The organism is Streptomyces sp. NPDC094448 (assembly GCF_044763775.1).
Classification (GTDB): Bacteria; Actinomycetota; Actinomycetes; order Streptomycetales; family Streptomycetaceae; genus Streptomyces.
In genome coordinates this window covers 173015-286001 of the sequence record NZ_JBIWGU010000007.1, presented here as the reverse complement: position 1 = coordinate 286001, position 112987 = coordinate 173015, and the positions used below count along the sequence as shown (strand labels likewise).

The following is a 112987-nucleotide window of genomic DNA, read 5'->3' as shown; positions in this document are numbered from 1 at the left end:
GAACGGCTCGACAACTCCGGGGGAACACCCCCGCTGGCGCGGGGCCGACGCGACGTCGAAGTGGGACCAGACCATGCCCAGCGGAACACCCCCGCTGGCGCGGGGCCGACCCCCCGGTGCAGATGAGCCAGGCGCCGGACCGCGGAACACCCCCGCTGGCGCGGGGCCGACGCGGGGGCCCGGAGGCGCGGGACACGGGGACGGGGAGCAACTCGCCGGAACACCCTCGCTGGCGCGGGGCCGACTCGGCCCACTTCATGGCGGCCTCGACGTCCGCGGGAACACCCCCGCTGGCGCGGGGCCGACACTTGCTGACCTGGGGTTCTTTCAGCCGTTGACGCCCGTTTCATTTAGTTGGAACGTGCGCTCTCGGCTACCGGCCGAGTCGGTGTGCGGGAATCGGACATCACCATGAACACCATGGCCTCGGAGACAGGCGCGAACCACTTGGCAACCCCTTGTCGCGGAAGATCGTGCCGTATCGCCATCGTTCCCGATGCCGCACGATCCCGTCCAGCACGGCACAGTCGGGTACGCGCGGCTTGAGTGGCCAAAGGCCTCCTGCCGCAGGCGGGCCCCCGGGTACGTAAAGAAGGCGGACCGGTGGCCTCACGGGGCCGTTCCGGGCGGCCTGGAGTGGGGCCTTGCTGTCGGCGGTGATGCGGTAGGCGAGCTGGGCTTGGCCGTCGCCGGTGCGGAGTTTCTCCAAGAGGAGCGCGGCGTTCTTCGTGCCGTGCGTGACGCGGTGAGCGTGTGCAGGACGGTGTTCCGTCGGGGAGTTCGAGGGCGGTTCGCTCATCGCCCTGCGGTATGCGGGTCCGTACGGTCCTCGACACCCTCGCTCTGACGATCGAAGGCGGCCTTCCTGTTGGACTCCTTCTTCTTCGTCCTGCGTTCTTCGTTAATGTCGTCCAGGGACAGTCGGAGGTACGCCCCCGGCCGCCGGGGCGTGTACGGCACGTACCCGCCGGCTGTGTCCAGTACCGTTGATCGGCCCCGCCGCCGCAGTCGGGCGATCAGAGGGTCATCGACGCTGGACAGTCCGGACAGGTCAAGGTGTTGCTGGTGATCGGAGTTGGGGGCATTGGGTACTCCTACTGACGAGGGCGGGAACGTACCCGGGCAAGGGTATTACCCGGATCCGTCCATCCCCGGATATGTCCGGTACTGGAACGGTGCCGCCTGGGTTCCGGGTACGAGTCGGCCCGCTCCCGAGGGTGGGGCCGCCACCCCGGCCCCCGTGGCCCTTCCCGCTCCGGTGGTTCCGGCCGCGGAGGAGACCGGGCCCGTTTTTCTGGACGAGCTGGACGGGCTGGATGGGCTGGACGAGGGCCCCGGCGACGAGCCTGTGCGGTCCGAGCCCGCCAGCGCCTGGCAGGCCGACACCTCGCGGCAGAGCGGGTTCGGCGGGGAGCCGGGGCGGGTGGACTGGGGCGGTGCCCGGGTTCCCGCGCAGCCTCCCGCGCCCGGGGCCGATCCGACCGGCGGCGCGCTGCCCGGAGTGCGGTCCACCAGCCCGGCCGTACCGGAACCCGCCGCGGAGGCCCCCGCTCCGGTTCGAGCGACCCCGCAGGTACCCGCTGCCCCGGAACCTCCCGCCGCCGCGGCCCCGGCGCCCGCGCCCGTGCGGCCCGCGCCCGAAGGGGCCGTCACTCTTCGCCCCGTACCGCCCCAGGCACCCCAGGCACCTCAGGCGTTCCCGGCCCCTCAGCCCCAGGCACCTCAGGCGTTCCCGGCCCCTCAGCCCCAGGCCCCCCAGGCGTTCCCCGCCCCTCAGCCCCACCCCCACCCCCACCCCCACCCCCTCGTGCCCGAGCAGGCGCAGCCGGTGCGGCCCCCGGTGGTCACCGAAGGGTCCGGCGGTGGGGCCGCCTCCTGGGCGCAGCAGCCGCCCGAGGCCCCGGTCATCCCGTGGAAGCCCCCGGTCAACGACCCCTTCCTGGCCATCGCCCAGGCGCAGGCCGCGGCCAGGCCCGCCGGGCTCGGCAGGCGGCTCGCCGCCCGGCTCATCGACACAGCTGTCCTCGGCACCCTGGTCGGAGCCGTCGCCGTACCCCTGCTGACCAGCGCGATCGACCACATCAACACCAAGATCGAGGCGGCCGAGCGGTCCGGCGAGACCGTCACGGTCTGGCTGCTGGACGGCACCACCGGCGTCCAGCTCGGCATCGTGCTGGCCGCCCTGCTCGTCCTGGGCGCGCTCTACGAGGCCCTGCCGACTGCGAAATGGGGCCGTACCCTCGGCAAGAAGCTCTGCGGCGTCTCGGTCGCCGACATCGAGTCCCACGAGCCGCCGCCGTTCGGTGCCGCGCTCCGCCGCTGGCTGGTCTACAGCGGCCTCGGCCTGATCGCCGTGGGCCTGGTCAATGTGGTCTGGTGCCTGTTCGACCGGCCGTGGCGGCAGTGCTGGCACGACAAGGCCGCCCGCACCTACGTCAAGGGCTGACCGCCCGAGCCCGGTGGGCGGCCGGCGGATCAGGGCCGCCCGCCCCGCGCCGTCCCCCGAACGGCGTGCGTCCTTTTGCGGCGGTCCCGGGCGCGGGTTGCACTGCCCTCATGAGCAACGACCAGCCACCGCCCTCCGGCTGGGGGGACCCCGAACGCGACCGGCCCCGCGACGACGACCCCTTCGCCAAGCGGCCGCCCGAGCCGGGAGGGCAGAGCGGCGGTTCCGAGCCCCCGCCCCCGCCCCCGCCGCCGCCTCCACCGGGCGGCCAGGAGCCGCCCCCGCCGCCCCCGGGCCCGCCCCCGGGTTCGCCGTACGGTCCGGGCCAGAGCGGCGGGCCCTACGGAGGCGCGGGCGGGACACCGCCGCCCCCGTACGGTGGCAGCCCCTACGGCGGTGGACCGTACGGCGGGACCCCCGACCCCCTCGCGGGCATGCCGCCGCTCGCCGATTTCGGCCGGCGCCTCGCCGCCCGGGTGATCGACGCGCTGATCATCTTCATTCCGCTCTTCATCATCTCGCTGTTCGCGGGCGGCTGGTCGTCCGGCAGCAGTGGTGACGACTGGAACGACATCACCAGCGATATCAACACCGGCCGTCAGTGGCTCTGGTCGCTGATCTCGCTGGTCGCGTACGTCGGCTACGACACGATCATGGTCAGCAAAACCGGTCAGACCGTCGGCAAGAAGCTGCTGAAGCTGCGCGTCGCCATGCTCAACGACGGCAGCACACCGAACACCGCCGCGGCCTTCACCCGGGCCGCCGTGCTCTGGGTCCCCGCGCTGGTCTGCTGCTTCTGCGTCTGGTGGCTGATCATCATCATCACGATCCTGGCCGACCGGCCCTATCGGCAGGGCCTGCACGACAAGGCGGCCAAGACCGTGGTGGTCACCGTGCCGGAGGGAACCGGACCGGGGACCGGTCCCGGGACGGGCACGGGTCCGGGCACAACCGTCTGACCACCGTCTGACCGCCGTCTGACCACCGTCTGCCCCAAGGCCTGACGGGAGGTCCGACCCGAGGTCCGACCCAAGGCCCGACGGCAGGCCCGACCCGAGGCCCGACCCACCGTCCTCGCCTCGGCCGTGCCCCGGCTACCGGCGGGTACCGGACGAGTCCGCGCCCGCTCCCGCATGCGCCTTCGGGCGGGGAGCGGGCGCCGCGGCCCCCCGGGTGCGCTTCGACGACCCGGGACGGGACGCCGCCTTCAGCGCCCGGCTCATCGGCAGGGCGGTCGCCACCAGCAGCCCGAGTGCCATCGCCGCCACTCCGATGGCGGCGACCCCGAGGGCGTGTGTGGTCCGGGTGAACAGGAGCAGGGCGAGCGCCGACAGGACGACGGTGGCCGAACCGGAGGCGAGCTGTGCAGGAGTCGGACGCGGCATGACGGTTACCGTCCTCACGACAGATCGACGAACAGATCGGGGGGTTCGCTCGACGCGGTCGCATCGCCGAGTGGTTCTACGGTGCTGGATGCCCGGCGGGTCCCGGCGGTAAGCGTTCCTCCGGCCGGGCCACCGGTGCATGGGGGGCGCACGGGTTCACACCCCTTGACGGCTGCCCCGTTCGGTGTACCGGTCCCCGGGACGGTACCGCCGGGACCCGCCCGGCCGGAGCCGCTCCTGTATACCCGACCCCGAGGCCCGGTCCGTACATCTGCCTCGCGCTTCCGCGCCGCCTCCCGCCCTCCGTACCCCCGGAACCTCCCGGTCATTCCCGTCCGGATATCGGAACACCGCTTCCGCATAGGGCAGTTGGTGTGTCCAAGTCAAGGACTGTCTTTTCTTCCGTACGTACGGTCGAATGCCGTCACTTGACGCGCGACCCCCGCCCGGACGGCCCCACCCATCCCATCGGATCCGCGGCGTCGGGGCGCGGGGGAGGAATTCGCTCACGTGACCACCACCAGAAACGGCCGCGGCCGGTCCTTCAGGGCCTCCGCGGTCGTCGTCGCGCTCGCCGCGACGGCCGCCACGGTCTCGGCTTACGGCACCGCGCAGGCGGAGGACGGCTCGGCCCGGCCGGCCGGGTCCACCGTGTCCGCCGCGGCTGCCGCATCCCCGGCCGCGGACGTCCAGCGCCGGGACCCGGCGCCCGGCAAGGATCATGTGGACCACGATCTCGACGGGCCCTTCAGCAAACAGCAGGCCCAGCAGCGCGAGACCGCACTCGAACAGGTCATCAGCGGTGAGTCGACGGTCGAGCAGCGCGGTGCGTCGAAGGTCGTCAGGCTCGACAAGGGCAAGTACGTCGAGCTGGGCCGGGAGAAGACCGACAAGATCTTCACGATCCTGGTGGAGTTCGGCGACAAGGTCGACGACACCACGATGTACGACCCCGACGGGCCCGAGGGCCCCCAGCCGCCGGTCAAGCAGTACGGCGGTACCCCCGGCCCGCTGCACAACACGATCAAAGAGCCGGACCGTACCAAGGACAATGCCACCGACTGGAAGGCCGACTACAACCGCGCCCACTTCCAGGACCTCTACTTCGGCACCGGCAAGGACGCCCAGGGGCAGCCCAAGCAGTCGGTGAAGACGTACTTCGAGAAGGCGTCGTCCGGGCGTTACTCCGTCGACGGTACGGTCTCCGACTGGGTCAAGGTCGAGTGGAACGAGGCCCGCTACGGCTCCAACTACTGCGGTGAGAGCAACTGCAAGAACGTCTGGGACGCGGTGCGTGACGGCGTCAACGCCTGGGTCGCCGACCAGAAGGCGCGCGGCCGCACCGACGAGCAGATCACCGCGGACCTCCGGCAGTACGACGTCTGGGACCGCTACGACTTCGACAACGACGGCAACTTCAACGAGTCCGACGGCTATATCGACCACTTCCAGTTCGTGCACGCGGGCGAGGACGAGTCCGCGGGCGGCGGCGCCCAGGGCACCGACGCCATCTGGGCCCACCGCTGGTACGCCTACGGCGACGACAGCGGCCGCACCGGCCCCGGGAACAACAAGGCCGGCGGCGCCCAGATCGGCACCACCGGTATCTGGGTCGGTGACTACACGGTCCAGCCGGAGAACGGCGGACTCGGCGTCTTCGCCCATGAGTACGGCCACGACCTCGGCCTCCCCGACCTGTACGACTACTCCGGGCGCGGCGAGAACTCCACCGGCTTCTGGAGCCTGATGTCCTCCGGCTCCTGGCTGGGCCGTGGCAAGAACGCCATCGGCGACCTGCCCGGCGATATGACCGCCTGGGACAAGCTCCAGCTCGGGTGGCTCAACTACACCAAGGCCAAGGCGGCCACCGACTCCGTGCACACCCTCGGGGTCCAGGCCTACAACACCAAGCGGCCGCAGGCGCTGATCGTCGAACTGCCGAAGAAGCCCGGCACCACCCCGGTCGTCAACCCCGCCGACGGCAGCCGCCAGTGGTGGAGCGATATGGGCGACGACCTGCGCAACACCCTCACCCGGACCGTCGATCTGACCGGCAAGTCGTCCGCGTCGCTGAGCCTGTCGGCCTGGTGGCAGATCGAAGCCGGTTACGACTACCTCTACACCGAGGTCTCCACGGACAACGGGGCCACCTGGAACGCGATCGACGGGACCGCCGACGGCCGGCCGATCACCCGGGACGCGGGCGACAAGCCCGCCCTGACCGGGCGTTCGGGCGCGCACCGCTCCCTGGTCTTCCCGCTGGACGCCTACGCCGGGCAGAAGATAGGCCTCCGCTTCCAGTACCGGACGGACGGCGCGACCGCGGAGAAGGGCTTCACCGCGGACGCGATCACCGTCACGGCGGACGGCGCGCCGCTCTTCAGCGACGGTGCCGAGACCGACGACGCGGGCTGGACGAAGGCCGGTTTCAGCCGGATCGGCGAGTCCATCACCAAGGACTACGAGCAGTACTACATCGCGGAGAACCGCCAGTACGTCTCGTACGACAAGGGGCTGGAGATCGGCCCGTACAACTTCGGCTTCCCCGCGCCGAGGAACCGCTGGGTGGAACACTTCCCGTACCAGAACGGACTGATGATCTGGTACTGGGACACCTTCCAGCTGGACAACAACACCGGGGTGCACCCGGGCGCGGGCCGGATCCTGCCGATCGACGCGAATCCCGAACCGCTGCGGTGGTCCGACGGTACGCTGATGCGCAACCGGATCCAGTCCTTCGACTCGACGTTCTCGACCCGGCCGTACGACGCCGTCACCCTCCACAAGGCCGGCGTGCCGACGAAGATCCCGTCCCGTCCCGGCCGGAGCGTCTTCGACGACCGCAAGGGCGTCTACTGGTACGCGGAGAATCCGACGGGCAGCGTGAAGGTTACTGACACCAACACCAAGATCTCGATCGTGAAGGAGCCGCGCAGCGGCGAAACGATCACGGTGAAGGTCGGTCCGTCGACCAAATAATTTGTGAAACCGCAGGTCAAAGCATGATCGGCCGTCGCCCTCTAGCGGGCGGCGGCCGATCGTGTTTAGGTGCGTGGTGACCGCCTCTTATTGACACCCGGGCCCGACCAGCCCGGCCGACCGATCCACGGGGGAGTGGTACACCATGTCCGGCGGAGGTTTCAGCAGACTCCCGAACGGCACCGTCGTCGTCGCTGTCAGCCTGCCCAGCCCACTCGGCGACGGCAGCGCCGCCCGCTTTCTGGTGCATGCGGCGAACCGCGCCCGCGCCCTGACCCGGCTGCGGAATCTGGGGCTCCGCGCGGTCTATCTGCGGGGCAACGCGGAACCGCCCACGCCGGATGAGATCACGGCGGTGCTCCACCACCCGGACGGCCTGCTCTGGCGGCTCCACGAGGCCCCGGCGCCCGCGCTCTGGCACCCCTTCCGCTCCAGCCCGCTGCGGAACCGCTGGGCCTGACCCGTTCCGGTGGGAGGCCGCCGCCGGGCCCGATCCCCGGCTCTCGGGAGGGGTGCGGCTGACTCCGTTCCGGTGGGAGGCCGCCGCCGGGCCCGATCCCCGGCTCTCGGGAGGGGTGCGGCTGACCCCGGTCCGGCAGGAGGCCGCCGCCGGGCCCGACCCCCGGCCCGTCGCCAGAGGTGCGGCTGACGCCGGTCCGGCGGGAGGGTTACGCGACGGGCTCGCCCGTCAGCTCGACCCCGGCCTCCCGCAGCTCCGGCAGCACCCACGCCGTCCGCTCCTTCGAGACGGCCGCGGTGAGGTCCAGCAGCACCCGGGTGGTGAAACCTTCCTTCGCGGCATCGAGCGCGGTCGCCCGGACACAGTGGTCCGTGGCGACGCCCACCACGTCGACCTCGGTGACCCCGTGCTCCCGCAGCCAGGCCGCGAGCCCCATGCCGTTCTCGTCCGCACCCTCGAAACCGCTGTACGCGGCGGCGTAGGCGCCCTTGTCGAAGACGGCCTCGACGGCGCCGGAGGCCACCGCGGGCGCGAAGTTCGGGTGGAAGCCGGCGCCCTCGGTGCCCGCGACGCAGTGGACCGGCCACGACGTCTCGTAGTCGGGTGTGTCGGAGAAGTGGTCGCCCGGGTCGATGTGGTGGTCACGGGTGGCCACCACATGGCGGTAGCCCGCCGTGCTCTGCCCGATCAGTTCGGTGATCCCCGCCGCTACGTGCGCACCTCCGGCCACCGCGAGGCTGCCGCCCTCGCAGAAATCGTTCTGGACATCGACGACGATCAGTGCGCGGCGCATGACGGGTGCCTTTCGGGACGAGGAGCGGTGGGGACGAGGAGCAGTGGGGACGGGTAGCGGGCGGTGGTGGCCGGGCCGGGGCGGCCGGTTTCGGGGTCGGGGTACTCGGGGCGCCGTACGGACCAGGGCGGCTCGCCGGGCGGCGTACGCCGTCGTACGGACAGGACGTACGGGCACGGGCGCGGGCGCCGGGGCCGGGCGGTTCGCGCGGTGCCCCCTGTCCGAAGCGTCCCCGCCGCACCGGTCTTCACACCCCCCGGGCCCCGCCTTTCACGCCGATGCGCTCCGGGCGTGCCCCTTAGCCATGCCCCTCAGCCGTGCCCCTCGGCCAGGCGTACCCCTCAGCGGTACTCCGTCGGCAGCACCGGCTCGCCCCGCGACAGCTGCGTCGCGGACATCGGCAGCCCGCCGCGCGCCGCCCGGTGTCGTTCCCGCGCCACGTCCAGCGGCTCCCGGGCCACGATCTCCCCACCCCGTACCAGCTCCACCAGCAGCTGGTGGTGGACCAGCTCGTCCGGCACCGGTCCGGTGCCCACGACCTCCGCCTCGGCGACGCCCTCAGCGTCCGGTCGCCGGGCGGCCCACTTGCGCCCGCCGACCGACGCCTTTCCGCCCACGGACTTCTTCGCCACCGGCTCCAGCGGCGCGTCCGGCCCCTCGCCCCGGGCCCGTGCGACCAGCTTGTAGACCATGGAGCAGGTGGGGTGCCCGCTGCCGGTGACGAGCTGGGTGCCCACCCCGTACGCGTCCACCGGCGCCGCCGCCAGCGAGGCGATCGCGTACTCGTCCAGATCGGAGGTGACGGTGATCCGGGTGTGCCGGGCGCCCAGCTCGTCGAGCTGCTGCCGCACCCGGTGGGCGACCAGCAGCAGATCCCCGGAGTCGATGCGTACCGCACCCAGCTCGGGTCCGGCGATCTCCACCGCCGTACGGACGGCCTCGGCCACGTCGTAGGTGTCGACCAGCAGCGTCGTCCCCCGCCCCAGGGAGTCGACCTGCGCCCGGAAGGCGTCGCGCTCGCTGTCGTGCAGCAGGGTGAAGGCGTGGGCGCTGGTGCCGACCGTGGGGATCCCGTACCGGAACCCGGCCGCCAGATCGGAGGTGGAGTCGAAGCCGCCGACGTACGCGGCGCGGGACGCGGCCACCGCCGCCAGCTCATGGGTGCGGCGCGCGCCCATTTCGATCAGCTTCCGGCCGCCCGCCGCCGTCGCCATCCGCGACGCGGCCGCCGCGATGGCCGAATCGTGGTTGAGGATGGAGAGGATCACCGTCTCCAGCAGCACGCACTCGGCGAAGGTGCCCTCGACCCGCAGGATCGGGGAGCCGGGGAAGTAGACCTCGCCCTCCGGATAGCCCTGGATGTCGCCGCTGAAGCGGTACGAGGCCAGCCAGTCCAGGGTCGCGGAGTCCACGATGTCCTGCTCGCGCAGGAACGCGATGACATCGGCGTCGAAGCGGAAGTTCGCGACCGCGTCCAGTACCCGTCCGGTGCCCGCGACCACCCCGTACCGCCGCCCCTCGGGCAGCCGCCGGGTGAAGACCTCGAAGACGGAGCGGCGGTGCGCGGTACCCGCCCGCAGCGCGGCCTGGAGCATCGTGAACTCGTACTGGTCGGTGAAGAGGGCCGTGGAGGGGACATCCACCGGGAGCCCCAGGTCAGCGGTGTTCACAAGAGTTCGACCTCATGCTTTCTGCGCCCCGCCCCGCCGGCCGCGGTACGAGGGATGCGCGCGTCGGACGCCCGTTACGGCACGGGCGATCCTGTTCTGGCGTGGATGCTACCCCACATTTCGTCACTCTGACGAAATGGGAGCCGTTTATGCACGCGGCGCCCCCGGGTGGCAGCATGGATCAGGTGAGTGTTGCTCCCACTGAGATCGAACGCCCCGAATCGGCGGAGCAGAGTTTCGCCGTTCCCGAGCCCGACGTGCCGTGGGTGACGCTCGTCCACAACGACCCCGTGAATCTGATGAGCTACGTCACCTATGTCTTCCAGGCGTACTTCGGATACTCCAAGGACAAGGCGCGCAAATTGATGCTCGACGTCCACCACAAGGGACGCGCCGTGGTCTCCAGCGGCAGCCGCGAGGAGATGGAGCGCGATGTGCAGGCCATGCACGGGTACGGCCTGTGGGCGACCCTCTCCCAGGACCGCACCTGATGCCGGGTCCCTTCGAGCCGGTTCCCGGCGGCGGCGCGGCCATCGACCTCGACGAGGTCGAGGTCTCCATCCTGCGCTCCCTCGCGGTGCAGATGCTGGAGCTGATCGGACCGGGTGATGAGCCCGTCGAGGGCGAGGACCCGCTGGCGGCGCTGTTCGCGGAGGGGCCGAGTGAACCGCCGGCCGACCCCGCGCTCGCCCGGCTGTTCCCGGACGCGTACAGCGGCCCGGACGTCGGCAGGGATGCGGGCGACGGCCCCGGTACGGGCCCCGGCTCCGGTTCCGGACCCGCGATGACCGACGAGGAGCGGCGCGCCGCGTCCGCCGAGTTCCGCCGCTTCACCGAGAACGACCTGCGGGCGGGCAAACGGGCCAATGCGCTCGCCGTCGTCCGCGCGCTCGACGGACTCGACACGGGCGGCGGATCCACCGCCCTGCTGAAACTGACCCCGGACGAGTGCCGGCAGTGGCTCTGCGCCCTCAACGACCTGCGGCTGACGATCGGCACCCGGCTGGAGATCAGCGAGCAGGACGACGAGGAGGGCGCCGAGGGCGGCGGGCTCTACCACCTCCCCGACGACGATCCGCGCAAGCCGATGGTGATGGCGTACCTCTGGCTGGGGGTCCTCCAGGAGACGCTCGTCGGCACGCTGCTGCCCTGACCTCCCCTCCGTACCACTGCTCCTGACGCCCCGGCGGCCGCCCGGCCCCGGGGCGTCGCGCTGCCCGCCGAAGACCCCGGCCCCCGGTGCGCCCCGCACGGCCGAGGCCCGCCCGTCCGTTCGATTGTTCGCTCAACGGACACTCAAATCCGAATAACGATCGCGTTACCTGCCTGGGGTAATACGCCCGGCAAAGTAATGTTTGTCCGGTTGTTTCTGTGCGATGTGCCACAACGCAGCGGATTGATCTCTGGAGCAACCGTGATAAATCTTCACGACCACCAGGGGCGCCACCCATGCTCCTGGGGGCGCTTTTGCCGGCGGACCGCCGGTGGCACTCCATCCATATCCGGGGGGATCAGGAACTGATCCGCAGCCGAATCGCCGGAGGGCGGGACGGATCGCGGATCGGCATGGAGAGAAGGGCGCAGCAGCTATGACCTCGGTGCAGGTCGACGACGATCCCAAGGGCGGACCGGGCGGACCGGGCGGACCGGGCGGATCCGGCGGATCGGTCGGTACGAAAGCCCCGGCGGCCACCGTCGAGGACCAGGGCTACCACCGGGCACTCGGTGCCCGGCAGATCCAGATGATCGCCATCGGCGGTGCCATCGGAACCGGCCTCTTCCTCGGCGCGGGCAAGGGCATCTCCAAGGCCGGGCCCAGCCTCATCCTCGCCTACGCCATCGCGGGCGTGGTCATCTTCTTCATCATGCGGGCACTGGGCGAACTGCTGATGTACCGGCCCGTCTCGGGCTCGTTCTCCGAGTACGCGCGGGAGTTCGTCGGCCCCTTCGCGGGTTTCGCCACCGGCTGGACGTACTGGCTGTTCTGGGTGGTCACCGGGATGACCGAGGTCACCGCGGCGGCCGAGTACATGACGTACTGGTTCGACCTCCCGCAGTGGATCTCGGCCCTGGGCTTCACCATCGTCCTCTACCTCGCCAACCTGATCTCGGTGAAGATCTTCGGGGAGCTGGAGTTCTGGTTCTCCATGGTGAAGGTGACCGCCATCGTCGGCATGATCCTGATCTGCGCGGGCATCATCACGCTCGGCTTCACCGACGCCGGGGACACCGCCTCCTTCTCCCTCCTCTGGAGCGACGGCGGCTTCTTCCCCAAGGGCCTCGGCGGCACCCTGATGACCCTCCAGATCGTGATGTTCGCCTTCCTCGCGGTCGAGCTGGTCGGCGTCACCGCCGGTGAGTCCAAGGACCCGGAGAAGACCCTCCCCAAGGCCATCAACACCGTGCCGTGGCGGATCGCCGTCTTCTACGTCGGCGCCCTGATCATGATCCTGTCGGTCGTCTCCTGGACCAACTTCCGGCCGGGCGTCTCGCCGTTCGTCGCCGCCTTCGACCAGATGGGCCTCCAGATCGGCGCGGGCATCGTCAACTTCGTCGTGCTCACCGCGGCCCTGTCGTCCTGCAACTCCGGCATGTACTCCACCGGCCGGATGCTGCGCGACCTCGCGCTCAACAGCCAGGGCCCGAAGCTCTTCACCCGGCTGACCAAGCACGGCACCCCGCTGATCGGCACCACCTTCTCCGCGGGCCTGATGCTGATCGGCGTGTGGATCAACTACCAGTGGCCCGGCGACGCCTTCAACAAGATCGTCTCCTTTGCCACCATCTCCGGTATGTGGGCCTGGATCATGATCCTGGTCAGCCATATCCGCTACCGGGCCAAGGCGGCGCGCGGCGAGGTCGCCGAATCCTCCTTCAAGGCGCCCGGCGCGCCCTGGACGAGCTGGTTCGCGCTGGCGTTCATCGGCATGGTCATCGTGCTGATGGGCATCGACAAGGACGCCCGGATCTCCCTGTACGTGGCCCCGCTGTGGGCGCTGGTGCTCGGGGTCTCCTACCTCGTCCTCCGCTCGAAGAACCCGGAGGGCGCGGCCTTCGCCAAGCGCTGACGGTACGGCCGCCGGGGCCCGGCCCCTGAGCGTGCCACGGCCGGGGCTCCGGCCCCCTGACGTGCCGGACGGCGGGAGGGCGGCTGCCTGCCCCACCCGCCCGCCGTCCGGCATCCGAGAAGGTCCGGTCCACGCCGTGATACGGCAGGGGCCGGACCTTCCGCCGTCCGGACGGTCCGCGCTTATCCTGATCCGCATGCTGACCCTCACCCAGGATCTGTACGACCGGATCGTCGCGCACGCCCGAGCCGACCACCCCGACGAGGCGTGCGGCATGGTCGCGGGCCCCGAGGGCAGCGGCCGGCCGGAACGTTTCATCCCCATGCTGAACGCGGCCCGTTCGCCCACGTTCTACGAGTTCGACTCCGGCGATCTGCTGAAGCTCTACCGCGAGCTGGACGACAACGACGAAGAGCCGGTGATCATCTACCACTCGCACACGGCGACCGAGGCGTACCCGTCGCGTACCGACATCACCTACGCCAACGAGCCCGGCGCGCACTACGTCCTGGTCTCCACCGCCGATACCGACGACGCGGGCCCCTTCCAGTTCCGCTCGTTCCGGATCGTCGAAGGAGAGGTCACCGAGGAGGAAGTCCGGGTCGTCCAGGCATACTGACCCGCAGCGCCCGTGCGGCGCCCCAACTCCATACGGGGCGGTGGGACCCAGGAAGCCGGTGCGAATCCGGCGCGGTCCCGCCACTGTGACCGGCCGCTGACACGTGCACGCACCCCGCGTGCCGTCCCGCGGCCGTCAGTCAGGAACTGACCCATCGCCCTTCTCCCATGACCCAGGGGACGCGGATCCCCGGAGGAGGACCCACGCATGTCCACGCGCATACCCGGACGCGGCACGACCGGACGCCGTACCGGCGCCCGCCGTACCGACGGAGTCCGTACCGGCGCACGCCGTCGTACCGCCCTCGCGGTCACCGCCGCCGCCCTGCTCCCGCTCGCCCTCACCGCCTGCGGCTCCGGCGGTTCGGGCTCCGGCAAGGACGGCGGGAAGGCCGCGGCCGCGCCCGGCTTCCCGTACACCGTCGACAACTGCGGGGTGAAGACCACCTACCAGGCGCCCCCGAAGCGGGCCGTCACCATGAACCAGCACGTCACCGAGATCATGCTGGAACTGGGCCTGGAGAAGTCCCTGGTCGGCACCGCGTACCTCGACGACCAGGTGCTCCCGCGCTACCGGAAGGCCTACGACGCGATCCCGGTCGTCGCCAAGGAGTACCCGTCCAAGGAGAAGCTCCTCGCCGCGAACCCCGACTTCGTCTACGGCGGCTACGCCAGCGCCTTCGAGGCCAAGGACGGCCGCACCCGCGACGAGCTGAAGAAGTCGGGCATCGACACCCGGCTCAACCTGGAGTACTGCACCGAGAAGCGGACCACTCTCGACGACGTGTACCGCGAGATCGACGAGGTCGGCCGGACCTTCGGCGTCGCCGACCGGGCGCAGAAGTGGATCGCCGACTCGAAGGCGTCCGTCGCGAAGACCGCCGCCGAGCTGAAGAGGACGCAGACCGCGCCGGTCCCCGTCTTCGTCTACGACAGCGGCGACAAGACCGCGTTCACCGTCGGCGGCAAGGGCATCGGCAATGAGCTGATCAGCCGCGCGGGCGGCCGGAACGTCTTCGCCGATATCCCCAAGAGCTTCGGCGACGCGACCTGGGAGCAGGTCGTGGCCCGCAAGCCCGAGGTGATCGTGATCTACGACTACGGGGCGACCAGCCTGGAGCAGAAGAAGCGGAAGCTGCTCAGTGACCCGGCGCTGAAGGACGTACCGGCGATCCGGAACAAGAGGTTCGCCGTCCTTCCGCTCTCGGACGCGGTCCTCGGTGTCCGCGCGCCCGACGCGATCGCCAAGCTGGCCCCGCAGATCGCCCGATGAAGCGCCTCCTCGCGCCGGCGGGGGCCGGGCAGGGGACGGACGCCGCAAGTCCCGCCGCCTCCCGGCTCCGGTTCGGGGCCGTGACGGCCGGGCTGTTCGTCGCCCTGGCCGCCGCGGTCCTCGCGGCGCTCGCGCTCGGCTCCGTACGCATCCCGCCCCGCGAGGTCGTCGCGGCCCTGCTGCCGGGCGCCGAACCGAGCCCCTTCCGAACGATCGTCCTGGACGTCCGGCTGCCCCGGGTCCTCCTCGGAGTGGTCGTCGGCGCCGGTCTCGGTGTCGTCGGCACGGTCCTCCAGGCCCTGGTACGGAACCGGCTCGCCGACCCGTTCCTCCTCGGGATCTCCTCCGGGGCGTCCACCGGCGCGGTCCTCGTCCTGGTCCTCGGCATCGGCACGACCACCGCCGTCGCCCTGCCCGCGGGCGCCTTCGCGGGCTCCCTCGCCGCATTTCTGCTGGTGTACGGGCTGGCGCGGCACGGCGGCGGGATGACGGGCACCCGGCTGGTGCTCGCCGGGGTCACCATCAGCTACGTCTTCACCGCCCTGACCACGCTGGTCCTGGTCGCGTCGGCCCGGCCGGAGCACTTCCGCGAGGCGCTGTACTGGTCGCTCGGCGGCCTGGGCAGCGCCCGCTGGGATTCGGTCTGGCTGCCGACCGCCGTCGTCGGCCTCACCCTGCCGCTGCTGCTCACCCTCGCCAGGCCGCTGGACCTGCTGCTGGTGGGGGAGGAGGGGGCGACCGTACTCGGCCTGGACGTGGCCCGCTTCCGGGCCGCCGCCTTCGTCCTGGTCTCGCTGGTGACGGCGGTGCTGGTGGCGGCGAGCGGCGCGGTCGGCTTCATCGGTCTGATGGTCCCGCACGCCGCCCGCATGCTGGTCGGCGCGGCACACCGGGCGCTGCTGCCGGTGGCCGCGCTCGGCGGGGCGGTCGCCCTGGTGGTGGCCGACCTCGCGGCCCGTACCGTCGCCGCCCCGCAGGACGTACCCGTCGGGGTGCTCACCGCGCTCATCGGCGGACCGCTGTTCCTCTGGCTGATGCGCCGCCGCTCGGTCGACGGCACGGAAGGAGCCCCGGCGTGACGACGACCGCCGCCGAACTGACCGTACGGGGACTCTCGTACGCCACCGATACGGGCCGGCTCCTGCTCGACGGCGCGGATCTGGACATCCGCCCCGGCGAGACCGCGGGACTGGTCGGCCCCAACGGCAGCGGCAAGACCACCCTGCTCCGCTGTGTGTACGGAACCCTGCGCCCCACCGCCGGAAGCATCGGCCTCGACGGCACGGACCTGCTCGCCCTCGGGCCCAAGGAACGGGCGCGGCGGGTCGCGACCGTACCGCAGGACAGCCGTCCGGAGTTCGAGCTGACCGTCCGCGAGATCGTGCTCATGGGCCGGGCGCCGCACAAGCGGTTCTGGGAGGCCGACACCGCCGCGGACGGCCGGGCGGCCGACGAGGCCCTGGACCGTCTGGGCATCGGGGACCTCGCCCACCGGCCGTTCCCGTCGCTCTCCGGCGGCGAGCGGCAGCGGGCGCTGGTGGCCCGCGCCCTGCTCCAGGACCCCGCGCTGCTCGTCCTCGACGAGCCCACGAACCATCTCGACATCCGATACCAGTGGGAGATCCTGGCCCTGGTCCGGAGCCTGGGCGCGACCGCCCTGCTCGCGCTGCACGATCTCAATCTGGCGGCGTACTACTGCGACCGGATCCACGTCCTCCAGGCCGGCCGGATCGTCGCCTCGGGCCCGCCGGGGGAGGTGCTCACGCCTTCGCTGCTCTCCGAGGTGTACGGGGTGGACGCCGAGGTCGCCGTCCACCCCAGGACCGGGGCGCCCACGATCACCTACCTCCCGCCCGACCTCCAGGAGGCCATGACCACCAGGTGAGCGGATCCATTCCGCGATGCGAGATCACATTCCGGTCCCGGGGACGGGAATCGGTACGATGACCGCATGGTTCTCCACGACATGAGTGACAAGACGCAGAGCGGCGCCGTGCTGCTCGTCGCGCGGCTCCATGTCGACCTGTGCCGTCTCGCCAGCGCGATGTGTACCCGAGCGGGCCGGAGCCCGCGCCTCTGAGCGTGTCCTGAGCACCGCCGTACCACCGCACCGCTGCACCGCCGCCGGCCAGCCCGGCGCACCCGATCCGCACCGCCCGAGCCGCTTCGGCGGGGAGCCGAGCCGCGTCCCCGCCGCCACGCCAGCCGACTGGAGTCCACCCCATGGCCATCGAGGTCCGCATTCCGACCATCCTGCGTACGTACACCGACGGCGAGAAGGCCGTCGAGGGCAACGGGGACACCCTCGCCGAGCTTTTCGCCGACCTCGACACCCGGCACGCGGGCATCCAGGCCCGCATCGTGGACAAGGAGAACGGCGACCAGCTCCGCCGCTTCGTGAACGTCTACCTGAACGACGAGGACGTCCGGTTCATCGACGGCATCGCGACCAAGCTCGCCGACGGCGACAGCGTCACCATCCTCCCGGCGGTCGCCGGCGGAATGCGCTGACCGGCGATGCGTTACGACTCCCCACTCGCCGCCGTCGGCAATACGCCGCTGGTCCGGCTGGCCCGGCTGTCCCCCTCCGACGAGGTCCGCATCTGGGCCAAGCTGGAGGACCGCAACCCGACCGGTTCCATCAAGGACCGCCCCGCGCTCCATATGATCGAACAGGCGGAGAAGGACGGCCGGCTCACCCCCGGATGCACCATCCTGGAACCGACCTCCGGGAACACCGGCATCTCGCTGGCGATGGCGGCCCGCCTCAAGGGCTACCGCATCGTCTGCGTCATGCCGGAGAACACCAGCGACGAACGCCGTGCACTGCTGGCGATGTGGGGAGCCGAGATCATCTCCTCCCCGGCGGCCGGGGGCTCCAACACCGCTGTCCGGATCGCGAAGGAACTGGCGGCGGAGCACCCGGACTGGGTGATGCTCTATCAGTACGGCAATCCGGCGAACGCGGGCGCCCACTACGCCACGACGGGCCCGGAGATCCTCGCCGACCTCCCGTCCATTACCCATTTCGTGGCCGGCCTCGGCACCACCGGCACCCTGATGGGGGTCGGCCGCTACCTCCGCGAAAACGTCCCGGACGTCTCCATCGTCGCGGCCGAACCGCGCTACGACGACCTGGTCTACGGCCTGCGCAACCTGGACGAGGGCTTCGTCCCCGAGCTGTACGACGCCTCCGTCCTCACCACCCGCTTCTCGGTCGGCTCGGCGGACGCGGTCCGCCGCACCCGCGAACTCCTCCAGCAGGAGGGCATCTTCGCGGGCATCTCCACGGGCGCCGCGCTCCATGCGGCGATCGGGGTGGCGAAGAAGGCGGTGAAGGCGGGCGAGAGCGCGGACATCGTGTTCGTGGTCGCGGACGGCGGCTGGAAGTACCTGTCGACGGGCGTCTACACGGCGGAGACGACGGAGGCGGCGATCGAAACGCTGCAGGGCCAGCTCTGGGCGTAGCCTGCGGGACCCTTACCGGCCCGGCGCGTCGTCGCGCCGGGCCCGCCGTTTTTCTTGCGCCCGGAGTCCGGTTCCGGCCCGGACCGGTCAAGCCGGTCAGGCGGGATGGCCGCTGCTCACGTACTCCTCGAAGGGCACCGACTCCGCGATCGCGATGCGCTGGTACTCGATGAACCGGGAAACGTCGCCCCCGAAGACCTCGCGGTTGATCTGCGTCCCGTCCGCCGCATAGTTCATGAGGACTACTTCCGACCGGTCGAACATCCAGAAGTCCTGGACCCCCTCAAGAGGGTTCGGCCGATGGGTCACGTCGAGGATGCGAATGTCGTCACCCGCCCGGACGTGCACGGTGTAGTAGCGGCTGAACTCGAACCGCAGGTAGTCGGAGAGTGGTCGCGTCACGATGTGCACGCGACCGTTGCGCTTCCCCTCGGTTCGCTGACGCCGGACCCGCTCGGTGTACGCGGAATCCGTATAGGGAGTCGGTGGCCTGCCCTCGCGGAAGGCCGAGAAGTCCTCGGTTTCCTGCGGTACGAGATACTGCGGGAGGGTTTCGAGCCGCCATGCTTCGCGTCCGATCTCTGCGAACCGGCGACTCCAGCTCTCACCGTCCAAGAGCACGTGTTGCCTCCTTCAAGGGCTGTTGCCAGTTTTCGGACCTGGAGATTCATGCCGCCGCGTTGCGTTACCGGTACGTCGCAGGGCTGGTGAGTAGCCTCGGTCCATGGACCAGGAGACCACGTTCCGGGCGTTGGACGGTACAGCTCTGTCCGGCACTTTCCTGCCCGCCGGGGGATCATTCGCCGGTGCGGTTGTGCTGGTTCACGGGTCGGGCGTCACGCGGGAGGAGGGCGGGTTCTTCACCCGCCTCGCCATTGCCCTTGCGGAGGCCGGTGTGGCCAGCCTCCGGTTCGATCTGCGCGCTCACGGCAGCAGCGAGGGCCGTGAAGAGGAACTGACGATCGCCGCTGTGGCCAACGATGTTCGCTCGGCTGGTGAGCATGTCAACGAACACACTGGACGCAGCGGACCTGTCCATGTGATCGCGGCGTCGTTCGCGGGAGGCGCCGCCGCGCTGCACGCGGCCCGTCGACCAGATAGCGTCGACAAGCTGGTCCTGCTCAACCCCCGGCTCGACTACAAGGAACGCTACGTCACCCCGGGCCTGGGCTGGTCCGGCGACCGCCTCACCCCCGACAGCGCCCGGTCACTCGACGAACGTGGCTTCACGGACCACAGCCCCTTCGCCCTGGGCAGGGCCCTCCTCAATGAGGTTTTCCACCTTGACGCCGAGTCCATCGCAGCCGAAGTCCGTGCCCCCGTGCTCATGGTCCACGGGACCGGCGACACCTTCGTCCCCGTCGAATCCTCCCGGCGCTTCCGGCCCCTCTTCGGCGGTGGCGCAGAGCTGATGGAGTTGGAGGGCGCCCAGCACGGCTTCGCTGTCCACGACGATCCGAGCTACGCCGAACCGCAGACCCGGATCTGGCAGCGACAGGTGGTTTCTCAAGTCTGTGCCTTCCTCGCACCTTAGGACGCGGCTGCTCCGCTGCTCTCATGCGGATGAGCACGTGCATAACACCCGCGAGTGCCACGCTGTTCCTCTTACCCTGACGGAGTCGTGCTGTTGCTGCTCAGAGGAGAGGCAAGGCCGTGTCACCTCGTGCCGTCCCGGACCCGTACGCCGACCCGCTCGCCTTCGGTCAGCGCCTCCAGATCCTCCGTACCCGCAAGGGACTGACCCGCGACCAACTCGGCGGGCTGATGGGCCGGACCGGCTCATGGGTGAAGGCGTTGGAGACGGGGCGGCTGAAGACGCCGAAGCTGGACGTGGTCCTCCGACTCGCAGAGATACTGCGGTTGCGGGACCTTTCGGAGCTGACCGGAGACCAGTCCGTCAGCGTGGAACTCTTCGCCGGACCAGGGCATCCTCGGCTCAGTGCCGTACGGGCGGCGGTCGACGCGCTGACATTGGGTGCCGATCGCGAAACGCCCCCGACCGCCCATCTGACGGCCCGGCTCGCGCGGGCCTGGGCGGCGCGGCACTCCTCTCCCGAACACCGCGAAGTGGTGGGGGCTCTCCTGCCGGAACTCATCCGTGACGCACAATCGGCGGCACGCCAGGCGGGCTCGGCCACCGAACGACGTTCCGCTCAGGCTGTGTTGTCCGAGGTCTACTCACTCTCCCAGTTCTTCATCGCCTACCAACCGGATGCAGCCCTGCTGTGGCGAGTGGCCGAACGCGGCATGGTTGCCGCGCAGGAGTCCGAGGACCCGCACACCATCGGAGTGGCGGCCTGGCTGAGCGCGCAGGCCCACCGTGACGAGGGTCCGGCCCACTTCGACGCCGCCGATGCCGTCACCACTGCCGCCCTCGACTATCTGGAGCCGTTGCTTCCCGATGCCGCGGACGATGTCCTCGCCATCGCCGGCGCCCTCACTTTTGAAGCGGGGTACACGGCTGCTCGTCGCAGTGATACCGGTACGGCCTGGCGGTGCTGGGACCGGGCCGATGCCATGGCCCGCCGCCTGCCGGAGACGTACTTCCATCCGGTCACCAGCTTCTCCCGCGCGATCATGGGCGCCCACGCTGTCACGGTCGCCGTCGAACTGCGTCAGGCAGGGGAGGCGGTCCGGCAGGCGGTGGCGTCCGACGCTGTGCCCATTCCCTCCCGGCCCCGCCGGGCCCGCCACCGGATCGAAGAGGCGCGCGGCTATCAGCTCGACGGCCAGCCGGACGCCGCGCTGGCGACCCTGTCCCGCGCCCACGAGGCCGCGTCCGAGACCATCAAGTACAACGGCTATGCCAAGGCGATCGTTATGGAAGAGACCGAGAGCCGGAGCCCCTCCCGCCGCCGGAGGGCCTCGGAACTGGCGGTCAAGCTGGGACTGCCGTCCAGCGCCGCGGGGCCAAGGCTCTGACGGTCGCTCCCCGGTCGCGCCGCGAAGTGTCGGGTTCGGGTAGGCACATCAACGGAGTTGGAACCGGTGGGGGCGGCGTACGGATACCGTTTCCTGTGTCGATGCAGAACTGGAGACGCATATGTCGCCAAGCAAGCCGATCCACACCGGCGCCCGCATTGCCCATACCCGAAAGATCCGCCATCTGACGCAGCGAGAGCTGGCCAGCCGCGCCAACGTCTCGTACAGCACCGTTACCAAGATCGAGCAGGGGATTCTTCCCGTCAGCCCTTCGGTGCTCGGCGCACTGGCACGTGCCCTGTCCGTGTCCGTCACCGACCTTTCCGGACAGCCGTACATCGACGAACTGCGGCGCGACCAGCTCGACGCGTTGATAGACCCGATCCGTGAGGCACTGGATGCCTATGACCTGTGGCAGGACTCCGGTGTGCCGCCGCGGCCGGAGACAGAGCTTTCGGCGCACGCCGAGGCCCTGTGCGCGATGGTAAGGGCCGGGAACATCAAGAAGGCCGCAGCCGAACTACCGGGGCTGATCTACGAGGCGACGGCCGTCGCACACACAGGGTCAGGCACCCGGAGCTGGGCACGGCTCGCGAGTACCTACCGAACAGCCTACGACGTCACGACCAAACTCGGCTATTACGACCTGTGCACCGTCGCCCTCGACCGGATGGAATGGGCTTCTGAGCGCGCGTCCGACCCGATCCTGGGCGGAATGCGGCAGTACTTCCGGGCCCTGGCCTATCTGCGGGCCGGCAACTACGAGCGCGGTCGGCGGCTCGTCGACCTGGGCATGCTGCGGCTCGACCAAGCGGACTCCGGGCGCGAGCTGGATGTCGTACGTGGTCAGTTGCACCTGGGCGCGGCCGTGCTGGCAGGGCGGAAGAAGGACCGCGAGTCGGCCGAAGGGCATCTCCAGGAGGCCGAGCGGATCGCGCTGCGGACCGGGCCTGCCGAGAAGGAGTACTGGTTGTCGTTCGGGCCCACCAACGTGGGCGTCCATCGCGTGAGCGTGCTCGCCGAGCTGGACCTCTACCCGGAAGCCGTGCGGTCGGCCGAGGAGATCGCCATCCCGGACCGGTGGCCGCCGTCCAGGCTCGCCCACCACCACGCCGAGGTAGCACGCGCACAGATGTGGACCGGACACACCAAGGCGGCGTTCAAGAACCTCCAGTCGGCACGCGAGATCGCGCCCCAACAGACCCGGTACCACTCCACGGTCCGTGAGACCTATCGGGGATTGGAGTCGTCGAAGCGTTCCATGCCGCAGGCGTTCAGCGCTTTCGGTACCTGGCTGGGTATGTGACCCAGCGCGAGGTTACGGCCGGAGCTATCAGTAATCCCTGATAGTTCCGGCCCTTCCATGTCGGCATCCTGACGGACATACAGGACCCCCGCGACCGTCGTACCGGTCCGGGGGCGTGGCCATCAACCAGGAGTTGACGACATGCCTCACCCTACCCACGGCCGCTCCGCGCCGCCCGACGAGCTGCCCCCTGCCGACGTCGCCGCGGCCTCCCTCGGAGGGTTCCCCGATCAACAGTCGGCGCGCAAGTGGGGCGTGGTTGCCGCCGACCACTGCTCACCGCCGCCGCTGATCCGGTCCGCGCTGACGTGGCCACCGTGTCGCTGTGGCGCTGCGGTCTGCCCCGACCGGGACTCGCCGTCGGAGGCCCGGCCATGATCGGCGGCCCCGATTCCGTACCTGGTCCGCCTCCCGAGTACTGCGTCTACTGCGACCGACCCGTCGAGCGTTCCGAGGAGAACCTCGTCATGCTCGGGTTCTCCGCGTCCGGCGCGCGGCCCTCCCTCTACGCGCACCCCGAGTGCCCCGCCCCGCGCAAGATCCCCCAGCGCGCCGGGCGCTGAAGGCTCCCGTACGCGCCGCAGCCCCAAATGCCCCGCGTACGGGAAACGGTCCCGGCTCCGTAAGCGACCCCCGGCGCGGGGCCGGGACCACCCAAAGCCCACGTACACGAAAGCGCCCCGAAGGACCGCACCACCGGTCCATTCGGGGCTCAACCGGCCAGCTCACACAAGGAGTTGATCCGTCGTATGCGAAACCTTATCGTCGCGCTGCTCGCCCGGTTACGGACTTTCCTCAGCCTTCGTCGCAGGCGGCGGCCTCTGGTGATCGTCCTCGTACGACCGAGTCCCGCTGTCGATCCGTGGACGCGCCCCTGGACCAGCCCCTCTCAAGCCGAGGCGCAGGAGATCCTCCGGCAGCGGGCCACCGCCACCGCCACGGGGACCGTCGCGCCGCCCGGGGCCCGGCGGCTGATCGTCGCGCGGAACGGGCTCCGCTTTCCGCGGCCCGTCGCCGTACGGGCCGTCCGGCCCGGGCCCGCTTGGACGTGGATCCGGTGACCCGGGAGGGGCTTCTGCGCCCGCTGCTCAAGCCGCCCAACGCCGAATGCCGGATCTGCGGGCGCCGCACCACCGCGCCCGTCGAAGTCCACCCCGGGCATCTCACCTGCCCCGAGCACATCCTCGACGCCCTCACCGCTCCCGGAGACCCGGCATGATCCTCAGCATCGACTTCCGGTGCAGTCCCACCGATGTCACTCACTGCGAAGCCTGCTGGTGCGAGCCGGTAACGGTCTCCCGGACCACCGCCACCGGCCGTGACCTCCTCTGCGCGGCGTGCGCCCTCGCCAACTGCCCGCCCCGCGTCGTCCTCTTCCCGCCTCTCGGGATCTACCGGCTCACGCGCCGGAAGCTGGAGCTGGGCAAGCACGCCAAGCCCAAACCCCAGCTCCCCCCGGACCCCGGCCCGCACCCGCCGAAGCCGACCCCGAAGTCACCGCCCGGCACCCCGCCCGTGTGACGGCCCCGGGCGCGCCCGTCAGAGTTCGTCGTCCCGCGCCAGCTCCGCCCACCGGATGTCACGGAGGGCGGGGTCGGCGTCGTCGCCCGCCGGAACGGACGGGATGTGCTGGAACCACACGACGACGAGCGCGGACCGGTACAGCACCGGGTCATGAGCGGGGGAGACCGGTGCGGAGCTGAAGAGCCCGGTGCACATGACCGGCGGCAGGACCTCGACCGGCCCGAACGCGCCCCCTTCCATGTCCGGGTAGTCAAGTGCGGGCGGGACCGGATGGACCGGCACCTGCGGGAAGGCCTGCTCGGCCCGGAGCAGGAGGCTCCTGGTCTTCATGTCGTTGATGCGCCGGCACGGATAGCCCTCCAGAAAGCCGCCGTACGTCGACGCCATCCGCAGCTCGGTGAGGTCGACGGACCGGCCGGACGCGAGGGTTATGGAGCTGAGTGACATGGTCACACCCTAGGCACCGGAGCCTCATCCGGCGGCGTCAGCCGCCCAGGTGCCGCACCCGCCCCCACAGCTCCGGCGGCAGTGTCCCCACCTTCCGGCGGAACGCCGAGACGCGGACGTCGCGGAGTTCGTCCGTTTCCAGGTAGCTCGGGCGGTCGCGGGCGTCGCCCACTGTGCCCGGCGGGAGCGGGATCACCCCCGGGCGGGTGTCGTTGCGGCGGCTGGTGATCTTGGCGACGCGGGCCGTGGACGAGGAGACCGAGAGGACCAGGCAGGGGCGGTCCTTCGAACCCGGGCCGTCCTCGTAGGGCACGTCGGCCCACCAGATATCGCCGGGGCGCGGGCCGCGGCCCCGCAGGACCGGTGGGCGGGACGGTGGGCGGCCCTCGGATGGGCGGCGGGAGACCGGGCGCCGGCCTGTTCCCGTACGGCCGCCGCGGCCCCGGGCATCGACCACCGCCACCAGCAGCGCGAGCAGGACCACGGCCCCGGCCAGATACGGCCACCACCACGAGTTCACGCCTCGACCGTACCGATCGGCGCCCGGCCCCGCACGGGAGCCGCACCCACACCCCCGGATCCCGGCCCCCTGACCGGTGGCCGTACCGCCTCGCACCACCACCCGGAGGTACACGCGCCCCCCACCGCACCCCCGGGATCGGGGCGCCCGCCCCGGCCGCGCCCCGTCGTGCGCCCCCGCGCCGTCCGAATCGGTGACAGGCCAGGTGAGTTCCCCCACAACGGCCTGCCCTGGAGGAGCGGGCACCCCTTTTGCGCTTTACGCTCGACGGACCGCACGGCCAAGACCATCCCCCGCGTCCCGCGGGGCCGTGCGCCGCCCCTTCAGCACAGACAGCCCAGACAGCACAGACACCCCTGTCACCCTCCCCGTCAACGGAGGTCCCAGCTCTATGAAGCTCACCGTCGTCGGCTGCTCGGGGTCGTTTCCGTCCGTGGATTCGGCCTGTTCGAGCTACCTCGTCGAGGCCGACGGCTTCCGGCTGCTCCTCGACATGGGCAACGGTGCCCTCGGCGAGTTGCAGCGCCATATCGGTCTCTACGACCTCGACGCGATCTTCCTCAGCCATCTCCATGCCGACCACTGCATCGACATGTGCGGGTACTTCGTCGCCCGCTACTACCGCCACGACGGCGGCCGCTGCCCGGCGATCCCGGTGTACGGCCCCGAGGGCACGGAGGCCCGGCTGACCACGGCGTACGCGGACACGCCGTCCCCCTCCGCGATGAGCGAGGTCTTCGACTTCCACACCCTGAAGTCCGGCAGCTTCGACATCGGGCCCTTCTCGGTCCGTGCCGAACGGGTCGCGCACCCCATCGAGGCGTACGGCGTCCGGCTGGAGCACGGTGGCCGGACCCTGGCCTACTCCGGTGATACGGGCACCTGCGAGCCGCTGTACGAGCTTGCGGCCGGTGCCGACCTCTTTCTGTGCGAGGCGTCGTTCACGTACGGCAAGGAGGACGTCCCGGACCTCCATCTCAACGGCCGCGAGGCCGGGGAGCTGGCGCGCCGCGCCGACGTCGGCCGGCTGCTGCTCACCCATATCCCGCCGTGGACCGACGCCGAGCGGAACCTCACGGACGCCCGCGGCGCCTTTCCGGGCGGGCGCGTCGAGCTGGCCGCGGCAGGAGTCTCGTACACCGTCTGAACCGCAGGACCGCAGGACGGCAGGACCGCAGGACGGCAGGACCGCAGGAAGTACGGACACGGGAACGGCCCCGGGCGAGAGTGCCCGGGGCCGTTCCGTCGTACAGGAGGTACGGGAGGGGGAGCGTCGCCCCCGCGCCCCGCCCGCGTCCTACTTGGACTCCGCCTTCTCCAGCTCCGCCAGCTCCGCGTCGGACTCGCGGCCCGGCGTCGGCAGATTGAACTTGGTGATCGCGAAGCGGAAGACCGCGTAGTAGACCGCCGCGAAGCAGAGGCCCACCAGCGCCAGCCCCCAGGGGTTGGTCGCGATGCCCAGGTTCAGCAGGAAGTCGATCGCACCGGCCGAGAATCCGAAGCCGTCGCGCATCCCGAGCGCCCAGGTGAGGGCCATGGAGACACCGGTCAGCACCGCGTGGACCGCGTACAGCACCGGCGCGATGAACATGAACGTGAACTCGATGGGCTCGGTGACACCGGTGACGAAGGACGTCAGGGCCAGCGAGAACATCATGCCGCCGACCACCTTGCGGCGCTCGGGACGGGCGCAGTGGACGATCGCCAGACAGGCCGCGGGCAGCGCGAACATCATGATCGGGAAGAAGCCGGTCATGAACTGTCCGGCGTCCGGGTCGCCCGCCAGGAAGCGTGCGATATCGCCGCTCTTGCCCTCGTACTCACCGGCCTGGAGCCACGGGAAGGAGTTCAGCAGGTGGTGCATGCCGACGGGGATCAGCGCCCGGTTGGCGACACCGAAGATGCCCGCGCCCGCCGCGCCGGAGCCGACCAGCCACTCGCCGAAGTTGTGCAGACCGGCGCCGAGGACCGGCCAGATCAGACCGATGACGATCGCGATGATCAGACCCGCGAAGGCGGAGAGGATCGGCACCAGACGGCGGCCGCCGAAGAAGCCGGCCCAGTCCGGCAGCTTGGTCCGGTAGAACCGCTGGTAGAGCAGGGCGACCACCAGGCCCATCACCACACCGCCGAGGACCTTCGCGTCCACCGGCGCATCCGTCATCACGACCTTGCCGTCGACGACCTTGGCGACCTCGGGGAGGTTCTTGTCGGTGAACTGCGCCAGGACGTTCTTGAAGACCAGATAGCCCGTGACCGCGGCGAGCGCGGTGGAGCCGTCCGACTTCTTGGCGAAACCGATCGCGATACCGACGGCGAAGAGCAGCGGCATATTGTCGAGGAGGGCGTTGCCGCCCGCCGACATATATCCGGCGATCTTCTGTATCAGCTCCGGGAACGATTCGCGGCCCAGCATGTCGGGCTGGCCGAAGCGGACCAGCAGCGCGGCGGCGGGCAGCACCGCGACCGGCAGCATGAGGCTGCGGCCGATGCGCTGCATGACAGCCATCGCGCCCGCGCCCTTCTTCTTCTGAGCCGCGGGGGCGGCACTCGCCGTGGACATGATCTTCCTCCAGTGGGCAAGGCGGCGCCCGTGCGGCAGGGCAGGGGGGACGGCGACGCCTCAAGGGGAACGGGTACGACAACGACCCAGCTCAGGGAGTGGGACCGGCCGGGCGAGGGCGCTGTTGGTCTACACCACTGAGTGGTTTAGACCTGTTGTAGCACGGGTGTACGGGTCGGGGATAGATAAGGAACCTTCAAATTCTGTGGCATGGAGCATAGGTAACAATTCGGACAACGGGTGAAGTCGGGTCCGGATGGGCTCCGGACCGGGAAAAGCCCCGGCCCCCGCTGTCCGCGGGGAGCCGGGGCCCCTGGCCGGTGGCGCGAACCCGCCGCGCACCGGCCGCTGTTCGCCCTTCGCTACTTGATGTTGTCCTTCTCCTGCTGCTCGCCCACGTCCTCCGGCTCGCGCCCCGGTGTCGGCAGATGGAAGACCGTGATCGCGAAGCGGAAGATCACGTAGTAGACCACCGCGAAACAGAGGCCGATCGGAATGATCAGCCACGGTTTGGTGGCCAGACTCCAGTTGATCACGTAGTCGATCAGGCCGGCCGAGAAGCTGAATCCGTCATGGACGCCGAAGGCCCAGGTCACCGCCATCGAGACACCCGTGAGCACCGCATGGATGGCATACAGCACCGGGGCGACGAAGAGGAACGAGTACTCGATGGGTTCGGTGATGCCGGTGACCAGGGACGTCAGCGCCACCGAGAGCATCAGCCCGCCGACCTCCTTGCGGCGGTGCGGGAAGGCCGTATGCGTGATCGCCAGCGCCGCGGCGGGCAGCGCGAACATCATGATCGGGAAGAATCCGCTGGTGAACTGGCCCGCGTTCGGGTCGCCCGCCAGGAACATCGTGATGTCGCCGTGGACCACCGTGCCGTCGGGTTTGGTGTAGCTCCCCAGCTGGAACCAGATCGGCACATTCAGGAACTGGTGCAGCCCGATCACCAGCAGCGCCCGGTTCGCGAGGCCGAAGATGCCCGAACCCCAGGCGCCGAGCCCGACCAGCCAGTCGCTGAAGTTCTCCAGGCCCGTACCGATCGGCGGCCAGATCCACAGGCAGAGCGCGGCGAAGGCGATCGCCACGAACGCCATGATGATCGGCACCAGCCGGCGCCCGTTGAAGAAGCCCAGCCAGTCCACCAGCTTGGTGCGGTGGAACCGCTGCCAGAAGTACGCGGCCAGCAGCCCCATCACGATGCCGCCGAAGACCCCCGGATTCTGGTACTGGAAGAGGGTGAACGTCCCGTCCGTGTGGTGGCAGCCCGCCGCCACCGCCGTGGATCCGGGCGAGCAGTCGATCGGGAACTGGCGCAGCACGCCCCGGTAGACCAGGAAGCCCGCGACCGCGGCGAGCGCGGTCGAACCGTCCGCCTTCTTCGCCATGCCGATGGCCACGCCCACGCAGAACAGCAGCGGCAGTCCCAGTTCGGGGTCGAGCAGCGCGCCGCCCGCCCCCGCCATCACCTTGGCGACGTCGTTCCAGCCCAGCCCCTCGGCGCCGAAGACATCCGGCTGCCCCAGCCGGTTGATGATGCCCGCGGCGGGCAGGACGGCGATGGGCAGTTGGAGACTGCGCCCCATTTTCTGGAGCCCCTGGAAGAATCCGCTCCAGGGGGACCGTCCTCGGGTCGCCACGCTCTCGGACGCCATCGGCTCTCCTCCCGGGCAGAACTGGGCCTGGTTTGGCAGCTTGCGCAGACTGGTGTAGACCAGTTGCGTGTACGGTCGCGGGCCGTGATCGTCATCATTGGGTACGGGTCGATTACTCGCCCGTGAAGTTGGGCCAACCGTGCGTTACCGTGACAAAGCGGCCGATCGCGGGCCGAGGCAGCGCCGAGCGCCCCGCCGAGGGTGCCGGGGAACACCAGGGAGAACTTATGGCCACCAAGGCTGAGAAGATCGTCGCCGCGCTCGGCGGAGTCGAGAACATCGAAGAGGTCGAGGGCTGCATCACCCGGCTGCGGACCGAGGTCATCGACCCCGGCAAGGTGGACGAGGCCGGTCTCAAGGCCGCCGGCGCCCACGGCGTCGTCAAGATGGGCACCGCGATCCAGGTCGTCATCGGCACCGACGCCGACCCGATCGCCGCGGAGATCGAAGACATGATGTGACCTTCGCGGTCATCCGCGGAAGGGCTCCCGCCGACGACGGCGGGAGCCCTTCCGTACAGCCGCCCGCAGGCCCCGGGCCCGTACCCCCGCCGCCTCCACCGGACGGACGAGCCCCGATCTGCCGATAGGCTCGGGCCCATGTCTCGTATCGACGGCCGCACCGCCGAACAGCTCCGTCCCGTCACCATCGAACGCGGTTGGAGCAAGCACGCCGAGGGCTCCGTCCTCATCTCCTTCGGGGACACCAGGGTCCTCTGCACCGCCTCCTTCACCGAGGGCGTGCCGCGCTGGCGCAAGGGCAGCGGCGAGGGCTGGGTGACGGCCGAGTACTCGATGCTGCCGCGCGCCACCAACACCCGCGGCGACCGGGAGTCCGTCCGCGGCCGGATCGGCGGACGCACCCACGAGATCAGCCGGCTCATCGGCCGCTCCCTGCGGGCCGTCGTCGACACCAAGGCCCTCGGCGAGAACACCGTGGTCCTCGACTGCGACGTCCTCCAGGCCGACGGCGGCACCCGCACCGCTGCGATCACCGGCGCGTATGTCGCCCTCGCCGACGCCGTCGCCTGGGCGCAGGGCAGGAAGCTGATCCGCGCCGGACGGAAGCCGCTCATCGGGACCGTCGGCGCCGTCTCCGTCGGCATCGTCGACGGGGTGCCCCTGCTCGACCTCCGCTACGAGGAGGACGTCCGCGCCGACACCGATATGAACGTCGTCTGCACCGGAGACGGCCGCTTCGTCGAGGTCCAGGGCACCGCCGAGGCCGAGCCTTTCGACCGCAAGGAGCTGAACGCGCTCCTCGATCTGGCCGCCGGGGGCTGCGCGGACCTGGCCGCACTGCAGCGCGCGGCCCTCGACGAGACGAGCGCATCCGCCTGACGGAGCCCGGGGGCTCCGAGAGAGGCCGCGGACCGGTCCGGTGCCCGTCCGTTCCGGACAAGTCCGGCACTGTTCCCGGACGGCTCCGTTCCGGACGGCTCCGTTCCGGACGGCACTGTTCCGGACGGCACCGGAACGGACGGATCCGAGTCCGGCCGGTGGCCGGTGAGCCGGCGGCGAAGCCGGACGAGCAACCCGGCCCCCCACCCCGGCGTCCTTGGGGACACGGGCGCACGGCACGACCGTGCGCCCGGCCACCGGGGAGGTCCCCGGCCGATCCTGGGGGAGGAGACCGCCATGCCCGCGCGCCGCCGTATCGCCGTGGCCATCGCCGCAGCAGCGCTGACCGTTCCGATCGTCGCCGGATGCAGCGCCGTCGACAAGGCACTCGACTGCGTGGACACCGCAGAAGCCGTCACCAGCAGCATCGACAACCTCCAGACCGCCGTCTCCAGCGCCGCCGAGGACCCCACCAAGGCCCGCGAGGCCCTGGAGGACATCGACAAGGAACTGAAGGAACTCGACGACAAGACGGACAACGCCGATCTGGAGAAGGCCGTCAAGGACCTCGACACCGGGATCGACAACATCCGCAAGGCCATCGAGGACGGCGAGAACACCGTCGATACCGGCCCGCTCCGGGACGCCGGCAAGGAGATCGGCAAGGTCTGCACCCCGTGACCGGCCGAGGGCGCGCCGGTACGACCGGCCCCGGCCGGGCCGCTGCCGTCACCGGCGCCCGGCCGCACGGCCGATAATCGGGGCATGACCCGTATCGTTCTCGCCACCCGCAACGCCGGAAAGCTCACCGAACTCCGGGCGATCCTCGCCGCCGCCGAGCTGCCGCACGCCCTCGTCGGCACCGACGCCTACCCCGAGGTCCCGGACGTCAAGGAGACCGGCACCACCTTCGCCGAGAACGCCCTGCTCAAGGCGCACGCCCTGGCCCGGGCCACCGGACTGCCCGCCGTCGCCGACGATTCGGGCCTCTGCGTGGACATCCTCGGCGGCGCCCCCGGAATCTTCTCCGCCCGCTGGGCCGGCACCCACGGCGACGACACCGCCAATCTGAACCTGCTGCTCGCCCAGCTCTCCGATATCGCCCCCGAACACCGCGGCGCCCACTTCTTCTGCGCCGCCGCCCTCGCCCTGCCCGACGGCACCGAGCGCGTCGTCGAGGGCCGCCTCCCGGGCACTCTGCGCGCGGTGCCCGCCGGAACCAACGGCTTCGGCTACGACCCGATCCTCCAGCCCGAGGGCATGGACCGCACCTGCGCCGAGCTGAGCCCGGACGAGAAGAACGCGATCAGCCACCGGGGCAAGGCGTTCCGCGCGCTGGTGCCCGTGGTGCGCGAACTGGCCGGCTGACCCCTGCCCGTACGGCAGGGGGATGTCCCGGATCCGTACGTACGGCATGCGCAAGGGCGCGGCTCCCGCTGCGGGAGCCGCGCCCTTGCGTCTGCTGATGAGCCCGGTGGGACTCGAACCCACGACACACCGGACCTAAACCGGCGCCCTCTGGCCAACTGGGGTACGGGCCCGTCGCCGCTTACTGTACTGGCTGCCGCGGCGGGTTCCCGCCGGAAATCGGCAGGTGATAGCAGCCCTCGCGGGGCCCCGGCCACGTACCCCTTACGCGTACGGGGTACCGCACGGACGCGGCGGTACGGCGCCGGGCCCCCGCTCCCGGGTCAGATCCCCAGATCCTTGATGATCTTGGCGACATGGCCGGTCGCCCGGACGTTGTAGAGCGCCCGCTCGACCTTGCCGTCCTCGTCCACGATCACCGTGGACCGGATGACACCGGTGACGACCTTGCCGTACAGCTTCTTCTCGCCGAAGGCGCCGTAGGCCCGCAGTACCTCCTTGTCGGGGTCGCCGACCAGGGTGACCTTCAGTTCCTCCTTCTCCCGGAACTTCGCCAGCTTCTCCGGCCGGTCCGGGGAGACCCCGATGACGTCGTAGCCGGCCCCGGCCAGCAGCTCCAGATTGTCGGTGAAATCGCAGGCCTGCTTGGTGCAGCCGGGGGTCAGCGCGGCCGGGTAGAAGTAGACGATGACCTTGCGGCCCCGGTGGGAGGCGAGGGATACCTCGTTGCCGTCCGCGTCGGGCAGGGTGAAGTCGGGCGCCGGGTCGCCGGGCTGGAGGCGGTCGCTCATGCTCTTCGGGTTCTCCTCGGAAGGCGGGCGTGGTGTACGCCGTCGAGCGTAATGGGGGTGCCGTGGGGTGCGGGGCCCGCCGAGCTGACAGACTGTCGATGAGAAACACCGGATCTGTACGGATCCGGACGGAGAAGCAACGACGGAACCAATCACGGAGGCGGCGCGGTGTCGGACGCGAGGACCCCAGCGCAAATCGAGGCGGACATCGTGCGCAGGCGCGATCAGTTGGCCGAGACCCTCGACGAGATCGGGGTACGGGTGCACCCGAAGACCATCGTCGGTGATGCCAAGGCGAAGGTCGCCTCCCAGGTGGACCAGGCCAAGGGCCGGGCGATGGACGCCGTCCAGCGCACGGTCGCCGACGTCCGCGCCGCATTCGTCGGCGAGGACGGCTCGCCGCGTCTGGAGCGGCTGCTCCCGGTGGCCGCGGTCGTCGTCGGTCTGGTGGGCCTGCTGGCGGTCTCCTCCTCCCGTAAGCACAAGGGCTGACCGGCGGTGGCGGTACGGCTCCCGGGCCCCCGGCGGGCCCCGTCCGGCCCGGGTACGGGTAGGTTGCACGCGTGAGCGCCAACACCACGCAGAACAAGCACACCCAGCACGACAAGCTGCCCATCCGGATGCTGCACGACCGTGTGCTGGTCAGGACCGATATCCCGGAGGGCGAGCGGCGCTCCAGCGGCGGCATCGTGATCCCCGCGACGGCGGCGGTCGGCCGCCGGCTCTCCTGGGCCGAGGTGGTCGCGGTCGGCCAGAACGTCCGGACCGTGGAGCCCGGCGACCGGGTGCTGTACGACCCCGAGGACCGGGCCGAGGTCGAGGTCCGCGGCGTGGCGTACGTGCTGATGCGGGAGCGCGATCTGCACGCGGTGGCGGCGGACCGGTTCCAGGGCTCCGAGGACTCCACCGGACTGTATCTCTGACCGTCCGGTCGTCCCGTCCGCCGATCCCCGGCCCCGACAGCTCCGGCGCCGGCCGGCCCCGGTGACCGGGATCACCGGGGCTTTTGCCTGCGCTTTGCTAGGGTGGGGGCATCCCGACGAGACGCGCCGTACCGGGCTCTGGCAAAGACGACGCACCCCCAGAAGTAGCTCCTTCACGGAGCTTCGAGCGTCTCGGAGGTGCCGTCGTGGCATGGGTTCTGCTGATCATCGCCGGTCTGCTGGAGGTCGGCTGGTCGATCGGGATGAAGTACACGGAGGGCTTCACCAAGCTGTGGCCCAGTGTCTTCACCGGAGCCGGGATCGTCGCCAGCATGTATCTGCTGGCCCAGGCGGCCAAGACCCTTCCCATCGGTACGGCCTACGGAGTCTGGGTCGGCATCGGGGCTGCGGGTGCCGCGATCCTCGGTATGGCCATCCTCAATGAGCCGGTGACCGCAGCGCGGATCTTCTTCGTCTCGCTGCTGCTGGTCGCGGTCGTGGGCCTGAAGGCGACCTCCGGCCACTGACGGGCGGGCCGACGCCCCCGACTCCCGGACCTCTGATCTCCCGAGTCTCCCGAGTCTCCCGAGTCTCCCGAGTCCACCGACCGCCGGGCGCACTTCCGGCGGTCGGTTCGGCGGGTCCGCGCGCCGCGGGCCCTCCACCGGGCCGGGGCCCCGCCCCGGCCCGCAGACGGCCCGAGCCGTCCCGGCGCCGGCATCCGGCTTCGTACAGTCGTCCCGGTGACGGCGCCCGCACCCGGTTCCGTACGGGGCCGTGCCTCCGTCGCACCCGTACGGCCGTACCCGTACGCCCGCGCTCGGAGCCGTACGCCCTTACTGCCGCCCGCGCCCCGCCCCGTACCGCCGCCCGCTCCTCAGTAAGGCCGCCGCAGACCCTGGGGGCTCGGGGCGAGGCCCGTGCCCCCGTCCACCGTCCCCGTGCCCGGCAGCTGGTCGCGGAACACGCCGTCCGCCGGGTCCGGCAGCGTCCCCGGTCCCGCGCCGGCCGGTGGCAGCAGGTCACCCGGCAGCGGCAGGGGCGAAGGGCCGGTGTCCGCCGGTACGGAAGGGCCGACCGCCGGCGGCGGTTCGACCGCCCCGCCCGGCGTCGCGGACGACGCCTCCCGCGGCGGTTCCCCGCCCGACGGCGTCCCCGACGCCGCCCCCGGCGACGACGACGGCGCCTCCGACTGCTCCTGATAGGCCCCAGGCGCCGTCATCAGCTCGAAGTCGGTGATCTCGGTGCCCTCCAGCGCGTCCCCGGTGAACTGCCCCCAGATCCGTGCGGGCGCCCCGCCGCCGTTCACCCTCGGCAGGCCCATCGCCCCGTACAGCGGCTTCTGCACCCCCGTCTCGGGATCCTGGCCCATCACCGCCACCACGGTCGCCAGCTGCGGTGTGTACCCCGCGAACCAGGCCGCCTTGTCCTCCTCTGCCGTACCCGTCTTCCCGGCCGCCGGGCGGCCCGCGGACTGCGCCGCCGTGCCCGTACCGCCGTCCACCACACCCTGGAGCACCGCCGTCGTGGTGTCCGCCGCCTCCCGGCTCACCGCCTGCCGCTCGTCGCGCGCCGGGAGCCCGACGGCCGTACCGTCCTTGCTGATGCTCGCCACCAGGGTGTAGCGGCCGTGCCTGCCGTGGTTGGCGAGGGTCGCGTACGCCTCGGCCAGATCGAGCACGCTCGCGGTCGCCGGACCCAGGGCGATCGACGGCGACGCCGACAGATCGGGCGTGTTCTCCGGGAGGCCCAGGGCGATCGCCGTCCGCTTCACCCGGGCCGGGCCCACGTCCACCGCCATCTGCGCGTAGACCGAGTTCACCGAACGGTCGGTGGCGGCCCTGACCGTGAGGGGGCCGTACGAGTAGCCGTCCTCGTTCTCCGGGGCGTAGCGGGGGCCGCTCCAGCCCTGGACGGGCCGCCGGTCGGTGCCGTCGTACACCGTGTTCGGGGTGATCGGGCGGCCGTCCTGGGTACGGGCCCCCTCCTCGACCGCCGCGGTGAGGACGAACGGTTTGAAGGTCGACCCCACCTGGTAGTCGCGGCGGGTCGCGTTGTTCACGTACTGCCGGGTGTAGTCGACCCCGCCGTACAGGGCCACCACCCGGCCCGACCCCGGGTCGATCGCCGCGCCCCCCACCCGTACATTGCGGTCCGCGGCCCGCCGGTCGGGGTCCAGCCGGTCCGTCACCTGGTCGTCGACGGCCTTCACGAACGCGTCCTGCCGGCCGCGCTCCAGAGTGGTGGTGATCCGGAAGCCGCCCGCCGCGAGGGTCTTCTCGTCGACGATCCCCTCCGAGGTCAGATACTCCTCCACCGCCTGCACCACATAGCCGCGCTGACCGGAGAGCCCGGTGGCGGGGCGGGCGCTCTGCGGGTCGGGGAAGACCATGGCCGCCCGTTCGGACGGGCTCAGCCAGCCCGTCTTCACCATGCCGTCGAGCGTGTAGTTCCAGCGGGCCAGCGCCGCGGGCCGGTTCTCCGGGTGGGTGGTGACGTCGAACGCGCTCGGGGCGTTGAGCAGGGACGCCAGATAGGCGCCCTGGGCCGTGGTCAGCCTGGACACATCCGTGCCGTAGTACGCCTGCGCCGCCGCCTGCGCTCCATACGCGTTGCGGCCGAAGTAGCTGGTGTTCAGATACCCCTGGAGAATCTCGCCCTTGCTCTGCTCGCGCCCCAGCTTGATGGCGATGAAGAACTCCTTCCACTTCCGGGAGAGCGTCTGCTCCTGGCCGAGGTAGTAGTTCTTCACATACTGCTGGGTGATGGTCGAACCGGACTGTTTGCCCTTGCCGGTCAGGGTGTTCCAGGCGGCCCTGACCATCGCCTTCGGATCCACCGCCCGCTCCGAGTAGAAATCGCGGTCCTCGGCGGCGAGCACGGCCTGCTGGACCGTCAGCGGGATCTGCGACAGGGGTACGTTCTCCCGGTTGACCTCGCCGTCGAGGGCGAGCCGGCTGCCGTCCTCGTACAGATAGACGTTCGACTGGGCGACGGCCGTGGCGTTCGCGGGCGGGATGTGGACCAGGGCGTATCCGGCGGCGAACGCGCCGATGAGCAGGACGGCCACGATCACGAAACCGGCCAGGAGCATCCGCCAGGTGGGGACCGCGCGCCGCCACCCGGTCCGCCGGCGGCCCCCTTTCCGGCCCCTCCGGCCGGTGCGGTGGTCCGGGTCGCGGTCGGAGTTCCCGCCCGGCGACGACCGGGCGGCCGTTTCGTCCCGGGGGGTCCAGCCCTGCTGCGGTGGCTGTTCACTCATAGGCACATACTGCACTTTTCGGTCTGCTGTTCCCTGGACCCCCGCGGGTGGGGGCCAGGCGAAAACGGGTCGCGCGGCGCGGTGACGCGTACTAGGCTCCAGCGCTTTGGCGCGATGACGGCACCGCACTGGACTGCACTGCGCGGTACCGCATCGCACTGCACGGCACTGCACGGCACTGCGCGGTACCGCACCGCACGGCACTGCGGAGCGACGTGTGCGCCGCATGCGATACCGAGGACAACGACCAGCGCCCGGGGAGGGAAACGCACGTGCGGCTGTACGGAGTCGTGGCCGTCGGCGGATTCCGCCGTTTCGCCGCCTATCGGATGGCCACCGCGGCCGGGATGTTCACCAACGTCGTCTTCGGCTTCATCATCGCGGCCACCTATATCGCCCTCTGGGACCAGCGGCCGCGGCTCGGCGGCTACGGCCTTGACGAGGCCCTCACCTATGTCTGGCTGGGCCAGGCGCTGCTGACCGCCTGCGCGATGATGGGCGGCGGCTTCGAGGGCGAGCTGATCGAACGGATCCGCAGCGGCGATATCGCCATCGACCTCTACCGGCCCGTGGACCTCCAGCTCTTCTGGCTGGCCGGGGACCTCGGCCGGGCCGCCTTCCAGCTGCTGGGCCGCGGGATCGTCCCCATGGGCGTCGGCGCGTTCGTCTTCGATCTGGCCCTGCCCGCCTCCCCGCTGACCTGGGCCGCGTTCCTGGCCGCGATCTGGCTGGGGCTCGTGGTCAGCTTCGCGCTCCGCTTCCTGGTGGCGCTCTCCGCGTTCTGGCTGCTCGACGGCGCGGGGGTGATGCAGCTGAGCGCGCTGGCGGGGACGTTCTTCTCCGGGATGCTGCTGCCGCTCAACGTCTTCCCCGGGGTGCTGGGGGAGATCGCGCGGGCGCTGCCGTGGTCGTCGTACCTCCAGATCCCGGCCGATGTGCTGCTGGGCAAGCACACGGGCTGGGGGCTGGCGGGGGCGTACGCCTTCCAGGCGGGCTGGGCGGCGGTCCTGCTGACGGCCGGGCGCTTCCTTCAGGCGACGGCGACCCGGAGGGTGGTGGTCCAGGGTGGCTGAGCGGACATCCGGGTACGGGGAGGGGCCGCCGGAACGGGCGCCGGAGGAGCGGGCGGGGCTCGCCGCGCTGCGTGCGTACGGACTGATCACGGCCATGTGGATCCGCTCCACCCTGGCCTACCGGACGTCCTTCGCGCTCGCCGTCTTCGCGAGCTTCGCCTTCAGCGCCTTCGACTTCGTCGCCGTGATGCTGATGTTCTCCCATGTGGACGCACTCGGCGGCTATCCGCTCGGCGAGATCGCCTTCCTCTACGGCACCGCCTCCACCGCCTTCGGCCTCACCGATCTCTTCCTCGGCTCCACCGACCGGCTGGGGCGGCGGGTGCGGGACGGCACCCTCGACACGTTCCTCGTCCGTCCCGTACCCGTCCTGGCCCAGCTCGCCGCCGACCGCTTCGCGCTGCGCCGGGTGGGCCGGGTCACCCAGGGACTGGTCGTCCTCGGCTACGGACTGGCCGTGACGGATGTGGCGTGGACCCCGGCCAAGGTGCTGCTGGTGCCCCTGATGGTGATCAGCGGCGGGGTGCTGTTCGGTGCCGTCTTCGTGGCCGGGGCGGCATTCCAGTTCTGGGCGCAGGACGCCGCCGAAGTGCAGAACTCCTTCACATACGGCGGGGTGACCATGCTCCAGTACCCGCCGACGGTCTTCGCCCAGGACCTGGTGCGGGGCGCGACCTTCGTCGTCCCGCTCGCCTTCGTCAACTGGCTGCCCGGACTGTACGTCCTCGGGCGGCCCTATCCGCTGGACGTCCCGCAGTGGCTCGCCTTCGCGCCGCCCTTCGTCGCCGCGGCCGCCTGCGCGCTCGCCGGGCTGGCGTGGCACGCGGGGCTCCGTACCTACCGCAGCACAGGGAGCTGACCGCCCGCCATGACCGAACCCCGGTCCGACGCAGCGCACACAGCGCACACAGCGCACACAGCACACACGGCCGACACGGCCGACGCGGCTCTTGCAGCCCCCGGCTCCTCCGTCCCCGCCGCCCGCCCGGCATCCCTCCCCGCCCCCGTCATCGAGCTGACCGGCGTCGAGAAGGTTTTCGACGTCCGCAAGCGCGCGGGACTGCTGCGGCGCGAGAAACACCAGGTGAGGGCCGTGGACGGGATCTCCTTCACCGTCCCGCGCGGTGAGATGGTCGGCTATATCGGCCCCAACGGCGCCGGCAAGTCCACCACCATCAAAATGCTCACCGGCATCCTCACCCCCAGCGGCGGCCGGGTCCGGGTCGCCGGGATCGACCCCGCGCGCGAACGCACCGTGCTGGCACGCCGGATCGGGGTGGTCTTCGGCCAGCGCACGACGCTCTGGTGGGATCTGCCGCTGAGGGACTCGTACCGTCTGGTCCACCGGATGTACCGGATCCCGGACCGCCGGTTCCGGGAGAATCTCGACCGCTGTGTGGACCTGCTCGACCTGGGACGACTCCTGGACGTACCGGTACGGCAGCTGTCGCTCGGCCAGCGGATGCGCGGCGATATCGCGGCGGCCCTGCTGCACGATCCCGAGGTCCTCTATCTCGACGAACCGACGATCGGCCTCGACGTCGTCTCCAAGGCGAAGGTCCGGGAGTTCCTGCGCGAGCTGAACGCCGAACGGTCCGTCACCGTCCTGCTGACCACCCACGATCTGACCGATATCGAGCAGCTGTGCAGCCGGGTGATGGTCATCGACCACGGCAGACTGATGTACGACGGTTCCCTCGCCGGCCTCCACGAGGCGGGCGGGAGCGAACGGACGCTCGTCGTCGACCTGGCCCGCGAACTGCCGCCGCTGGAGACCGCACTGGCCCGTACGGTACGGGTCGAGGGCCCGCGGCAGTGGCTGGCCTTCCCGGCGGACCGGTCGGCGGCCCCGCTGGTGGCCGAACTCGCCGCCGCCTACCCCGTGGTGGACCTCTCGGTACGTGAACCGGATATCGAAGCCGTGATCGCCAAGATGTACGCGGATCGGCCCGGGGGCCGGAGCGGAATTTGACTATCCTTTGCCCATGAGTGAACTCCCCGAGATACGTGCGTCGGACACCGAACGTGAACGGATCGCCGAACGGCTCCGGGAGGCGGCGGCGGAGGGCCGGCTCGGAATGGACGAGTTCAACGAGCGACTCGATGCGGCCTATCGCGCCCGGACCCGCGGTGACCTGGAATCCCTCGTCGGCGACTTGCCCGAGACCGCCCACGGCGGTTCCCTCTCCGCAGTCGGCGGGCAGGCGCCGCGGCGCTGGACCGACCGTATCGGCGGCCGGGCCGGCTCCCGGCAGGCCTTCGCGCTCTGGGGCGGCTTCGACCGCCGGGGCCGCTGGACCGTGCCCCGGGTCTTCACGGCCTTCGCGCTGATGGGCGGCGGCGATCTGGACCTGCGGGAGGCGGACTTCGAGGACCGTGAGATCACCGTCCGCTGCTGGTCGGTCATGGGCCGGATCGATATCGCCGTACCCCCGGAGGTGACGGTCGAGGTCACCGGCGCCCGGGTGCTGGGCCGCTTCCGCGAAGAAGGCGGCGTCGAGCCCCGGATCGACCCGGCCGCCCCCCGTATCCGCGTCCGGGGCCTGGCCCTGATGGGCGGTGTCGTCGTCACCCGGAAACACACCAAGGCCGAGCGGCAGCGCCTGAAGGACGAGCACGAACAGGAACGCCGCAGCCGCAGCCGGCTGAGCGAAGGCGAAGACCGCCGTCAGCTCGGCTGAACGGCACCTGCTTCCGCGCGGCGGGAACTCCGGCTGCGCCCCGGGAGTCCCTGAGACAGGGACAATGTGTACGGGGTACGCGTGGACGGGTGGAGCAGGATGAACGGTACGGATCGGGAGCAGCCGGAAGAACCGGCCGACAAGGGCGGAAAGGTGTCCGGCAGCCGGCCACCGGCACCGGGGGCCGGCCGGCCGTCGCTCGCGGCGGGACCTCCGGCGCCGGAGGACCCGCCGCCGGCCCCCGGGCCGCCGCGTGCCGCCGGAGGCGGCCGTACCCCCCGCTCCGGTCTGCCCTCCTTCGCCTACACCGAGGCGGACGCCGAGAAGCAGCGCGGCGTGCGCCGGATGAAGACCATGGCGACCGGCCTGCTGCTCTTTGTGGCCCTGGTCTTCGCCCTCGCGACCTGGGCCAAGAACTCCGGCGCGGGCCCCTGGGCCGGCTATGTGGCCGCGGCGGCCGAGGCCGGTATGGTCGGTGCGCTCGCGGACTGGTTCGCGGTGACCGCCCTCTTCCGGCACCCCCTGGGCCTGCCGATCCCGCACACGGCGATCATCCCGAACAAGAAGGACCAGCTCGGCGCCTCCCTGGGCACCTTCGTCGGCGAGAACTTCCTCTCCGAAGACGTGGTGCGGGCCCGGCTGCGCGCCCTGGGAATCGGCCGCAGGCTCGGTCTGTGGCTCTCCGAACCGGACCATGCGGACCGGGTGACGGCGGAGCTGTCGACGGCCCTGCGCGGGGCGCTGACGGTCCTGCGGGACTCCGATGTCCAGGCCGTCGTCGGTGAGGCGATCACCCGCCGGGCCAACGCGGTGGAGATCGCGCCCGGAGTCGGGAAGACCCTGGAGAAAGTGGTCTCCGACGGCGCCCACCACAAGGCCGTCGACCTGATCTGCGCCCGCGCCCACGACTGGCTGGTCGAGCACGCCGACTCCGTGATGGACGCGGTCGAGGGCGGGGCACCGGGCTGGACCCCGCGCTTCGTGGACCGCAAGGTCGGCGAGCGGGTCTACCGCGAGCTGCTCCGCTTCATCACCGAGATGCGCGATATGCCGGGCCACCCGGCGCGCGATGCCATCGACCGCTTCCTCACCGACTTCGCCGCCGACCTCCAGTCCGATACGGACACCCGGGCCCGGGTGGAGCGGATGAAGTCGGACCTCCTCTCCCGTACCGAGGTCCAGGACGTGATCGCGTCGGCCTGGTCCTCCGTCCGCACCATGATCATCTCGGCCGCGGAGGACGACCGGAGCGAACTGCGCCTGCGGGCACGGGCCTCGCTGCTGAGCCTGGGCGCGAAGCTCGCGACGGACGAGCGGCTCCAGGGGAAGCTCGACGGCTGGGTCGAGGACGCGGCGGTCTATGTGGTCACCACCTACCGCGGTGAGATCACCTCGCTGATCTCCGACACCGTGGCGAGCTGGGACGCCGAGCACACTTCACGCAAGATCGAAGCCCATATCGGCCGCGACCTGCAGTTCATCCGGATCAACGGCACGGTGGTCGGCGCGCTCGCGGGCCTGCTGATCTACACCGTGGTGCACGCCTTCGGCGGCTGACGGCGGCCGTGGGAAAGTTTTTGCCCCGGACGGACGGCCCCGGGTGAACCGATCCGGGGTCGGCGCCCGTGTCCCGTGCAGAGGGCCCGCAACGGAGCAGTCCCTCTCCGGCACTGCGGCAACCGGTTTTGTCCCCACGGTCGCCGCGGCCATCCCGTTCCCGGCTGCCCCGAGGCCACCCCCGAGGCCGGCCGCCGGGAACGGGGCATCCGACTACTTCTCGCCGGGCCTCACACTGATCCGCAGCTCGGCATTCGCCGTCAGGGGCACCTTGGCCCCCTTGAACGTCACCCGGTAGTGGATCACGTCCTGGCCCTCGTAGTCGGGGTTGGACGTATACAGGATCGCCCCGTCCTCCACCTTCGCGGTCCCGCTCCCGGGCCCGCTCTCGACGGTGATCTGCACATCCCCGTCCTCCTGCGCCTGGGCCAGTGGCATCCCGGTCCCGTCGGCCAGGTTCACCGCGTCGTTCGACAGCACCTTCACCACCAACTCCTCGGCGGTCACGGCCTGCCCTTCGTCGTCCCGCAGCAGCAGACTCCCCTGATCAGAGCCCGTGGCGGACGCTTCGGCAGTCCCCACACCGGTGCTTCCCGGCGCCGTGTCCTCCTTCCCAGCCGTTTCCACCCCACAACCGACGACCGCCCCGAGCAGGGCGACAACCCCCGCAGTGGTTAGAGCGATGCGCCCACGCGCATATATCGGCGACATGTGCACCCCAAGACAGACAGAACAGTTCCGAGAGGGCCGAGCATGGCGTTCCGGACGGGAAAACGGGGGGTCATGGGTGCAGATGATGCCGAGTCGTGATGTGAAAAGTCATGGCTGCCAGGGTTCGCATGACTTTGGGCTTCAAGTGGTCCAGACCATTAGGCCGCACCGGGGTGTACCTGGTGTTCTCGCAGCTGAGAGTGCGCGAGTTGGAGGTGGAGCGGGTGGAGCAGAGCCTGCCTGAGCTGCCTTCCCAGCGCCTCAGCGACCGGCGGTGGAAAGGCGTTGCCGATCTGGCGGCAGACGGATGTCTTGCCGCCGGTGAACGCCCAGTCGGGCGGGAATCCCTGGAGCAGGGCCATCTGGCCCGCGGTGAGTTTCACCGGAAGCTGGTCGCCTGGGCCGGGTGGGGCTGTGGCGATGCTGGACCCGTTCACTCCCATCTCCGCCCATGCCTTCCGGGCCCGTGATGGCCCCAGATCCGGACCGCCGTGCTTCTTTGAACCGCCGCACAGGGTAGGGGCGATACGGGTGGCCTGCCGGGCCCAGTGGTCGGCGAGCCGCCAGCCCCGCGACGCCATGGAGTGGCGCAGGGTCTCGCCGACGGTGGGCGGGGGAGGTGAGTCCGGGGGCGGCTCGGGCCACTGGAAGCGCCGGAACGCCGGATCCTCCAGTCCCACCAGGACGGCCCTCGGGCGGAGCTGGGGTACGCCGAAGTCGCAGGCGCGCAGCAGCTTCCACTCCGTCCGGTAGCCGAGTCGGGCCAGCTCCGCCGAGATGCTCTCGCGGTAGGCGCTGAACTTCGCCTGGAGCAGGCCCTTCACATTCTCCAGGAGTACTGCCCTGGGCCGGAGCGCGGCGATGAGGCGGAGAGCCGAGGGGAAGAGGTCGCGTTCGTCCATGGCTCCCAGCTGACGGCCTGCCTGGGAGAACGGCGGGCAGGGGACTCCTGCTGCGAAGAGGTCCAGCCGGCTGGCCTCCGGGGTGAGCGACTCTGGTCCGATCGTCCTGGCGTCAGCCTTCAGGACCGTCCAGAGGGGACGGTTGTGCTGGAGCGTGGCGCAGGCGTCGCCGTCGAGTTCGATGAGCCGGTGGTGGGTGAATCCGCCGCGCTCCAGCCCCAGCGCCTGTCCGCCGGCGCCCGCGCACAGCTCCACGCAGGACAGGTGGGGAAGGCCGTGGGGGGTGCGGTGCTGTCCGTGTTCATGCCTCGCCTCTCGTTGGCCGAAGGGGCGGATCCAGCTTGCCGCCACTTGCCGCGGCAAGTGGCGGCAAGCTAGCCTCTTCACTCGAAGGGATGCCTCTTCGGAAACAGTGAGCGATGGGCGAACACGTGAGCTATGACGAGCTGGACTGGCGGGATGAGTCTCTGGGTGCCCGCGTGCGGGTGGCGCTGTGGCTCCGGGACGAGGTCGGGGAGGGCGGGATCTTCCACAAGCAGGAAATGCGGGCCGTCATCAAGGGCACGGAACAGGTCGACCGCCGGATGCGGGATCTGCGCCCGGCTGGCTGGCTGATTCGTACGTACCGCGACAAGCCGAGCCTCCAGCCCGACCAGCTCTATCTGGAGAAGATCGGGCAGCCGGTCTGGGATCCGGAGCACCGCGCGGCGGGCCTGCGACAGATCAGTGCCAAGGTCCGGCGTGCGGTGTACGAGAAGGACGGGCATATGTGCCGGCGCTGCGGGATCGCGGCAGGCGAGGAGTATGCGGACGAGCCGGGATCGCGCGCCCGTCTCACGCTGGGGCATGTGACTCCGCGCAAGCATGGGGGAGGGGTGGAAGCGGCGGATCTGATCACCGAATGCGCGCGCTGCAATGAGATGGTGCGGCACCTCACGGGCGTGCAGATGAATGCTGAGCAGGTCTGGGACCGTATGACGGCACTCTCGGGTCCGAACATGAAGCTTCTGATGGACTGGATCGCGGTTGACCGCCGTCACCTTGGTAAGGCTGAAGAGGTCTGGGCGCTCTACCGCCAGCTTCCCGCGGAGGCGAGGGGCAAACTGGCTGGTGACCTGGAGCATCTGCTGAAGAGCTGACGTGCGTGGGGCGTCTGGCCAGTCGTGTGGTTGCCTGTCGGTGCGGGATGCGACACTTGCGTGTCGCCGTCACAGCACCAAGGGGAGTCCATGAGCGCCGCCAGCCGCAAGCTGACCTCTATTGAGATCTGCGCTGGTGCCGGCGGCCAGGCCATGGGACTTCACCAGGCCGGCTTCCGGCACCTCGCGCTGGTCGAGATCGACAGACACGCCGTGGAGAGCCTGCGGGGAAACATCGAGCGCCGCGGCGACTGGTCCTGGGAGCGGAAGAACTGCCGGGTACTGGAAGGCGACGTCAACAACTTCAAGCCTCTGCGGCAGATCCTTGACCCCGATCTGGACCAGAAGGTGCGCAACAGATTCCCGGGCGAGGAGGGAATCCGTACAGCGGCTGAGAAGGACCCTGAGCGATATCTGCTGAAGCCGGGGCGGCTTGACCTCCTGGCTGGCGGAGTCCCCTGCCCGCCTTTCTCCGCTGCGGGAAAGCAGCTCGGCCGTGAGGACGAGCGCGACCTTTTCCCTCAGTTCCTCCGGCTCGTCGAGGAACTCCAGCCCCGCGCGGTGATGATTGAGAACGTCCGAGGCCTGGTGGAGCCCGAGCGGAAATTCCGCTACTACCGGAATGAGATCAAAAATCGCCTCCGCAAGGAAGGCTATGTGATCTGCGGCTGGGAAGTGCTGGAGGCTCAGGACTTCGGCGTTCCCCAGCTAAGGCCCAGGGCCATTCTGGTAGCCATCAAGAAGGAGTATTACCGGGGATTCTCCTGGCCACGTCGCCAGAAGAAGGTGAAGACGGTTTATGAAGCGCTGAAGCCTTCCATGGCGCGGCGGCTGGGCGGTAAGGATTCCCCGGTTTTCCAGCGGTGGGAGGACAGTGCCAAACACGGTTCCGTTGCTCCCACCCTCGTCGGAGGTTCGAAGAAGCACGGCGGTGCCGACCTTGGCCCCACGAGGGCGAAGCTCGCATGGAGCCGCCTGGGTGTCGATGCTATGGGGGTGGCCAACGACGAGGATGCGGTCGACGTTGACCGCGACCTCAACGGGGAGCTGGGGCCGAAGCTGACTGTTGCCCAGGCGGCGGTCATCCAGGGGTTCCCCGAAGACTGGTTCTTCTCCGGCGGCAAGACTGCGCGCTACCGCCAGGTCGGCAACGCCTTCCCGCCGCCCGTTGCCGCTGCTGTCGGAGAGGCCATCAAGGAGGCTCTCGCACGCACCGGCCCACTGCATGACGATCCGAACCCTGGGTTCGAGCCTGAGCACGACCCCTCAGTTACCGCCGCCGGTATCCCTCTGCAGCAGGCCTTTCCGGCGTTCGAGGACGGCATCGCGGACCGTGGCGGCGCACTCCTCGGGTGACTCGTGCTCCCAGAAGCGCAGCACCAGCCAGCCGGCTTCCGCCAGCCGCCGGTCCGTGTCGCGGTCGCGGGTGATGTTGCCCGCGACCTTGCCCGACCAGTAGCCCGGGTTCGTCCGCGGTGACACATAGTGTTCAGGGCAGCCGTGCCAGTAACAGCCATCCATGAAGACCGCGACCTTGGCGGGCCGGAAAACCAGGTCGGCCGTGCGCCGCAGATCCGGCAGCGGCCGTGCGCTCACCCGGTAGCGCAGGCCCTGGGCGTGCACGAGCCGGCGGAGGAGCGTCTCAGGCTTGGTGTCGCGGCTCCGGATGGCCTGCATATTGCGGCGCCGGGCGGCGGAGGACGCCCACGATCCTGCCGGGGCCTCCCAGCCGGATTTCTGCTCCCGCTCCTCTGACATGGTTCTCAGTAACTCTCCGGAGCCTGAGGAGCGGCATCACCTTCACGCCACACCGCATAAGCCCCGGTGCCGATGTGCGCGACCGGCCGGCTGTCCTCCGTCCCCGGATCCAGCCGGACGGTCTTCACCGCTATCCACGATCCCTTGTCCGGCACGGGCAGGTCCAGCGCCCGGGCGATATGAGGGTGCTGGTTCTGATGACCGAGGATCATGATCCCTTCCCCGCGGAGATGGTTGCGCGAGTCCCGTACCCGCTTCGGCCCGTCGTCCTGGCTGGCGACGGTGAGCACGGTGTTGCGGTCCACGAGCCGGCCCTGGACGTGGCGGAACAGTGCATTGGTCCTGGCCTGCCCTCCCCGGGGGCCCCTGCCGCCACCGCCTGCCATGAAGACCGCGCTGCGGGCCTCCGGGGTGAGGCTCAGAAGGATGTTCGGCGGAAGGGCCCCGGCGGGGACCAGCCATCGGATGGCCTGGCGGCCGAGGACCGAGAGGGTCTTCTTTCCGTCCCGGTTCTGCCCTCGGTTGAGGAGTTCCTCGCGGATGCGTACCAGGCCCACCTGGAACTGCGACTTGTGATCGTTCGCCCTCATCAGCAGGCAGATATGCCCGACCGCCTCCGCAGGGATGGTCCAGTTGCTGCCGACGGTGAACTTCGCGTCCACGTCCTGGCCCGCTATCGCGTAGTCCATGTGCCGGCCGCGTTCCCAGGAGAAGTGGGCACGGGTGATGATCTCGACCTTGGTGCCCAGGTAGGTCTTCTCGGTCTTCTCCAGGTCAAGGATGTCGAACCGGCCTGTCCGCTGGCCGTCGAGCACCTCGTCGATGGACTGGCGCAGGATCCTCCCGAACTGAGCCTCGCAGCTCTCCCCTGACGGGAGTCTGCCGAAGACCGCGTCCAGCCCGGTATCGGGACCGCCCGCGGTGGCGAGTGCCGCGGTGTTGGCGGCCGCTGACAGGTCAAGGGGCAGCATGGCTTCCTCGGCAGGCTCAGACATGGGAACGGAGCGTAGCCGGTGCTGATCTCCAGGAGGAGCGGTTTGCGGCAATGCGGTCCCGCCCTCCTGGCAGGTCAGGCCTGGCCGTGACAGTCCCGGTACGCCGCCCCCGTCCCGCACCAGCAGTCCGCGCCCTTCGGTGGGGGCCAGGGGAGGGCGCGGCCGCGGGCGGCGAGGGTGGTGGTGTATTGGGGGAGCAGCGACGGGTTCGTGGGGGGCGAGGCCTCCGCCGCGGCGAAGGCCTCGTACGACGGGACCGTCGCCGTCACGATGCCCGGGTTGGCCGTGCCGGTCGCGGCGAGTTCGCGCAGGGACGACTCGATGGACGCCAGATGGGCCTGGTAGGAGGGGTACTCGGCGGCCAGGGCCGGATAGGCGGTGAGGAGTTCGGTGAACTCCGGGGCCGGCCAGTGGAGGACCGCGACCGGGAAGGGGCGGGAGAGCGCCGAGCGGTAGGAGCCCAGTTCGGAGCGGAGGCGGGCGATCTCGGCGCGGAGTTCGGCCGGGTTGTCGGAGCCCAGGGCCCAGAGGCGGTTCGGGTCGTGGAGTTCGTCGAGGGAGATCGGGGAGTGGGCCGTGTGGACCTTGTCCGCGAGGCGGTCCCATTCGTCGTGCGGGCGGGCCAGCAGCCTGCGGACCCGGTGGCGGCCCGTGAGCAGGGGCCGGGTGTCGTACGGGACGTCGTCGTCGCCCGGGGTGAGGAGCAGGGTGATGCCCTCGGTGAAGCAGGCGTGCGACTCCTCCAGCTCGTCGTGCGACTCCAGGGTCTCCGCGATCGTCTCCCACGGCGCCGGATCCGCCGGGGCGGCCGTGCGGATGCCCGCGATCAGGGCCCGGGCCTCGGCCTCGTGGCCGTACTCCCAGAGGTTCGCCGCCTGGAGCGCCTTCACCAGGAGGGGGTGCTCCGGCTCTTCGGTGAGCAGCTGGTCGTAGAGGGTGGAGGCGCGTTCACGGTCGCCGGCCAGTTCGAGGTGGGCCGCGGCGCGCAGCAGCAGGGGTTCGCGGTCCTCCGGGTACTGCTCCGCGGTGCGAAGCAGACGCTCGGCTTCGGTGGTGTGGGCGGTAGGCGTGTCGGGGCGCATGGGGGACACCGTACTGCCGTGTGCGGGGCGTGCCGCACGGCCCTCCCGGACGGTCCGCCGACCGGGAGTGCGGTGGGCCGCGCACGGCTCTGGCCACCTGCCGCGGCCGCGCCTATCGTGCGCCCGTGCGGATACGGCAGCAGCGGCCCGGCCGGGTACGGCTGCCCGTCGTCGTTCAGGGACGCGGGCGCCGCGCCCGGGCGCGGGCCGCCCGGGTGCTCTGGGGCACCGCCGAGGCCGCCGTCACCTTCGGGGTCGTCGTCCTGCTGCTCGTCGCTCACCAGCTGTGGTGGACCAACCGGCAGGCCCGTGCCGGTGCCGAACGCGCCGTTCACTCCCTGGAGCGACAGTGGTTGGGGGAGGGGAGCACCCGCGGAGGAGGCGATCCCGCCCGTGAGGATGACAAGGAGAACAGGAGGGGGGAGGGGGAGCTGAAAACGGAGGGGGAGGGCAAGCAAAGGGTGAAGCAGGGGGAGAGGGAGCGCGGGCGGAACGTGGCGCGCCCGTCCGGTGCCGCGTACGCCGTCATCCGCATTCCCCGCATCGGTCTCACCGCCCCCGTCGCCCAAGGCGTCACCGCACGCGGCGTCCTCGACCAGGGGTACGTCGGCCACTACCCGGGCACCGCCCGCCCCGGCCGCCCCGGCAACGTCGCCCTCGCCGGGCACCGCAATACCCACGGCGAACCCTTCCGCCACATCAACCGCCTCCGCCGCGGTGACGACATCCGTATCGAGACCCGTGACGCGGTGTACGTGTACGAGGTCGACCGGCAGCTCGCCCGTACCTCTCCCCGCGATACCGGGGTGATCCGCCCCGTACCCCGCTCCCTCGCCGTCCCCGGCGCCGGATACCGCGAACCCGGCAGCTACCTCACCCTCACCACCTGCACCCCCGAATTCAGTTCCGCCTACCGTCTGATCGTCTGGGGAAAGCTCGTCTCCACCCTGCCCAGGCAGCCCTGAACCACCGGGTACGCTGAATCCGACCAGGAGAAGGACGGACGGGACCGCAGCGGGAAGGGGGGGCACCCATGGACGCGCACAGCCGCACCGGCCGCGCCCTCCACGCGATCGTGCTCTCCCTCGTCCTCGTCTTCGACGTCGTCCTCGCCGACGGTTCGGGCGCCGGAGTCTCCGCCGCCCTCGCCCTCGCGGCCGCCGCCACCGGCGCCGCGGGCGCAGCCCTCGTCGTCTGCGCCGTGATCAGCGCCCGCTGTGCGCCGCCGGTGCCTCGCACCCGCGTCCGTACCGCCCTCCGCGACCGCGAGCGCCGTACCGCCTTCCTGCCGCAACGCGACCCCGACGCCCGGGGCCGCACCAGGCCCCGAGCCCCCGGCCGCGCCCTCCTGGCAGCGGCCGCCTAGGCGAGCGGAAGGCTTCCCTCCCTTCGTGGGTGCTGCCGTATATGTCCTGACATATCCGGCTGTACGAGACCCCCGGAGGGCTCTCCTTGTCCGTCTTCGCCCAGTTGGTCGAGCGCCTCGCCGAACTGCTCGAACCCCTCTTCCAGACCTCCGCCACCGCCGCCGCGATCGTGCTCTTCACCGCGCTCGTCCGGCTCGCCGTCCACCCCCTCTCCCGCGCCGCCGCCCGCGGCCAGAAGGCCAACGCCCGCCTCGCCCCCCGGGTCGCCGCCCTGCGCAAGAAGCACGGCAAGCACCCCGATCGCCTCCAGAAGGCCCTGCTGGAGCTGTACGCCGAGGAGAAGGCGTCACCCCTCTCCGGCTGCCTGCCCAGCCTGCTCCAGCTGCCCGCCTTCTTCCTCCTCTACCACCTGTTCTCCAACGGCACGATCGGCGGCGAACCCAACACCCTCCTCGACCACACCCTCCTCGCCGCGCCCCTCGGCGACCGCTGGCACGACGCCCTCGGTGCCGGCGGCGTCCTCGGCGACCGCGGTCTGGTCTACCTCGCGCTCTTCGCCCTGGTCACCCTGGTCGCCGTCGTCAACTACCGGCGGACGAAGCGGCAGCTGTCCGCCCAGCCCCCGGTCCCCGGCGGCACCGCGCTCCCCGGCGCCGCGGCCATGGCCAAGGTGCTGCCGCTGCTCTCGTTCGGCACCCTGGTCACCGTCGCCGTCGTCCCCCTGGCGGCCGCCCTCTACATCGTCACCAGTACGACCTGGAGCGCCGTCGAGCGGATCCTGCTCTACCGCGACATGCCGGCCGCCGGGGCGCTCGCCAACCCGCTCTGACACGGCCGGACCGACCCCGGAGGAGAGGACGGGGGCCCGCCCGGAGCGCCCCCGTCCCAGGGAATGAACGCGGTCTTGCCGAGCGTTCCGGACCTCTTGGAAGATCATGACGACCGACCCTCCGAAGGCCCCGCCGATGGCCGCTACCCATCGTCCGGACGCGTACGGAAGCACACGGCATCAGGCTGAAACCAGGAGAGGCCAGGGGAACCACCCATGAAACTGCTGCGCATCGGCGCCGCGGGCGCCGAACGCCCGGCCCTGCTCGACCCGGACGGTACGACGCTCCGCGATCTGACCGGACTCGTCGACGACATCGACGGCGAACTGCTCGCCGACCCCTTCGCGCTCGACCGGATCCGCGCCGCCGCGGGCGCGGGCGTACTTCCGGTCCTCGACGTTCCCGCCGGGGTACGGCCCGGCCCGCCGGTCGCCCGGATCGGCAAGGTCGTCTGCATCGGGCTGAACTACCACGACCACGCCGCCGAGACCGGTGCCGAACCGCCCGCCGAGCCCGTCGTCTTCCTGAAGGCGGCGGACACCGTCGTCGGCGCGAACGACACCGTGCTCGTGCCGCGCGGCAGCACCAAGACCGACTGGGAGGTCGAACTGGCCGTCGTCATCGGCCGCACCGCGCGCTACCTCGACGACGACGAGGACCCCCTGGCGTACGTCGCCGGGTACGCCGTCGCCCACGACGTCTCCGAACGCGCCTTCCAGCTCGAACGCGGCGGCACCTGGGACAAGGGCAAGAACTGCGAGACCTTCAACCCCCTCGGCCCCTGGCTGGTCACCTCCGACGAGGTACCGGACCCGCAGGCCCTCGGGCTGCGGCTGTGGGTCAACGGCGAACTCCGGCAGAACGGCTCCACCGCGAACCAGATCTTCCCGGTCGCGGAGGTGGTCCGGTACGTCAGCCGGTTCATGACCCTCTACCCCGGCGACATCATCAACACCGGCACCCCGGCGGGCGTCGCACTCGGCCAGGGGGACGCGGCCCGCTATCTGCGCGCGGGAGACGTCGTCGAGGCCGAAGTCGACGGTCTGGGCCGGCAGCGGCAGACACTCAAGGACGCCTGAGGCCTGTCCCTGTGGCGGACCCGGGCGCCTTCCGAGGAGAGCCGGGTCATACCCCCGACGGCGTCCGGGGTCATACCCCCGACGGCGTCCGCGTCGTCGTCAGAAAACGCTCCAGCGCCTCGACGGCCAGCGCATGGTCGTCGAGGTGCGACAGGCCGGAGACCGTCACCGCCCCGATCACCCCCGCGCCCGTCACCGCCAGTGGAAACGACCCCCCGAGCGCCGCGTACCGCGCCGGGTCGAGCCGGGCGGCCTCCTCGAAACGCCTGCCCCGGTCGCGGTGCCGCGCCGCCACCAGCAGACTGCTCTCCCCGTACCGCGCCACCACACGCCGCTTCCGGTCGATCCACGCGTCGTCGTCCGGGCTGGAGCCCGGCAGCGCCGCGTGGAAGAGCTGCTGCCCGCCGCGCCGGATGTCGACCGCCACGGGCGCGTTGCGCATCCGGGCCATCTCCACCAGCAGGGTGCCCAGCGCCCAGGCGTCCGCATGGGTGAACCGGTCCAGCACGAGCCGCCGCTCCTGCGCGGACAGCTCCTCCACCGTCGGCGCCGCCCCGGCCGGCAACCGGTCGGGCCCGCCGGGAGCGTCCTGGGCGCTTTCGCCCGGCACGGGCGCGGGAGTGGCAGCGGCAGCGGTCATACGGACGGCACCTCCACGGTGATGCCCTCACGGGCGGAACGACGGGCCGCTTCCAGGATGGCCAGGACCGCCGCCGCCTGCTCGGCGGTGACCGGCGGCGGGGTGCCGTTCCGCAGCGCCTCGGCGACGAGGTCGTAGTACGCGGGATAGTCACCCGGCTCCGCCGGGACCGGCCGGCCCCCGCCGGCCACCGGGGACTCCCCGGCCCCGATCCGGCCCCATCCGGATTCCTCCACCACGCCCCACGGCTCGCCGGGGACCGGCCGCCGCCCCGCCCGCAGCGCGGCCTCCTGCGGGTCCATTCCGTACGAGACATAGCCCGCGCGCGAGCCCAGCACCCGGAAACGGGGGCCGGGCCGGGCGGCGGTGGAACTGACCCAGAGATGGGAGCGGACACCGCCGGCATGCGTCAGGGCGAAGAACGTGTCGTCGTCGGCCTCCGCGCCCCCGCGCCGTACATCGGACTCCGCGTACACCCGTACCACCGGGCCGAACAGGGTCACCGCCTGGTCCACCACATGGCTGCCGAGGTCGTAGAGCAGCCCGCCGATCTCCTGCGGGTCGCCGGACTCCCGCCAGCCGCCCTTGGGCTGCGGCCGCCACCGCTCGAAACGTGATTCGAAACGCTGCACGATCCCCAGCTCACCGCCTGCCACCAGCCGCGCGACCGTGAGGAAGTCCCCGTCCCAGCGGCGGTTCTGGAAGACGGAGAGCAGCAGCCCGCGCTCCGCGGCCAGGGCGGACAGATCGCGTGCCTCGGCCGCGGTCGCCGCCAGAGGCTTGTCCACGACGACCGCGAGCCCGGCCCGGAGCGCGGCGGTGGCGAGGGGGACGTGCGTCCGGTTGGGGGACGCGATGACCACGAGGTCGAGTTCACCGGCGCGGTGCCACAGCTCCTCGGGGGACGAGGCGATCCGTACGCCCGGGAACTCCGCCCGCGCCTGCTCCTGCCGTACGGGGTCGGAGGTGACGACCGTGTCGAGTGCGAGCCCCTCGGCGGCGGAGATCAGCGGGGCGTGGAAGAAGGAGCCCGCCACTCCGTAGCCGACGAGTCCTACGGAGAAGGGCGTATCGGTGCCGGTGCCAGTCATGCCGTCACTTAAGCAACGCTGTTGCCGAAGCGCAAGCAGGGGTGAGAATGGGGGAGTGGGAGAGAGCAGAGGGGGCGTTCCGCGCCCCGAGCCGAGAGCGGGCCGTGGACGTCCGGAGCCGGGAGCAGCGGCAGCAGGGGGAGCGGCGGGAGCGGCCGGAGCCGGTGGGCGGCCCGGCCGTACGACGCGCGGGCGGGCGCGGCGGGGCGGTGGACCGGGTGCCGCGCCGTCCGGCCGGGTGGGATCCAGCGGTACGGGGCCGGGCGCTGCGCCGTCGGGCCGCGCGGGATCCGGTGGTACGGGATCGGGCGATACGGCCCCGGGGCAGTCCCGCCCAGGACGGGCCGTGGCCGCGGCGGCCGGCAGCCGGGGCGGGGCCAACCTTCCCGTACTCCGCGAACACAACACCGCCCTGGTCCTCGCCCTGCTGCGGAGCGCCCGCGACCACGGGCTGAGCCGGGTCGGGCTGGCCGCGCGGACCGGGCTCACCCCCCAGGCCGTCAGCAAGATCGTGGGCAGGCTGCGCGCGGACGGTCTGGTCGCCGAAGCCGGACAGCGCGCCTCCACCGGCGGCAAGCCCCGGACCGTCCTGCGGCTGGTCCCCGACGCCCGCCACGCCGTCGGGCTCCAACTCGACCGCGACGAGCTGACCGCGGTCCTGGTCGATCTGTACGGAAGGGTGGTCGCCGCCCGGGTCACCCCGCTCGATCTGGGCGCGGGCGCCGGAGCGGTCGTGGAGCGGGCGGCCGGTGAGGTGGAGGCACTGCTCGCCGCCGGGGCGCGCGGGCGGCATGTGCTCGGGGTGGGGGTCGCGATGCCGGGGCCCCTGGACCATGCGGCCGGAGTGGCCCGCCGGGTCACCCGCTTCCCGGAGTGGGACGGCTACCCCCTGCGGGACGCCGTCGCCGCCCGGCTCGCCATGCCCGCCGTACTCGACAAGGACACCAACGCGGGGGCCCTCGGGCTCGGTACTGTCCGGGCGGTCTTCGAGGACCAGCCCGCGGCTCCCCCGGCCCTGCGGCCGGGTGGGCCCCCGGATGCGGTGCATCGCAAGGCGGTGGGGGTCCCCCCGGCGCAGCCAGGGGGCGACCGTCCTGGTACGCAGGGGGAAGGGCTGCGGGGGAGTGTTCGGGCGATTCCGGCCACGCAGCCCGGGGGTACCACCCGGGCCGCCGGGCCCGGGGGGAGTGCCGCAGCTGTCGTCGAGGGCCCGGCAAGATCGCCCGGACAGGGCCTGGGGCCGGGACCGGGCGCGGGGTCCGGGGACTCGTACGCCTATCTCCACCTCGGCACCGGCCTCGGCGCCGGACTCGTCCTGGACGGCGCGGTCCACCGGGGCTCCCGTACCGGAGCCGGGGAGTTCGGCCACCAGGTGATCGAACTCGACGGCCCGGAGTGCGGGTGCGGCCGGCGCGGCTGCATCGAGGCCCTCTGTCTGGCGGCCGTCGCCCGCGGGGACCTCGCAGGGGCGGCCCGGATACTCGGCGCCGGGGCCGCGAACCTTGTCGCGCTCCTCGATATCGACCGGGTCCTGCTGGGCGGCCGGATCATCGAGAGCGACAGAGCGGTCGCCGAGGTCTTCGTGCGCGAGGTGCACCGCAGCGCCGGGGTCCCGGTCGCCCTCGCCGGTGGCGGCCCCCATCTGGTGGCCCGCGGCGCGGCCGAACTCGTCCTCGCCCCCCTCTTCGGCGGCACGACCCCGGGCCCGCTCACCCCGGCCGCCGGAACCTGACACCGAACCCGGGCTTCAACGGGCCGCGTGGGCCCGGCGCCGGAGGGAAAGGCGGGCAGGCTGCCGGAGTCCGGCGCCGGAGGGAAAGGAAGGCAGGCTGCCGGAGTCCGGCGCCGGAGGGAAGCCGGGCCGCCGGAACCCGGTGCCGGAAGGCGGGAACGGGCCGTCCGAGCCCGCGATCGCCCCGCGCCCACCCGCATCTCCGCCGATCGGGATGTCCGACAGTCGGAAAATACGCTGAAGGGCGGAATCGCCGGGCCTTCCGGTCGGCACCGGGTCGTGGCGCGCCAACGACTCTGCCCGCGGGTGCCATCGTCGGGGCGAAGCCCGTCCCCGAACGCAAAGGCCGGTGCACCCCATGCGACCGCGTACCGCACTCGCCGCCGTCGCCGCGACCGCGGCCGCGGCGGTCCTGCTCACCGGGAGCCCGGCACTCGCCGCCACAGCCGACGGCGGTCACGGCGCCCCGCAGGCCCCGCCCGCCGCCTCCGCGGCGCGGCCGCCCGACCCCGAAGGGCGTCCCGCTCGGGTCCGGGCCGCGAGCCTCGCCCTGTCCCTCGCCGTGCCACCGGCCGCGCCTGCCGCTCCGGCTGCTCCGGCCGTGGCCGCCGGGATGCCGCCCGCGGCCGGACGGCTGCCCGTCGGCTGCGGGAAGGCCTCCGGCGGGGAGTTCCCCATCGCCACCCGGCTCTACGGCGGACCGGATGTGCACCACCCCGGCACGGGCTTCGAACCCTGGGCCGTGGAGCTGACCAACACCACCGGCCGCGCCTGCCGCGAGGTCCACCCCGTCCTCGTCTTCACCGCCCGCGACCGGGGTCTGTCCCCGGCCCGGATGATGCTGGAGTTCTACGATCCCGGCGCCGCCCGCTGGCGTACCGCACCGCTGGAGGCCACCGACGAGGACGAGGTCGTCGGGGTCATCGGCACCCAGCGGGCCAAGGGTGGAGGCTTCACCGTCGGGGCGCGCTCCGCCGTCACGGTCAAGGTCCGGCTGGCCCTCACCGCGGACACCCCGCCCAACCAGGTCACCGTCAACGCGGCCGTCGTCCAGCGGCACGGGAGCGACGGCGACTGGGTGGGCGAGTCGGACGACTACCGGTTCGCCGTACTGAAGGACCGGGGGACCGGGGCCACCGTCACCCGCGACGAACTCGCGACCACCGGCACCGGCTCCACCCTCCGGCTGGCCGCGGCGCTGGGGATGGTGCTGGCCGCCGGCGGGGTCCTCGTCCTCCTCTCCCGCGGACTGCGCAGGACCCGCGGCTGACCCGACCGGGCCGGGCCGGGCCGGAGCCGACCCGGCCTGACCTGACCTGCGGCGCCGGACAGCCGCCGGACCTGAGCCTGACGGGAGCCGGAGCCGGAGCCGGGGCGCCGCCGCGCCGATCCGGAGCCGAGGCACCCGTGACCGCGCCCCTTCCCGGCGGCCGGCCCGCCGCGGCCCGGCAAACGGCGGATGACCAGGGCTCGAACAGCGGGCCGGGTGCTGACTAGGCTGTCGGTGTCGGGGGACCACAGAGCCGTGCCTCCGGCATCCCGCACATCGCGTACGGGACCCGGACCCCGCCCGGCCGCCGGCCCGGATCGGGCTCCGGGCCCGCACCCGTACGCCCCAAGCACGGCAGGAGCCCCCTTGATGGCAGAGCGCAAGCCGATCGAATCCTGGCTTACCGACATGGACGGTGTCCTGATCCACGAAGGCGTGCCGATCCCCGGCGCCGACGCCTTCATCCGCAAGCTGCGGGACACCGGGAAGCCGTTCCTGGTGCTGACGAACAACTCCATCTACACCGCCCGCGATCTGCACGCCCGTCTCGCCCGGATGGGGCTCGACGTGCCGGTGGAGAACATCTGGACGTCCGCGCTGGCCACCTCGCAGTTCCTCGACGACCAGCGGCCCGGCGGTACGGCGTACGTCATCGGCGAGGCCGGTCTGACCACCGCGCTGCACGACATCGGGTACGTCCTCACCGACCACGACCCGGACTACGTGGTGCTCGGCGAGACCCGGACGTACTCCTTCGAGGCGCTCACCAAGGCGATCCGGCTGATCAACGGCGGGGCCCGGTTCATCTGCACCAACCCCGACGAGACCGGCCCCTCCACCGAGGGCCCGCTCCCGGCGACCGGCTCGGTCGCCGCGCTCATCACCAAGGCGACCGGCAAGGACCCGTACTTCGCGGGCAAGCCGAACCCGCTGATGATGCGGACCGGACTGAACGCCATCGGCGCCCACTCCGAGACCAGCGCCATGATCGGTGACCGGATGGACACGGACGTCCTGGCGGGTCTGGAGGCGGGCATGGAGACCTTCCTCGTACTGACCGGTGTCACCACCCCCGCCGATATCGACCGCTACCCCTTCCGGCCGTCGACGATCGTCGACTCCATCGCGGATCTCGTCGACCGCATCTGACACCCCCGCGGCAACCGGCCGCGACGACCCCGCGACGAGACCGACCCCGACGGCCGACCCCGACGACCGGCCGGAGCGGCCGGCCGGGACGACCCGGGCGGTCTCGACGGCGAGCGGACCGTCCGGATCTCCGGAGCGGACGGCGCGTCACCCGAACACCTCGGCCCCCTCCGGCGTCCCGGCACGTCGGAGCGGGGTACGGCGGCAGGGCACCGGTGCTGCGGATGCGGAACACCGCGGAACGCGTGACGCTGTGGCCAGCAGGAGGTGTCACCATGCGTGCAGCAGCCATCGCACTCCGTACGGCTGGGGTCGCCGCGGTCCTGGCCGCCGCGCCGGCCGCCCTGGCCCTGGCGCCCGCGGAGTCCGCCGCCGGGTCCGCGCCGGAGTCGGTACGGGCGGGGATCCCGGCCGCCGCGCCGATGGTGCCCTCGCTGCTGACGCCCCGGGCCGGGCCCGACCCCGAGGTACTCGTCGAGGCGCGCGGCACTTCGGACGGCGGAACCCGTACCGGCACCGCGGACGGCACAGACCGTGCCGGACCGGTCGAGTCGGCGGTCGACGAGCCCGCCGCCGAGAGCGCCGGGCCCGGTACGGCGCACACCGTGATCGGGCTGGTGCTCGCGGGGGTGGCAGCGGTCGTCTTCGCCGTACGGGGAACGCACCGGCGGCGCCGGGCCGGCAGCGGCGGCCGCCCGGCGCGTCACTGAAGCGGTCCGGTACGGCTCACGGCCCGGTACGGCGCGGGAGCGGGCGTCGGCCGACGGCGATTTCCAGCCGGACGAGCCGAGTCCCCGACGAGCCCCGGCGGAGTCGTGGACTGCACTCCCCGGACAGCAACAAGGCCCCCCGCCGATGGCGAAGGGCCTTGTGTCACGTGCGCCGCCAGGGACTCGAACCCCGGACCCGCTGATTAAGAGTCAGCTGCTCTAACCAACTGAGCTAGCGGCGCTTGCTGACGGGAAAACTCTACCGGACTCGTGCGGGTGCTCCGGACCAATATCCCGCCCATCCGATCACCCCGGCCTGTCGGATGTTCGTTTTGTCCCTTTTATAGGTCAGACTGCACTCAGTCTCACCCGGTCACGGACATCACGATTCAGCCACGCATGGAGGGGCCAGCCATGGCGGTGCCGGTATTCGAGGAGTACGAACCCGCTCCCGACTGCGACTGTCCGGGATGTGTCCTCCAGCGCCGCGCGCTCGCGGCCGGGGAGCACCCCGCGGCCCATGGCTGCCGCCGGGCGCTCGTGCTGGTCACGGCGGCGGGTGTGGTCCTCGGCGGGGGAGCGGCACAGCCCGCGGCCGCCGATACCGCGTCGGATGTACGGGCCGGATCGGCCGGTGTGCCGGGCACGTCCGCCGCGGCGCGTACGGCCGGCGCCCCCGGCACCGCGACCGGCGCCGGGCCCGACAACGAACAGGGCGGGCGGGGTGAACTCCACGGGCGTCCGCTGCCCGGACCGTCCGGGAAGCCTGCCGCGCCCGTCATCCCCGCGACCACCCGGGCGGAGATCATCAACCGGGCCAAGGTCTGGGTGGAGGCCGAGGTCCCCTACAGCATGTCCACGTACTGGACCGACGGCTACCGCCAGGACTGCTCGGGCTATGTGTCCATGGCCTGGGGACTGACCACCAACGAATGGACCGGCAGCCTCGCCCAGTTCGCCACCGAGATCAAACGGGAGGAGTTGCAGCCCGGGGACATCCTCCTCTTCCACAATCCGGCCAATCCGACGACGGGTTCGCACGTCACGCTCTTCGGTGGCTGGACCGACTACACCCATGAGTCGTACACGGCGTACGAGCAGACCAAACCGGCCACCCGGCGGCAGAGCACGCCCATGGCGTACTGGAACAACTCCGACAAGTACCTGGCCTACCGGTACAAGGGCGTCACCAGCGCCACCACCCCGGAGGAACCGCCGGAGCCCACCACGCCCACCACACCCACCGCGCCGACCACGCCCCCGGCTCCCACCACACCTGCTCCACCCGCCGCCGACGCCTTTCCCGGCGTTCAATCCTTCGGCCCCGGCGCGAACAACGCGCATGTGACGAGGCTGGGGCAGATGCTCGTCCAGCGCGGCGGCAAGAGGTTCTACGCCAAGGGGCCGGGCCCGGTGTGGGGCGAAGCCGACCGCAAGGCGACCCAGGCGTTCCAGCTCGCCCAGGGCTGGCAGGGGACCGCGGCCGACGGCATCCCCGGCGCCCACACCTGGAAGCTGCTCGTCACCGGCAAGGGGAAGAACATCCCCGCCGCCGCCGCGGCCGCACCCGCGCCCGCCGCGGCGCCCGCGAAAACGGAACCCGCGACCCCCGTCGCCGCCCCTTCGCCCGGTCAGGCCCTCGCCGTCCCGCCCTTCCCCGGTATCGGGGTCTTCCGGCCCGGAGTGTCCAGCCCGGATATCACCCGGCTCGGCGAGCGGCTGGTCGCGCACGGATTCGGCCGCCACTACCGCACCGGGCCCGGCCCGGTGTGGGGCGAGGCGGACCGGCGCAATGTGGAGGCGTTCCAGCTCGCCCAGGGCTGGCGGGGCGCGAACGCCGACGGCTACCCCGGTCCCGAGACCTGGCGGCGGCTCTTCGCCCCGGCGCCCGCCAGGGCCTGACCGGCCCGCCAGGACCCGTATCCATCAGCGGCGGAGGCGGCAGCCCCGTACCACTCCAGCAGCGGAGGCGGCAGCACCGATGAGCAACAGCACCACCACGTCGGAGCCGGAGGGTTCCGGCGCACCGCGCCCCACGCACACCCCGGTCATCGGCCAGGAGACGACCACGGCGATCCCGGTCCACCTGCTCTTCCGCGACGACGGCGACGGCCACGGCGACATCGGCGGCGGCAGCACCGGCGGCGGTCACACGGGTGCGGCAGGAATCGCCGGGGTCGCCGGGGTCGGCCGCGGGCACCCGGGCCCCGGCGGCCTCCCCGGCGGTGCCGTCCGCACCACCCCGCTCCGACCGGCCGTGGTCTCCCGCCGCCGGGGCACCGGCGAGCAGCCCCGGGTCGCCCCGGCCGCGGCCCGTACCCCCGCACCCCGTCCGCTGCCCCCGGCCGTCGACCCCCGGCTCACGGAACGCCCCGGGCCCGCCCTCCCCGGCTGGACCGGGGTGATCGCGGGCGCCTGCGCACTGGCCGGAACCGGTCTGGTGCTGTGGAGCACCGGCGTGCTGCCCGCGGTCGCGCCCCGGCTGCTCGGCCTGCCCCCGGCCCCGTACCCCGGGATCGGCCCCGAACTGTGGGGCCCGGTGGTCCTCGGTGCGGTCCTCGCGGTCTTCACCCTCGGCGGCGTCGCCCGCGGCCGGGCCGGATACGCCAGTGTCCTCACCCTCTTCGGCGAGTACCGGGGAACGGTCCGCCGCACCGGGCTGATGTGGGTGAACCCGCTGCTGCGCCGCCGCCGCGTCGACGTCCGGCTCCGGCACTGGCGCAGCGAGCCGATGCCCGCGGTCACCGCGGACGGTACGGCGCTGAGAGCCGTGGTGCTGGTGGTGTGGCGGGTGCGGGACACGGCCCGTGCGGTCCTCGGGATCGCATGCCACGAGACGTATCTGACCCAGCGGGTCGAGGCGTCGCTGGCCCGGGTGCTCGCCGCACTGCCCGCCGACGCCGGCCGCGGCGAATCCGGTCCGTACGACGCCGGGGCGGTCGGCGGGGCACTGACACGCCTGCTGGCCGCCGAGTGCGCCCCCGCCGGAATCGAGGTCTTCTCGGCACAGCCCACGGCGGTCGAGTACGCCCCCGAGATCGCGGCGGCGCTCCAGCGCCGCCGGGTCGCGGCGATCGACGCCCGGCACCGGGACGCCGTGCTGACCTCGGTGGTCGACGCGGTGGACGATACGGTCACCCGGCTGACCTCGCGCGGTCTGGTCGAGCTGGACGACTACGAGCGCAAGGCCCTTGTCAAGGATCTGACCGTGGCGTTCTATACCGGCCGGTCCACGCCCCTGGAACGCTGAGTTCCGCCTCCGACGGCTCCGGGCCTCGGAGCCGTACCGCTGAGATGATGAAGGGGAAGGCCAGGCTGGGGCATGTATCCCGTGGCCAGGGACCGGATGGGGCCGGCAAATGAAGGTTTCGCAGAGTCTGGACAGGGTGAACTCTGGTCAATACATTGGGTGTTGGTCTAGACCTAGCGTGGCGCAGAAGGAGCGCCTCTCGCGGTAGAACTCCCCCCACGGGAACACCCCGCGCCCCCACCACCATCAGTTCCCGCACCAAACCCCCCACAGCACGCGTGCAGCACGGCTCACTCGAACTCCCCCACGTTCCTTGGAGCAAGCATGCGCAAAAGGATGACAGCCGCCGCCGTCGGCCTTTTGATGACGGGTGCCACCGTCGTCGCCACGGGCAGCGCGAACAGCCACGGCTACACCGAGTCCCCGATCAGCCGCCAGAAGCTCTGTGCCAATGGCACGGTGCAGAACTGCGGTGCGATCCAGTACGAGCCGCAGAGCGCCGAGGGCCCCAAGGGCTTCCCGTCCTCCGGTCCCGCCGACGGCACCATCTGCGCGGGCGGCAACGGGCGGTTCTCGCAGCTCGACGACCCGCGCGGCGGTGCCTGGCCCGCCACCCGGGTCAACTCGGGCAGCTACACCTTCTCCTGGCGTTTCACCGCGCCGCACCGCACCAGCGACTTCAAGTACTTCATCACCAAACCCGGCTGGAACCCCAACTCCAAGATCACCCGCGCCGCCCTGGAGTCCCAGCCCTTCCTGACGGTCAACTACGGCGGTCAGCAGCCGCCGTTCACCCTCTCGCACACCGGGACGATCCCGTCCCGTTCGGGCAGGCATGTGATCGTCGCGGTCTGGAGCGTGTACGACACCCCGAACGCGTTCTACGCCTGCTCGGACGTCCAGTTCTAGCGGAGGTGTCCGGCCTGGCGACTCCGGGGTGACCGCGGTTCCCCCGGCCGGGTCCGGGATCCGGCCGGCGGGATCCGGTTGTGCCGGTGACCGGCTCGGCGGGGCGGCTCAGGACGGGGCCGCCCCGCCGAGCCGCGGGCTGGGGCTGCGGCTGTTCAGTCGTTGAGGCCGATCTGCTGCATCAGGCCGACCAGATCGTAGAAGAGGTTCTCCTCCACGATCATCCCGTCCACCCAGTGCGCCACCGTGCAGAAGTCGACGGCGAAGGCGCGTCCGGTGGGCGGGATCTCCCCGCCGGGACCTTTCATGGGGCCCGTCATCGTGCCCGTGAAGCGGGCGACCGAGCAGGTCCAGTCGCCGCCGCCGATGAGGACCCGGTACGGGCGGTTGGCCACGTGGTTGTCGGGAAAGGTGGCGAAGAAGGCGACCGCCTCGGCCCGGTGGTCGTGCCGCCCCCGGGTCGGCGCCGGCTGCCCCGGCCAGTGCACGATCGTGTCCGGAGCGTGACGGGAGTCGAAAGTGTCCCAGTCCTGGGCGTTCCACGCGTCGTCGAGGCTCTGCATCAGCTGCATATTCTCTTCGGCGGTCATCGCCGCCTCCCTCGTTCGGGCCGGTCCGGTCCGGGCCGGGTGGGCGGGGTGGGCGGGGTCGGGGACGGGCGGGCCGACGGGCGACCACCCCTCCAGCAGAACCCGGAGCCGGGACCCGCGCAAACCGGCCGGACTCCGCCGGGCGGGCCGTCACGGAGAGGGAGCGCGAAAACACCCGAGGCGTCCCGGCCGGAACCGGAACGCCTCGGGTGATCATCTGTGCGCCGCCAGGGACTCGAACCCCGGACCCGCTGATTAAGAGTCAGCTGCTCTAACCAACTGAGCTAGCGGCGCCTGACGACAAAAATACTACCTGGTCCCGGCGGGTGCTTCCGACCACCGGCCGACCACCGGCCGACCACCGGCCGACGACCGGCCGACGACCGGCCGACCATCACCGGAACCCCGCCGGACCATCGTGCGACCTCCGGCCCGCTGCCGGGCGGGGTGGCCCCGGGTGCCGGGCGTGGTGCCCGCGACGGACCCCGGGGCCGGTCCTTCAGAGCGCGAGCGACAGGACCATCGGCGCCGCGTTGCGGTTCAGCGCGTCGGCCGCGGCGCGCAGCCGGTGCGCGTGCTCGACCGGCATCGAGAGCCCCAGACAGCCCACCGTGGAGCCCGCCGTCAGCGGGACGGCGGCGCAGACCGTGCCCACCGCGTACTCCTGGAGGTCGAGCATCGGGACCGTCGGCGGCTGGCTGTCCAGCTTGGAGAAGAGCAGCTGCTCGCTGGTGATCGTCCGCGAGGTGAAGCGGGTGATCTTGTGCCGGGAGAGGTGTTCCCGGCGGCCGTTCGGGTCGAGCTGGGTGAGCAGGCATTTGCCGATCGCGCTCGCGTGCGCCGCGAAGCGGAAGTCGATGTACTCGTTGACCTTGGGGGTGAGCGGGCCGTCGGCGTACTGGGTGACCCGCACCTCGCCGTCGATGTAGCGGCTGACGTACACCGCGGCGCCGACCGTGTCGCGCAGTTCGGCCAGGCTGTGCTGGACCTTCTCCTCGACCGCCCGCTCCTGCGCCGGGCCCGAGCCCAGCAGCACCAGGGAGTCGCCGATCGCATAGGCACCGCCCTCGGCGAGCCGCTCCAGATAGCCTTCGCGGCGCAGCATGTCGAGCATCGGCCCCAGATGGACCGTCGGCAGCCCCGTCTCCCGGGCGATCTGGTCGTCCGTGACCCCGCCGCTGTGCCGGGAGACGGCTTCGAGTACGCGCAGTGCGTACTGCACCGACTGGAATGAAACGGTCGGCTCGGGCCTGAGCGCCACGGTCTCCCCCTCAGCAGGTCGTTACCGCAAGCTTCCCGTACCACGATAGCGGCCAAGAACCTGCGGAAGCACGGTTGTTGGCCGGAATGCCCGGCGCTGTCACCCCCATACGCTGCGGCTCTTCTTTTTGGCATATGCCAATGGCATGAGTCGGGGGGTGGGGAGGGGAGAGATTCGGCCGGGCGTTCCGGCGTACCCCCGGGCGGGTGGGGCGGGGGTACGACCGGAGCGGACCGCGGTTCAGAGGACCGCGCCGAGGAACTCCCTCGTCCGTTGGTGCTCCGGCGCCGAGAAGATCTTCTCCGGCGGCCCGTACTCCAGCACCCGCCCCTCGTCGAACATCATCACGCAGTCCGAAACGTCCTTGGCGAAGCCCATCTCATGGGTGACGCAGACCATCGTGACGTCCGTACTCCGTGCGATGTCCCGCAGCAGGTCCAGCATCCCCGCCACCAGCTCCGGATCCAGCGCCGACGTGACCTCGTCCAGCAGCAGCACCTTCGGCCGCATCGCCAGCGCCCGCGCGATGGCCACCCGCTGCTGCTGGCCGCCCGACAGCCGGCCGGGGAAGCTGTCCGTGTACCCGCCGAGCCCCACCAGGTCCAGCAGTTCCCGGCCGCGCTCCTCCGCCTCGTCACGGGAGAGCCCCAGCACATGGACCGGCGCCTCGGTGACATTCCGGAGCACCTTCATATGCGGGAAGAGGTTGAACTGCTGGAACACCATGCCGATGTTCCGGCGGACCTCCCGGACCTCCTTCTCACCGGCCGGCCAGAGCCGTTCGCCGCCGACGGTGATGGTGCCCTCGTCGGGTTTCACCAGGGTCATCAGCAGCCGCAGGATCGTGGTCTTGCCGGAGCCCGACGGCCCGATGAGGGTGACGTGCTTGCCCGTACGGACCGAGAAGTCGAGGGAGTCGAGGACCGTACGCCCCCCGAAGCGCTTGGTGACCCGGTCGAACCGGATCAGATCGGGGACGGGGTCCGTTGCGGACCTCTCCGCCCCGGCGGCCCCGGACTCAGGAGGCCCGGCGGGCTCGGCTTGCTCAGGGGACCCCGCGGGCTCGGCGGGAGTGTTCAGCAGTCGGTCAGCGGACAAGGCGACGCTCCAGTGCTCGCAGAAGAAGGGAAGCCGGGAAGGACAGGGCGATGAAGGCGATGCCGACGACCGTGAAGGCCTCCACGGTCAGAAATGTCTCGGCGGCGAACTGACGGGCCTGGCCGAGCATGTCCATCACCCCGATCACGAAAATCATCGGAGTGTCCTTCAACATGGCGATGACGTAGTTCCCGAGCGCGGGCACCACCCGCCGCACCGCCTGCGGCAGAATCACCGAACGCCAGGTCAGCACCCGTGGCAGGCTGAGCGCGGTGGCCGCCTCCCACTGGCCCGCGGGCACCCCGTCGATCCCGGCGCGATAGACCTCGGCGGTGTACGTCGAATAGTGCAGCCCGAGGCCGATCACCCCGGTGGCCATCGCGGAGAGCGTGAGACCCCACTCCGGCAGCACGTAGTACAGGAAGAACAGCTGCACCAGCAGCGGGGTGTTGCGGACGAATTCCGTCACCGCCGCCACCGGCCAGCGCACCGCGCGGTACGGGGAGCGCAGCGCCAGCGCCCACACCAGCCCCAGCGCGAACGCGAGCAGCGCGCCCAGCACCAGCGCCTGAAGGGTGACCAGCAGCCCGTCCCAGAAGCGGGGCATGAAGTCCCCGACCGCGTCCCAGTCCCAGCGCATCAGCGGTCACCCCCTGCCGCCGCGGCGGTCGCCGGGGCCGCCGAAGCCGGTTCGGGCGGGGCCGCGGAGCCCCGGCGCCGGGCCCGGATCCGGTCCAGGACGGACGGGTCGGTCTCCTGCCCGAGACCGGCCTTGGCCCGCCGCTCCAGCAGCCGCATGCCCCGGGTCAGGGCGAAGGCCAGGACGAAGTACATGAGCAGCACCACGGTGTACACCGGGGCGCTGTCTCCGGTCGCGTTCCGTACCAGCGCCGCGCCGAACGCGATATCGCCCACGCCCATCACCGACACCAGGGCCGTGCCCTTGAGCAGCTCCACCAGGAGATTGCCGAACGGGGGGATCATTTCCGGCCAGGCCTGCGGCAGCACCACCCGGCGCAGCCGCTGCACCGGGCCGAAGCCCAGGGCGATCCCGGCCTCCAGCTGCCCCGGCGGCACCGCGGCCAGCGTGCCCCGGACGACCTCGGCGCCGTACGCCCCGTACGTCAGACCCAGCGCCAGGACCGCGGCCCACATCGGGACCAGCTGCCAGCCGAAGCCCATCGGCAGTACGAAGAAGACCCAGAACATCAGGATCAGCGCGGAAGTGCCCCGGAAGACCTCCACATAGGCCCCGGCGGCGAACCGCACCAGCCTGCTGCGATGGGTGCGCGCCGGACCGACGGCGAAGGCGACGAGCACCGAGAGCGCGGCGCTGAAGACGGTGAGCTGGACGGTGATCCACACGCCCTTCAGGAGCAGTTCCCACAGCCCCGGGGTGATCTCGCTCATCCCGTGCACCTCTCCCGGGCCCTGACGGCCGTCATCTGCGCCTCGCGGAAGCCGAAGGGCCTCATCAGCTCCAGCAGCTCCCCGCTCCGCTTCAGCTTGTGCAGCTCCCGGTTGAAGGCGTCCCGCAGCCGGGTCTCGGGCGAGCGGAAGGCGAAACCGCCGACGTCGATCACCGGTTTCCCGTTCAGATACGGGGTGACCTCGGGTGTCGCCTCGGCCCGGGAGCTGCCTTCGGCGACGTTCCGTACGGCGACGGCGGTCCCGGCGAAGACGTCGACCCGGCCCTGTTCGACCGCGAGCAGTCCGGCCAGCTGGTCGGGCAGGGTCACGACGTCCTTCACCCCGGCCTCCTCCGCGTAGGCGATCTCCGCATAGCCGACCCCGGTCGCCAGCCTGGCCCCGGTCCCGGCCACGTCCGCGAAGCTGCGCAGCTTCTTCGGATTGCCCTTGGGCACCAGGAAGCCGCTGAGCATCTGGTATTCGGGGTCGGAGAAGACGACCTGCTCGCAGCGGGCGGGGGTGATGAACATCCCGGCGCCGACCACGTCGAACTGGAGTGCGTTGAGCCCGGTGATCAGCGAGCCGAACTCGGTGGGGAAGGGCTGGACCTCCGCCACCCCCAGCTCCCGGAAGATCCGGCGGGCGATCACCGGCGAGGAGCCGGTCATCTCGCCGTCCCGGCCGATGTAGCCGAACGGCTGCTCTCCGGCCAGTCCCAGCCGTACGGTCCCCTTCGCCCGCAACTGCTCCAGAAGCCGCCCGCCGTCCCCGGCGTCCGCGGTGGCCACCCGGCTGCACCCGCTGGTCGCACCCGCGGCCAGGGTGCCCAGGGCGGCGGCCCCGGCGAGCAGGGAGCGGCGGGCGATCCGGGGGGAGCGCGCCGCGGGCGGCTCCGGTCTCTCCGGTCTGCGGGGTTGCCGTTGCCCTTGGTTCATGGATGACTTGGGTGTCGGGTGGGGCTCGTGAGGATGTCGTCGGGCCATGCCCGCGCGGCTACCCGGACCGCAGTCGGATATGCGGGCCGGTTGCGGTCCGGAAGGTGCTCTCCGGGAGTCGTCCGCCCGTCCCGGGAACACTCTCCGGGAGTCGTCCGCCCGTCCCGGGAACAACGGGAGCCGGGAATACCGGGAACAACCGGAGTGAAACTCCTGTTGTCCGTCTGTGACAGCTTGCTGGGGCCGAGCACGGAGGGCTGGGAGCCGGTGAACGACGCGAGGGAAGAAGAGTCCGGCGGAGTCGGCGGGGCAGGGGCCGGTCTGCGCGGCGACCCCGTCCGGGGTACGGCGCACGGCACCGCGTCCGTACCGCTCTCCGTACTCGACCTGGTCACCGTGGGGGAGGGCAGCACCGCCACGGACGCCCTGCGCACCAGCGTCGCCCTGGCCCGGCTCGCCGAGGACCGCGGATACCACCGCCACTGGGTCGCCGAACACCACTCCATGCCCGGAGTCGCCTCCTCCGCCCCGGCCGTGATCCTCGCCCATCTCGCCGCCCGCACCGACCGGATCCGGCTCGGCTCCGGCGGGGTGATGCTGCCCAACCACGCCCCGCTGGTGATCGCCGAGCAGTTCGGCACCCTGGAGGCGCTGGCGCCCGGCCGGATCGACCTCGGGCTCGGGCGGGCCCCCGGGACCGACGGCGCGACGGCCGCGGCGCTGCGCCGCACCGCCCGCGCGGGAGAGGGCGCCGAGGACTTTCCGCAGCAGGTCGCCGAGTTGACCCGGTTCCTCGACGACGATTTCCCCGACGGCCATCCGTACGCCCGGATCCACGCCGTGCCCGGACCGGTCCAGGGCCCGGTCTCCCGGCCTCCGGTCTGGCTGCTGGGCTCCTCCGGTTTCAGCGCCCGGCTCGCGGGCGCGCTCGGGCTGCCCTTCGCCTTCGCCCACCACTTCTCGGCCCGGAACACGGTCCCGGCGCTGGAGCTGTACCGGGACGCGTTCTGCCCCTCGGCCGCACTGGCTGCCCCGTACGCGCTGATCGGGGTGGCCGCGCTCGCCGCCGACGACGAGCGCGAGGCCCGCCGCCAGGTCCTGACCGGCGCGCTGTCGATGCTGCGGCTGCGCTCCGGGCGGCCCGGCCTGATCCCGACGCCGGAGGAGGCGGAGCGGTATGCCTTCACCCCGCTGGAGCGGGAGTTCGCGGACGGCTGGCTGTCGACGATCGTCCACGGTACTCCCGACGCCGTACGGACCGGGCTCGACGAACTGGTGAAGCGGACGGGCGCGGACGAGTTGATGCTGACGTCGAACGTGCACAGCGGTGCGGCGCGGCTCCGTTCGTACGAACTCGTCGCGGACGCCTACGGCTTGCCGAGGCCCGGAGGCTGAACCGGGGGAACCAGGGTGTCCGGCAGGGCCGTCGAGGGGGTGCCCGCCGGAGCCCCGAGGCCCGGAAGCGGCTCCTCCGGCGCCGTGATTTCTTTCCGGTGGTTCATCCCTGAACTGTCCGAATGGTCCGTATCATCTAGCCCTTAAATTCCCCTTATCCCGCGCTTAAAGTCCTCGTCAGTCACGGTGGGAAGGCGCTCATCTTTGCCGACGCACCGCTCTGACGAGGGCTTTTATCTTGAAATTGGTCTAGTCCCTTTTTGTTGGGAGGTTGGTCGAGACCATTGACTGATGGCTGGCCGGATCGCTATTTCTTTCTCCGGCCCGCCCAACGCCGACCGGCGGGCCCGCACCCCCCGTTCCCCCCACTTCGGAGGCATTACGTGCGCTCCCGCAAACCCTTGATCGCGGCCATGACGACCGCGGCGCTCGCCGCGGGCGTCCTGGCCGGATTCGCCGCGACGGGCAATGCAGCCACCCCACAGCAGACGGCTGCCGCCACCCCCGCCCAGACCGGTGTGAAGATCGCGTACTACGACCAGTGGAGCGTGTACGGAAACGCCTTCTACCCCAAGCACCTGGACACCCGGGGCATCGCGAACAAGCTGGACATCATCAACTACTCGTTCGGGAACATCCACCCGACCGATCTGACCTGCTTCCAGGCCAACAAGGCCGCGGGCGACGACAACAACCCCAACGCCGGTGACGGCGCGGGCGACTCGTACGCCGACTACCAGCGGACCTTCTCCGCCGCCGACAGCATCGACGGCGTGGCCGACCGCTGGGACCAGCCGATCGCCGGTGTCTTCAACCAGTTCAAGAAGCTGAAGGCCAAGCACCCCCACCTCAAGATCAATATCTCGCTGGGCGGCTGGACGTTCTCCAAGTACTTCCACGACGCGGCCAAGACCGACGCCGCCCGGAAGAAGTTCGTCTCCTCCTGCATCAAGCAGTACATCACCGGTGACGTCCCCAAGGCCGACGGCTACGGCGGCCCCGGCACCGCCGCCGGGATCTTCGACGGCATCGACATCGACTGGGAGTACCCCGGCTCCAGCGGCGGCCACCTGGGCAACCACTACGGCCCCGAGGACAAGGCCAACTTCACCCTGCTGCTGGCCGAGTTCCGTCAGCAGCTGGACGCCTACGGCGCCGCCAACGGCGGTAAGAAGTACCTGCTGACCGCCGCCATGCCGGCCGGCCAGGACAAGATCAAGCACATCGAGACGGACAAGGTGGGCGCGTACCTCGACTACGCGAACATCATGACGTACGACATGCACGGAGCCTGGAACGGCACCGGCCCGACGTACCACCAGTCGCCGCTGTACTCCCCGCCGTCGGACCCGACCAACCCGATCGCGCCCGGCACCGAGAAGTACTCCGTCGACAACGCGGTCCGCGCCTGGATCGACGGCAACCCGGCCTACGGCATCGCGGGCGGCTTCCCGGCGAACAAGCTCACCCTCGGCTACGAGATGTACTACCGAGGCTGGAAGAACGTCCCCGCCGGGGCGAAGAACGGCCTCGGCCAGACGGCCAACGGCGGCAGCGCCCCGCGTCCGCTGAGCCAGGCGGCCGGTATCGCCAACTACAAGGAACTCGGCGGCATCGTCGACAACCCGGCGACCACCTTCTGGGACGACGAGGCCAAGGCCGCGTACTTCTACAAGAACGGCGAGTTCTTCACCGGTCTCGACAAGCGCGCGATCGACGCACGGGCCGCCTACGCCAAGAGCAAGGGCCTCGGCGGCGCGATGATGTACTCCCTCATCGGCCTCGACGAGCAGACCAAGCTGCTGAACGACGTCGTCGCGGCGGTCGGCGAGAGCGTCCGGCCGACCCCGACTCCCACCCCCACCCCGACCCCGACTCCCACCCCGTCCCCGGCCTGCGGCGAGGCCTGGACCGCCACCGGGGTCTACAACACCAACTCCGTCGTCTCCCACAACGGCCGCAAGTGGAAGGCCCAGTGGTGGACCCAGGGCAACGAGCCCGGGACCGGCGGAGAGTGGGGCGTCTGGCGCGACCAGGGGGCCTGCTGACCCCGGCCGGACAGCCGCGGAACCAGGGGCCGTCCCCCACAGCACCATCCGGCCCCTGAGCACCATCCGGTACCACCCGTACTGACCGCACCACCGGTACCGGAGAACAGAACCACCGTGTTCCCCCCACAACACCGCCCCCGCCCGGATGTTCATCCCGGGCGGGGGCGGTACCCATTGCGGGGCCGGGGGACCGCGCCCCCGGAGTGCGGTCAGGCCGGGAGTGCGGTCAGACCCACCAGCTCGGCGATCCGGTCCGGCGGCACCGCCCGCGAGTAGAGCCACCCCTGTCCGCTGTCGCAGCCGATCCGCCGCAGCCGCGCCGCCTGCCCGGCGGTCTCCACGCACTCCGCGGTCACGGTCAGCCCCAGCCGGTGCGCGAGCTGCACCAGCGCCTCCACGATCGTCTCGTCGGCGGGGTTCGGATGCGCCTCGTCCTGGAAACCGCGGACGAACGAGCCGTCCAGCTTGAGCGCCGAGACCGGCAGCCGGCTCAGATAGGCGAGATTCGAGTAGCCCGTACCGAAATCGTCGATCGCGATCCGCACGCCCATATCGCTGAGGGCCTGGAGCGCCTGGAGCGGCCGCCCGGCCGAACCCATCACCGCCGACTCGGTCAGCTCCAGCTGGAGCAGATGCGGCGGCAGCCCGGTCTCCTCCAGCGTCCGGGCCACGTCCGCCACCAGATCCGAGTCCCACACCTGCCGTACGGCGACATTGACGCTGACGAACAGCGGCCGGCTCCCCGGGTGGTCGAGCTGCCAGCGCCGGGCCTGCCGGCAGGCCGTCCGCAGCACCCAGCGGCCCAGCTGGACGATCGAACCGTCCTCCTCGGCGATCCCGACGAACCGATTCGGCGCCAGGGTTCCGAACCGTGGATGCTGCCAGCGCACCAGCGCCTCCACCCCGTGCGTCACCCCGTCCGCCAGCCCCACCAGCGGCTGGTACTCCAGCGCGAACTCGCCCCGCTCCAGCGCCGGGCGCAGCGACGAGGAGAGCGCCTGCCGGGTCATCCGGTGGGCGTTGCGCTCCGGGTCGAACAGCGTCCAGCGGGCCTTGCCGTCCTCCTTGGCCCAGTAGAGCGTGGTGTCCGCGGCCTGCATCAGACCCGTCGCGGAGGTCCCGGCCGCCGCCCGCTCCACCACCCCGATCGACGCCGATACCGAGAGCCGCTGCCCGTCGAGGTCGAACGGCCTTTGCAGGGCGGCCAGCACCGATCGGGCGAGATCGGAGAGCTGCTCCGTACCCGTGGACTCCTCGACGAGTACGGCGAATTCGTCGCCGCCCAGCCGGGCCACCAGATGGCCGCCGCCCCGGGATGCGCCCACGCTCTCGGCGCATTCGGCGAGCCTGGCCGCGACGGCGGTCAGCAGTTTGTCGCCGATCCGGTGCCCCAGCGTGTCGTTGACCGCCTTGAAGCCGTCCAGGTCGAGATAGCAGAGCCCGATCCGGCCGGTGGCGCCCCGCTCGTACGCGGCGGACTCCAGCGCGGCCGTGAGCCGTTCGAAGAACAGCGCCCGGTTCGGCAGTTTGGTGACCGCGTCGTGCATCTCCAGATGGCGCAGCCGGGCGCGCAGCTCCCGCCGTTCACCGATGTCCGTGACGCACAGCAGCGCACCGCGTCCGTCCCCGCCCATTCCGCCGCCCCGGCCGTCCCCGCCGGGGCCGGTCAGCGGGGTGAGGGTGATCTCCGCCCACAGCGTGCCGCCGTCGGCGCGTTTGACCCGGCGGGTGCAGCGGAGCCGGGGACGCCGGCCGCGCAGCACGTCCCGGTACGTCTTCCGGTCGGCATGGTCGGCCGCCAGTCCCGTCAGCTCCTCGGCGCTGCGACCCGTCGTATCCCCGCCGAAGAGCCCGGCGAAGGCCGGGTTCGCCCCGGTGACGAGGCCGTCGGCGCCGACGACGGCCATGGGGAGGTGTGCCGCGTCGAACGCGGCCCGATAGTCCCGCCCGGACCCTGTTCCTTCGGGGGTTCCGCTCACCGCTTTCACTCCCGCAGTGCAGTTGTGTCGTGGATGTGGTCGGAATACGTCAGACGAGTCGTCGACCGGCCGCGGCGGAAGAGACTTGCCGGGGAACGATCGGGAGAGATCCAAAAACAACCTAAAGCAGGGAAACCAAGGTATAGATGTGGAAAGTTGAGGAAAGCTCAGGAACGTTGAGGAAACGGACCAGGGAAAGTGTGCCGATCATAGAGGCTGGCCTGTCGGCCGTTCCACCTTCACCGCCGTGGCGCGGTGTGCTGACAGTCTCTGCCAGATCGTTTCTGCGTACCTCTGTCCGAAGCATTTCATCTCGTATCCCTGATCTGATCCATCGCTGACCGGAACTGCCGATCCGGCTGTCCTCTCCGGAAGGGGCGGCTGTCGGCCGGTCTCAGCTCGGTTTCGGCCCGGTGTCGGCCCGGTCACCCGACTGGGGCATCGGAAGTGGTCGTATGGCTAGAAAACGCCACAAGGTGGTCGAGGTGTCTCTCATTCCGCAGCCATTCCGCAGCCGGAGGTCGACGTGGAGCGTCAGCAGTCACCCACGGGTCCACCCGGGAGTGGGGAAGGCGGCCGTCTGTGCGGATCGGACGGCGCCGGGGCTGCGGGTGGCGGTGGCCGAGGGGGCCGAGATACAAGGGGGACCGGTGGTACGGGCGGCGAGCGCAGCCGGACCCGCAGCGCGGCCGCGGCCCTGACCTCCCTGCTGGCACTCGCGGCGACCTCGCTGGTCGCGGGACCGGCCGTGGCCAAGACCTCGTCCGCCTCCTGCGCGCTGGCCCGTACGCCCGCGCACCACTCCCTGGGGCTCGACACCTGGAACACCGCCTATCCCCGGCCCGTCCGGAGCCTCGACGCCGTCATGGTGTTCCTCTCCTTCCCCGACTCGGCCCCGCGCACCACACCGGCCGAACTGACCGCCGACCATTTCCCCGCCACCAGCGCCTTCTTCGAGCGTGCTTCCTACGGCCGGTTCACCCTCCGGGCCGATCCGCAGCGCGAGTGGGTACGGATGCCGAAGGCGTCCACCGACTACGGGATACAGCGGGACTGGGACGCCGGGCAGCGGCGGAACTTCCTCCGGGACGCCCTCGGTACGGCCGACCGCACCGTCGACTTCTCCCGGTACGACATCGTCTATCTGGTCGCGGACCCCGACGCGCCCGGCGTGGACTCCGACGCCACCAAGGTCGTCAACTTCGCCGGCCCCATGACCTACGACGGCACCGGTCTGCGGCGCGTCGTCACGGTCTTCGAACAGCACCCGCCGGACCGGAACGTCCTGGCCCACGAGACCGGGCACGTCTTCGATCTGCCCGACCTCTACCAGCGGCCCGTCGACGGCAAGGGCGACTGGGACACGTACGTCGGCGACTGGGACGTCATGGGCAGCCAGTTCGGGCTCGCGCCCGACCTGTTCGCCTGGCACAAGTGGAAACTGGGCTGGCTCGACACCCGGGACGTGCGCTGTGTCACCCGCCCCGAGCTGATCACCCTGGAACCGGTCGGCGCGGCGCCCGCCCCGGGCGGGGCGCTCGGCACCCGGCTCGCCGTCGTCCGTACCGGCCCCGGCACGGCCCTGGCCGTCGAGGCCCGCGGCGCCGCCGGGAACGACCGGACTACCTGCACCGAAGGCGTCCTCCTCTACCGGGTCCGCGCCGACACGGTCTCCGGCGGCGGCCCGGTCGAGGTGATCGACACCCATCCGGAGACGGAGGCCTGCTGGGACCGCTCGGTCTTCCCGAAGCTGGCGGATGCGCCGCTGGGCGTTGGAGAAACGTTCACTCTCGCCGGGGAGTCCGGCGAACGGATCCGGATCGAGGTAACGGACCGCACCGCCACGGGCGCCTGGACCGTCAAGATCAGCACAGGGTGACGGCGGCGGACGCCGCCCTTCCCGGGCACGAAAAAGCCCCCTCGCTCTCGCGAGGGGGCTTTCCCCGTCTGTGCGCCGCCAGGGACTCGAACCCCGGACCCGCTGATTAAGAGTCAGCTGCTCTAACCAACTGAGCTAGCGGCGCCTGCTGACGTCGTAGACAGTAGCACCCTGATCCGGGAGAGGAGAAATCGGTCCGTACGGCCCCGCCGGAGTGCCCGTACGGACGGCAGCGGCCGCGGTCCGCGCCGCCTTCACCGCCCGTACGCAGGCCCAGAGCAGCACCTCGGGGCCGGGCAGCCAGGGATGCCGGCTGCCCGGCGCGACCAGCCACCGCGGCACCGCCCCCGGATCGCCCCCGCCCGGCGCGGCCAGCGGGGGGACCGTGACGGCGTCCCCCCGGCCGTGGAACATCAGGGCCGGTACATAGCCGCCCCACTCCTCCCAGCTCAGCAGCGCCGGCAGCCGGGACGCCGTACCCGGCGCCGTGAAGACCAGCACCCGGCCCCGGTGCGCCGCGACCGGACCCGACCCCGGACCCTCCTCCCAGATCCGGTCCAGCAGCAGCCGCCCGAACACCGCGGGCGCGCTCACCACGTCGAAGAGCCGCCCGCACGACAGCACGGCGGGCGCCCCGGGACGGCGCTCCCAGAGCGTCCGCGGGCTCCCGCCCGCGGCGGCCAGCCAGTCGGCCCCCGCGGCCGTGATCTGGGCCGCGCCCCGTGCGCTCTCCTGCCGGATCCGGGCGAAGAACTCCGTACGGTCCTCCTCTCCGGAGGGCTGCGGCATGCCGTGGTCGTCCCGTAACGGTGCACTCGTGGAGGCGCTCATGACTCCAGGTGTACCGGGAGTGATCGCGTGATTCCACTCTGTCGGAGAAACGGTGACAGGGCGGGGTGGGAGGGGGTATCTTGCGGCCCGGCATATGCCGGTTGCCTACGCGGTGCCGGCGGTTCGGGGTCGGCCCGGGGGCAGTGCTCTCTACGCTGACCGGTCGTGGCCGGCCGGGCGGTACGGGCGCCGGCCCGCAGGAACCGCTCTCTACGCGTGACCGTCCTGGCGGGCCAGGCCCCGGCCGAACTCGATCATCTTCCGCGCGTAGTCCTCGGTCCACCCCGCGCGCTCCGCGATGTCCCCGGGCGTCATCCGGTCGAACCGCCGGGGGTCCGCGAGCTGCGCGGCGGCCAGTGCCTGGTACTCCACCGCCCGGTCCGTCGCCGCGCGGAACGCCAGCGTCAGCTCGGTCGCTCGGGTGAGCAGCGCGCGGGGATCGTCCATCGCCTCCAGATCGAAGAAGTGCTCCGGATCGGCGACGGCCTCCGCGGGTTCGAACAGCAGCGCGGCGGGGCGCGGCTTGCGGTGTCCCTGGGGGGCCTCGGTCATGTCACGTCCTTCGGGCGGGTCGCGCGGAATGGGCGCGTCGGCACGGTCCAGCGTCCATTCTCCCTCCCTGCGCAAGGTGGCGTCTCCGCCTCCCGCCGGGGTACCCGGCCCCGGGCCGGGCCCCGGGGGTGCCGTTCCCCGCGGGGCCCAGGGCAGTTCCTGCGCCTCACCCCCCAAAGCTGCCTTTGGGGGTCCCCCGGCGGGGGCGACCTGCACCCCCTCCCATGTGATCCCAGCATGATCAGCTCGCGAAGCCACTGGTGAAGTCGCGCGTCACCGAGGAGAGGGAACTCTCCTGATCACCGCCCCCGGCCATCGCGGATCGGCCGGTCGGGCCGAGAACGCCAGGTTCCGGTTCGGTTGCAGTGACTGTCAGGTGTCCGGCCCTGCCCGTAGATTCTCCGGATTGCTGCTACTTACGCGCCAGTCGGGGATGCGGCCGCCTCCGCTTTCCTTCCCGCTTGCGCGGTTCGGTGATAGCGGTGGCCAGTTGTGCAGTCACGGCCCCGAGGACTCCGCCGAGCGTGTTGAAGAGGACATCATCTATATCGACGGTCCGACCCGCTGCCATGGCGAGTTGAAGGGCTTCGATTGCGACACTGGCTGCAAAACACCAAGCGATGGCCGTGGCGGCGCGTACGCGGTCCCTGCGGAAAGCGAACAGTGCACCAAGCGGGACGAACATCACGGCGTTGGCGATTTGCAAACGTGCGACCATTTCCCCCTCTTGTTCGAAGAGGCCGGCCCCATAGTCACTGCTTGTTCCCCACAGTCCTCCTCCCAGCTCCCAGGATATGTACGCCGCTCCGCTTCCGAGCGGTTGGGTCGGCATCAAGGTGGCAAGGAGGACCAGCAGGGCCCAGGTAGTGGCTGCCATCCGCACTGCGCGTGCCACTCGGGCGTCCTCTCGGCCCTTCGAGCGTTTACGCCATAATGCGATGGTGTAGCAGAAAAGCATCGACAGAAGGACACTCGAGGTCACCGTCGCCGGGGAAACATAGAGGATTATTTGCCACATATCGCGCTTTCCGGTGGAGCGTTGACGGCAGGGATATGGAGCTTATCCGGCTGAGGTGACAGTTGCGCACGCTGTCTGGTCGAACTACGGACACCGCCACTTGGTGACGTACGTGGTGTTGTTGTGCTCCATGACGCCCCGAATGCATTCCCCGGAGTTTATGGAGTGACTCTTCTTCAGTTCGACGTAGCCGTTCTGCGTCCTTTTGGAGCCGAACCACAATGGGAAGGCGGTAATGTTACTGTTCTTGCGCTGGGTTCCCAGCGTTACCGTAATTTCTCCACTTCCGCCCGTCCTCCAGTAGGACGTGGTGAAGGTATATGTTCCGGTCGTTCCTAAGGTGCCGCCCGAGCTGCAAAGCTGGCCGTTTGTCAACTGTCCACACCCGGCCGGGACTGCGCTTGCCGGTGGTGCGACGATTACCATGGAGGCCAGCAGTGCAAACGTTCCGACTGTGGCAGCAGTGAGCTTCTTCATTGTGAATAGTTCCTTTCTCGTGCGACGAAAGAATGGTGATCGTGCGACCCGAGTGAAAAGGCGATGGGGAGTGCGCTGCGTCGCGACCGATACCCTACACAACGCCGACACTGAAAGATCGCTCATGCTCCGAAGTGGCTCCATCTGATCCAGTGGAGACTGAAACGAGGCGATGAATGAACGCTCTCCGTTTACTCTTCGGTCAAGCGGGATTCGATTCGGCCATTTGTTGAACATTGCAGCGATCGACCGGTCCATGCTGCCTTGTCTGTCCCGCGTGCCTCCATTCCGGGGCAGGGGGAGGGGCGAACCGGTTCTGTGCGGGGAGACCCTGTCTCTTCCTCTGCTAGCACGGGAATACTCCGGCAGCATGCCGCCGTGCACCGGGGTACCCGGCCCCGGAGAGAATCTGTGTCCGTCTGGCCAGGTGAGGCAGGAAGGACAACTTCCGGGGCTCCCCCACCCCGTGGCGGGTGATTGCGTGAACTCCTACTCCCCGGGGGTCAGGTCGGGGTGATCTCCGGAGGGGGGTGCAGGGTCGCCCCCGCAGCCGCGGGCGACATGACCGGACGTGCTTCGGTCCGGTGCATCGCCCGTGGCGAGGAGGTGAGCCCGGAGGCCCACGACCCGGCCGCACCCGACAAGACCCCGCGCCTACCCCACGGAGTAACGCGACCCGACCGCCGTGGGGCCCGCACGCCGCAGGGGCGAAGAGACCATGAAGCCGTGCTGGGGGTCCCCCCACCGCCGAAGGCGTAGACGGGGGTACCTCCCACGCCGCCAGGCGTAGGGGGAGGAACTGCGCGACCAGCCCCCACGGCCCGCGGCTGGACCTGCAACCGAAGCCAACAACGGCGCGCCCCCGCCCCCGCCCGAAAGGCTCAGGCCGCGGCCAGGTGCGCCGTGTCGTTCCAGGTGTCCAGCGCCGGATCGCCGTACGCCCAGCCCAGGACCGACAGCGACGTCGGGGCCAGGGCGATCCGGGCCGCGAATTCCGGCTCCAGGCCCAGCCACCTCGCGCACAGCACCCGCAGTATGTGCCCGTGGGCGAAGAGCAGGACGTCGCGGTCGGCCTCGCGGACCCGTGCCACGACCTCGTCCGCCCGGTGCGCCACGTCCGACAGCTTCTCGCCGCCCTCGACGCCGTCGCGCCAGATGACCCACCCCGGGTTCCCGGCGGCGGCCCGGATCTCCGGAGTCGTACGGCCCTCGTAGTCGCCGTAGTCCCATTCCATGAGCGCGTCGAACGGCTCGGCGCGGTCCCCGAACCCGGCGAGTTCGCAGGTCCGGGCCGCGCGGGCCAGCGGGCTGGTCCACACTTCCGTGCCCGGGAGCCCCGCGAAGGGGGCGCGCCGCAGCCGCTCGCCGATCAGGGCCGCGCCGCGCTCCCCCTCCGCCACGAGGGGGATATCGGTGCGGCCGGTGTGCTTGCCGAGCAGTGACCATGCGGTCTGGCCGTGCCGGACGAGCAGAATGCGCGGTGCCATGGTGCGGAGCCCCCTGATGATCCAAAGAGTGGTCCTCCATCATGCATGGTCCGGCCACCGATCCGGGGAGCGCCGCCGGGCGCCCCCGAGGCAACCTCGGGGGCGCCCGGAGCGTCCCTTCCTGAGCCGGTACCCGCCGATCCGCCACCGCGCCGTGAACCGTACGGTTGACCGGTGGCCGATCCGGCCGGCAGAGCACGCACGAGGGGGAACGAACGGATGACGCACACCACGGCCACCACGGCTCACCACCGGCCTCGCTGGTGGACCGAGCTGGCGCTGCTGGCGCTGGTGTACGTCGCGTACTCGGCGGGCCGGCTGCTGGCCCGCGGTGATGTGTCGACCGCCGTCGACAACGGCCTCGCGATACTCAGGGCGGAGCGTGCCGTCTCGCTGGACTTCGAGACGCCGCTGAACCGCCTCTTCACCGAGCACGCCGAGATCGGCGTCCCCGCCGACTTCGTCTATGCCTCACTGCACTATCTGGTGACGCCTGTGGTGCTGGTCTGGCTGTTCCGCCGCAGGCCGCTGCAGTACCGCGCGGCCCGGACCTGGCTGATGGTGTCCACCCTCCTCGGTCTCGTCGGCTTCACCCTGATGCCGACCTGCCCGCCCCGGCTGCTGGAGGCGGGGCACGGTTTCGTCGACACCATGGCCCAGTACAGCTCGTACGGCTGGTGGGGCGCGGAGGCGAGTGCCCCGCGCGGTATGGGCGGTTTCACCAATCAGTACGCGGCGATGCCGAGCCTGCACGTCGGCTGGGCCCTGTGGTGCGGTGTGATGCTGTGGCGTTTCGGCCGTACGCCGCTGCTGCGGACCCTCGGCGTCGCGTACCCGCTGGTCACCGTGATCGTGGTGATGGGGACGGCCAACCACTACTTCCTGGACGCGGTCGCCGGGGCGGCCGTGATGGGTGCGGGCCTGCTGCTGGCGAAGCCCGCGATGCGGCTCGCGGACCGGGTGCGGGCCCGGATCACGGGGCGCGGGGCGGCGGCCCTTCCGGCCGTTGGGTCCCCGGTTGTCGGTGGCGGATGCCACACTTCCACGGGTGAGCGCATCCCAGGGCAGCGGACCAACTCCGCGGCAGGCACCACAAGTACCGCAGGCACCACCGGCAGCCCCGCGGACTCCGCGGGACGCCCCTCCGGCGCCACGCCGGACGCCGCCCCGGGAGCCGTCGCGGAGCACAGCCGCGTCGGAGGCGCCGACGACACCGCTCCGGCAGCGGCTCGCTGAGCTGAGAGGCGCCGGGGCCCGGCCGAAGCCGCTGGACGCCCGGGCGCTGGCCGCCCTGGCCGCCAATCCCGGCTGCGAGCGCCGGGCGCTGCTGGACGGCGCCGGGGTCGACAAGGGGGCGCTGGCCGCCGCGCTGGGGTCGGCCGCCGTCTTCGGCCAGTCGCAGTTCGCCTTTATGCGGGGGAACGCCTTCGAGGCCAGGGTCGTCTCGGACGGCGGCGCGGAGCTGATGAGGCTGCTGGGGGCCGAGGCGGAGGGCGGGTTCCGGCTGCCGGACCTGACCGCCGCGGGCCCGGAGGGCCGGGCCGCGCGGACGGCGCTGGCGCTGCGCGAGGCGACCGCCGCCGGGGTCTGGAGCCTGCTGCGGCACCCGCTGCTGGCGCTGGAGGTCGCGGGCTCCCCGGCCTATCTGGAGCCCGACGCGGTGGTGGTCCGCCCGGACGGGGAGTGGACGGTCGTCGAGATCAAGTCGTTCCCGATGATCGACGCCTCCGCGGACGCCGCGAAGGTGGGTGCCGCCGCCCGTCAGGCCGCGGTGTACGTGCTGGCGCTGGAGCACACGGCCGGGCTGGTGCCGGGCGCCCGGGTCGCGGACCGCGTGCTGCTGGTCTGCCCCAAGGACTTCTCCAATCTGCCGACCGGATCGGTGGTGGACATCCGCAAGCAGCTCTCGGTGACCCGCCGCCAGCTGGCCCGGCTCACCCGGGTCGAGGATCTCGCGGCGGCCCTCCCCGAGGGCACGACCTTCGCCCTCGACCGGCCGTCCGACGAGCTGTCCGCCGCGGTGGCCTGCGTTCCCGCGGCCTATGCGCCCGAGTGCCTGGCCGCCTGCGAGCTGGCCTTCCACTGCCGTGACCGGGCCCGGGACGCCGGTGCGGTGGAGGCCCTCGGCCGCTCGGTCCGCGGTGAGCTGGGCGGACTGACCACGGTCGCCGGTGTCCTCGCCGCGGCCCGGGGCGCGGCGGGCGATCCCGCCGATCCGGCGGTGGCCGCCCTCCGCCGCGCGGCGTCCCTGCGGGCCGAGGCCCTGGCGGCGGCGGGAGGTGTCCGGTGAGCCTGATCGCCACCCTCGCCCGGCTGGAGGCGCTGGAGGCCGGACGGGCCACGCCGCTGGCGACCGTGCGGCACCGGCGGGTCTCCGACCGGCCGCTGGTGTTCGTGCCGCTGACCACCGCCGGTGAGGCGGGCGCCCCGCTCGGCGCGCTGGTCGGCACCGACCGGGACGCGCCCCGCCTGCTGACCGTCGCCCAGCCCCGCGACCGCGAGCTGCGGTTCGCCTTCCTCGCCGAGCTGGCCGACGCCGTACTTCCCCATCTGGAGTCGTACGCCGACGATGTGGAACTCGTCGAACGCGCCGCCGCCGACCCGGAGACCGGCAAACGCACCAAGGTCGAGGCCGAACTCTGCGCCGACGCCCCGCAGATCGTGGTGCCCGGCCGGGCCGCGGCCGAATTCGTCCGGCTCCTCGGCCGGTCCATGCGCTTCCGCCGTACCTCCGAACAGGATCCGGACACGCCCTACCCCGCACCGCCGCGGGTCCCCCTCCTCGGCCGCTGGTTCACGCACTACGGGGAGCGGGCCAGGGTCCCCGGCTCGTCCCTGCTGCTCGCCGCGACCGATCTGCTGAACCGGCACTGGGCCACCGGCCAGTCGTCGCTGGAGGACCAGCACCTCGGGGCGCTGCTGGCCTGGGTCGATCCGCCGGACGGCATGTCGGGCGCCGATGCGGCGCTCCGCGCCGAACTGGGCCGGGACGCCCACGGCCGGCTGCTGTGCCCGCCCGCCGGGCCCGCCACCGACCCGGTGTTCGACAACCGGCTGCTGGCGCCCGCCGTCGAGAGCTACGACCGGCTGCGGCTGCGGCTGGCCGCCGCCGAGGACGGCGCCCACGCGGAGGGCTGGCTGGGCGAACTGGCCGTCGCCGAGCGGGAGATCCGCAGACTGCTGCTGACCCAGCTGGAACCCACCTGGAACGCGGTCTGGCGGGCCCTGGACCTGCTGCGGGAGCTGCCCGAGGGGGCCCGGGTGCCCGACCGCTGGACCCGGGACCGCTGGTCCTTCACGGCCCACCGGGACCGGGTGCGGGCCGGGGAACCGCCCCAGCCGCGCCGGGACGACGCGGTGACGGCCGCCCGCAAGCTCGCCGCCCGGGAGACCGCCCAGGCCGAACTGGACGCCCAGGAGGCGCTGGACGATCCGCTGGTGCTGGCGGGGCGGCGGCTGGCCGGGGAGGCGTTCACCGGCGAGGTCACCGAGACCGTCATGGCCTGGTCCGAGTCGAAGCGCCCGTCGCCCCGGCCGCTGATCACCTTCCGTACGGACGACCGCCCCCATCTCGGCGAGCGGGTCAAGGTCTACCGCTCGCTGGACGGCCGCCCCCAGTCGGCCGAGCTGGTGCAGTCGGACGCCGACGGGATGCTGGTGCTGAGGCTGCTGGACCGGATGGGCCGGTCCAAGGATCCGGCGGAAGGCTCCGTTCCGGCCAAGGGCGACCGGATCGCCTGGACCCTGTTCGAACACGACCAGCGGGGCGGGCCGAAGCTGCCCGAGCCCGAGGACACGCCGTGGACCCACGGCGGGCCGCCGTCCGTGTCCGCGGAGGACCCGGACCCCGTGACCCCGGAGGACCTGCTGTGAGCACCGCCCTGCGCGACGACCCCGGTGCCGCGGCCGCCCGCGCCACCGACGCGATCCTCGCGGACACCCTGCACGGCACGGACCGGGGCGTCGTCGTGGACTCCCCGCCCGGCGCCGGAAAGTCCACGCTCGTGGTCCGCGCCGCCCGGGAGCTGGCCGCCGCGGGCCGCCCCCTGATGGTCATCGCCCAGACCAACGCCCAAGTCGACGATCTGGTGCTGCGCATCGCGGAGAAGGACCCCGAGCTGCCGGTGGGCCGGCTCCACAGCAACGACCCCGACCCGTACGACAAGGCACTCGACGAACTGCCGTCCGTCCGGAAGTCCGCGAAAGCGGCGGACCTCGCCGGTCTGGACGTGGTGATCTCCACGGCCGCGAAGTGGGGCCATGTGCAGGGCGTCGACCCCTGGCCGCACGCGATCGTGGACGAGGCGTACCAGATGCGCTCCGACGCCCTGCTCGCCGTCGCCGGACTCTTCGAGCGGGCGCTGTTCGTGGGCGACCCGGGCCAGCTCGACCCCTTCTCCATCGTCGGCGCCGACCAGTGGGCCGGGCTGTCGTACGACCCGTCGGCGAGCGCGGTCTCCACCCTGCTCTCGCACAATCCGGGGCTGCCCCAGCACCGGCTGCCGGTGTCGTGGCGGCTGCCCGCGTCGGCTGCGCCCCTGGTGTCCGCCGCGTTCTACCCGTACACACCGTTCCGCAGCGGTACGGGCCCCGGGGACCGGCGCCTGAGCTTCGGGGTGCCGTCGGACGGTTCGGCGTACGACCGGGTCGTGGACGAGGCCGCGGAGTCCGGCTGGGGGCTGCTGGAGCTGCCCGCGCGGCACACTCCGCGGACGGACCCGGAGGCGGTCCGGGCGGTGGCCTCGACCGTCCGCCGGGTGCTGGACCGCGGCGGCGCGGCGACGGCCACGGCGGGGGCTGAGCCGACGCCGGTCACCGCCGACCGGGTCGCCGTCGGCACCGCCCACCGCGATCAGGCGGCGGCGGTCCGCGCCGCGCTCGCGGAGCTGGGGGTCCATGACGTCACGGTGGACACGGCGAACCGCCTCCAGGGCCGTGAGTTCGATGTGACGGTCGTCCTGCACCCGCTGTCGGGCCGCCCCGATGCGACGGCGTTCCATCTGGAGACGGGCCGGCTGTGCGTGCTGGCCTCCCGCCACCGCCATGCCTGCATCGTGGTCTGCCGCGCGGGCGTCCCCGCCCTCCTGGACGCCCACCCCTCGACCGAACCGGTCCGCCTGGGCGTCACCGTCAAGTTCCCGGACGGGTGGGAGGCGAATCATGCGGTGTTGTCGCATCTGGCGGAGCACCGGGTGGTTTGGCGGGCGTGAGATGGGGGTTTGCCGGGCGGAGTCCGGTATGCCGCCGGAGGCGGCTGTTGGTTGCAGTCCCGGACGGGTGGGAGGCGAATCATGCGGTGTTGTCGCATCTGGCGGAGCACCGGGTGGTTTGGCGGGCGTGATGCGGGGGCCCGCCGGACGGAGCCGCACCGGGTGGTCCGGCGGCCGTGACACCGCCCGGCGCCCCGGCTCAGACCCGTAGCGCCTGCTCGTCCCGGTAGGCCAGGAAGGACGCCACTTCCTCCGCCGCCCGGTGCGGGGCCAGCAGTGCCGCCGTGGTGTTCAGCATGGACTGGATACGGGAGGACTGGACGCCCTGGAGCAGGCTCAGCACCTCCCGGCCCGCCGCTGCCGCCTCCTCGTAGCGGCCGCCGCGGGCCAGCGAGGTGGCGAGTTCGGCGCGGTAGAGCGCCAGATTGCGGGTGAAGTGGTCGTCCTCGACGGACGCGGCCCGGCGGGCGTGGTGGACCGCGCGCGACCAGTCCCCGAGCCGGGCCCAGCACTGGGCCTGGAGGAACTCCAGCTCCGGCTCCCCGAAGAAGGACATCCACTCGGGGTCCGCGTCCGCCGCCCCCCGTGCGAAGTGGGTGTGCGCCCGGCCCAGGGCCGCCTCGCAGCCCGCCCGGTCGCCCAGCCCCGACCAGCCGCCCGCCTCGCGCAGCGCGAGGAGCGCGAGCAGCCGCGGGGAGCCCAGATCCCTCGCGGCCCGGCCGCCCGCCTGGGCCGAGCGGACGGCCTCCCGGTGGCGTCCGGCGTCCCGGGCGAGGAAGGAGGCGTTGGAGAAGGCGTGCGCCTCCAGACCGTGGTCCCCGGACATCCGGGCGGTCGCCAGCGCCTCCGCGTAGTGGGAGCGGGCATCGTCGACCCGGCCCGAGTCATGGGCCAGCCAGCCCACGGAGATCGCCAGCTCGCCCGCGCCCGAGTGCAGCCGGTCCGAGGTTTCGCGGTGCGCGGTCACCCCGGAGTCCAGCAGGGCGTACGCCGCCCGCAGCGGCTGTGCCGCGCGCTGGTAGAGACCGTCGGCGCCGTGCCGGTCGTCCAGCAGCCGGATCCGCCGTACCGCGTCCTCGACGGCCTCGACCTCCGGCTCCCCGATCCGCCGCCGTGCCGGTGCGGAGCCGGAGCCCTGCTCCGGCAGGGTGCCGAGTACGGCGCCGAGTACCGGGCCGAAGGACGCGGCCGCCACCGTGGCGGAGCCGCCCGTCATGAATGCGCGACGCAACACGTCGCTCTCCTCGTCGTTCTTGCCGTCATCGTTCGTGGTGCCACCGGGCCCGGGTGCGTCGGGCGGCCGTTCCCTGACCTCGGCCCGCGCGGTGCGCGGGGTCCGGCCGCCGCCCCGGACCTGCTCGCGGGCCGTGAACCCCAGGTCGGTGAGGCCGAGCCCGGGGAACAGATGCAGGAAGACCCGCTCGTACGCGTAGTTGGGGCAGCGGATTTCGCCGGCCTCGACCCGCCCGATGTACCGGGCGTCGCACGAGACCTGCTCGCCGATCTCGCGGGCGGCCTTCCGTACGGCCGCCGCGAACTCACCGGGGGAGCGCGGGCCGCGCAGCCTCCGGAAGGCGGAATTGGGGACCGGTGATGCCTGCCGCGATGTCCGTGACGACGACGCCATGGCCGAGCCCTCTCTTGGTACACCGTTGTTCCCGGCGAGGCCGAACGTACCGGCTGCGGAGGGTGGTTCACCGGGACTTTGGCTACAAAAGGGATAACTCCCCCCGGATCTGCCATGAACTGCCATCCTTTGCGGCGGAGTGTTGCCGTAGCCCTTGACGCGTTGGGGCGTTGAACTTCTTGGAGGCGCAGTCCGTGCCCCGTGGTGAACGAGGAGGGGATCCTCTTGTTGGAAGCCGGCATGGAGACCAGCGTCGGCGGCGGTGCCCGCAGGGCCGTGAACGCCGAGGAGAACGGTGGCCGGGATACGGTCCCGGGCGGCGGACCCGACGCGGTCCGCGGTCCGGGACCCGAGCCGTGCGATCTGGTGACCGTCCCCACCCGGCAGGGGCTGGAGGCGGTGGACATCCTGCGGCGGACGGCGGCGCCCGCGGTCGGCCCGGTACTGCACGACGGCACCTGCGACACCCTCGGATTCCTGGTGCCGCCCGGTACGGCGGACGGCTGGGACGTACCCGGCAGTGCCTGTACGGAGACCCCGCGCCCGGAGAACGGCGGCTGGCTGCTGCCGCCCGACGGCGTCGAGCGGGTCACCGACCCGGCGGTGCTGAGAGAGGCCCTGGGCGAGGCCGCCCGGCTGATCGAAGTCGTCGACCGCTGCTCCTGAGCCGTTTTGCGGAGCCCGTACCACCGGCGCAGTTCCCCGACCCGGCCCGATACCCCGGAGGAAACGCTTCTTCGCAGGCGGGGGCCGGACGGGGCCGATAATGAGCGGATGACGAAGAGCAGACGGCGGCGCGGCGGCGGCGGGTCCGGGGCCCCGGAGGCCCTCACCGCCGCCGTCGCCGGTGGTACGGCCGAACTCGTTCCCGATCCGGAGCGGCCGCGCGCCTGGACGCTGCTGCTGGACGGGGCGCCCCAGTCCCATGTGGACCTGGACGACCCGGAACGGCTCTCCTTCGCCTACCAGCGGCGGCTCGGCCATATCGCCGATCTCGCCGCCCCGCCCGGCCGCCCGGTGCACGCCCTGCACCTGGGCGGCGGGGCCTTCACCCTCGCCCGCTACATCGCGGCCCGCCGGCCCCGCTCCACCCAGCAGATCGCCGAGGTCGACGCGGCGCTGGTGGAGTTCGTCCGGGCGCGGCTGCCACTGGACCCGCGGGACCGGATCCGGGTCAGGGCCGTGGACGCCAGGGCCGCCCTGGGCCGGATCCCGGACGCCTGGGCGGATCTGGTGATCGCGGACGTCTTCGACGGGGCGCGCACCCCGGCCCATCTGACGAGTACGGAGTTCCTCGCCGAGGTCCGCCGGGTGCTCCGGCCCGGCGGCTGGTACGCGGCGAACATCACCGACGGAGGTCCGCTGGTCCATCTGCGGGGCCAGGTCGCCACCGCCGCCGAGGTCTTCCCGGAACTGGCCCTCGCGGCCGATCCGGCCCTGCTGCGCGGCCGCCGCTTCGGCAACGCGGTCCTGCTGGGCGCCGCGGGGGAGCTGCCGATCGCCGAACTGACCCGCCTGATCGCGAGCGACCCCCATCCGGGCCGGGTCGAACACGGCCGTGCACTCGCCGCCTTCACCGGCGGCGCGCCCGCCGTCACCGACGCGACGGCCCGCCCCTCCCCGTCCCCGCCGCCGGGCGCCTTCGACTGAACGCCCCGGTCACGGCCTCACGGAATTACGGCGCTTCGCGTTCGTCGAAGTCGAAGCGCGGCGGGTGGCCGTTCCAGATGCAGAAGACCGACATCTCGCGCGTATCGCTGGTGAACGTCACCCGGATATAGGTCGGCTCCTCCAGTACGTCCATCCGCCAGCCCTCGTTCGGGGTCGCCGACAGCAGCTCCGCCGATGCCGGGCCCACGTCGAACAGCACCTGCCCGCCGTCGACCGTCTGCCCCTTCACCGTGCCCTTCGGTTTGCTGTTCACCGGGGTGCCCGAGGCGCTGGAGGGGCGCGGCCCGCTGCTGGGGCTGCTCGCGGGGGGCTCCGGTGAGCGGTCGCCGCCGTTGCCGTCCGGTGTCTCCTGAGCGTCCTCGGTGATCCGTGACCCGGGGGTGCCGGAGGTCTTCGAGGGGCGCGCCTCCGGCGGCGACTGCGACCGGTGGGTCGCGGAGACCTGAGGCTTCGCCTGCGTGGTGGGGTCTTCCCCGGCGTTGATCGGCACGGCGCGCGGCCGGTCGTACGCGGTTCCCGACATCACCGTGTGAACGCCCCACCACGACAGCGTCACCGCTGCCCCGGTGGACAGCGTCCACGCCATGGCATGTACAAGTCCTCTACGCATCGGGGCCATACTGCACCACACAACCCGCCCCTGTCCCCAAGAGGACCGGCCTACTCCGGATCATGGTCCCGGTCGCCAACTCCCGGCCGCCGTCCTGTCCGAGGTGTGAACGGAGGCATACGGAGGGGGACCGGCATCCCCCGAATGGCGTACGGTGCCGGTCATGGCACGTGTGCTCGTGGTGGAGGACGACCAGTTCGTACGCTCCGCCCTCATCCGGCATCTGACCGAGGCGTCCCATATCGTCCGGAGTGTCGGTACAGCCCTGGAGGCGCTGCGCGAGGTTGCCCACTTCCGGTTCGACGTGGTCATCCTCGATCTCGGTCTGCCCGATCTCGACGGGTCCGAGGCGCTGAAGATGCTGCGCGGTATCACCGACGTGCCCGTGATCATCGCAACCGCCCGGGACGACGAGAGCGAGATCGTGCGGCTCCTCAACGACGGCGCCGACGACTACCTCACGAAACCCTTCTCCGTGGAGCATCTCTCCGCCAGGATGGCGGCGGTGCTGCGGCGATCCCGTGCCACCGCGGGCGAGGCGCCGCCGTCCCGGGTGATCCAGGTCGGCGGACTCTCCATCGACCCCCTGCGCCGCCAGGCCGAACTCGACGGCTCCCCCCTCGATTTGACCCGTCGCGAGTTCGACCTGCTCACCTTTCTCGCCGGCCGTCCCGGTGTCGTGGTCCCGCGCAAGGAACTGCTCGCCGAGGTCTGGCAGCAGAGCTACGGCGACGACCAGACCATCGACGTCCATCTGAGCTGGCTGCGGCGGAAACTCGGTGAGACCGCCGCCCGGCCGCGCTATCTGCACACCCTCCGCGGAGTCGGAGTCAAGCTCGAACCCCCCACTGGACACCCGGAACCCCAACGAGGTCATCAGAGATGAGATGGGCGCTGGTCAAGGTCGCACTGGCCGTCACCGTGATGGTCGTGGTCGCCTTCGCCGTACCACTGGGGCTCGTGATCAAGGAGATGGCGCGGGATCGGGCGGTCACCAACGCCGAGCGCCAGGCCGCCACCATCGCACCGACCCTGACCATCACCCCCGAACAGCATGCGCTGGAGGTCGCCGTCCAGACCACCCACGCGGGGACCGCGGGCCGGATGTTCGTCCATGTCCCGGCCGACCCCGACGCCGGGGTACCGAAGGCCGTGGACATCGGCACCCCCCGGGCCGGACGCGCGGACCACGCCCTGGTGCAGCGGCTGTTCCGGACCTCCACCACCAAGGTGACGGGCGGCACCGCCCTGCTCCAGCCCACCCTGCTGCGGAACGACAAGGTCGCCGTGGTCGAGGTCTATGTCCCCAACGCCGAGATGAGCCGCGGGGTGACCACCGCCTGGCTGATGCTCGCCGGCGTCGGCATCGCGCTGATCCTGGGCTCGGTCGCGGTGGCCGACCGGCTCGGTGTACGGATGGTCCGCTCCGCCCGGCGGCTCTCCGGCGCCGCCGAGGAACTGGGCGAGGGCCGGCTCGGTGTCCGCGTTCCCGAGGAGGGGCCGAAGGAGCTGCAGTCCGCCGCCGTCGCCTTCAACGCCATGGCCGACCAGGTCGTCCAGCTGCTGGCCAATGAGCGGGAACTCGCCGCCGACCTCTCCCACCGGCTCCGCACCCCCCTGACCGTACTGCGGCTGAACGCCGCCTCCCTCGGTGACGGGCCCGCGGCCGAGCAGACCCGGGCCGCCGTCGAACAGCTGGAGCGGGAGGTCGACATCATCATCCGCACCGCGCGCGAGGCCAAACCGCAGACCACCCTCGTCGGCCCCGGCGCGGGCTGCGACGCCTCCGAAGTGGTCCGGGAGCGGATGGACTTCTGGTCGGCGCTGGCGGAGGACGAGGGTCGCAAGGTACGGGTCGCGGGCGTCGACCGGCCGGTCCGGATCCCGGTCGGCCGCCCCGAACTGGCCGCCGCGCTCGACGCCCTGCTCGGCAACGTCTTCCGCCACACCCCCGAAGGCACCGCCTTCTCCGTCGACCTCCACAACGGCGAGGACGCGGTCATCGTGCTGGTGTCCGACGCGGGACCGGGAATCGCCGACCCGGCCGCCGCGCTCGCCCGGGGCAACAGCGGCAGCCGCGACGGCTCCACCGGACTCGGCCTCGACATCGTCCGCAGGGTCGCCGAGTCGACCGGCGGGGACGTCCGGATCGGCAGCTCGGTCCTCGGCGGCACCGAGGTACGGATCTGGATCGGTCTGGACACCCGCGCGGCCGATCCCGAGGAGCGCCGCAGGAGCGGTCACCGGGTGCCGGACCGACGCCGTACGCTGATCTCGGCGGGACGCCGCGGGCGCGGCGATATCTGAGCCTCCGGTTCCGGGCCGGGACCGTACCGCCCGGGGCAGCCCGCCCGATATCCCTTCCGCCCGCGGGGCCGCCGCCCCGCAGGGTCGGCACCCCCGTCACAAGCCCCGGCCGGACCGCTTCCGGAGCCGTTTCCACCCGCCCGGAACCCCCTCTGGGTTAACAGGTTCCGATGAGGCCCTTAACGGCGCCCTAAGAACTCCGGCCGCCGCCCGGAATGCCCGCTCCGTTTCTTCACGGCCCGGTAACGTGCTGTGCACCCCCCTCGGGGGTACTCGACGAACCATCCGCACCACACCCCCCACCGCGCGTCCCGGTCGGTTTCCCCATCCCCCCACATTCCGACCGGGACGCGCGACTCCGTTTCCGGCTGCGGGGCGCCGGAACGGCCCGCGCGGCTCCCGCCCCGCCCGCCCACCACACCCGGCGGGGCGGGGGCTGCGCCTCAGGCCCGCCCTCGCGGCCCGTACCGGCCCCAAGGGGAGCCGCCGCCCCGGCCGCGAGCGCCGGAACGCCGTCGCCGCCACCGAGCGGCAGATCGGACCCCGGCCGTCCCGGAAGGCCGCCGGCCCCGTACCTCCGTGCCTATCCGACCCGCGCCCCGTGCGGCTGCGGTCCCGCCCCCATGCTCCGGGCCGGGCCCGGCGGCGGCCGTCCCGCCCTCCGCAGCCCCGGTACGGGGGCCGGTTCCCGTACCGGCCCCGCGGAGGCCTGGAGCAGCCCCACGGACCGACGGGGCGGAAGAAGGCGAAGAAGGGGGGCGCCGACCGTACCCGGGGCGGCAATGCCCCGGGAAACGGCAAGGGCCCCGGTCCGAAGACCGGGGCCCTTGCACCCTGCAGGGTGAGTGACGGGACTTGAACCCGCGACATCCTGGACCACAACCAGGTGCTCTGCCAGCTGAGCTACACCCACCATGACCGGTCGTTTTTCCGACCGGCCGAGAAAAAGTGTACAGGGTTCCGGAGGGTGCTCGTACCAGGGTTTTCCCGCCCCCGATCCGACTCCGGACGAACCCGTCCGAACAGGTGCCTTCCGGGCCGGTCAGCCCGCGGACACCACATGCTTCGCCGCGATCGCCTTCGCGGTCTCGGAGTCCGGGCCGGGCTGCGGTACGAACACCGCCTCGCGGTAGTACCGCAGCTCGGCGATGGACTCGCGGATATCCGCCAGCGCCCGGTGGTTGCCGTTCTTCTCGGGACTGTTGAAGTACGCCCTCGGGTACCAGCGCCGGGCCAGCTCCTTCACCGAGGAGACGTCCACGATCCGGTAGTGGAGGTACTGCTCCAGCGCGGACATGTCCCGGGCCAGGAAGCCGCGGTCCGTGCCCACCGAGTTCCCGCAGAGCGGTGCCTTGCGGGGCTCCTTCACATGCTCGCGGACGTACGCCAGGACCTGGGCCTCGGCATCGGCCAGGGTGGTACCCCCGGCCAGCTCGCCGAGGAGACCCGAGGCGGTGTGCATACGGCGCACCACCTCGGGCATCGACTCCAGCGCCGCGTCCGGCGGGCGGATCACGATGTCCACCCCTTCACCGAGCACGTTCAGTTCCGAGTCGGTGACCAGTGCGGCCACCTCAATAAGTGCGTCGTCGGCCAGCGAGAGCCCGGTCATCTCGCAGTCGATCCACACCATGCGATCGTTCATGCGTCCACTTTATGGCGCACTCCGCTGGCCGGGCAGACTCGGGCGCCCCGGTCCTGCCGCATAAGCGCCGTGCGGAGGCTTTCCCAGCTCCGGCGGCAGCCCCGGCGGACCACCAGGGGCCCGTCTGGCCTGCGGCGGAACCACGGACTCGACCATCGAAGGCGGAGCCGGATCGCCCTGCGGGCGCCGGACCCGGTACGCCGCCCGGTATGCCGCCGGGGACGAACCCAGCTGACGCCGGAAGTGGCCCCGCAGCGCCACCGGCGACCGGAAGCCGCAGCGGCCCGCGACCTCGTCCACCGAATAGTCCGAGGTCTCCAGCAGCCGCTGGGCCTGGAGCACCCGCTGGGTGATCAGCCACTGGAGCGGCGCACTGCCGGTCAGGGAACGGAATCGCCGGTCGAACGTACGGCGGCTCATGTACGCCCGCGCCGCCAGAGTCTCCACGTCGAACTGTTCGTGAAGGTGCTCCAGCGCCCACGAGACGACCTCGGCCAGCGGGTCCGACCCGATTTCCTCTGGTAAAGACCTGTCCAGATAGCGCTCCTGCCCACCGCTGCGCCGCGGCGGGACGACCAGCCTGCGGGCGAGCGCCCCGGCGGCCTCCGTACCGTGATCCGTACGCACGATGTGCAAACAGAGGTCGATTCCGGCGGCCGTTCCGGCCGAAGTGAGCACATCGCCGTCGTCGACGAACAGCTCCCGCGGATCGACATGGACGGACGGATAGCGCTTGGCCAGCGTCGGCGCGTACATCCAGTGCGTCGTGGCGGGCCGGCCGTCCAGCAGACCGGCCGCGGCGAGCACAAAGGCCCCCGTGCACAGTCCGACGATCCGGGCGCCCTCCTCATGGGCCCGGCGCAGTGCGTCGAGCGCCTCGGGAGGCGGTGGCGAGGTGATGGAACGCCACGCCGGGACGACGACCGTCCCTGCCCGGCTGATCGCTTCCAGACCGTACGGCGCGGTGAGTTCGAGGCCGCCGGTGGTCCGCAGCGGTCCCTCCTCGCCTGCGCAGACGAGCAGTCGGTAGCGGGGTACTCCGGCGTCCTGGCGGTCGATACCGAACACCGAGAGCGGTATGGAACTCTCGAAGATGGGGCCGCCGCTGAACAGCAGTACCGCGACGACTTCCCGGCGCCGGCGCCCGGAGAGCTTTCGTGCTGCCTCCGGTGCGGCGGAGTCCTGACTCATGACGCTAAGCCCCCCTCGGTTTTCGCGTCTCCCCGTTCTTTTCGGGCCGTTCGCTCCTGCACTTTTCCCCTTGGTTGTGCGCGAGTACCGGAGCCTTCGATACTCATGATCGAATCTACTGCGTCCCGTGGTGCCGACGAGACAAGTTCGGCATGCCCCGCTATGTCGGTCCGGCAAGTTGGCGCGAAGCATTCGATCACGAAGCGTTCCATCTGCAAGCCCGTGAGGGAAGTGCGCCTCTCGTGCATGGCCCGTCCCCATAGGGTGCCACCGTCGGCGAAGACCCTTTCCGGCCTGCTGACAAGGGGGTTGGCAGGCCATTTCGCCAAGGGATGCGCCATGACGCGAACTTGGCTGAAATCATACGGGTCCAGGTGTGCGAACGGGCCGGATCCCGCTCACTCGCCGGGGGTACCTCCGGCGCTGTGACGGCCGCCGGACCCGGCCCCCCGGCCGGGTCGCTCCTGCGGTTTCGGCCCCTGTGCCGCCGCGGCCCGGGCGGCGTTGCGTTCGGAATGCCGCAGCAGCATCCGGCAGGCCGCCGTCACCGCGGCCAGTCCGAGCGCGGCCGCCGTGGCGCCGCCGGCGGACGCCCCGTACACGATGAGGACGACCGGCACGAGCAGGCAGCTGAAGGCGGCCCAGCGGACGACGTCCCCGGCCGGGTCGTCGGCCGCGGCCTGTCCGGTGTCCCCGGCCGCCGGCGGCCCGGGACGCGCGGGAGGTCCGGCCGTGGCGGCGGAGTGCGGGGCGGTGTGCTCGGACGAAGCGGTCGGCGGGGCGGCGGACGGATACGTCGGCACGGAAGGCCTCCTCCGGGCTGCGGTCACGGCTGCGGATGTCCGAGGAACCAACGAGGACCGTTGCCTTCCGGTCACTGCGGCAGACACTGTCTCGACCGCATGGACCGCACCCGAACGGAACCCGGCTGCCCGCCCGGCTGCTCCGCCGTGACCTGCCGTACGGCGGTTCCCGGGGCGTCCGGGCCCCTCGAACACCCCCGTCCGGCCCGGAGCGGGGCGCACCCCCGCCGGCGGACCCGGCGACCGGGGCGGGCGGACGGGCCGTCTGCCGGCCGCCGGCGGGCTGCGGTCCGCTGTAGGCACCACACGGCATTGCCAACGAGGACGGCCTCGGGCATGCTCCCTGGAATGCCCGGTGGGGACAGCCCTTGGGCCGGAGAGGAGTGTCGCCGTACCCTTGCGGGTATGGGCCAGGGAAGATGATTCCCGGACACAGCACCGCTCAGCCTGCTCTGTTGTTCCCCCCTTCCGCTGATTCCACAGAGGACTTTCTTCGCCGAGACACCCATGGCCGGTCATGAGATCCCCGAACCCGCGGACCGCAAGCAGGTAGCCGACCCCCTGTCGGATCTGCGAGCGGCAGAAGAAGCGCGCCCTTCCTGCGATCCGGCGTTCCGCCACGGCGTCGTCGTCGGCTTCGACGGTTCGACTTCCAGTGAGCGGGCGCTCGCCTATGCGATCGGCATGGCCCGGCGTTCGGGGTCGGGCCTGATCATCGTCCATGTCGCCAACCGGCTGCCGACCACCGTCTGGGCGGGCTGCGAGCCCCCCGTCTTCGTCGATGTGCCCGACCACCGCACCGAGGTGCTCGGCCTGGAGCTGGCCTGCGCCGACTATCTCTCCGAGGTCCCGTGGATCCTGGTGGAGCGCGGCGGCGACATCTGCCACGAGCTGGAGGAGGTGGGCCGGGAGTATTCGGCCGACGCCATCGTCGTCGGCTCGACGCACGGGATCGTGGGACGTATCTTCGGCTCGGTCGCGGGCCGGCTGGCGCGGCGGGCGCAGCGCCCGGTCGTCGTCATTCCCTGAGGCCGCGACCCGCTCCGTACCCCGTAACGGCCGCCGTACCGGTTCCGTTCGCCGGTGTCCGGCGCCGGAGGACGACCTCGCACCCGCACATAGCCGCAGCGGGTTTCCCCCGCCGGTCCGGGTACCGGCCTTCTCGGGACGTCCCGCCCGCCGCGGCGCGACGGCCGCGCGCCGGGCGGGAGCGCGCCGGAAGGGGTATGGCTCCGGCCGGTGCCTTCCCCCGCGTGACACGGTGGCGAAACGCGGGGGAACGGCCGGGTGACAGGACACCGGGGCAGGGCCGCCCCCGTATCGGCTGTCGTGTCGGTCGTCGGTGGCCGTGGGTCACTCCACGGTGACGGACTTCGCCAGGTTGCGCGGCTTGTCGATGTCCCGGCCCATGGCCAGGGCCGTGTGGTAGGCGAAGAGCTGGAGCGGGATGCCCATCAGGATCGGGTCCAGCTCGTTCTCGTTCTTCGGCACGACGATCGTGTGGTCGGCCTTCTCCTGCTCCCGGTGCGCGACGGCCAGGATCCGGCCGCTGCGGGCCTTGATCTCCTCCAGCGCGGCGCGGTTCTTCTCCAGCAGATCGTCGTCGGGGACGATCGCGACCGTCGGCAGCGCGGGCTCGATCAGTGCCAGCGGACCGTGCTTCAGCTCGGACGCGGGATAGGCCTCCGCGTGGATGTACGAGATCTCCTTCAGCTTCAGCGAAGCCTCCAGCGCCACCGGATAGCCGCGTACCCGTCCGATGAACATCATGGACTGGGCGCCCGCGTACTCCTCGGCCAGCTTCTTGATGTCGTCCTCGGACTGGAGGATCTCCGCGATCTGCTCCGGCAGCCGGCGCAGGCCCTCGATGATCCGCTTGCCCTCGGAGACCGAGAGGTCCCGGATCCGGCCCAGGTGGAGCGCGAGCAGCGCGAAGGCGACGACGGTGTTGGTGAAGCATTTGGTGGAGACCACGCAGACCTCGGGGCCCGCGTGGACGTACACGCCGCCGTCGGCCTCCCGGGCGATCGCGGAGCCGACCACGTTGACCACGCCCAGCACCCGGGCGCCCTTGCGCTTCAGCTCCTGGACGGCGGCGAGGACGTCGTAGGTCTCGCCGGACTGCGAGACGGCGATATAGAGGGTGTCGGGGTCGACGACCGGATTGCGGTAGCGGAACTCGGAGGCGGGTTCGGCGTCCGCGGGGATCCGGGCCAGCGACTCGATCAGCCCGGCGCCGATCATGCCCGCGTGGTACGAGGTGCCGCAGCCGAGGATCTTGACCCGGCGGATGGAACGGGCCTCGCGGGCGTCGAGGTTGAGCCCGCCGAGGTGCACGGTGGAGAACCGGTCGTCGATACGGCCGCGGAGCACCCGGTCGACGGCGTCGGCCTGCTCGCTGATCTCCTTGTGCATATAGGTGTCGTGGCCGCCCATGTCGTACGACTCGGCCTCCCACTCCACCAGGGTCGGCGTCGCCGTCGTGGTCGACCCCTCGGTGGTGTAGGTGCGGAAGTCGTCGGCCTTGAGGGTGGCCATCTCGCCGTCGTCGAGGGTGACGATCTGGCGGGTGTGGGCGACCAGCGCGGCGACGTCGGAGGCGACGAACATCTCCTTCTCGCCGATGCCGAGGACGACGGGCGAGCCGTTGCGGGCGACCACGATCCGGTCGCTGAAGTCGGCGTGCATCACGGCGATGCCGTAGGTGCCCTCGACCACCTTCAGGGCGTGGCGGACCTTCTCCTCCAGCGTCTCGGCCGCGGAGCGGGCGATCAGATGGGTGAGGACCTCGGTGTCGGTCTCGGAGGCGAAGGCCACGCCCTCGGCCTCCAGCCGGGCGCGCAGATCGGACGCGTTGTCGATGATGCCGTTGTGGACGACGGCGACCTTCTCGTCGGCCGAGAGGTGGGGGTGGGCGTTCTCGTCGCTCGGCGCGCCGTGGGTGGCCCAGCGGGTGTGGGCGATTCCGGTGGTCCCGGCGAACCGCTTGGGGACCCGGGCCTCCAGATCGCGGACCCGGCCCTTGGCCTTGACCAGCTTCAGGCCGCCGCCCTTGGGGCCGGTGATCACGATGCCCGCGGAGTCGTAACCCCGGTACTCCAGTCGCTGGAGGCCCTCCAGCAGCAGTGGTGCCACATCACGCTTGCCGATGTAACCGACAATTCCGCACATAAAGGTTCTCGCCCCTCCGTAGGTGAGAGATCGTCCGTCAGCCGTAGACCATGCGGCGCAGCTGCCGGAGCGACAGCTCCGGCGGTGCCACCGCGCGGTGCGGCAGCTCGGCCGCGATCCGTTCGAAGATCTCGGCGTTCGCCAGACCGCCCGATTGCAGCTCCCGGTGGCGGCGGCGGACGTAGACCTCTGTCTTCTCGTCGAAGTACGCCAGCACGTCGAGGACGACCCGGGCCGCCTCGCCGCGCGGGAGCGCGGTGGAGCGGACCAGATGGTCGACGAGGTCGTCGTGCGCGTGCGCGGGGTGTGAGGGTGGCGACGCGGAGGATGGGGGACGACCAGGCCGGCGGTGTTCGAGCACCCGTCGATACTGCGGGTCGATGACCCCGAATGCAAGGATCCTGCCCGATTCCGGGCAGGATCCCCTTGTTTTCCCCGGCTGTATCCGGGAGTGAGGTCAGAGCCGCTTCAGTACGGCCTGCTTGGCGGCGCTGAACTCCTCGTCCGTGAGGATGCCCGAACGGTGCAGTTCGCCCAGCTCCCGCAGGCGCCGCAGCAGGGTGTCGTGGTCCTCCGCCGGAGCGGAGAGCGCCTTCGCCGGTTCGGGGGCGGGGGAGGTCTTCGCGGCGTACGGATGCGGCAGTCTGGCCGCCACGGCGGCGCCCACCAGACCCATCAGCGGATCCTTCCGGAAGCCCCACAGGTCGATGGCGTGCGGATCGTGCTTGGCGGGTGCGGAGGAGCGCATCCGGGTCAGGGTGAAGCGGAGGTAGCCGTTCTCCAGGGTGGCGGCCGGCAGCCAGTCCACGGCCTCGACGTCCCCGATGCCGATCGTCCGCGGACCGCCGGAGGCCTTGGCGTCATCGGTCTTCCAGTTCCAGGAGAGCCTGATCTGTTCGCCGTCGAACTCGGCGGTGCCGTCGCCCGCCGACGCGGTGATCGGCACGGCCGGCCCCGGCATCAGATAGCGGTCGACCTGCTCGCTGCCGATCTCTTCGATCAGCAGGGCGTTGCGGACCTCGGCCACGAAGTACTCGGCCACCCCGGCCCGGTCCGCGTCGACGCCGAGGGCGTAGGGGTCCCAGCTCTCCTTCAGACGGCCGCCGGCGAGCTGGAGCAGCGGATCGGCCCCGCTGCGCAGCCGCAGCCGCAGCCGTCCGGACTTCCGCCCCGGCTCGTAGGACACCCCCGCGACGGCCTCCAGCGGTACGTTCAGCTCCCCGAGGGCCTGGCGCAGCACGCCGACGCTCTTGTCCGAGCCGGGCACGATGCGCACAGAGTCCCCGTCGAAGCTCCAGGTGCCGTCCTTCTGGATGATTTCCGCCATGGGGGCGATTCTTTCATTCCCGCCGCCGGGCGACCGGGCCGCATCCCGTCGCCGGGCAGGGGGTTCGGCCCGGTCGCCCGGCGGCGGGCTCCGGCCGTCCTCCGGTTGTCCACAGGGCCGCCACAGGTCTGGACCGCGTTCGGGGGGCTGCGCGACCATGGCGCTGGTCCGACGCCCGTTGAAGGGAAGCTCCGTGCGACTGTTCCGACCCCGCCCCGGCCTGCCCCGGGCCCCCCGCCGCCGTCCCGGGCGGCGCCTGCTCGGCGTGCTGCTCCTCACCGCCGTGGCGGGCACGGGCTGCTTCGGCGGTGGGGGAGACGCCGGTTCCGGTGAGGAGTCCCCCCGCCGTCCCGTGTCCTCCGCACCCCTGGGGAACGTGGTGCCCGCGCCCGCCTCCGTCCGCCCCTCGGGGCCGGGGTACACGCTCGCCCCCGCCGCCGTGATCCGGGTCGACGACCGGCCCGCCGTCCGGGCCGTCGGCGACTATCTGGCGGCGGTCCTCCGCCCCTCCACCGGCTATCGGCTGCCCGTGACCCCCGGGGCGGGCAGCGACGGAATCCAGCTCAGGCTGGACCCGGCCCGGCGGGAACTGGGCGCCGAGGGCTATCTGCTGACGTCCTCGCAGACCACCGTCTCCGTGCTGGCCCGGGAGCCCGCCGGACTCTTCCGCGGGGTCCAGACCCTGCGGCAGCTGCTGCCGCCCGCGGTCGAGAAGGACACCCGGCAGACCGCCGTCTGGCGCTTCCCCGGCGGCACGATCACCGACACCCCGCGGTACGCCTACCGGGGCGCGATGCTCGACGTCGCCCGGCACTTCTTCACGGTCGCCCAGGTCAAGCGGTATATAGACCAGCTCGCCCTCTACAAGATCAACAAACTGCATCTCCATCTCACCGACGACCAGGGCTGGCGGATCGCGATCGACTCCCGGCCGAAGCTGACCACCGTCGGCGCGGCGACCGCCGTCGGCGGCGGCAAGGGCGGCTTCTACACCAAGGCGCAGTACCGCGAGATCGTGGCGTACGCGGCCGGCCGCCATATGGACGTGATCCCCGAGATCGGCATGCCGGGTCATACGGCGGCAGCGATCGCCTCCTATCCCGAACTGAGCTGCCACGGCTTCCCCGACCCCGTCCACACCGGGCTGGACACGGGCTTCAGCTCGTTGTGCGTCGGCAAGGAGGGGACGTACGACTTCGTGGAGGACGTGATCCGGGAGCTGGCCGCGATGACCCCCGGCGACTACCTCCATATCGGCGGCGACGAGGCCGACAGCACCAGCAAGAAGGACTACCGCACCTTCATGGACCGGGTGCGGAAGATCGTCGCGAAGCACGGCAAGAAGGTGATGGCCTGGCACGAGATCGCCGGTGCCGGGGCGGACGGGGATGTGCTGGCCCAGTACTGGGGTACGGACCGGACGGAGAAGGCCGAGCGGAAGCGGGTCGCGGACGCCGTGAAGAAGGGGACGAAGCTGATCCTCTCCCCGGCCGACCGGGTCTATCTGGATATGCAGTACAGCTACCGGGATTCGATCGGGCTCTCCTGGGCGGGCCGGGTCGAGGTCGACCGGTCCTACGACTGGGATCCCGCCCGGTATCTGAAGGATGTGGGTGTACCGGACGAGGCGGTGCTCGGGGTCGAGGCCCCGATCTGGACGGAGACGCTGGTCAACAGCGCCCAGCTGGAGCAGATGGCCTTCCCGCGGCTGCTCGGTGTGGCGGAGAAGGGCTGGTCCGGCGGGGATATCGCGTGGGCCGACTACGAACCGAGGCTGGCGGCGCAGGCGGGGCGGATGTCCGCGCTGGGGATCGCCTTCCACCGCTCGCCGGCGGTGGCCTGGAAGCAGGACTGAGCGCGGGCCCCGGGCATGCCGCGGTGTCCGTACGGCCTCCCGGGCCGTACGGACACCGCATGGACACCACGGGAAAAGGACGGGCACCCCCCGAGGGACCGTGTTCGGGGGATGCCCGTCCGCTCAGGGGGCCGCCGTCGCGGCCAGGGGGTTGCGGAGGGTGCCGACGAGCTGGAGCGCGGCGGACGGGTCCGCCAGATCGACCATCTGCCGGTTGTTCCGGAGCTGGAGCCGGTTGAGGCAGGAGAGCGCGAACTCGGGTGCGAAGAGGTCGTATTCGGCGAACCGGTCCGCCAGATGCGGTACGGACGCCTGGTACTCCCGGGCGCAGTCGGCGACCGCCGCCCAGAAGCCGTCCTCGTCGATCCGGCCCTCGGCGGCCAGCGCCGCCGACAGGAAGCGGAAGAAGCAGTCGAAGACGTCGGTGAAGACCGACAGCAGCTTCATGTCCTCGGGGACCTCGGCCCGGACGCGTTCCACGGCGGGCGGCAGGACCGCGTCGGGGTCCATGACCACGATCTCCTCCGCGATGTCCTTGAAGATCGCCCGCCGGACCGTGCCGTCGGCGCCGAGGACGAGGATGACGTTCTCGCCGTGCGGCATATAGGCCAGGTCGTACGCGTAGAAGCTGTGCAGTACGGGGACGAGGTAGGCGCGGAGATAGTCCCGCAGCCAGTCGGCGGGCGCCAGCCCCGACGCGTCGATCAGGGCACCGGCGAAGGATGCCCCGTCCCGGTCGGTGTGGAGCAGGGACGCCATGGTCGCCAGGCTCTCGTCCGGGCCCAGCGACGGCACCGGGCTCTCCCGCCAGAGCGCCGCCAGCATCTTGCGGTAGGGCGAGTAGCGGTCGGTCGCCAGCTCGTACTGGCGGTGCCGGTAACCGATCGCCGCATGCTCCCGGATGATGGAGAAACCGGTCTCCTTGAGCACCGGGTCCTGTTCGATCAGCCCGGCCAGCCAGTCGTTGATCGCGGGGGTGGCCTCCATATAGGCCGCCGAGAGACCGCGCATGAAGCCCATGTTGAGGACGGACAGCGCCGTCTTCACATAGTGCTTGTGCGGGGCGGTGGTGTTGAAGAAGGTACGGATCGACTGCTGGGCCAGATACTCGTCGTCGCCGGGGCCGAGGCAGACCAGCCGCCGCTCCGCGACTTCGGCGGCGAAGGTGACGGAGAGCTTGTTCCACCACTGCCAGGGGTGGACGGGCAGCAGATAGTAGTCGTCCGGGTCGAGCCCCTGCCCGGTGAGCAGGGCCGCGAACCGGGCGAGGGTCTCCTCGCCCAGTTCCTCCCGGACCAGGGTGTCGTAGTCCAGGTCGGCGCAGGAGGTGAAGGCCGTCCGCTCGCGATGGGCGGCCAGCCAGATCAGCCGGACCGGGCTCGCCGCCTCCGGCGCGTACGACAGATACTCGTGGACCCCGAAGCCGAGCCGGCCGTTGTTGGCGACGAAACAGGGGTGGCCCTCGGTCATCCCGGTCTCGACGGCCTGGAAACCGGCCCGTACCAGCTCCGCCGAGGAGACGGGCTCCAGGCTCAGCTTGTAGGCGGTCCCCGCCAGGGTGGAGGCGATCTCCTCCAGATACACCGGCAGGACGGTGTCGCTCAGGCCCAGCGCCGTACGCAGCTCGATGCAGAGGTCGACGGCGTCGGGCGGCAGCAGTTCCCCGCGTACGCTGCGGACCACCGATTCCTCGGCGATGTCCCAGTGGTCCAGCGCCCGCAGTTCGGCCGTGAAGCGGTACTCGACGCTCCCGTCGTCGCTGAGGACGCGGTAGCTGCCCGCCTCGTCCAGCGGTTCGGGGGTCAGCAGCCGCTCATGGGCGAACTCCGACAGCGCCTTGCGGACCAGCAGCCGGTTGGCCCGCTCCCACAGTTCCGGCGTCAGATGGGCGACGGCGTCGGCGGCGGCGGTCATCGTCCCACCGCCGGACGGTCCGCCACGGCGGTGCTGTTCTCGAACGCCTCACGGGTGCAGAAGCTGAGGTACGCCTCTTTCTCCGGGGTCCGGATCCGGCCGGATATCTCGAAGCCCGCATAGGCGTTGAGGGCGTGGACGGCCGTATTGCGGACATCGGGTTCGACGACGACCCGCCGGATCGCGGGGTCGTCGAACAGCTTCCGCAGCACGGCCGTGATCACGGCCCGGGTGAAACCGTGCACCGGTGTGTCGGCCGGTGCCACCAGGAAGTGCATCCCGGCGTCGCCCGGCAGGGCGTCGTACAGCCCGACCAGTTCGACCTGCGCCGGGTCGTAGCTCTCCATCAGGAAGACCGGGTCACCGGACCCGTTCTCCCCGATGAAGGCGTGGTGGTGCGGATGTGCCGTGATCGCCGAGTACGCCCGCTCGACCTGCCCGAGGTCGAAGTCCGACATCTGCCAGAAACCGGACTTGGGGTGGGTCACCCACCGGTGCACCAGCGGTGCGTCGGCGAGCGGGTCGAGCGGCCGTACGGTGAAGCTCAGCGGATCGGGGGCGGTCATACGGAGAACTCCTGGAACGCGATGGACTTTTCCACGGCGTAGTACTCGGTACCGAGCATCTCGCCGATGATGTAGGCATTGCGGTACGCACCCATGCCCAGGTCGGGTGAGGTGATGGAGTGCGTGTGCACGCCCGCGTTCTGGAGGAAGACCTCACGGCCGGTGGTGTCGACGGAGTAGTTGCGGGCGACGTCGAAACGGCCCTGCCCGTCCCAGCGGAGGCGGTCGTGCACGGGGGCGAGGAACTCCGGGACGACGTATTTGTACCCGGTCGCCAGGATCAGGCCCTCGGTGCGCAGCTCGTACTCCTTGCCCTGCTCCTCCTGGCGCAGCGCCAGGGTGTAGGAGCCGGACGTCTCGTCGTAGGAGGCGCCGTTGAGGGCGGAGTTGGTCAGCAGCCTGGTCGGAACCGGGCCCTTCAGGTTCTTCTGGTACAGCAGGTCGAAGATCGCGTCGATCAGATCCCCGTCGATGCCCTTGAACAGGCCCTTCTGCTGCGACTCCAGCCGGTAGCGGGTGCTCTCCGGCAGGGCGTGGAAGTAGTCGATGTACTCGGGGGAGGTCATCTCCAGGGTCAGCTTGGTGTACTCCAGCGGGAAGAAGCGCGGGGAGCGGGTCACCCAGTTGAGCCGGTAGCCGTGGACGTCGATCTCGGAGAGCAGGTCGTAGTAGATCTCCGCGGCGCTCTGGCCGCTGCCGACCAGGGTGATCGACTCCTTGGCCTGGAGCGCCTCCTTGTTAGGCATATAGACCGAGTTGTGGAGGTAGTCGCCGCCGAGGTCGCGGCAGCACTCGGGGAGATACGGCGGGGTGCCGGTGCCCAGCACGATCCGGCGGGTACGCAGCACCTCGCCGCTCGCGGTGTGCACCTCGTACAGCTCGCCGTTGTGCTCGATCCGGGTGACCGTGGTGCTGAACCGGACGTTGGTCAGCCGGGCCGCGGCCCAGCGGCAGTAGTCGTTGTACTCGGTCCGCAGCGGATAGAAGTTCTCGCGGATGTAGAACGGATAGAGCCGCCCGGACTGCTTCAGATAGTTGAGGAAGGAGTACGGGGAGGTCGGATCGGCCAGGGTGACCAGGTCCGACATGAACGGCGTCTGGAGGTGGGAGCCCTCCAGGAACATCCCCGAGTGCCACTCGAAGTCGGGCTTGGAGTCCAGGAAGAGCCCGTTCAGCTCCTCGATGGGCTCGGTGAGGCAGGCCAGTCCCAGATTGAAGGGGCCGAGTCCGACCCCGATGAAGTCGTACGGTTCCGCGGGGGGTTCAAGAGGCGTGGACAAGGTTCTCTCCCAGGTACTGCTCGGCGTGGCCGGCGATCAGGTCGAGGACGGCGGCGATGTCGTCGGTCGTCGTCTCGGGGTTGAGCAGGGTGAACTTCAAGTACTGGCGGCCGTCGACCTTGGTCCCGGCGACCACGGCCTCCCCGGAGGCGAACAGCGCCTTGCGAGCGTAGAGGTTGGCCCGGTCGATCGCGGCGGGACTGGTGACGTTCGGCGGAATCCAGCGGTAGACGAGCGTGGAGAGCTGCGGCTGGACGACGACGTCGTAGCGGGGGTCGGCGGCCAGCAGCTCCCAGCCCGCCATGGCCAGATCGCAGACCTCGTCGAAGAGCCCGCCGATACCGTCGGCACCCATGACGCGGAGCGTCATCCACAGTTTCAGGGCATCGAAACGGCGGGTGGTCTGGAGGGACTTGTCGACCTGGTTCGGGATGCGCTCTTCAACGGTCCGGCGGGGGTTCAGATAGTCCGCGTGGTACGTGGCGTGGCGCAGCGTCGCTCCGTCCTTCACCAGGACGGCGGAGGAACTGACCGGCTGGAAGAAGGACTTGTGGTAGTCCACGGTCACGGAGTCGGCGTGTTCGATGCCGTCGAGCAGATGACGGCGGGTGGGGGAGGCGAGCAGTCCGCAGCCGTACGCGGCGTCGACGTGCATCCACGCCCCGTACTGCTGGGCCAGTTCGGCGATCTCCGGCAGGGGGTCGATGGAGCCGAAGTCGGTGGTCCCGGCGGTGGCGACGATCGCCATCGGGACCAGGCCGTCGGCCCGGCACTTCTCCAGCTCGGCGGCGAGCGCCAGGGTGCGCATCCGCCGGTCGCGGTCGGTGGGCAGGGCGATCACCGCGTCCCGGCCGAGGCCGAGGAGCTTCGCCGACTTCTGGACGCTGAAGTGGCTGCATTCCGAAGTGAAGATCCGCAGTTTGGCGAGGTCGGGGGTCTTCGACTCCTCCCGGGCCAGCAGCAGCGCCTGGAGGTTGGACTGGGTGCCGCCGCTGGTGAACACGCCGTCGGCGGCACCGCCGAAGCCGATCCGGGCCGCTGTCCAGTCGATGAGTCTGCGCTCTATCAGGGTGCCGCCGGCGCTCTGGTCCCAGGTGTCCAGGGAGGAGTTGACGGCGGAGAGCACGGCCTCGCCGAGAACGGCGGGGATGACGACCGGGCAGTTGAGGTGGCCCAGATAGCGGGGGTGGTGGAAGTAGACGGCGTCCCGCAGATAGACCTTCTCCAACTCGTCGAGGGCGGCGGAGGAGTCGCCCAGCGGCCGGTCGAGGTCGATATCGGCGATCACCGGCGCGAGTTCTTCGGCGGTGACCCCCGTGAACGGTTGCCGGGTCGTGGCGAGTCGGTTCGCCACCCGCTCGACTCCTTCGGTCACGGAGCGCCGGTAGCTCTCCGCCGTTGCGTCATTGAGCAGGTGCGAGCGCATGCAATGTCCTCCCGGATACGGGGACTTGGTCGCGCCTCCGGACAGGTGGGGGTGCGAGGGCGACGTGAGGAAGGTTAGCCTAACCTAACTTTCCTTGGGAATCGGCCTCCGGCCCTGATGAGAAGCCCTGCGTATGGCGTTGTTCACACGCCGGTTGACCGGTTGTCACGCCCGGCGGGCCGTACGGGGCGGTGCGAGCCCCTCCCGTTGGGTGGTCCGGCGCGGAGGGGCGGGTGTGGCGGGTGTCGCGGGCGTTCCATGGTTCACGCCTGAGCAGGGGTGATCTGTGGGTGCCAGGACCATGCATGCCCACAGGGGGCCCCGCAAGACCGCGTATGCGGTGGTTGATCATACTTTGGCTGGATATCAACCAACCCTGGCTGACGGGCACCGGGGTGGCGCGTGCCGGTCGCCGGGGCCGGGTGGCCCGGGGTGCGCCCGTGCGGCGGATGACTGCCGCACGGGCCCTGCGGCCCGGGGGAGTTGCCCGTTGCGTGCCCGGGCGCCCGCCGCCCCGTGCCGGAGGTCCGGCCCCGCTGCACCCGTCGCCCGTACGGCGCGGGCGGCCGGGGTCCGCCGTGCGGTGGGTGCGGCCGGAGGCCGGGCGCCCGTGTGCGTCTGCTCCCGTGCGGCGCGGGCCACGGATGCCGTGGGCATCCGCACCCCGGCGCGCGTCCCGCCGCCGGAACGGTCCGTCAGCTCTCGTCGATCTCCGCGAGGGCGGGATCGTCCCGCAGACCGTCCTCGCTGACCCCGCGCCGCCAGTAGCCCACGAAGGTCACCCGGCGGCGGTCGATACCGCGCTCGCCCACGAGATGCCGCCGCAGCGCCTTGACGCCGCCCGACTCCCCGGCGATCCAGGCGTACGGAGTCCCCTCGGGCAGTTCGGCGGCGGCCACGGCCTCCACGGCGGAGGGCGCGCCCTCGTCCCGGACCAGCCAGACGATCTCCGCGTCGGCGTCCGTCTTCAGTTCGATCCGGTCCGCGGAGTGCGGAACGTCCACCCACACCCGGGTCCGCATGCCCGCGGGCAGCCACTCCAGGATCGCCGCGATCGCGGGCAGCGCGGTCTCGTCGCCCCAGAGCAGGGTCCAGTCCGTATCGGCGGGCGGCCGGCAGCGCACGGAGGTGTTCTCCGCGACCGCCGGGCCCAGCACCATCGCCCGCTTCCCCGGCGCGGCGGCCTGCGCCCAGCGGCAGGCGGGACCGCCGTTCTCGTGCACGGCGAAGTCGATGTCGAACTCCCGGGCACCGGTGGCGGTGCGCCGCTGGTCCCGGACCGTGTACGAGCGCATCACCGCGCGGGTGTCCTCGGGCAGCGCCCGCCAGGCGGCGAAGACCGCACTGCCGTCCCCGGCATCGACCGGGACGACGGGGGCGTCCTGGTGGGGGTGCGGCAGAAACAGCGACAGCGACTGGTCGCGACCGCCGGACGCGAAGGCGTCGAGAGCATCGTCGTCGGGGAACCCCTGGAAGGTCACGCGGATGAGGGAGGGCGTGAGCGCGTGCGCGCGGGTGACCCGGAGATCGAAGAACCGGAACGGAACCATGAGGTCAGGTTAGCCTAACCTTCCCTCTTTTTGGGGTGTCCCGGTGCCCCGTCGCGGCCCTCCCGGCTGCGGTTGAACACCTCTCCTGTCGAGGTGGTTCTCCCGTTGCGGGTCTCCCGCGGTCCCCTGTTTGCCCCGGTGTTCCATCCTGCACTGTTGCTCGCGTTGCCTGCGCTCCCTGCCGGCTCGACGGTCCGACTCGCAGCCTCCGGTTCCACCGCGTGCCCAGTTGTGATGATTTCGTGATCACTCTTCGCGCTGTCGCCCCATTTATGGGCTTGTAGTGATGATCTTGGGATTGCATGATCGTTTCTTCTTGGTCGTGCGGTCGACCAGTCGACAAAGGTGGGGCGGAGCTTTGTCCAGGGTGGGGAGATCACGGCGCGCTGTCGCCGGCTGGACAGTCGGTTTGCTGTTCACAGCGGGTGCCGGACTGTTGGGCGTGACGCCCGCGGCGGCGGTCGCCGTCTGCACGGGTGTGGGCTCCGACTTCAACGGGGACCAGGTCCGTGACACGGTCATCGCCGACCCGGAAGCCACGGTTTCGGGCAAAGAGCGCGCCGGGCTGGTGCGGATCGTGCTCGGTGGCAACAAGGGAGTCGTCGAGCTCTCCCAGGACTCGCCGAACATCTCGGACGGTGCCGAGACCGGGGACCGATTCGGTTTCTCCCTCGTGGTGTACGACGCGAACCGGGACGGCTGCAGCGACATCGCGGTCGGTATGCCGTACGAGGACGTCGGGACCGTGGAGGACGCGGGCCTGGTCCATCTCGTCTACGGCTCCCCCGCGGGCCTCGGCCAGGGCACCGTCGGCAGCAAGGGCTTCCGGCAGGGCAGTGACGGCTGGGTCGGCGAGAACCTGGAGGCCGGGGACCTGTTCGGCTACTCCGTGGCCACCACGACATCCACGTCCGGGAACGAGTTCCTGATCATGGGGTCTCCGGGTGAGGACGGAGCCAACATGCCGGACATCGGGATGGTCGTCGCTGCCTACGGCCCGAACTATGCCGTGACCCGCTTCACTCAGGACAGCCCAGGGGTGTGGGAGACCGCGGAGCCCTATGACCGGTTCGGGCACGCGATCGCCGCAGCGGGCAACTGGTTCACCGTCGGCATTCCGGGTGAGTCCATGGACACGCGCAAGGGTGCGGGTGCGATCTCCGTGTTCAAGGCATCGGTGAACAGCAACGGCATTCCGGACCCGGCCTGGGGGTCGGGTCAGAACCGCACGGGGATCGGAGACACCGTTGCCGAAGCGGGTGACGCGCACGGCACTTCGGTGGCGATGACATCTTGCTGCCCGGACGCCAACTCCGCCCTCAAGCCGGTCGAGGCCCTGATCGCGGTCGGCGCACCCGGCGAAGACCTCGGCGAGGTGCTTCCTGATGCAGGAGGAGTGCAGGTGGCTCAGGTCACCGTGTCCGGCGGTGTGACATGGCACCAGTGGATCACTCAGAACTCGCCCGACGTAGAAGGCGAAGCAGAGTTCGGCGACCGGTTCGGACAGTCCCTGGCCGTTGCCCATCAGAACGTACAGGCGCGGCCGACGCCGAAGACCGCGTTTCTCGCTGTGGGTGTTCCGGGAGAGAACGCCGAAGCAGTGACGGCAACGGTCACCGATGCCGGCGGCGTCGCCCTGATGCCGCTTGTCGACCCTCCGGGAGTCGGCGATGCCTGGCTGGAGGCCGGGGCCGGTATACCGGCCGAGCCGGCAGATCATCTGTTGGTGGGGCTGAATCTCTTCGCCACCCAGACTGCTTTCTACCTCGGACTTCCCTACGCCCAGCCTGTGGACCGGGCAGTCCACCACTACCCGTGGACCACCTCCGGCGGAGGCCCGTTCTCCAACGCTCCCAGCCAGAGCTGGCGGCCCGGCGAAGGCGGTATCCCGCTGGACAACAAGACCTTCGGCACCGCGATCCAGTGACTCCCCGCCCCGAGGGGCGAAGCAACCACATACGCAACAGATGACCAAGGGTGGGGAAGCAAGCAATGTCGAGGAGCAGCATGCGCCGCCGTGGCGCGTGGACGGCAGGCGCCATGGGCCTGGCCGCCGTTATGCTCGCTACAAGTGGGCAGTTCGATATCGGCGGAAACGCCGGGCAGCAGCTGAGCGGTGAGCAGCAGCCGGGTGCGGCCCGGGCCGCGCAGGCCCGGCTCACTGCCGCCGTGGCCAAAGGACTGCCCACCGAGGCGGAGGCACAGCAGGCCGCAATGGAGGCCAACGCGCCCGTCGAAGTGACGGGACTGCGTGAAGAACGCCGGACCGTGGTGGCCAATGGTGACGGTACCTTCACCGCGCAGGAGTTCCTGGAGCCCGTACGGGCCATGCGTAAAGGCACCTGGCAGCCCATCGACCCGACCCTGGTCAAGTCCGCCGACGGTCGTTTGCGGCCGGCGTCCACCACCGTGGACCTCACGGTTTCCGGCGGCGGGACAGGCCCGTTCGCCACGGTCAGGAAGGCGGGCCGGGAGTTCGCCCTCACCTGGCCGGGCCGCGCGCTGCCCGCCCCCACGGTCAGCGGCGACACGGCCACCTACGCCGAAGTGCTGGCCGGCGTGGATCTCGTAGTGCGTGCCGAGCCCGAAGGCTTCGGTCACTTCGTCGTCATCAAGACCCCGCAGGCAGCCGCGAACCCGGACGTCGCCCGTATCGAACTGGGGCTGCGCACCGATGCCCTGACAGTCAACAAGACCGCGTCGGGTGATCTCCAGGCGGTGGACAGCCAGTCCAAGGGTGTCGTCTTCGAGGCTCCCGCACCGGTCATGTGGGACACACCGGCCGCAGCAGCACCGGTCCGGACGGCCGTGAAGGCGGGCAGTCGCACCGCGGTGCCCTCAGCTCAGGCAGCCGACGGTTCCCCTCTGGTTCCGGCTCCCGACGCTGCGGTCGCTCCGGTGGGTGTTGCTGTCGGCCGGGACTCGCTGACTCTGATCCCCGACGCGAAGCTGCTTGCGAACCCTGCAGCCTTCCCCATTGTCATCGATCCCACGGTCACCAGTCCGACAACCGCCTGGACGTCGATCATCAAGGGTATGCCCGGTGAACAGGACTGGAAGTTCACCGGCCACGAGGGTATGGGCAAGTGCCCCACGAACTACAACCCCACCTCGTGCCAGGGCATTGACACCCGACGGCTGATGTACACCGTCGGGCTGACCTCCTACCGCACCGATATGACGATTCTGGATGCCACCTTCTCGGCCCGGGTCGCACATATCTACAGCGCCACCCCCACGGCCGAGCCTGTACAGCTGTACCGGGTCGGAGGCAAGGACTTCGGGATCTCCTCTTCCAGCAGCTGGAGCAACACCAGTTCCCTGTGGGACACCCACCTCGGCACCGTTGACAAGGCGATCCAGCCCACGTCCTGTAACAGCCCGGCGAACCTCCACTTCGAATCCGCCTCGACCGGCACACTGGCCCGCTACGTTCAGGCCGCCGTCCGGGACGGCTGGACGAAGATGACCTTCGGTCTGCGTGCCGCGGACGAGAGCCGGTTCGCCGAGTGGAAGCGGATGTGCGGCAACGCCTATCTGTCCGTCACCTACAACCGCCCGCCGGCCGCGCTGACCGCGGCCAAGCTCTCCAGCCTCCCCGGAGGCGCCTGCAACACCACTACGGCGGGGGTTCGGATTACCCGACTGCCCAAGCTGTACGCACAGCCCAGCGACCCTGACCACAGCCCGGCCGAGGCGGAGCCGGTGAAGGTCGAGTACAAGATCTCCTGGACCGACGGCGCGGGTACGGCTCAGACGTATTCGGTCAGTACTGGGATGGCGTCCCCCGGTGCCGTCTTCCAGCACCAGGTTGTCGTCCCGAAGGGGAAGGTGATCCCGGAGAACGCCGTGGTCTCCTGGTCCGCCCGGGTCAGTGACGGCGCGGTTTGGAGCGGCTGGAGCCCCACCTGTCGTTTCCTGGTCGACGCGAATGTACCCGGTGCACCACTCGTGACCTCGCCGCAGTTCCCGGCCGAGGAGGACGGCGGCCCTGTCGGCATGATGGGTGAGTTCACCATCTCCCCCAACACCGAGGACCGCTTCGACGACGCCGTTGCCAAGTACGTCTACGACTTCGACACGGACAATCAGCCCGCCGCCACGGTCACTCCGGTCAAGGTGGGCGATCCGGTAACGGTGAAGTGGACCCCGCAGCACCGCGGCGGCCACAAGCTGTTCGTCACCTCCTACGACGGCGCGAACAACGCCAGTGAGCAGACGACGTACTTCTTCAGCGCGGTTGTCGGCACACCCGCTACCGCGCACTGGAGACTGGCCGACGCCGCATCGAAACCCGAGGCCGCTGATCTGTCGGGTAACTATCCGGCCAAGATCGGCCCCGGCGTCACACGGCACACACCTGGCAACGGCACCGACGCGGACGTCGTGATGCAATTCGACGGCTCGGCCGGCTCCTGGCTGGAGACATCCCAGCCGGTCCTCAACACGGAAAAAGGCTTCTCCGTCAGCGCCTGGGTCAAGCCCGACACCTTGAACCGGGACATGACCGCCGTCAGCCAGAGCGGCACCGGCGAACCGGGCTTCCGCCTCGGCTACCAGGCAGCCCAGAAGACCTTCACCTTCAGCCTGCCGACCGCCGACGTCATCGCCATGGACGAGACCACGCTGGTTACCACGGCGAACCGCACCTGCCCCGGCAATGCTTCTCAGCCGGTCTGCGCCGAGCAGTGGCGTCATCTCACCGGCGTCTACGACCCGGGCGCAGCCAAGCCCCTCAAGCTGTACGTCGACGGGGAACTGCGGGCGGAAGCCGACCGTCCACTGCCGTGGCGTGCCCACGGCGCGTTCCAGATCGGCCGTGAAAGGACCAAGACCGGATACCAGGGCAACTGGCACGGACAGCTCTCCGACGTACGCGCCTACAACCGGGCCAACACGCCGGAAGAGGTGAAAAAGATGATGGCGGCCAAGCTCGAACGCCTGGCCTACTGGAACCTGGACCAGAAAGCCGACAGCACCTCCTTCGCGTCGGCCGGCGGGGGACAGCCATTGGTGATGGGTGGTGGCGCCGCCTACACCGAGGAGACCCAGCTGGATGTCATTCTCGGCAACACACTGATGATCAACTTGGACGCGAACGGCGATGCGCTTCCCGGCGGCCGCCTGACCCTGAAGGACAGCGGCTATGCCGCGACCGCTAC

Annotated in this window: 103 protein-coding genes, 5 tRNA genes, 1 CRISPR repeat array and 2 riboswitches (2 of these 111 cut by a window edge); of the genes, 61 read left to right on the top strand and 47 right to left on the bottom strand. The window is 71.1% G+C overall.

What is annotated here, in order from left to right:
* A CRISPR array of direct repeats spans positions 1 to 306; the repeat unit is 28 nt; it reaches 589 nt to the left of the window's first position.
* Between the two features lie 769 nt (positions 307 to 1075).
* Entirely contained in the window at positions 1076 to 2446 is a 1371-nt protein-coding gene (locus ACIQ9E_RS16020) for an RDD family protein (RefSeq protein WP_403707232.1), read from the top strand.
* A 110-nt stretch (positions 2447 to 2556) separates the two neighbouring features.
* Positions 2557 to 3405, top strand: coding sequence for an RDD family protein (locus ACIQ9E_RS16015; protein WP_403707230.1), 849 nt, complete (start codon positions 2557 to 2559; stop codon positions 3403 to 3405).
* Between the two features lie 135 nt (positions 3406 to 3540).
* Here the strand turns inward: ACIQ9E_RS16015 and ACIQ9E_RS16010 are convergent, their stop codons facing one another.
* The gene (locus ACIQ9E_RS16010) at positions 3541 to 3831 is read right to left on the bottom strand and encodes a hypothetical protein (protein WP_403707228.1); all 291 of its coding nucleotides are present in this window, start codon (positions 3829 to 3831) and stop codon (positions 3541 to 3543) included.
* 510 nt (positions 3832 to 4341) lie between these two features.
* Between ACIQ9E_RS16010 and ACIQ9E_RS16005 the strand changes: the two genes are divergently transcribed.
* Positions 4342 to 6810, top strand: coding sequence for an immune inhibitor A domain-containing protein (locus ACIQ9E_RS16005; protein WP_403707226.1), 2469 nt, complete (start codon positions 4342 to 4344; stop codon positions 6808 to 6810).
* 145 nt (positions 6811 to 6955) lie between these two features.
* Positions 6956 to 7270 (top strand): hypothetical protein, encoded by a 315-nt coding sequence (locus ACIQ9E_RS16000; RefSeq protein ID WP_006349087.1) that lies wholly within the window; start codon positions 6956 to 6958, stop codon positions 7268 to 7270.
* Between the two features lie 208 nt (positions 7271 to 7478).
* On the opposite strand, the gene ACIQ9E_RS15995 is transcribed toward ACIQ9E_RS16000, so the two are convergent.
* Together ACIQ9E_RS15995 and ACIQ9E_RS15990 are read right to left on the bottom strand one after the other, a co-directional pair.
* Complete coding sequence (locus tag ACIQ9E_RS15995) at positions 7479 to 8063, bottom strand: isochorismatase family protein (protein WP_403707224.1); 585 nt, start codon at positions 8061 to 8063, stop codon at positions 7479 to 7481.
* A 341-nt stretch (positions 8064 to 8404) separates the two neighbouring features.
* On the bottom strand, positions 8405 to 9733 hold the full coding sequence (locus ACIQ9E_RS15990) for a nicotinate phosphoribosyltransferase (protein ID WP_403707222.1): 1329 nt from the start codon (positions 9731 to 9733) through the stop codon (positions 8405 to 8407).
* Positions 9734 to 9909: 176 nt separating this feature from the next.
* Here ACIQ9E_RS15990 and clpS point away from each other — a divergent pair, with 176 nt between their 5' ends.
* The 10 genes from clpS (at position 9910) to ACIQ9E_RS15940 (ending at position 18160) form a co-directional block, all read left to right on the top strand.
* A complete protein-coding gene (gene clpS / locus ACIQ9E_RS15985) occupies positions 9910 to 10224 on the top strand; it encodes an ATP-dependent Clp protease adapter ClpS (protein ID WP_403707221.1) in 315 nt (104 codons plus the stop codon).
* Positions 10224 to 10886 (top strand): DUF2017 domain-containing protein, encoded by a 663-nt coding sequence (locus ACIQ9E_RS15980; RefSeq protein WP_403707219.1) that lies wholly within the window; start codon positions 10224 to 10226, stop codon positions 10884 to 10886. Before clpS ends, ACIQ9E_RS15980 begins: the two co-directional genes overlap by 1 nt.
* Positions 10887 to 11322: 436 nt before the next feature.
* Positions 11323 to 12801 carry an amino acid permease gene (locus ACIQ9E_RS15975; protein WP_403707217.1) on the top strand — a complete coding sequence of 493 codons (1479 nt, stop codon included), beginning with the start codon at positions 11323 to 11325 and terminating at the stop codon, positions 12799 to 12801.
* A 196-nt stretch (positions 12802 to 12997) separates the two neighbouring features.
* Entirely contained in the window at positions 12998 to 13420 is a 423-nt protein-coding gene (locus ACIQ9E_RS15970; RefSeq protein WP_366255807.1) for a M67 family metallopeptidase, read from the top strand.
* Between the two features lie 48 nt (positions 13421 to 13468).
* A riboswitch (cobalamin riboswitch) is annotated at positions 13469 to 13569 on the top strand.
* A gap of 58 nt (positions 13570 to 13627) precedes the next feature.
* Entirely contained in the window at positions 13628 to 14692 is a 1065-nt protein-coding gene (locus ACIQ9E_RS15965) for an ABC transporter substrate-binding protein (RefSeq protein WP_403707215.1), read from the top strand.
* Positions 14689 to 15771, top strand: coding sequence for a FecCD family ABC transporter permease (locus ACIQ9E_RS15960; RefSeq protein ID WP_403707213.1), 1083 nt, complete (start codon positions 14689 to 14691; stop codon positions 15769 to 15771). The genes ACIQ9E_RS15965 and ACIQ9E_RS15960 overlap by 4 nt, the downstream gene beginning before the upstream one ends.
* Positions 15768 to 16577 (top strand): ABC transporter ATP-binding protein, encoded by an 810-nt coding sequence (locus ACIQ9E_RS15955; RefSeq protein ID WP_403707211.1) that lies wholly within the window; start codon positions 15768 to 15770, stop codon positions 16575 to 16577. Before ACIQ9E_RS15960 ends, ACIQ9E_RS15955 begins: the two co-directional genes overlap by 4 nt.
* Before the next feature lie 66 nt (positions 16578 to 16643).
* Positions 16644 to 16772 (top strand): putative leader peptide, encoded by a 129-nt coding sequence (locus tag ACIQ9E_RS15950; protein ID WP_366255800.1) that lies wholly within the window; start codon positions 16644 to 16646, stop codon positions 16770 to 16772.
* 143 nt (positions 16773 to 16915) lie between these two features.
* On the top strand, positions 16916 to 17203 hold the full coding sequence (locus ACIQ9E_RS15945) for a MoaD/ThiS family protein (protein ID WP_006349098.1): 288 nt from the start codon (positions 16916 to 16918) through the stop codon (positions 17201 to 17203).
* 6 nt (positions 17204 to 17209) lie between these two features.
* The gene (locus ACIQ9E_RS15940) at positions 17210 to 18160 is read left to right on the top strand and encodes a PLP-dependent cysteine synthase family protein (RefSeq protein ID WP_403707209.1); all 951 of its coding nucleotides are present in this window, start codon (positions 17210 to 17212) and stop codon (positions 18158 to 18160) included.
* Between the two features lie 96 nt (positions 18161 to 18256).
* On the opposite strand, the gene ACIQ9E_RS15935 is transcribed toward ACIQ9E_RS15940, so the two are convergent.
* Positions 18257 to 18781 carry a DUF6879 family protein gene (locus tag ACIQ9E_RS15935; protein ID WP_403707208.1) on the bottom strand — a complete coding sequence of 175 codons (525 nt, stop codon included), beginning with the start codon at positions 18779 to 18781 and terminating at the stop codon, positions 18257 to 18259.
* Between the two features lie 193 nt (positions 18782 to 18974).
* On the opposite strand from ACIQ9E_RS15935, the gene ACIQ9E_RS15930 reads away from it, so the two are divergent.
* From ACIQ9E_RS15930 to ACIQ9E_RS15900, 7 genes are all read left to right on the top strand, one after another.
* On the top strand, positions 18975 to 19694 hold the full coding sequence (locus ACIQ9E_RS15930) for an alpha/beta hydrolase (RefSeq protein ID WP_403707424.1): 720 nt from the start codon (positions 18975 to 18977) through the stop codon (positions 19692 to 19694).
* A gap of 119 nt (positions 19695 to 19813) precedes the next feature.
* Complete coding sequence (locus ACIQ9E_RS15925) at positions 19814 to 21082, top strand: helix-turn-helix domain-containing protein (RefSeq protein WP_403707206.1); 1269 nt, start codon at positions 19814 to 19816, stop codon at positions 21080 to 21082.
* Positions 21083 to 21203: 121 nt separating this feature from the next.
* Positions 21204 to 22388 carry a helix-turn-helix domain-containing protein gene (locus ACIQ9E_RS15920; RefSeq protein WP_403707204.1) on the top strand — a complete coding sequence of 395 codons (1185 nt, stop codon included), beginning with the start codon at positions 21204 to 21206 and terminating at the stop codon, positions 22386 to 22388.
* A 308-nt stretch (positions 22389 to 22696) separates the two neighbouring features.
* Positions 22697 to 22951 (top strand): hypothetical protein, encoded by a 255-nt coding sequence (locus ACIQ9E_RS15915; RefSeq protein ID WP_403707202.1) that lies wholly within the window; start codon positions 22697 to 22699, stop codon positions 22949 to 22951.
* Between the two features lie 186 nt (positions 22952 to 23137).
* Positions 23138 to 23449 (top strand): hypothetical protein, encoded by a 312-nt coding sequence (locus ACIQ9E_RS15910; protein WP_403707201.1) that lies wholly within the window; start codon positions 23138 to 23140, stop codon positions 23447 to 23449.
* Entirely contained in the window at positions 23446 to 23607 is a 162-nt protein-coding gene (locus ACIQ9E_RS15905) for a hypothetical protein (RefSeq protein ID WP_403707199.1), read from the top strand. Before ACIQ9E_RS15910 ends, ACIQ9E_RS15905 begins: the two co-directional genes overlap by 4 nt.
* A complete protein-coding gene (locus ACIQ9E_RS15900) occupies positions 23604 to 23909 on the top strand; it encodes a hypothetical protein (protein WP_403707197.1) in 306 nt (101 codons plus the stop codon). The genes ACIQ9E_RS15905 and ACIQ9E_RS15900 overlap by 4 nt, the downstream gene beginning before the upstream one ends.
* A gap of 18 nt (positions 23910 to 23927) precedes the next feature.
* Here ACIQ9E_RS15900 and ACIQ9E_RS15895 read toward each other — a convergent pair whose 3' ends face one another.
* Together ACIQ9E_RS15895 and ACIQ9E_RS15890 are read right to left on the bottom strand one after the other, a co-directional pair.
* Complete coding sequence (locus ACIQ9E_RS15895) at positions 23928 to 24359, bottom strand: hypothetical protein (RefSeq protein ID WP_403707195.1); 432 nt, start codon at positions 24357 to 24359, stop codon at positions 23928 to 23930.
* A gap of 37 nt (positions 24360 to 24396) precedes the next feature.
* Positions 24397 to 24879 (bottom strand): type II toxin-antitoxin system PemK/MazF family toxin, encoded by a 483-nt coding sequence (locus ACIQ9E_RS15890; protein WP_403707193.1) that lies wholly within the window; start codon positions 24877 to 24879, stop codon positions 24397 to 24399.
* A gap of 391 nt (positions 24880 to 25270) precedes the next feature.
* Between ACIQ9E_RS15890 and ACIQ9E_RS15885 the strand changes: the two genes are divergently transcribed.
* Positions 25271 to 26026, top strand: coding sequence for an MBL fold metallo-hydrolase (locus tag ACIQ9E_RS15885; protein WP_403707191.1), 756 nt, complete (start codon positions 25271 to 25273; stop codon positions 26024 to 26026).
* 150 nt (positions 26027 to 26176) lie between these two features.
* Here the strand turns inward: ACIQ9E_RS15885 and ACIQ9E_RS15880 are convergent, their stop codons facing one another.
* Together ACIQ9E_RS15880 and ACIQ9E_RS15875 are read right to left on the bottom strand one after the other, a co-directional pair.
* Complete coding sequence (locus ACIQ9E_RS15880; RefSeq protein ID WP_403707189.1) at positions 26177 to 27442, bottom strand: PTS transporter subunit EIIC; 1266 nt, start codon at positions 27440 to 27442, stop codon at positions 26177 to 26179.
* 362 nt (positions 27443 to 27804) lie between these two features.
* On the bottom strand, positions 27805 to 29100 hold the full coding sequence (locus ACIQ9E_RS15875) for a PTS transporter subunit EIIC (protein ID WP_403707188.1): 1296 nt from the start codon (positions 29098 to 29100) through the stop codon (positions 27805 to 27807).
* 122 nt (positions 29101 to 29222) lie between these two features.
* Between ACIQ9E_RS15875 and ACIQ9E_RS15870 the strand changes: the two genes are divergently transcribed.
* From ACIQ9E_RS15870 to rdgB, 4 genes are all read left to right on the top strand, one after another.
* Positions 29223 to 29561 carry a PTS glucose/sucrose transporter subunit IIB gene (locus ACIQ9E_RS15870; protein WP_332903343.1) on the top strand — a complete coding sequence of 113 codons (339 nt, stop codon included), beginning with the start codon at positions 29223 to 29225 and terminating at the stop codon, positions 29559 to 29561.
* Positions 29562 to 29699: 138 nt separating this feature from the next.
* A complete protein-coding gene (gene rph / locus ACIQ9E_RS15865; RefSeq protein ID WP_403707186.1) occupies positions 29700 to 30440 on the top strand; it encodes a ribonuclease PH in 741 nt (246 codons plus the stop codon).
* 297 nt (positions 30441 to 30737) lie between these two features.
* Positions 30738 to 31121 carry a hypothetical protein gene (locus ACIQ9E_RS15860; RefSeq protein WP_403707184.1) on the top strand — a complete coding sequence of 128 codons (384 nt, stop codon included), beginning with the start codon at positions 30738 to 30740 and terminating at the stop codon, positions 31119 to 31121.
* A gap of 84 nt (positions 31122 to 31205) precedes the next feature.
* The gene (gene rdgB, locus ACIQ9E_RS15855; protein WP_403707182.1) at positions 31206 to 31808 is read left to right on the top strand and encodes an RdgB/HAM1 family non-canonical purine NTP pyrophosphatase; all 603 of its coding nucleotides are present in this window, start codon (positions 31206 to 31208) and stop codon (positions 31806 to 31808) included.
* 98 nt (positions 31809 to 31906) lie between these two features.
* Here rdgB and ACIQ9E_RS15850 read toward each other — a convergent pair.
* Together ACIQ9E_RS15850 and bcp are read right to left on the bottom strand one after the other, a co-directional pair.
* Positions 31907 to 31981: transfer RNA gene (locus tag ACIQ9E_RS15850), tRNA-Leu, on the bottom strand.
* Positions 31982 to 32131: 150 nt separating this feature from the next.
* The gene (bcp, locus tag ACIQ9E_RS15845; protein ID WP_403707180.1) at positions 32132 to 32599 is read right to left on the bottom strand and encodes a thioredoxin-dependent thiol peroxidase; all 468 of its coding nucleotides are present in this window, start codon (positions 32597 to 32599) and stop codon (positions 32132 to 32134) included.
* 168 nt (positions 32600 to 32767) lie between these two features.
* Here bcp and ACIQ9E_RS15840 point away from each other — a divergent pair, with 168 nt between their 5' ends.
* The 3 genes from ACIQ9E_RS15840 to ACIQ9E_RS15830 all read left to right on the top strand — a co-directional run bounded on the left by ACIQ9E_RS15840 (position 32768) and on the right by ACIQ9E_RS15830 (position 34049).
* A complete protein-coding gene (locus tag ACIQ9E_RS15840; protein ID WP_403707178.1) occupies positions 32768 to 33091 on the top strand; it encodes a DUF3618 domain-containing protein in 324 nt (107 codons plus the stop codon).
* A 128-nt stretch (positions 33092 to 33219) separates the two neighbouring features.
* Complete coding sequence (locus ACIQ9E_RS15835; RefSeq protein ID WP_389888788.1) at positions 33220 to 33522, top strand: GroES family chaperonin; 303 nt, start codon at positions 33220 to 33222, stop codon at positions 33520 to 33522.
* Positions 33523 to 33608: 86 nt separating this feature from the next.
* A riboswitch (guanidine-III (ykkC-III) riboswitch) is annotated at positions 33609 to 33679 on the top strand.
* A 49-nt stretch (positions 33680 to 33728) separates the two neighbouring features.
* Positions 33729 to 34049 carry a multidrug efflux SMR transporter gene (locus ACIQ9E_RS15830; RefSeq protein ID WP_006349122.1) on the top strand — a complete coding sequence of 107 codons (321 nt, stop codon included), beginning with the start codon at positions 33729 to 33731 and terminating at the stop codon, positions 34047 to 34049.
* Positions 34050 to 34399: 350 nt separating this feature from the next.
* Here ACIQ9E_RS15830 and ACIQ9E_RS15825 read toward each other — a convergent pair whose 3' ends face one another.
* On the bottom strand, positions 34400 to 36784 hold the full coding sequence (locus ACIQ9E_RS15825) for a transglycosylase domain-containing protein (protein WP_403707176.1): 2385 nt from the start codon (positions 36782 to 36784) through the stop codon (positions 34400 to 34402).
* Between the two features lie 272 nt (positions 36785 to 37056).
* Here ACIQ9E_RS15825 and ACIQ9E_RS15820 point away from each other — a divergent pair, with 272 nt between their 5' ends.
* From ACIQ9E_RS15820 to ACIQ9E_RS15800, 5 genes are all read left to right on the top strand, one after another.
* A complete protein-coding gene (locus ACIQ9E_RS15820) occupies positions 37057 to 37857 on the top strand; it encodes an ABC transporter permease (RefSeq protein WP_403707174.1) in 801 nt (266 codons plus the stop codon).
* Positions 37850 to 38716 (top strand): ABC transporter permease, encoded by an 867-nt coding sequence (locus ACIQ9E_RS15815; protein WP_403707172.1) that lies wholly within the window; start codon positions 37850 to 37852, stop codon positions 38714 to 38716. The genes ACIQ9E_RS15820 and ACIQ9E_RS15815 overlap by 8 nt, the downstream gene beginning before the upstream one ends.
* 9 nt (positions 38717 to 38725) lie before the next feature.
* The gene (locus ACIQ9E_RS15810) at positions 38726 to 39829 is read left to right on the top strand and encodes an ATP-binding cassette domain-containing protein (protein WP_403707170.1); all 1104 of its coding nucleotides are present in this window, start codon (positions 38726 to 38728) and stop codon (positions 39827 to 39829) included.
* A 13-nt stretch (positions 39830 to 39842) separates the two neighbouring features.
* Complete coding sequence (locus ACIQ9E_RS15805; protein WP_403707168.1) at positions 39843 to 40538, top strand: DUF1707 domain-containing protein; 696 nt, start codon at positions 39843 to 39845, stop codon at positions 40536 to 40538.
* A gap of 99 nt (positions 40539 to 40637) precedes the next feature.
* Complete coding sequence (locus ACIQ9E_RS15800) at positions 40638 to 42095, top strand: DUF445 domain-containing protein (RefSeq protein WP_403707166.1); 1458 nt, start codon at positions 40638 to 40640, stop codon at positions 42093 to 42095.
* Positions 42096 to 42308: 213 nt separating this feature from the next.
* Here ACIQ9E_RS15800 and ACIQ9E_RS15795 read toward each other — a convergent pair whose 3' ends face one another.
* Positions 42309 to 42677, bottom strand: coding sequence for an Ig-like domain-containing protein (locus tag ACIQ9E_RS15795; protein ID WP_403707164.1), 369 nt, complete (start codon positions 42675 to 42677; stop codon positions 42309 to 42311).
* A gap of 287 nt (positions 42678 to 42964) precedes the next feature.
* A complete protein-coding gene (locus tag ACIQ9E_RS15790; RefSeq protein WP_403707162.1) occupies positions 42965 to 43963 on the bottom strand; it encodes a DNA cytosine methyltransferase in 999 nt (332 codons plus the stop codon).
* A gap of 164 nt (positions 43964 to 44127) precedes the next feature.
* On the opposite strand from ACIQ9E_RS15790, the gene ACIQ9E_RS15785 reads away from it, so the two are divergent.
* Entirely contained in the window at positions 44128 to 44847 is a 720-nt protein-coding gene (locus tag ACIQ9E_RS15785) for an HNH endonuclease (protein WP_403707160.1), read from the top strand.
* Between the two features lie 90 nt (positions 44848 to 44937).
* Complete coding sequence (locus ACIQ9E_RS15780) at positions 44938 to 46203, top strand: DNA cytosine methyltransferase (RefSeq protein WP_403707158.1); 1266 nt, start codon at positions 44938 to 44940, stop codon at positions 46201 to 46203.
* Here ACIQ9E_RS15780 and ACIQ9E_RS15775 read toward each other — a convergent pair.
* The 3 genes from ACIQ9E_RS15775 to ACIQ9E_RS15765 form a co-directional block, all read right to left on the bottom strand.
* Positions 46114 to 46605, bottom strand: a complete 492-nt coding sequence (locus ACIQ9E_RS15775) for a very short patch repair endonuclease (protein WP_403707156.1) — start codon at positions 46603 to 46605, stop codon at positions 46114 to 46116. The genes ACIQ9E_RS15780 and ACIQ9E_RS15775 overlap by 90 nt on opposite strands.
* Before the next feature lie 5 nt (positions 46606 to 46610).
* Positions 46611 to 47600 (bottom strand): NaeI family type II restriction endonuclease, encoded by a 990-nt coding sequence (locus tag ACIQ9E_RS15770; RefSeq protein ID WP_403707154.1) that lies wholly within the window; start codon positions 47598 to 47600, stop codon positions 46611 to 46613.
* Positions 47601 to 47674: 74 nt separating this feature from the next.
* Positions 47675 to 48682 carry a hypothetical protein gene (locus ACIQ9E_RS15765; RefSeq protein ID WP_403707152.1) on the bottom strand — a complete coding sequence of 336 codons (1008 nt, stop codon included), beginning with the start codon at positions 48680 to 48682 and terminating at the stop codon, positions 47675 to 47677.
* A 215-nt stretch (positions 48683 to 48897) separates the two neighbouring features.
* On the opposite strand from ACIQ9E_RS15765, the gene ACIQ9E_RS15760 reads away from it, so the two are divergent.
* From ACIQ9E_RS15760 to ACIQ9E_RS15745, 4 genes are all read left to right on the top strand, one after another.
* On the top strand, positions 48898 to 49647 hold the full coding sequence (locus tag ACIQ9E_RS15760) for a class E sortase (protein ID WP_403707421.1): 750 nt from the start codon (positions 48898 to 48900) through the stop codon (positions 49645 to 49647).
* Between the two features lie 68 nt (positions 49648 to 49715).
* Positions 49716 to 50048 (top strand): DUF6412 domain-containing protein, encoded by a 333-nt coding sequence (locus ACIQ9E_RS15755; protein ID WP_403707150.1) that lies wholly within the window; start codon positions 49716 to 49718, stop codon positions 50046 to 50048.
* A gap of 86 nt (positions 50049 to 50134) precedes the next feature.
* Positions 50135 to 50878, top strand: a complete 744-nt coding sequence (locus ACIQ9E_RS15750) for a YidC/Oxa1 family membrane protein insertase (RefSeq protein WP_403707149.1) — start codon at positions 50135 to 50137, stop codon at positions 50876 to 50878.
* A gap of 216 nt (positions 50879 to 51094) precedes the next feature.
* Positions 51095 to 51958 carry a fumarylacetoacetate hydrolase family protein gene (locus ACIQ9E_RS15745; RefSeq protein ID WP_403707147.1) on the top strand — a complete coding sequence of 288 codons (864 nt, stop codon included), beginning with the start codon at positions 51095 to 51097 and terminating at the stop codon, positions 51956 to 51958.
* A 70-nt stretch (positions 51959 to 52028) separates the two neighbouring features.
* Here ACIQ9E_RS15745 and ACIQ9E_RS15740 read toward each other — a convergent pair whose 3' ends face one another.
* Together ACIQ9E_RS15740 and ACIQ9E_RS15735 are read right to left on the bottom strand one after the other, a co-directional pair.
* Positions 52029 to 52598 carry a heme-degrading domain-containing protein gene (locus tag ACIQ9E_RS15740; RefSeq protein WP_403707145.1) on the bottom strand — a complete coding sequence of 190 codons (570 nt, stop codon included), beginning with the start codon at positions 52596 to 52598 and terminating at the stop codon, positions 52029 to 52031.
* Positions 52595 to 53689: a Gfo/Idh/MocA family oxidoreductase gene (locus ACIQ9E_RS15735; RefSeq protein ID WP_403707143.1), complete on the bottom strand. Its 1095-nt coding sequence runs from the start codon at positions 53687 to 53689 to the stop codon at positions 52595 to 52597. Before ACIQ9E_RS15735 ends, ACIQ9E_RS15740 begins: the two co-directional genes overlap by 4 nt.
* 346 nt (positions 53690 to 54035) lie before the next feature.
* Between ACIQ9E_RS15735 and ACIQ9E_RS15730 the strand changes: the two genes are divergently transcribed.
* The 4 genes from ACIQ9E_RS15730 (at position 54036) to ACIQ9E_RS15715 (ending at position 58550) form a co-directional block, all read left to right on the top strand.
* Entirely contained in the window at positions 54036 to 55421 is a 1386-nt protein-coding gene (locus ACIQ9E_RS15730) for an ROK family transcriptional regulator (RefSeq protein ID WP_403707141.1), read from the top strand.
* Positions 55422 to 55779: 358 nt separating this feature from the next.
* Complete coding sequence (locus tag ACIQ9E_RS15725) at positions 55780 to 56691, top strand: hypothetical protein (RefSeq protein ID WP_403707139.1); 912 nt, start codon at positions 55780 to 55782, stop codon at positions 56689 to 56691.
* Between the two features lie 369 nt (positions 56692 to 57060).
* Positions 57061 to 57840, top strand: a complete 780-nt coding sequence (locus ACIQ9E_RS15720) for an HAD-IIA family hydrolase (RefSeq protein WP_006349140.1) — start codon at positions 57061 to 57063, stop codon at positions 57838 to 57840.
* Between the two features lie 275 nt (positions 57841 to 58115).
* The gene (locus ACIQ9E_RS15715; protein ID WP_403707137.1) at positions 58116 to 58550 is read left to right on the top strand and encodes a hypothetical protein; all 435 of its coding nucleotides are present in this window, start codon (positions 58116 to 58118) and stop codon (positions 58548 to 58550) included.
* 168 nt (positions 58551 to 58718) lie between these two features.
* On the opposite strand, the gene ACIQ9E_RS15710 is transcribed toward ACIQ9E_RS15715, so the two are convergent.
* A tRNA-Lys gene (locus ACIQ9E_RS15710) sits at positions 58719 to 58792 on the bottom strand.
* Positions 58793 to 58964: 172 nt separating this feature from the next.
* Here ACIQ9E_RS15710 and ACIQ9E_RS15705 point away from each other — a divergent pair.
* From ACIQ9E_RS15705 to ACIQ9E_RS15695, 3 genes are all read left to right on the top strand, one after another.
* Positions 58965 to 60452 carry a peptidoglycan-binding protein gene (locus ACIQ9E_RS15705; RefSeq protein WP_403707135.1) on the top strand — a complete coding sequence of 496 codons (1488 nt, stop codon included), beginning with the start codon at positions 58965 to 58967 and terminating at the stop codon, positions 60450 to 60452.
* Positions 60453 to 60531: 79 nt separating this feature from the next.
* A complete protein-coding gene (locus tag ACIQ9E_RS15700) occupies positions 60532 to 61800 on the top strand; it encodes an SPFH domain-containing protein (protein WP_403707134.1) in 1269 nt (422 codons plus the stop codon).
* Between the two features lie 324 nt (positions 61801 to 62124).
* Positions 62125 to 62709 (top strand): lytic polysaccharide monooxygenase, encoded by a 585-nt coding sequence (locus ACIQ9E_RS15695; protein ID WP_403707132.1) that lies wholly within the window; start codon positions 62125 to 62127, stop codon positions 62707 to 62709.
* Positions 62710 to 62864: 155 nt separating this feature from the next.
* Here ACIQ9E_RS15695 and ACIQ9E_RS15690 read toward each other — a convergent pair whose 3' ends face one another.
* The 7 genes from ACIQ9E_RS15690 to ehuB form a co-directional block, all read right to left on the bottom strand.
* Positions 62865 to 63299: an ester cyclase gene (locus ACIQ9E_RS15690; protein ID WP_403707130.1), complete on the bottom strand. Its 435-nt coding sequence runs from the start codon at positions 63297 to 63299 to the stop codon at positions 62865 to 62867.
* A gap of 220 nt (positions 63300 to 63519) precedes the next feature.
* Positions 63520 to 63593: transfer RNA gene (locus ACIQ9E_RS15685), tRNA-Lys, on the bottom strand.
* A gap of 205 nt (positions 63594 to 63798) precedes the next feature.
* Positions 63799 to 64560 carry an IclR family transcriptional regulator gene (locus ACIQ9E_RS15680; protein ID WP_403707128.1) on the bottom strand — a complete coding sequence of 254 codons (762 nt, stop codon included), beginning with the start codon at positions 64558 to 64560 and terminating at the stop codon, positions 63799 to 63801.
* A gap of 240 nt (positions 64561 to 64800) precedes the next feature.
* Entirely contained in the window at positions 64801 to 65529 is a 729-nt protein-coding gene (locus ACIQ9E_RS15675; protein WP_403707419.1) for an amino acid ABC transporter ATP-binding protein, read from the bottom strand.
* Positions 65530 to 65647: 118 nt separating this feature from the next.
* Positions 65648 to 66298 (bottom strand): ectoine/hydroxyectoine ABC transporter permease subunit EhuD, encoded by a 651-nt coding sequence (gene ehuD / locus ACIQ9E_RS15670; RefSeq protein WP_403707126.1) that lies wholly within the window; start codon positions 66296 to 66298, stop codon positions 65648 to 65650.
* Positions 66298 to 67068, bottom strand: coding sequence for an ectoine/hydroxyectoine ABC transporter permease subunit EhuC (gene ehuC / locus ACIQ9E_RS15665; protein ID WP_403707124.1), 771 nt, complete (start codon positions 67066 to 67068; stop codon positions 66298 to 66300). Before ehuC ends, ehuD begins: the two co-directional genes overlap by 1 nt.
* Entirely contained in the window at positions 67065 to 68003 is a 939-nt protein-coding gene (ehuB, locus tag ACIQ9E_RS15660) for an ectoine/hydroxyectoine ABC transporter substrate-binding protein EhuB (protein ID WP_403707122.1), read from the bottom strand. The genes ehuC and ehuB overlap by 4 nt, the downstream gene beginning before the upstream one ends.
* Positions 68004 to 68324: 321 nt before the next feature.
* Here ehuB and ACIQ9E_RS15655 point away from each other — a divergent pair, with 321 nt between their 5' ends.
* A complete protein-coding gene (locus ACIQ9E_RS15655; RefSeq protein ID WP_403707417.1) occupies positions 68325 to 69398 on the top strand; it encodes an LLM class flavin-dependent oxidoreductase in 1074 nt (357 codons plus the stop codon).
* A 413-nt stretch (positions 69399 to 69811) separates the two neighbouring features.
* Entirely contained in the window at positions 69812 to 71446 is a 1635-nt protein-coding gene (locus ACIQ9E_RS15650; RefSeq protein WP_403707120.1) for a glycosyl hydrolase family 18 protein, read from the top strand.
* Between the two features lie 212 nt (positions 71447 to 71658).
* On the opposite strand, the gene ACIQ9E_RS15645 is transcribed toward ACIQ9E_RS15650, so the two are convergent.
* Positions 71659 to 73356: a putative bifunctional diguanylate cyclase/phosphodiesterase gene (locus tag ACIQ9E_RS15645; protein WP_403707415.1), complete on the bottom strand. Its 1698-nt coding sequence runs from the start codon at positions 73354 to 73356 to the stop codon at positions 71659 to 71661.
* Between the two features lie 652 nt (positions 73357 to 74008).
* Between ACIQ9E_RS15645 and ACIQ9E_RS15640 the strand changes: the two genes are divergently transcribed.
* Entirely contained in the window at positions 74009 to 75307 is a 1299-nt protein-coding gene (locus tag ACIQ9E_RS15640) for a M6 family metalloprotease domain-containing protein (protein ID WP_403707413.1), read from the top strand.
* A gap of 71 nt (positions 75308 to 75378) precedes the next feature.
* Here the strand turns inward: ACIQ9E_RS15640 and ACIQ9E_RS15635 are convergent.
* The 6 genes from ACIQ9E_RS15635 to ACIQ9E_RS15610 form a co-directional block, all read right to left on the bottom strand.
* Positions 75379 to 75452 (bottom strand) — tRNA-Lys (locus tag ACIQ9E_RS15635).
* Positions 75443 to 76096 (bottom strand): hypothetical protein, encoded by a 654-nt coding sequence (locus ACIQ9E_RS15630; RefSeq protein WP_403707411.1) that lies wholly within the window; start codon positions 76094 to 76096, stop codon positions 75443 to 75445. Before ACIQ9E_RS15630 ends, ACIQ9E_RS15635 begins: the two co-directional genes overlap by 10 nt.
* Before the next feature lie 252 nt (positions 76097 to 76348).
* A complete protein-coding gene (locus ACIQ9E_RS15625; RefSeq protein ID WP_403707118.1) occupies positions 76349 to 76690 on the bottom strand; it encodes a hypothetical protein in 342 nt (113 codons plus the stop codon).
* Between the two features lie 412 nt (positions 76691 to 77102).
* Entirely contained in the window at positions 77103 to 77585 is a 483-nt protein-coding gene (locus ACIQ9E_RS15620; RefSeq protein WP_403707116.1) for a VanZ family protein, read from the bottom strand.
* A gap of 207 nt (positions 77586 to 77792) precedes the next feature.
* Positions 77793 to 78185: a hypothetical protein gene (locus tag ACIQ9E_RS15615; RefSeq protein WP_403707114.1), complete on the bottom strand. Its 393-nt coding sequence runs from the start codon at positions 78183 to 78185 to the stop codon at positions 77793 to 77795.
* An 881-nt stretch (positions 78186 to 79066) separates the two neighbouring features.
* Positions 79067 to 79672, bottom strand: coding sequence for a histidine phosphatase family protein (locus tag ACIQ9E_RS15610; RefSeq protein ID WP_403707112.1), 606 nt, complete (start codon positions 79670 to 79672; stop codon positions 79067 to 79069).
* A gap of 219 nt (positions 79673 to 79891) precedes the next feature.
* Here ACIQ9E_RS15610 and ACIQ9E_RS15605 point away from each other — a divergent pair, with 219 nt between their 5' ends.
* The 3 genes from ACIQ9E_RS15605 (at position 79892) to ACIQ9E_RS15595 (ending at position 84882) form a co-directional block, all read left to right on the top strand.
* Positions 79892 to 80908, top strand: coding sequence for a phosphatase PAP2 family protein (locus ACIQ9E_RS15605; RefSeq protein ID WP_403707110.1), 1017 nt, complete (start codon positions 79892 to 79894; stop codon positions 80906 to 80908).
* Positions 80909 to 81958: 1050 nt separating this feature from the next.
* Entirely contained in the window at positions 81959 to 83545 is a 1587-nt protein-coding gene (locus ACIQ9E_RS15600; protein WP_403707108.1) for a hypothetical protein, read from the top strand.
* Entirely contained in the window at positions 83542 to 84882 is a 1341-nt protein-coding gene (locus tag ACIQ9E_RS15595; RefSeq protein ID WP_403707106.1) for an AAA family ATPase, read from the top strand. The genes ACIQ9E_RS15600 and ACIQ9E_RS15595 overlap by 4 nt, the downstream gene beginning before the upstream one ends.
* 199 nt (positions 84883 to 85081) lie before the next feature.
* Here ACIQ9E_RS15595 and ACIQ9E_RS15590 read toward each other — a convergent pair whose 3' ends face one another.
* Positions 85082 to 86509: a tetratricopeptide repeat protein gene (locus ACIQ9E_RS15590; RefSeq protein WP_403707104.1), complete on the bottom strand. Its 1428-nt coding sequence runs from the start codon at positions 86507 to 86509 to the stop codon at positions 85082 to 85084.
* Positions 86510 to 86749: 240 nt separating this feature from the next.
* Between ACIQ9E_RS15590 and ACIQ9E_RS15585 the strand changes: the two genes are divergently transcribed.
* Both ACIQ9E_RS15585 and ACIQ9E_RS15580 read left to right on the top strand, forming a co-directional pair.
* Positions 86750 to 87175 carry a hypothetical protein gene (locus ACIQ9E_RS15585; protein ID WP_403707102.1) on the top strand — a complete coding sequence of 142 codons (426 nt, stop codon included), beginning with the start codon at positions 86750 to 86752 and terminating at the stop codon, positions 87173 to 87175.
* A gap of 108 nt (positions 87176 to 87283) precedes the next feature.
* Positions 87284 to 88159: a spermidine synthase gene (locus ACIQ9E_RS15580; protein ID WP_403707100.1), complete on the top strand. Its 876-nt coding sequence runs from the start codon at positions 87284 to 87286 to the stop codon at positions 88157 to 88159.
* 25 nt (positions 88160 to 88184) lie between these two features.
* On the opposite strand, the gene ACIQ9E_RS15575 is transcribed toward ACIQ9E_RS15580, so the two are convergent.
* The gene (locus ACIQ9E_RS15575) at positions 88185 to 88766 is read right to left on the bottom strand and encodes a hypothetical protein (protein ID WP_403707098.1); all 582 of its coding nucleotides are present in this window, start codon (positions 88764 to 88766) and stop codon (positions 88185 to 88187) included.
* 187 nt (positions 88767 to 88953) lie between these two features.
* On the opposite strand from ACIQ9E_RS15575, the gene ACIQ9E_RS15570 reads away from it, so the two are divergent.
* Positions 88954 to 89676 carry a response regulator transcription factor gene (locus ACIQ9E_RS15570; protein ID WP_006349166.1) on the top strand — a complete coding sequence of 241 codons (723 nt, stop codon included), beginning with the start codon at positions 88954 to 88956 and terminating at the stop codon, positions 89674 to 89676.
* Positions 89673 to 91097, top strand: a complete 1425-nt coding sequence (locus ACIQ9E_RS15565) for a sensor histidine kinase (protein ID WP_403707096.1) — start codon at positions 89673 to 89675, stop codon at positions 91095 to 91097. The genes ACIQ9E_RS15570 and ACIQ9E_RS15565 overlap by 4 nt, the downstream gene beginning before the upstream one ends.
* Before the next feature lie 840 nt (positions 91098 to 91937).
* On the opposite strand, the gene ACIQ9E_RS15560 is transcribed toward ACIQ9E_RS15565, so the two are convergent.
* The 4 genes from ACIQ9E_RS15560 to ACIQ9E_RS15545 all read right to left on the bottom strand — a co-directional run bounded on the left by ACIQ9E_RS15560 (position 91938) and on the right by ACIQ9E_RS15545 (position 94736).
* A tRNA-His gene (locus tag ACIQ9E_RS15560) sits at positions 91938 to 92010 on the bottom strand.
* 129 nt (positions 92011 to 92139) lie between these two features.
* On the bottom strand, positions 92140 to 92742 hold the full coding sequence (orn, locus tag ACIQ9E_RS15555; RefSeq protein WP_403707094.1) for an oligoribonuclease: 603 nt from the start codon (positions 92740 to 92742) through the stop codon (positions 92140 to 92142).
* Between the two features lie 9 nt (positions 92743 to 92751).
* Positions 92752 to 93933: a helix-turn-helix domain-containing protein gene (locus ACIQ9E_RS15550; RefSeq protein WP_006349169.1), complete on the bottom strand. Its 1182-nt coding sequence runs from the start codon at positions 93931 to 93933 to the stop codon at positions 92752 to 92754.
* Positions 93934 to 94331: 398 nt separating this feature from the next.
* Entirely contained in the window at positions 94332 to 94736 is a 405-nt protein-coding gene (locus tag ACIQ9E_RS15545; protein ID WP_403707092.1) for a hypothetical protein, read from the bottom strand.
* Between the two features lie 507 nt (positions 94737 to 95243).
* Between ACIQ9E_RS15545 and ACIQ9E_RS15540 the strand changes: the two genes are divergently transcribed.
* On the top strand, positions 95244 to 95765 hold the full coding sequence (locus ACIQ9E_RS15540) for a universal stress protein (RefSeq protein WP_006349170.1): 522 nt from the start codon (positions 95244 to 95246) through the stop codon (positions 95763 to 95765).
* A gap of 324 nt (positions 95766 to 96089) precedes the next feature.
* Here ACIQ9E_RS15540 and glmS read toward each other — a convergent pair whose 3' ends face one another.
* From glmS to ACIQ9E_RS15525, 3 genes are all read right to left on the bottom strand, one after another.
* A complete protein-coding gene (gene glmS / locus ACIQ9E_RS15535) occupies positions 96090 to 97907 on the bottom strand; it encodes a glutamine--fructose-6-phosphate transaminase (isomerizing) (RefSeq protein ID WP_403707090.1) in 1818 nt (605 codons plus the stop codon).
* A 37-nt stretch (positions 97908 to 97944) separates the two neighbouring features.
* The gene (locus ACIQ9E_RS15530) at positions 97945 to 98178 is read right to left on the bottom strand and encodes a hypothetical protein (protein WP_366255876.1); all 234 of its coding nucleotides are present in this window, start codon (positions 98176 to 98178) and stop codon (positions 97945 to 97947) included.
* Positions 98179 to 98364: 186 nt separating this feature from the next.
* On the bottom strand, positions 98365 to 99234 hold the full coding sequence (locus ACIQ9E_RS15525) for a DUF4429 domain-containing protein (protein WP_403707088.1): 870 nt from the start codon (positions 99232 to 99234) through the stop codon (positions 98365 to 98367).
* A gap of 193 nt (positions 99235 to 99427) precedes the next feature.
* Here ACIQ9E_RS15525 and ACIQ9E_RS15520 point away from each other — a divergent pair, with 193 nt between their 5' ends.
* Positions 99428 to 101089 carry a beta-N-acetylhexosaminidase gene (locus ACIQ9E_RS15520; protein ID WP_403707086.1) on the top strand — a complete coding sequence of 554 codons (1662 nt, stop codon included), beginning with the start codon at positions 99428 to 99430 and terminating at the stop codon, positions 101087 to 101089.
* A 123-nt stretch (positions 101090 to 101212) separates the two neighbouring features.
* On the opposite strand, the gene ACIQ9E_RS15515 is transcribed toward ACIQ9E_RS15520, so the two are convergent.
* From ACIQ9E_RS15515 to ACIQ9E_RS15495, 5 genes are all read right to left on the bottom strand, one after another.
* Entirely contained in the window at positions 101213 to 103003 is a 1791-nt protein-coding gene (locus ACIQ9E_RS15515; RefSeq protein WP_403707084.1) for an IucA/IucC family protein, read from the bottom strand.
* Positions 103000 to 103569 (bottom strand): GNAT family N-acetyltransferase, encoded by a 570-nt coding sequence (locus ACIQ9E_RS15510; protein WP_403707082.1) that lies wholly within the window; start codon positions 103567 to 103569, stop codon positions 103000 to 103002. Before ACIQ9E_RS15510 ends, ACIQ9E_RS15515 begins: the two co-directional genes overlap by 4 nt.
* Positions 103566 to 104849 (bottom strand): lysine N(6)-hydroxylase/L-ornithine N(5)-oxygenase family protein, encoded by a 1284-nt coding sequence (locus tag ACIQ9E_RS15505; RefSeq protein ID WP_403707080.1) that lies wholly within the window; start codon positions 104847 to 104849, stop codon positions 103566 to 103568. Before ACIQ9E_RS15505 ends, ACIQ9E_RS15510 begins: the two co-directional genes overlap by 4 nt.
* On the bottom strand, positions 104833 to 106275 hold the full coding sequence (locus ACIQ9E_RS15500; RefSeq protein WP_403707078.1) for a pyridoxal phosphate-dependent decarboxylase family protein: 1443 nt from the start codon (positions 106273 to 106275) through the stop codon (positions 104833 to 104835). Before ACIQ9E_RS15500 ends, ACIQ9E_RS15505 begins: the two co-directional genes overlap by 17 nt.
* 695 nt (positions 106276 to 106970) lie before the next feature.
* Positions 106971 to 107825 carry a siderophore-interacting protein gene (locus ACIQ9E_RS15495; RefSeq protein ID WP_403707076.1) on the bottom strand — a complete coding sequence of 285 codons (855 nt, stop codon included), beginning with the start codon at positions 107823 to 107825 and terminating at the stop codon, positions 106971 to 106973.
* Positions 107826 to 108267: 442 nt separating this feature from the next.
* Here ACIQ9E_RS15495 and ACIQ9E_RS15490 point away from each other — a divergent pair, with 442 nt between their 5' ends.
* The gene (locus ACIQ9E_RS15490) at positions 108268 to 109752 is read left to right on the top strand and encodes a VCBS repeat-containing protein (RefSeq protein ID WP_403707408.1); all 1485 of its coding nucleotides are present in this window, start codon (positions 108268 to 108270) and stop codon (positions 109750 to 109752) included.
* Between the two features lie 113 nt (positions 109753 to 109865).
* Positions 109866 to 112987, top strand: partial view of a LamG domain-containing protein gene (locus tag ACIQ9E_RS15485; RefSeq protein ID WP_403707074.1) — the 5' portion only. The gene runs 547 nt beyond the window's last position; 3122 of the gene's 3669 nt are visible here — the first part of the coding sequence; the start codon lies at positions 109866 to 109868; the stop codon falls past the right edge of the window.

Excerpts from the sequence above, each read along its gene's own strand:
- ACIQ9E_RS16015 (WP_403707230.1), top strand. The coding sequence starts at position 2,557 with ATGAGCAACGACCAGCCACCGCCCTCCGGCTGGGGGGACCCCGAACGC.
- ACIQ9E_RS16010 (WP_403707228.1), bottom strand. The coding sequence starts at position 3,831 with ATGCCGCGTCCGACTCCTGCACAGCTCGCCTCCGGTTCGGCCACCGTC.
- ACIQ9E_RS16000 (WP_006349087.1), top strand. The coding sequence starts at position 6,956 with ATGTCCGGCGGAGGTTTCAGCAGACTCCCGAACGGCACCGTCGTCGTC.
- ACIQ9E_RS15995 (WP_403707224.1), bottom strand. The coding sequence starts at position 8,063 with ATGCGCCGCGCACTGATCGTCGTCGATGTCCAGAACGATTTCTGCGAG.
- clpS (WP_403707221.1), top strand. The coding sequence starts at position 9,910 with ATGGATCAGGTGAGTGTTGCTCCCACTGAGATCGAACGCCCCGAATCG.
- ACIQ9E_RS15980 (WP_403707219.1), top strand. The coding sequence starts at position 10,224 with ATGCCGGGTCCCTTCGAGCCGGTTCCCGGCGGCGGCGCGGCCATCGAC.
- ACIQ9E_RS15975 (WP_403707217.1), top strand. The coding sequence starts at position 11,323 with ATGACCTCGGTGCAGGTCGACGACGATCCCAAGGGCGGACCGGGCGGA.
- ACIQ9E_RS15970 (WP_366255807.1), top strand. The coding sequence starts at position 12,998 with ATGCTGACCCTCACCCAGGATCTGTACGACCGGATCGTCGCGCACGCC.
- ACIQ9E_RS15965 (WP_403707215.1), top strand. The coding sequence starts at position 13,628 with ATGTCCACGCGCATACCCGGACGCGGCACGACCGGACGCCGTACCGGC.
- ACIQ9E_RS15960 (WP_403707213.1), top strand. The coding sequence starts at position 14,689 with ATGAAGCGCCTCCTCGCGCCGGCGGGGGCCGGGCAGGGGACGGACGCC.
- ACIQ9E_RS15950 (WP_366255800.1), top strand. The coding sequence starts at position 16,644 with ATGGTTCTCCACGACATGAGTGACAAGACGCAGAGCGGCGCCGTGCTG.
- ACIQ9E_RS15945 (WP_006349098.1), top strand. The coding sequence starts at position 16,916 with ATGGCCATCGAGGTCCGCATTCCGACCATCCTGCGTACGTACACCGAC.
- ACIQ9E_RS15940 (WP_403707209.1), top strand. The coding sequence starts at position 17,210 with ATGCGTTACGACTCCCCACTCGCCGCCGTCGGCAATACGCCGCTGGTC.
- ACIQ9E_RS15920 (WP_403707204.1), top strand. The coding sequence starts at position 21,204 with ATGTCGCCAAGCAAGCCGATCCACACCGGCGCCCGCATTGCCCATACC.
- ACIQ9E_RS15910 (WP_403707201.1), top strand. The coding sequence starts at position 23,138 with ATGCGAAACCTTATCGTCGCGCTGCTCGCCCGGTTACGGACTTTCCTC.
- ACIQ9E_RS15900 (WP_403707197.1), top strand. The coding sequence starts at position 23,604 with ATGATCCTCAGCATCGACTTCCGGTGCAGTCCCACCGATGTCACTCAC.
- ACIQ9E_RS15895 (WP_403707195.1), bottom strand. The coding sequence starts at position 24,359 with ATGTCACTCAGCTCCATAACCCTCGCGTCCGGCCGGTCCGTCGACCTC.
- ACIQ9E_RS15885 (WP_403707191.1), top strand. The coding sequence starts at position 25,271 with ATGAAGCTCACCGTCGTCGGCTGCTCGGGGTCGTTTCCGTCCGTGGAT.
- ACIQ9E_RS15880 (WP_403707189.1), bottom strand. The coding sequence starts at position 27,442 with ATGTCCACGGCGAGTGCCGCCCCCGCGGCTCAGAAGAAGAAGGGCGCG.
- ACIQ9E_RS15875 (WP_403707188.1), bottom strand. The coding sequence starts at position 29,100 with ATGGCGTCCGAGAGCGTGGCGACCCGAGGACGGTCCCCCTGGAGCGGA.
- rph (WP_403707186.1), top strand. The coding sequence starts at position 29,700 with ATGTCTCGTATCGACGGCCGCACCGCCGAACAGCTCCGTCCCGTCACC.
- ACIQ9E_RS15860 (WP_403707184.1), top strand. The coding sequence starts at position 30,738 with ATGCCCGCGCGCCGCCGTATCGCCGTGGCCATCGCCGCAGCAGCGCTG.
- rdgB (WP_403707182.1), top strand. The coding sequence starts at position 31,206 with ATGACCCGTATCGTTCTCGCCACCCGCAACGCCGGAAAGCTCACCGAA.
- bcp (WP_403707180.1), bottom strand. The coding sequence starts at position 32,599 with ATGAGCGACCGCCTCCAGCCCGGCGACCCGGCGCCCGACTTCACCCTG.
- ACIQ9E_RS15835 (WP_389888788.1), top strand. The coding sequence starts at position 33,220 with ATGCTGCACGACCGTGTGCTGGTCAGGACCGATATCCCGGAGGGCGAG.
- ACIQ9E_RS15825 (WP_403707176.1), bottom strand. The coding sequence starts at position 36,784 with ATGAGTGAACAGCCACCGCAGCAGGGCTGGACCCCCCGGGACGAAACG.
- ACIQ9E_RS15810 (WP_403707170.1), top strand. The coding sequence starts at position 38,726 with ATGACCGAACCCCGGTCCGACGCAGCGCACACAGCGCACACAGCGCAC.
- ACIQ9E_RS15805 (WP_403707168.1), top strand. The coding sequence starts at position 39,843 with ATGAGTGAACTCCCCGAGATACGTGCGTCGGACACCGAACGTGAACGG.
- ACIQ9E_RS15800 (WP_403707166.1), top strand. The coding sequence starts at position 40,638 with ATGAACGGTACGGATCGGGAGCAGCCGGAAGAACCGGCCGACAAGGGC.
- ACIQ9E_RS15785 (WP_403707160.1), top strand. The coding sequence starts at position 44,128 with ATGGGCGAACACGTGAGCTATGACGAGCTGGACTGGCGGGATGAGTCT.
- ACIQ9E_RS15780 (WP_403707158.1), top strand. The coding sequence starts at position 44,938 with ATGAGCGCCGCCAGCCGCAAGCTGACCTCTATTGAGATCTGCGCTGGT.
- ACIQ9E_RS15775 (WP_403707156.1), bottom strand. The coding sequence starts at position 46,605 with ATGTCAGAGGAGCGGGAGCAGAAATCCGGCTGGGAGGCCCCGGCAGGA.
- ACIQ9E_RS15770 (WP_403707154.1), bottom strand. The coding sequence starts at position 47,600 with ATGTCTGAGCCTGCCGAGGAAGCCATGCTGCCCCTTGACCTGTCAGCG.
- ACIQ9E_RS15765 (WP_403707152.1), bottom strand. The coding sequence starts at position 48,682 with ATGCGCCCCGACACGCCTACCGCCCACACCACCGAAGCCGAGCGTCTG.
- ACIQ9E_RS15755 (WP_403707150.1), top strand. The coding sequence starts at position 49,716 with ATGGACGCGCACAGCCGCACCGGCCGCGCCCTCCACGCGATCGTGCTC.
- ACIQ9E_RS15745 (WP_403707147.1), top strand. The coding sequence starts at position 51,095 with ATGAAACTGCTGCGCATCGGCGCCGCGGGCGCCGAACGCCCGGCCCTG.
- ACIQ9E_RS15740 (WP_403707145.1), bottom strand. The coding sequence starts at position 52,598 with ATGACCGCTGCCGCTGCCACTCCCGCGCCCGTGCCGGGCGAAAGCGCC.
- ACIQ9E_RS15735 (WP_403707143.1), bottom strand. The coding sequence starts at position 53,689 with ATGACTGGCACCGGCACCGATACGCCCTTCTCCGTAGGACTCGTCGGC.
- ACIQ9E_RS15725 (WP_403707139.1), top strand. The coding sequence starts at position 55,780 with ATGCGACCGCGTACCGCACTCGCCGCCGTCGCCGCGACCGCGGCCGCG.
- ACIQ9E_RS15720 (WP_006349140.1), top strand. The coding sequence starts at position 57,061 with ATGGCAGAGCGCAAGCCGATCGAATCCTGGCTTACCGACATGGACGGT.
- ACIQ9E_RS15715 (WP_403707137.1), top strand. The coding sequence starts at position 58,116 with ATGCGTGCAGCAGCCATCGCACTCCGTACGGCTGGGGTCGCCGCGGTC.
- ACIQ9E_RS15705 (WP_403707135.1), top strand. The coding sequence starts at position 58,965 with ATGGCGGTGCCGGTATTCGAGGAGTACGAACCCGCTCCCGACTGCGAC.
- ACIQ9E_RS15700 (WP_403707134.1), top strand. The coding sequence starts at position 60,532 with ATGAGCAACAGCACCACCACGTCGGAGCCGGAGGGTTCCGGCGCACCG.
- ACIQ9E_RS15695 (WP_403707132.1), top strand. The coding sequence starts at position 62,125 with ATGCGCAAAAGGATGACAGCCGCCGCCGTCGGCCTTTTGATGACGGGT.
- ACIQ9E_RS15690 (WP_403707130.1), bottom strand. The coding sequence starts at position 63,299 with ATGACCGCCGAAGAGAATATGCAGCTGATGCAGAGCCTCGACGACGCG.
- ehuD (WP_403707126.1), bottom strand. The coding sequence starts at position 66,298 with ATGCGCTGGGACTGGGACGCGGTCGGGGACTTCATGCCCCGCTTCTGG.
- ehuC (WP_403707124.1), bottom strand. The coding sequence starts at position 67,068 with ATGAGCGAGATCACCCCGGGGCTGTGGGAACTGCTCCTGAAGGGCGTG.
- ehuB (WP_403707122.1), bottom strand. The coding sequence starts at position 68,003 with ATGAACCAAGGGCAACGGCAACCCCGCAGACCGGAGAGACCGGAGCCG.
- ACIQ9E_RS15650 (WP_403707120.1), top strand. The coding sequence starts at position 69,812 with ATGACGACCGCGGCGCTCGCCGCGGGCGTCCTGGCCGGATTCGCCGCG.
- ACIQ9E_RS15645 (WP_403707415.1), bottom strand. The coding sequence starts at position 73,356 with ATGGCCGTCGTCGGCGCCGACGGCCTCGTCACCGGGGCGAACCCGGCC.
- ACIQ9E_RS15630 (WP_403707411.1), bottom strand. The coding sequence starts at position 76,096 with ATGCCGCAGCCCTCCGGAGAGGAGGACCGTACGGAGTTCTTCGCCCGG.
- ACIQ9E_RS15625 (WP_403707118.1), bottom strand. The coding sequence starts at position 76,690 with ATGACCGAGGCCCCCCAGGGACACCGCAAGCCGCGCCCCGCCGCGCTG.
- ACIQ9E_RS15615 (WP_403707114.1), bottom strand. The coding sequence starts at position 78,185 with ATGAAGAAGCTCACTGCTGCCACAGTCGGAACGTTTGCACTGCTGGCC.
- ACIQ9E_RS15610 (WP_403707112.1), bottom strand. The coding sequence starts at position 79,672 with ATGGCACCGCGCATTCTGCTCGTCCGGCACGGCCAGACCGCATGGTCA.
- ACIQ9E_RS15605 (WP_403707110.1), top strand. The coding sequence starts at position 79,892 with ATGACGCACACCACGGCCACCACGGCTCACCACCGGCCTCGCTGGTGG.
- ACIQ9E_RS15590 (WP_403707104.1), bottom strand. The coding sequence starts at position 86,509 with ATGGCGTCGTCGTCACGGACATCGCGGCAGGCATCACCGGTCCCCAAT.
- ACIQ9E_RS15585 (WP_403707102.1), top strand. The coding sequence starts at position 86,750 with ATGGAGACCAGCGTCGGCGGCGGTGCCCGCAGGGCCGTGAACGCCGAG.
- ACIQ9E_RS15580 (WP_403707100.1), top strand. The coding sequence starts at position 87,284 with ATGACGAAGAGCAGACGGCGGCGCGGCGGCGGCGGGTCCGGGGCCCCG.
- ACIQ9E_RS15575 (WP_403707098.1), bottom strand. The coding sequence starts at position 88,766 with ATGGCGTGGACGCTGTCCACCGGGGCAGCGGTGACGCTGTCGTGGTGG.
- ACIQ9E_RS15570 (WP_006349166.1), top strand. The coding sequence starts at position 88,954 with ATGGCACGTGTGCTCGTGGTGGAGGACGACCAGTTCGTACGCTCCGCC.
- ACIQ9E_RS15565 (WP_403707096.1), top strand. The coding sequence starts at position 89,673 with ATGAGATGGGCGCTGGTCAAGGTCGCACTGGCCGTCACCGTGATGGTC.
- orn (WP_403707094.1), bottom strand. The coding sequence starts at position 92,742 with ATGAACGATCGCATGGTGTGGATCGACTGCGAGATGACCGGGCTCTCG.
- ACIQ9E_RS15550 (WP_006349169.1), bottom strand. The coding sequence starts at position 93,933 with ATGAGTCAGGACTCCGCCGCACCGGAGGCAGCACGAAAGCTCTCCGGG.
- ACIQ9E_RS15540 (WP_006349170.1), top strand. The coding sequence starts at position 95,244 with ATGGCCGGTCATGAGATCCCCGAACCCGCGGACCGCAAGCAGGTAGCC.
- glmS (WP_403707090.1), bottom strand. The coding sequence starts at position 97,907 with ATGTGCGGAATTGTCGGTTACATCGGCAAGCGTGATGTGGCACCACTG.
- ACIQ9E_RS15525 (WP_403707088.1), bottom strand. The coding sequence starts at position 99,234 with ATGGCGGAAATCATCCAGAAGGACGGCACCTGGAGCTTCGACGGGGAC.
- ACIQ9E_RS15515 (WP_403707084.1), bottom strand. The coding sequence starts at position 103,003 with ATGACCGCCGCCGCCGACGCCGTCGCCCATCTGACGCCGGAACTGTGG.
- ACIQ9E_RS15510 (WP_403707082.1), bottom strand. The coding sequence starts at position 103,569 with ATGACCGCCCCCGATCCGCTGAGCTTCACCGTACGGCCGCTCGACCCG.
- ACIQ9E_RS15500 (WP_403707078.1), bottom strand. The coding sequence starts at position 106,275 with ATGCGCTCGCACCTGCTCAATGACGCAACGGCGGAGAGCTACCGGCGC.
- ACIQ9E_RS15495 (WP_403707076.1), bottom strand. The coding sequence starts at position 107,825 with ATGGTTCCGTTCCGGTTCTTCGATCTCCGGGTCACCCGCGCGCACGCG.